At 38.1% G+C, this 115343-nt stretch carries 112 protein-coding genes, 1 tRNA gene and 2 other annotated features (1 of these 115 running past the window's edge); of the genes, 18 read left to right on the top strand and 95 right to left on the bottom strand.

Annotated elements, in window-relative coordinates:
- From RV13_RS07360 to map, 31 genes are all read right to left on the bottom strand, one after another.
- Positions 1 to 673, bottom strand: the start of a protein-coding gene (locus RV13_RS07360; protein WP_060789107.1) for a DUF6020 family protein. The gene continues 1040 nt to the left of window position 1, outside the view; the window shows 673 of its 1713 coding nt (coding positions 1–673); it begins with the start codon at positions 671 to 673; its stop codon lies beyond the left edge, outside the window.
- Positions 670 to 1869 carry a hypothetical protein gene (locus RV13_RS07355; RefSeq protein ID WP_249024464.1) on the bottom strand — a complete coding sequence of 400 codons (1200 nt, stop codon included), beginning with the start codon at positions 1867 to 1869 and terminating at the stop codon, positions 670 to 672. The genes RV13_RS07360 and RV13_RS07355 overlap by 4 nt, the downstream gene beginning before the upstream one ends.
- Entirely contained in the window at positions 1866 to 2804 is a 939-nt protein-coding gene (locus RV13_RS07350) for a glycosyltransferase family 2 protein (protein WP_060789108.1), read from the bottom strand. Before RV13_RS07350 ends, RV13_RS07355 begins: the two co-directional genes overlap by 4 nt.
- Before the next feature lie 144 nt (positions 2805 to 2948).
- Positions 2949 to 3899, bottom strand: coding sequence for an NAD-dependent epimerase/dehydratase family protein (locus RV13_RS07345; RefSeq protein WP_060789109.1), 951 nt, complete (start codon positions 3897 to 3899; stop codon positions 2949 to 2951).
- 52 nt (positions 3900 to 3951) lie between these two features.
- A complete protein-coding gene (locus RV13_RS07340; protein ID WP_060789110.1) occupies positions 3952 to 5346 on the bottom strand; it encodes an O-antigen ligase family protein in 1395 nt (464 codons plus the stop codon).
- 1 nt (position 5347) lies between these two features.
- Positions 5348 to 6487: a glycosyltransferase gene (locus RV13_RS07335; protein WP_071875958.1), complete on the bottom strand. Its 1140-nt coding sequence runs from the start codon at positions 6485 to 6487 to the stop codon at positions 5348 to 5350.
- A 4-nt stretch (positions 6488 to 6491) separates the two neighbouring features.
- On the bottom strand, positions 6492 to 8033 hold the full coding sequence (locus RV13_RS07330; RefSeq protein WP_060789111.1) for a lipopolysaccharide biosynthesis protein: 1542 nt from the start codon (positions 8031 to 8033) through the stop codon (positions 6492 to 6494).
- Positions 8034 to 8056: 23 nt separating this feature from the next.
- The gene (locus RV13_RS07325) at positions 8057 to 9034 is read right to left on the bottom strand and encodes a glycosyltransferase family 2 protein (protein WP_060789112.1); all 978 of its coding nucleotides are present in this window, start codon (positions 9032 to 9034) and stop codon (positions 8057 to 8059) included.
- Positions 9034 to 10089, bottom strand: coding sequence for an NAD-dependent epimerase/dehydratase family protein (locus RV13_RS07320; protein WP_060789113.1), 1056 nt, complete (start codon positions 10087 to 10089; stop codon positions 9034 to 9036). Before RV13_RS07320 ends, RV13_RS07325 begins: the two co-directional genes overlap by 1 nt.
- Positions 10090 to 10099: 10 nt before the next feature.
- Positions 10100 to 10801, bottom strand: a complete 702-nt coding sequence (locus RV13_RS07315) for an IspD/TarI family cytidylyltransferase (protein WP_060789114.1) — start codon at positions 10799 to 10801, stop codon at positions 10100 to 10102.
- Positions 10802 to 11674, bottom strand: coding sequence for a LicD family protein (locus RV13_RS07310; RefSeq protein ID WP_060789115.1), 873 nt, complete (start codon positions 11672 to 11674; stop codon positions 10802 to 10804). It abuts the gene before it with no gap.
- A gap of 15 nt (positions 11675 to 11689) precedes the next feature.
- A complete protein-coding gene (locus tag RV13_RS07305) occupies positions 11690 to 12730 on the bottom strand; it encodes a glycosyltransferase family 2 protein (protein ID WP_060789116.1) in 1041 nt (346 codons plus the stop codon).
- A 14-nt stretch (positions 12731 to 12744) separates the two neighbouring features.
- Positions 12745 to 14136, bottom strand: a complete 1392-nt coding sequence (locus RV13_RS07300; RefSeq protein ID WP_060789117.1) for a sugar transferase — start codon at positions 14134 to 14136, stop codon at positions 12745 to 12747.
- A gap of 217 nt (positions 14137 to 14353) precedes the next feature.
- Complete coding sequence (locus tag RV13_RS07295) at positions 14354 to 16504, bottom strand: glycosyltransferase family 2 protein (RefSeq protein ID WP_060789118.1); 2151 nt, start codon at positions 16502 to 16504, stop codon at positions 14354 to 14356.
- 4 nt (positions 16505 to 16508) lie between these two features.
- Entirely contained in the window at positions 16509 to 19670 is a 3162-nt protein-coding gene (locus RV13_RS07290) for a glycosyltransferase (RefSeq protein WP_028020286.1), read from the bottom strand.
- 2 nt (positions 19671 to 19672) lie between these two features.
- Entirely contained in the window at positions 19673 to 20878 is a 1206-nt protein-coding gene (locus RV13_RS07285; protein ID WP_028020287.1) for an ABC transporter ATP-binding protein, read from the bottom strand.
- A 14-nt stretch (positions 20879 to 20892) separates the two neighbouring features.
- Positions 20893 to 21705, bottom strand: a complete 813-nt coding sequence (locus RV13_RS07280; RefSeq protein ID WP_010745955.1) for an ABC transporter permease — start codon at positions 21703 to 21705, stop codon at positions 20893 to 20895.
- A gap of 337 nt (positions 21706 to 22042) precedes the next feature.
- Complete coding sequence (locus RV13_RS07275) at positions 22043 to 22684, bottom strand: DUF2922 domain-containing protein (protein WP_028020288.1); 642 nt, start codon at positions 22682 to 22684, stop codon at positions 22043 to 22045.
- Positions 22685 to 22734: 50 nt separating this feature from the next.
- A complete protein-coding gene (locus tag RV13_RS07270; RefSeq protein ID WP_028020289.1) occupies positions 22735 to 23118 on the bottom strand; it encodes a hypothetical protein in 384 nt (127 codons plus the stop codon).
- A gap of 312 nt (positions 23119 to 23430) precedes the next feature.
- Positions 23431 to 24693 (bottom strand): EpaQ family protein, encoded by a 1263-nt coding sequence (locus RV13_RS07265; protein WP_028020290.1) that lies wholly within the window; start codon positions 24691 to 24693, stop codon positions 23431 to 23433.
- 19 nt (positions 24694 to 24712) lie between these two features.
- The gene (locus RV13_RS07260) at positions 24713 to 26809 is read right to left on the bottom strand and encodes a DUF7657 domain-containing protein (protein WP_028020291.1); all 2097 of its coding nucleotides are present in this window, start codon (positions 26807 to 26809) and stop codon (positions 24713 to 24715) included.
- The gene (locus RV13_RS07255; protein WP_028020292.1) at positions 26766 to 27638 is read right to left on the bottom strand and encodes a glycosyltransferase; all 873 of its coding nucleotides are present in this window, start codon (positions 27636 to 27638) and stop codon (positions 26766 to 26768) included. Before RV13_RS07255 ends, RV13_RS07260 begins: the two co-directional genes overlap by 44 nt.
- Positions 27639 to 27655: 17 nt before the next feature.
- Positions 27656 to 28501, bottom strand: a complete 846-nt coding sequence (gene rfbD / locus RV13_RS07250; RefSeq protein WP_028020293.1) for a dTDP-4-dehydrorhamnose reductase — start codon at positions 28499 to 28501, stop codon at positions 27656 to 27658.
- Between the two features lie 189 nt (positions 28502 to 28690).
- Positions 28691 to 29719 carry a dTDP-glucose 4,6-dehydratase gene (gene rfbB / locus RV13_RS07245; RefSeq protein ID WP_028020294.1) on the bottom strand — a complete coding sequence of 343 codons (1029 nt, stop codon included), beginning with the start codon at positions 29717 to 29719 and terminating at the stop codon, positions 28691 to 28693.
- A 103-nt stretch (positions 29720 to 29822) separates the two neighbouring features.
- Entirely contained in the window at positions 29823 to 30395 is a 573-nt protein-coding gene (gene rfbC / locus RV13_RS07240) for a dTDP-4-dehydrorhamnose 3,5-epimerase (protein WP_028020295.1), read from the bottom strand.
- An 11-nt stretch (positions 30396 to 30406) separates the two neighbouring features.
- On the bottom strand, positions 30407 to 31276 hold the full coding sequence (gene rfbA, locus RV13_RS07235) for a glucose-1-phosphate thymidylyltransferase RfbA (protein ID WP_028020296.1): 870 nt from the start codon (positions 31274 to 31276) through the stop codon (positions 30407 to 30409).
- Between the two features lie 68 nt (positions 31277 to 31344).
- On the bottom strand, positions 31345 to 32082 hold the full coding sequence (locus RV13_RS07230; protein WP_028020297.1) for a glycosyltransferase family 2 protein: 738 nt from the start codon (positions 32080 to 32082) through the stop codon (positions 31345 to 31347).
- 15 nt (positions 32083 to 32097) lie between these two features.
- Entirely contained in the window at positions 32098 to 32892 is a 795-nt protein-coding gene (locus RV13_RS07225; RefSeq protein WP_028020298.1) for a glycosyltransferase family protein, read from the bottom strand.
- A gap of 15 nt (positions 32893 to 32907) precedes the next feature.
- Complete coding sequence (locus RV13_RS07220; protein WP_010745943.1) at positions 32908 to 34026, bottom strand: glycosyltransferase family 4 protein; 1119 nt, start codon at positions 34024 to 34026, stop codon at positions 32908 to 32910.
- 87 nt (positions 34027 to 34113) lie between these two features.
- Positions 34114 to 35037, bottom strand: a complete 924-nt coding sequence (locus RV13_RS07215; RefSeq protein ID WP_010745942.1) for a YihY/virulence factor BrkB family protein — start codon at positions 35035 to 35037, stop codon at positions 34114 to 34116.
- A 15-nt stretch (positions 35038 to 35052) separates the two neighbouring features.
- The gene (gene map / locus RV13_RS07210; RefSeq protein WP_028020299.1) at positions 35053 to 35817 is read right to left on the bottom strand and encodes a type I methionyl aminopeptidase; all 765 of its coding nucleotides are present in this window, start codon (positions 35815 to 35817) and stop codon (positions 35053 to 35055) included.
- Positions 35818 to 36152: 335 nt separating this feature from the next.
- Here map and RV13_RS07205 point away from each other — a divergent pair, with 335 nt between their 5' ends.
- Both RV13_RS07205 and RV13_RS07200 read left to right on the top strand, forming a co-directional pair.
- Positions 36153 to 36596 (top strand): flavodoxin, encoded by a 444-nt coding sequence (locus RV13_RS07205; RefSeq protein WP_028020300.1) that lies wholly within the window; start codon positions 36153 to 36155, stop codon positions 36594 to 36596.
- A 112-nt stretch (positions 36597 to 36708) separates the two neighbouring features.
- Positions 36709 to 37947: an aminopeptidase gene (locus tag RV13_RS07200; RefSeq protein ID WP_028020301.1), complete on the top strand. Its 1239-nt coding sequence runs from the start codon at positions 36709 to 36711 to the stop codon at positions 37945 to 37947.
- A 47-nt stretch (positions 37948 to 37994) separates the two neighbouring features.
- On the opposite strand, the gene RV13_RS07195 is transcribed toward RV13_RS07200, so the two are convergent.
- The 4 genes from RV13_RS07195 to sfsA form a co-directional block, all read right to left on the bottom strand.
- A tRNA-Arg gene (locus RV13_RS07195) sits at positions 37995 to 38068 on the bottom strand.
- Positions 38069 to 38258: 190 nt separating this feature from the next.
- Positions 38259 to 39437: a DEAD/DEAH box helicase gene (locus RV13_RS07190; protein ID WP_028020302.1), complete on the bottom strand. Its 1179-nt coding sequence runs from the start codon at positions 39435 to 39437 to the stop codon at positions 38259 to 38261.
- A gap of 8 nt (positions 39438 to 39445) precedes the next feature.
- Positions 39446 to 40447 carry a Gfo/Idh/MocA family protein gene (locus RV13_RS07185; protein WP_010745935.1) on the bottom strand — a complete coding sequence of 334 codons (1002 nt, stop codon included), beginning with the start codon at positions 40445 to 40447 and terminating at the stop codon, positions 39446 to 39448.
- 94 nt (positions 40448 to 40541) lie between these two features.
- Positions 40542 to 41273: a DNA/RNA nuclease SfsA gene (gene sfsA, locus RV13_RS07180; protein ID WP_028020303.1), complete on the bottom strand. Its 732-nt coding sequence runs from the start codon at positions 41271 to 41273 to the stop codon at positions 40542 to 40544.
- Between the two features lie 233 nt (positions 41274 to 41506).
- Here sfsA and RV13_RS07175 point away from each other — a divergent pair, with 233 nt between their 5' ends.
- On the top strand, positions 41507 to 41863 hold the full coding sequence (locus RV13_RS07175; protein ID WP_010745933.1) for a DUF4828 domain-containing protein: 357 nt from the start codon (positions 41507 to 41509) through the stop codon (positions 41861 to 41863).
- Positions 41864 to 41888: 25 nt separating this feature from the next.
- Here the strand turns inward: RV13_RS07175 and RV13_RS07170 are convergent, their stop codons facing one another.
- Together RV13_RS07170 and gltB are read right to left on the bottom strand one after the other, a co-directional pair.
- Positions 41889 to 43325: a glutamate synthase subunit beta gene (locus RV13_RS07170; RefSeq protein ID WP_060789119.1), complete on the bottom strand. Its 1437-nt coding sequence runs from the start codon at positions 43323 to 43325 to the stop codon at positions 41889 to 41891.
- A gap of 1 nt (position 43326) precedes the next feature.
- On the bottom strand, positions 43327 to 47823 hold the full coding sequence (gltB, locus tag RV13_RS07165; RefSeq protein ID WP_373278376.1) for a glutamate synthase large subunit: 4497 nt from the start codon (positions 47821 to 47823) through the stop codon (positions 43327 to 43329).
- Positions 47824 to 48032: 209 nt separating this feature from the next.
- On the opposite strand from gltB, the gene efaR reads away from it, so the two are divergent.
- Positions 48033 to 48680 carry a transcriptional regulator EfaR gene (gene efaR, locus RV13_RS07160; protein ID WP_028020306.1) on the top strand — a complete coding sequence of 216 codons (648 nt, stop codon included), beginning with the start codon at positions 48033 to 48035 and terminating at the stop codon, positions 48678 to 48680.
- A gap of 120 nt (positions 48681 to 48800) precedes the next feature.
- Positions 48801 to 50315: a glucose-6-phosphate dehydrogenase gene (gene zwf, locus RV13_RS07155; protein ID WP_010745929.1), complete on the top strand. Its 1515-nt coding sequence runs from the start codon at positions 48801 to 48803 to the stop codon at positions 50313 to 50315.
- A gap of 95 nt (positions 50316 to 50410) precedes the next feature.
- On the opposite strand, the gene ileS is transcribed toward zwf, so the two are convergent.
- The 17 genes from ileS to RV13_RS07070 all read right to left on the bottom strand — a co-directional run bounded on the left by ileS (position 50411) and on the right by RV13_RS07070 (position 68497).
- Entirely contained in the window at positions 50411 to 53197 is a 2787-nt protein-coding gene (ileS, locus tag RV13_RS07150) for an isoleucine--tRNA ligase (protein WP_028020307.1), read from the bottom strand.
- A 98-nt stretch (positions 53198 to 53295) separates the two neighbouring features.
- Positions 53296 to 53509: a binding site (T-box leader), on the bottom strand.
- Complete coding sequence (locus tag RV13_RS07145; RefSeq protein WP_028020308.1) at positions 53502 to 54206, bottom strand: DivIVA domain-containing protein; 705 nt, start codon at positions 54204 to 54206, stop codon at positions 53502 to 53504. Its footprint overlaps the feature before it by 8 nt.
- A gap of 22 nt (positions 54207 to 54228) precedes the next feature.
- Complete coding sequence (locus RV13_RS07140) at positions 54229 to 55011, bottom strand: YlmH family RNA-binding protein (RefSeq protein WP_028020309.1); 783 nt, start codon at positions 55009 to 55011, stop codon at positions 54229 to 54231.
- A gap of 12 nt (positions 55012 to 55023) precedes the next feature.
- Positions 55024 to 55299 (bottom strand): YggT family protein, encoded by a 276-nt coding sequence (locus RV13_RS07135; RefSeq protein WP_174520502.1) that lies wholly within the window; start codon positions 55297 to 55299, stop codon positions 55024 to 55026.
- Between the two features lie 13 nt (positions 55300 to 55312).
- Complete coding sequence (locus RV13_RS07130) at positions 55313 to 55951, bottom strand: cell division protein SepF (RefSeq protein ID WP_028020311.1); 639 nt, start codon at positions 55949 to 55951, stop codon at positions 55313 to 55315.
- Between the two features lie 9 nt (positions 55952 to 55960).
- On the bottom strand, positions 55961 to 56638 hold the full coding sequence (locus RV13_RS07125; RefSeq protein WP_028020312.1) for a YggS family pyridoxal phosphate-dependent enzyme: 678 nt from the start codon (positions 56636 to 56638) through the stop codon (positions 55961 to 55963).
- 14 nt (positions 56639 to 56652) lie between these two features.
- On the bottom strand, positions 56653 to 57891 hold the full coding sequence (gene ftsZ / locus RV13_RS07120; RefSeq protein WP_010745922.1) for a cell division protein FtsZ: 1239 nt from the start codon (positions 57889 to 57891) through the stop codon (positions 56653 to 56655).
- 21 nt (positions 57892 to 57912) lie between these two features.
- Entirely contained in the window at positions 57913 to 59238 is a 1326-nt protein-coding gene (ftsA, locus tag RV13_RS07115) for a cell division protein FtsA (protein ID WP_010745921.1), read from the bottom strand.
- A gap of 165 nt (positions 59239 to 59403) precedes the next feature.
- On the bottom strand, positions 59404 to 60522 hold the full coding sequence (locus tag RV13_RS07110) for a cell division protein FtsQ/DivIB (protein WP_028020313.1): 1119 nt from the start codon (positions 60520 to 60522) through the stop codon (positions 59404 to 59406).
- 3 nt (positions 60523 to 60525) lie between these two features.
- Positions 60526 to 61617 carry an undecaprenyldiphospho-muramoylpentapeptide beta-N-acetylglucosaminyltransferase gene (gene murG, locus RV13_RS07105; RefSeq protein WP_028020314.1) on the bottom strand — a complete coding sequence of 364 codons (1092 nt, stop codon included), beginning with the start codon at positions 61615 to 61617 and terminating at the stop codon, positions 60526 to 60528.
- A gap of 9 nt (positions 61618 to 61626) precedes the next feature.
- On the bottom strand, positions 61627 to 62991 hold the full coding sequence (murD, locus tag RV13_RS07100; protein ID WP_028020315.1) for a UDP-N-acetylmuramoyl-L-alanine--D-glutamate ligase: 1365 nt from the start codon (positions 62989 to 62991) through the stop codon (positions 61627 to 61629).
- 14 nt (positions 62992 to 63005) lie between these two features.
- Complete coding sequence (gene mraY / locus RV13_RS07095) at positions 63006 to 63968, bottom strand: phospho-N-acetylmuramoyl-pentapeptide-transferase (RefSeq protein WP_028020316.1); 963 nt, start codon at positions 63966 to 63968, stop codon at positions 63006 to 63008.
- A 15-nt stretch (positions 63969 to 63983) separates the two neighbouring features.
- On the bottom strand, positions 63984 to 66173 hold the full coding sequence (locus tag RV13_RS07090) for a penicillin-binding transpeptidase domain-containing protein (protein WP_028020317.1): 2190 nt from the start codon (positions 66171 to 66173) through the stop codon (positions 63984 to 63986).
- Positions 66174 to 66551 (bottom strand): cell division protein FtsL, encoded by a 378-nt coding sequence (ftsL, locus tag RV13_RS07085; RefSeq protein WP_028020318.1) that lies wholly within the window; start codon positions 66549 to 66551, stop codon positions 66174 to 66176. It lies immediately after the preceding gene.
- Positions 66552 to 66556: 5 nt separating this feature from the next.
- Positions 66557 to 67510, bottom strand: coding sequence for a 16S rRNA (cytosine(1402)-N(4))-methyltransferase RsmH (gene rsmH / locus RV13_RS07080; RefSeq protein WP_028020319.1), 954 nt, complete (start codon positions 67508 to 67510; stop codon positions 66557 to 66559).
- Positions 67511 to 67525: 15 nt separating this feature from the next.
- Entirely contained in the window at positions 67526 to 67957 is a 432-nt protein-coding gene (gene mraZ / locus RV13_RS07075; RefSeq protein ID WP_028020320.1) for a division/cell wall cluster transcriptional repressor MraZ, read from the bottom strand.
- A gap of 168 nt (positions 67958 to 68125) precedes the next feature.
- Complete coding sequence (locus RV13_RS07070; RefSeq protein ID WP_010745912.1) at positions 68126 to 68497, bottom strand: DUF3397 domain-containing protein; 372 nt, start codon at positions 68495 to 68497, stop codon at positions 68126 to 68128.
- Positions 68498 to 68724: 227 nt separating this feature from the next.
- Between RV13_RS07070 and RV13_RS07065 the strand changes: the two genes are divergently transcribed.
- Positions 68725 to 68841 (top strand): DUF4044 domain-containing protein, encoded by a 117-nt coding sequence (locus RV13_RS07065; protein ID WP_010740492.1) that lies wholly within the window; start codon positions 68725 to 68727, stop codon positions 68839 to 68841.
- Between the two features lie 26 nt (positions 68842 to 68867).
- On the opposite strand, the gene recN is transcribed toward RV13_RS07065, so the two are convergent.
- The 13 genes from recN to RV13_RS07000 all read right to left on the bottom strand — a co-directional run bounded on the left by recN (position 68868) and on the right by RV13_RS07000 (position 79432).
- Positions 68868 to 70538, bottom strand: a complete 1671-nt coding sequence (recN, locus tag RV13_RS07060; protein ID WP_028020322.1) for a DNA repair protein RecN — start codon at positions 70536 to 70538, stop codon at positions 68868 to 68870.
- A gap of 28 nt (positions 70539 to 70566) precedes the next feature.
- Positions 70567 to 71025 (bottom strand): arginine repressor, encoded by a 459-nt coding sequence (locus RV13_RS07055; RefSeq protein ID WP_028020323.1) that lies wholly within the window; start codon positions 71023 to 71025, stop codon positions 70567 to 70569.
- Between the two features lie 15 nt (positions 71026 to 71040).
- A complete protein-coding gene (locus RV13_RS07050; protein WP_028020324.1) occupies positions 71041 to 71856 on the bottom strand; it encodes a TlyA family RNA methyltransferase in 816 nt (271 codons plus the stop codon).
- Between the two features lie 44 nt (positions 71857 to 71900).
- Positions 71901 to 72785, bottom strand: coding sequence for a polyprenyl synthetase family protein (locus tag RV13_RS07045; protein WP_010745907.1), 885 nt, complete (start codon positions 72783 to 72785; stop codon positions 71901 to 71903).
- A complete protein-coding gene (locus RV13_RS07040) occupies positions 72785 to 73006 on the bottom strand; it encodes an exodeoxyribonuclease VII small subunit (RefSeq protein ID WP_028020325.1) in 222 nt (73 codons plus the stop codon). The genes RV13_RS07045 and RV13_RS07040 overlap by 1 nt, the downstream gene beginning before the upstream one ends.
- Positions 73006 to 74340 carry an exodeoxyribonuclease VII large subunit gene (xseA, locus tag RV13_RS07035; RefSeq protein WP_010745905.1) on the bottom strand — a complete coding sequence of 445 codons (1335 nt, stop codon included), beginning with the start codon at positions 74338 to 74340 and terminating at the stop codon, positions 73006 to 73008. Before xseA ends, RV13_RS07040 begins: the two co-directional genes overlap by 1 nt.
- Positions 74341 to 74355: 15 nt before the next feature.
- On the bottom strand, positions 74356 to 75213 hold the full coding sequence (locus tag RV13_RS07030; RefSeq protein ID WP_028020326.1) for a bifunctional methylenetetrahydrofolate dehydrogenase/methenyltetrahydrofolate cyclohydrolase: 858 nt from the start codon (positions 75211 to 75213) through the stop codon (positions 74356 to 74358).
- A 57-nt stretch (positions 75214 to 75270) separates the two neighbouring features.
- Positions 75271 to 75729, bottom strand: a complete 459-nt coding sequence (gene nusB / locus RV13_RS07025; RefSeq protein ID WP_010745903.1) for a transcription antitermination factor NusB — start codon at positions 75727 to 75729, stop codon at positions 75271 to 75273.
- The gene (locus RV13_RS07020; RefSeq protein ID WP_010745902.1) at positions 75722 to 76147 is read right to left on the bottom strand and encodes an Asp23/Gls24 family envelope stress response protein; all 426 of its coding nucleotides are present in this window, start codon (positions 76145 to 76147) and stop codon (positions 75722 to 75724) included. Before RV13_RS07020 ends, nusB begins: the two co-directional genes overlap by 8 nt.
- A gap of 187 nt (positions 76148 to 76334) precedes the next feature.
- Positions 76335 to 76892: an elongation factor P gene (efp, locus tag RV13_RS07015; RefSeq protein WP_010745901.1), complete on the bottom strand. Its 558-nt coding sequence runs from the start codon at positions 76890 to 76892 to the stop codon at positions 76335 to 76337.
- A 215-nt stretch (positions 76893 to 77107) separates the two neighbouring features.
- Positions 77108 to 78172: a M24 family metallopeptidase gene (locus RV13_RS07010; protein ID WP_028020327.1), complete on the bottom strand. Its 1065-nt coding sequence runs from the start codon at positions 78170 to 78172 to the stop codon at positions 77108 to 77110.
- A 122-nt stretch (positions 78173 to 78294) separates the two neighbouring features.
- Positions 78295 to 78531, bottom strand: coding sequence for a GlsB/YeaQ/YmgE family stress response membrane protein (locus tag RV13_RS07005; RefSeq protein ID WP_035019402.1), 237 nt, complete (start codon positions 78529 to 78531; stop codon positions 78295 to 78297).
- 199 nt (positions 78532 to 78730) lie between these two features.
- Complete coding sequence (locus tag RV13_RS07000; protein ID WP_028020329.1) at positions 78731 to 79432, bottom strand: LCP family glycopolymer transferase; 702 nt, start codon at positions 79430 to 79432, stop codon at positions 78731 to 78733.
- Between the two features lie 154 nt (positions 79433 to 79586).
- Between RV13_RS07000 and RV13_RS06995 the strand changes: the two genes are divergently transcribed.
- On the top strand, positions 79587 to 80114 hold the full coding sequence (locus tag RV13_RS06995) for a PadR family transcriptional regulator (protein ID WP_028020330.1): 528 nt from the start codon (positions 79587 to 79589) through the stop codon (positions 80112 to 80114).
- A gap of 109 nt (positions 80115 to 80223) precedes the next feature.
- Positions 80224 to 81447 (top strand): MFS transporter, encoded by a 1224-nt coding sequence (locus RV13_RS06990; protein ID WP_060789121.1) that lies wholly within the window; start codon positions 80224 to 80226, stop codon positions 81445 to 81447.
- 83 nt (positions 81448 to 81530) lie between these two features.
- Here the strand turns inward: RV13_RS06990 and RV13_RS06985 are convergent, their stop codons facing one another.
- The 8 genes from RV13_RS06985 to RV13_RS06950 all read right to left on the bottom strand — a co-directional run bounded on the left by RV13_RS06985 (position 81531) and on the right by RV13_RS06950 (position 88929).
- Positions 81531 to 82241 (bottom strand): glucosamine-6-phosphate deaminase, encoded by a 711-nt coding sequence (locus RV13_RS06985; RefSeq protein ID WP_028020332.1) that lies wholly within the window; start codon positions 82239 to 82241, stop codon positions 81531 to 81533.
- A gap of 63 nt (positions 82242 to 82304) precedes the next feature.
- Positions 82305 to 83117: an RnfABCDGE type electron transport complex subunit B gene (locus RV13_RS06980; protein ID WP_028020333.1), complete on the bottom strand. Its 813-nt coding sequence runs from the start codon at positions 83115 to 83117 to the stop codon at positions 82305 to 82307.
- Between the two features lie 13 nt (positions 83118 to 83130).
- On the bottom strand, positions 83131 to 83721 hold the full coding sequence (locus RV13_RS06975) for an electron transport complex protein RnfA (RefSeq protein ID WP_010745893.1): 591 nt from the start codon (positions 83719 to 83721) through the stop codon (positions 83131 to 83133).
- A complete protein-coding gene (gene rsxE, locus RV13_RS06970; protein ID WP_028020334.1) occupies positions 83721 to 84398 on the bottom strand; it encodes an electron transport complex subunit RsxE in 678 nt (225 codons plus the stop codon). The genes RV13_RS06975 and rsxE overlap by 1 nt, the downstream gene beginning before the upstream one ends.
- A gap of 12 nt (positions 84399 to 84410) precedes the next feature.
- The gene (locus tag RV13_RS06965) at positions 84411 to 84974 is read right to left on the bottom strand and encodes an RnfABCDGE type electron transport complex subunit G (RefSeq protein ID WP_028020335.1); all 564 of its coding nucleotides are present in this window, start codon (positions 84972 to 84974) and stop codon (positions 84411 to 84413) included.
- Positions 84971 to 85912 carry an RnfABCDGE type electron transport complex subunit D gene (locus RV13_RS06960; protein WP_028020336.1) on the bottom strand — a complete coding sequence of 314 codons (942 nt, stop codon included), beginning with the start codon at positions 85910 to 85912 and terminating at the stop codon, positions 84971 to 84973. The genes RV13_RS06965 and RV13_RS06960 overlap by 4 nt, the downstream gene beginning before the upstream one ends.
- Positions 85909 to 87234, bottom strand: coding sequence for an electron transport complex subunit RsxC (rsxC, locus tag RV13_RS06955; protein ID WP_028020337.1), 1326 nt, complete (start codon positions 87232 to 87234; stop codon positions 85909 to 85911). Before rsxC ends, RV13_RS06960 begins: the two co-directional genes overlap by 4 nt.
- Positions 87235 to 87564: 330 nt before the next feature.
- Positions 87565 to 88929, bottom strand: coding sequence for an adhesive domain-containing protein (locus RV13_RS06950; RefSeq protein ID WP_028020338.1), 1365 nt, complete (start codon positions 88927 to 88929; stop codon positions 87565 to 87567).
- Between the two features lie 345 nt (positions 88930 to 89274).
- Here RV13_RS06950 and RV13_RS06945 point away from each other — a divergent pair, with 345 nt between their 5' ends.
- The 9 genes from RV13_RS06945 (at position 89275) to RV13_RS06905 (ending at position 95578) form a co-directional block, all read left to right on the top strand.
- Positions 89275 to 89643: an LPXTG cell wall anchor domain-containing protein gene (locus tag RV13_RS06945; RefSeq protein WP_028020339.1), complete on the top strand. Its 369-nt coding sequence runs from the start codon at positions 89275 to 89277 to the stop codon at positions 89641 to 89643.
- Positions 89643 to 90269 carry a WxL domain-containing protein gene (locus RV13_RS06940; protein ID WP_010745886.1) on the top strand — a complete coding sequence of 209 codons (627 nt, stop codon included), beginning with the start codon at positions 89643 to 89645 and terminating at the stop codon, positions 90267 to 90269. The genes RV13_RS06945 and RV13_RS06940 overlap by 1 nt, the downstream gene beginning before the upstream one ends.
- Before the next feature lie 161 nt (positions 90270 to 90430).
- Entirely contained in the window at positions 90431 to 91447 is a 1017-nt protein-coding gene (locus tag RV13_RS06935; RefSeq protein ID WP_028020340.1) for a WxLIP family cell surface protein, read from the top strand.
- 160 nt (positions 91448 to 91607) lie between these two features.
- A complete protein-coding gene (locus tag RV13_RS06930; RefSeq protein WP_028020341.1) occupies positions 91608 to 92132 on the top strand; it encodes a PadR family transcriptional regulator in 525 nt (174 codons plus the stop codon).
- Between the two features lie 26 nt (positions 92133 to 92158).
- The gene (locus RV13_RS06925; protein ID WP_060789122.1) at positions 92159 to 92974 is read left to right on the top strand and encodes an AraC family transcriptional regulator; all 816 of its coding nucleotides are present in this window, start codon (positions 92159 to 92161) and stop codon (positions 92972 to 92974) included.
- Between the two features lie 48 nt (positions 92975 to 93022).
- Entirely contained in the window at positions 93023 to 93445 is a 423-nt protein-coding gene (locus tag RV13_RS06920) for a VOC family protein (protein ID WP_028020343.1), read from the top strand.
- A 113-nt stretch (positions 93446 to 93558) separates the two neighbouring features.
- Entirely contained in the window at positions 93559 to 94176 is a 618-nt protein-coding gene (locus RV13_RS06915) for a TetR/AcrR family transcriptional regulator (protein WP_028020344.1), read from the top strand.
- A 17-nt stretch (positions 94177 to 94193) separates the two neighbouring features.
- Positions 94194 to 94973: a M23 family metallopeptidase gene (locus tag RV13_RS06910; RefSeq protein WP_174520503.1), complete on the top strand. Its 780-nt coding sequence runs from the start codon at positions 94194 to 94196 to the stop codon at positions 94971 to 94973.
- A gap of 182 nt (positions 94974 to 95155) precedes the next feature.
- A complete protein-coding gene (locus RV13_RS06905) occupies positions 95156 to 95578 on the top strand; it encodes a GNAT family N-acetyltransferase (RefSeq protein ID WP_060789123.1) in 423 nt (140 codons plus the stop codon).
- A gap of 32 nt (positions 95579 to 95610) precedes the next feature.
- On the opposite strand, the gene RV13_RS06900 is transcribed toward RV13_RS06905, so the two are convergent.
- The 7 genes from RV13_RS06900 to RV13_RS06870 all read right to left on the bottom strand — a co-directional run bounded on the left by RV13_RS06900 (position 95611) and on the right by RV13_RS06870 (position 101640).
- Positions 95611 to 96219 (bottom strand): DUF3267 domain-containing protein, encoded by a 609-nt coding sequence (locus RV13_RS06900; RefSeq protein ID WP_028020347.1) that lies wholly within the window; start codon positions 96217 to 96219, stop codon positions 95611 to 95613.
- 553 nt (positions 96220 to 96772) lie between these two features.
- The gene (locus RV13_RS06895; RefSeq protein WP_028020348.1) at positions 96773 to 97150 is read right to left on the bottom strand and encodes a DUF3021 domain-containing protein; all 378 of its coding nucleotides are present in this window, start codon (positions 97148 to 97150) and stop codon (positions 96773 to 96775) included.
- A 14-nt stretch (positions 97151 to 97164) separates the two neighbouring features.
- The gene (locus RV13_RS06890; protein ID WP_028020349.1) at positions 97165 to 97614 is read right to left on the bottom strand and encodes a LytTR family DNA-binding domain-containing protein; all 450 of its coding nucleotides are present in this window, start codon (positions 97612 to 97614) and stop codon (positions 97165 to 97167) included.
- 157 nt (positions 97615 to 97771) lie between these two features.
- Positions 97772 to 98491 (bottom strand): type 2 periplasmic-binding domain-containing protein, encoded by a 720-nt coding sequence (locus RV13_RS06885; RefSeq protein ID WP_028020350.1) that lies wholly within the window; start codon positions 98489 to 98491, stop codon positions 97772 to 97774.
- A 304-nt stretch (positions 98492 to 98795) separates the two neighbouring features.
- Positions 98796 to 99947 carry an oxidoreductase gene (locus tag RV13_RS06880; RefSeq protein WP_028020351.1) on the bottom strand — a complete coding sequence of 384 codons (1152 nt, stop codon included), beginning with the start codon at positions 99945 to 99947 and terminating at the stop codon, positions 98796 to 98798.
- Between the two features lie 20 nt (positions 99948 to 99967).
- Positions 99968 to 100765, bottom strand: coding sequence for an SDR family NAD(P)-dependent oxidoreductase (locus tag RV13_RS06875; RefSeq protein ID WP_028020352.1), 798 nt, complete (start codon positions 100763 to 100765; stop codon positions 99968 to 99970).
- 125 nt (positions 100766 to 100890) lie between these two features.
- Complete coding sequence (locus tag RV13_RS06870) at positions 100891 to 101640, bottom strand: SDR family NAD(P)-dependent oxidoreductase (RefSeq protein WP_028020353.1); 750 nt, start codon at positions 101638 to 101640, stop codon at positions 100891 to 100893.
- A 442-nt stretch (positions 101641 to 102082) separates the two neighbouring features.
- Between RV13_RS06870 and RV13_RS06865 the strand changes: the two genes are divergently transcribed.
- Positions 102083 to 103327, top strand: coding sequence for an HlyC/CorC family transporter (locus RV13_RS06865; protein WP_028020354.1), 1245 nt, complete (start codon positions 102083 to 102085; stop codon positions 103325 to 103327).
- Between the two features lie 208 nt (positions 103328 to 103535).
- On the opposite strand, the gene sufB is transcribed toward RV13_RS06865, so the two are convergent.
- The 13 genes from sufB to RV13_RS06800 all read right to left on the bottom strand — a co-directional run bounded on the left by sufB (position 103536) and on the right by RV13_RS06800 (position 115173).
- The gene (gene sufB, locus RV13_RS06860) at positions 103536 to 104930 is read right to left on the bottom strand and encodes a Fe-S cluster assembly protein SufB (RefSeq protein ID WP_010745870.1); all 1395 of its coding nucleotides are present in this window, start codon (positions 104928 to 104930) and stop codon (positions 103536 to 103538) included.
- Between the two features lie 69 nt (positions 104931 to 104999).
- Complete coding sequence (sufU, locus tag RV13_RS06855) at positions 105000 to 105473, bottom strand: Fe-S cluster assembly sulfur transfer protein SufU (protein WP_010745869.1); 474 nt, start codon at positions 105471 to 105473, stop codon at positions 105000 to 105002.
- Entirely contained in the window at positions 105460 to 106695 is a 1236-nt protein-coding gene (locus tag RV13_RS06850) for a cysteine desulfurase (protein ID WP_060789124.1), read from the bottom strand. The genes sufU and RV13_RS06850 overlap by 14 nt, the downstream gene beginning before the upstream one ends.
- Positions 106695 to 107972, bottom strand: coding sequence for a Fe-S cluster assembly protein SufD (gene sufD, locus RV13_RS06845; protein ID WP_028020358.1), 1278 nt, complete (start codon positions 107970 to 107972; stop codon positions 106695 to 106697). Before sufD ends, RV13_RS06850 begins: the two co-directional genes overlap by 1 nt.
- A gap of 13 nt (positions 107973 to 107985) precedes the next feature.
- A complete protein-coding gene (sufC, locus tag RV13_RS06840) occupies positions 107986 to 108756 on the bottom strand; it encodes a Fe-S cluster assembly ATPase SufC (RefSeq protein ID WP_010745866.1) in 771 nt (256 codons plus the stop codon).
- Between the two features lie 124 nt (positions 108757 to 108880).
- Positions 108881 to 109318 carry a GFA family protein gene (locus RV13_RS06835; protein ID WP_028020359.1) on the bottom strand — a complete coding sequence of 146 codons (438 nt, stop codon included), beginning with the start codon at positions 109316 to 109318 and terminating at the stop codon, positions 108881 to 108883.
- 157 nt (positions 109319 to 109475) lie between these two features.
- Positions 109476 to 110318, bottom strand: coding sequence for a MetQ/NlpA family ABC transporter substrate-binding protein (locus tag RV13_RS06830; RefSeq protein ID WP_010745860.1), 843 nt, complete (start codon positions 110316 to 110318; stop codon positions 109476 to 109478).
- A gap of 75 nt (positions 110319 to 110393) precedes the next feature.
- Positions 110394 to 111080, bottom strand: a complete 687-nt coding sequence (locus RV13_RS06825; protein WP_010745859.1) for a methionine ABC transporter permease — start codon at positions 111078 to 111080, stop codon at positions 110394 to 110396.
- Positions 111073 to 112107 (bottom strand): methionine ABC transporter ATP-binding protein, encoded by a 1035-nt coding sequence (locus tag RV13_RS06820; RefSeq protein WP_028020360.1) that lies wholly within the window; start codon positions 112105 to 112107, stop codon positions 111073 to 111075. The genes RV13_RS06825 and RV13_RS06820 overlap by 8 nt, the downstream gene beginning before the upstream one ends.
- A gap of 159 nt (positions 112108 to 112266) precedes the next feature.
- Positions 112267 to 112518 (bottom strand) — a binding site (T-box leader).
- 62 nt (positions 112519 to 112580) lie between these two features.
- On the bottom strand, positions 112581 to 112913 hold the full coding sequence (locus RV13_RS06815) for a glycine cleavage system H family protein (RefSeq protein ID WP_010745857.1): 333 nt from the start codon (positions 112911 to 112913) through the stop codon (positions 112581 to 112583).
- A gap of 4 nt (positions 112914 to 112917) precedes the next feature.
- Positions 112918 to 113271: an arsenate reductase family protein gene (locus RV13_RS06810; RefSeq protein WP_028020361.1), complete on the bottom strand. Its 354-nt coding sequence runs from the start codon at positions 113269 to 113271 to the stop codon at positions 112918 to 112920.
- A complete protein-coding gene (locus RV13_RS06805; RefSeq protein WP_010745855.1) occupies positions 113264 to 114463 on the bottom strand; it encodes an FtsW/RodA/SpoVE family cell cycle protein in 1200 nt (399 codons plus the stop codon). The genes RV13_RS06810 and RV13_RS06805 overlap by 8 nt, the downstream gene beginning before the upstream one ends.
- A gap of 89 nt (positions 114464 to 114552) precedes the next feature.
- Entirely contained in the window at positions 114553 to 115173 is a 621-nt protein-coding gene (locus RV13_RS06800; RefSeq protein WP_028020362.1) for a DUF1361 domain-containing protein, read from the bottom strand.
- Positions 115174 to 115343 lie beyond the last annotated feature (170 nt).

The raw sequence follows: 115343 nt of genomic DNA, 5'->3' as shown, positions 1-115343 counted from the left end.
AAATAAAGTAAGTTAGAATACCAGCTACTATAGTCGTTTGCGTTAATGTGTAAATAAAAATAGATTTGTTCAATCCTAGAAAAGAAAAAGTTCTAATAAAAAACCTTAAAAATAATGTAAAAACAATTGGATGATGATTAGAAAGTTGTTGATTACCTAATGCCTGATTTATTGAGCTTAATGAGTCAGGTAATACAGTTCCTGGGTACAACGAGAGTAAATATGGTCCCCAGAAAACTAAAAGTAACAGGAAAACTATTATAGGATTATTCAAAAAAAAGATATTACATTTTTTTTTCTCAGTAAAAATTTCCTTAGTGTTAATTAAACAATCTAGGCAATTTAAAATGAAAGCAATAATAAAAAAAGCACAAATAAAAACTAAAAACATTTTAACGAAATTGTTTTGGATATAATTATCCTTAGGGAACGCACTAACAAAAGTAAAGTGAATTTGATTTCCTAAAGCAAACAATATAGCTAGTAATCCAGAAAAGACATATTGATAAGTCTTAAAACTACTTTTTTTATTAAAAGGACTTAAGATCATTATCAAACATATGAGAAATATAGTCTTAAAAAGAGTTAATTTAGTAAGGATTCCTAAAATCAACACTGCCAAAAACAGACTAAAAATAGTCAGTATGTTTTTCTTACCTAAAGAGTCAATCATATTTCTATTTCCTTTTTTTTAGAATTGAAAAGGGAGCTGATAATATAGGATAAAAAAGACAATAGTGAAAAGACAGCTATTATTTGCAATCTATAAGTAAACCAATAATGAACCTGTGAGTGTCCTGCTAAAACAGTATACCAAATGTAAGGATATACAACCATTAACAATATATATAGGCTATTCAAACTGATTCTACTTATTATATGCTCTCTTTCCTTTATAAGTATTATTATTGTAAGAATAATCGTACATGCTATGAGGACTACATAGAATTTATTGAACATAGTATTTATATTGTTTTCGTACATATAAATTCTATTTAGAGGAACATTCTTATCCCCTTCCGTTCTGAAAATGATAGTTCTAAACGCATCTGCTAAAATATTCTTTCTTAAAACTAATGATGCGAGTAGCCACTTACTCAACCAAGTTATTCCATATCCTATTCCCCAAGAAAAAGAATTAAGTAAGATAGATTTCAAATAGTTAAAAGAAATTTCACTAGAAAGACTTATCTTTTTCAAATTTAAATAAAATACTGTAATTAAAGGAATTCCTAATGTAACTAAAGGTACTGTCAATAAATCGAAAAAGTTTGTTAATGAACCAATAGTTAAAAAATAGAGAAAATACTGTTTATTAGAAATATCCTTCTCGGAATTTTTCAACAAAAACATATTGAAAATTAGCATCACGAAGAATACATTTGAAAACTGCATACTTAAGAAGAAGATGTAAGTTCTTATAAAGTATAAACTAGACAAAAAACTAAACGCTATAAATATATCTAGTTTTTTTAAATATAAATAAAAATTTATACCTATCAATAAAACTAAAATTAAACCATAAATCTGTCTAATCACTGAATAATTAAATACTATTAACAACGGTCTTAAAAAGATTTGATAACCATGCCAGTACCTGGGATAGCCATTAACAAACATTCCTTGTTTTATAGAACTCTCTTTTGTTCCTCTGGCTTTATCAATCATTATTTTATCTGTAAAATTATCTAATCTAGTAGCTTTTTCATCAAATAAATTCACCGAAGGATACTCTTTTTCTTTATTTAATGCTGCCATGGAGTCTGCTACGTTTTCATTTATACTTTTACTGGGAATCATATAAGTCAGTGTCATTCCAAATACGTAAAATATGAGTAGACCACCTAATAATTTTATAATTTTCTTCATTTTACGTTCCTTGTCGCATAAATACGGTACAAGTTTAATTCGTAATCTTTTTTATCGTTAGTAACAACCGTATCTAATATCAACCCAGTTACTAAAAGTAACAACGAGAGAGTCATTAAACCTGTGGCCAAAATTGCAGATGGAATTTTGCTTATGAAGCCATCACGTACAAACTCTGTAATTACCGGGATACCCACTAATATACTTAATACGAAAAACACCAAAAACCATATAGAAAAGAAAAATAGCGGTTTATAATCCTTGAACATCTTAAAAATTGTCATTAAAACTTTAATTCCATCAGAAAAAGTATCTAGTTTAGACTCACTTCCTTCTGGTCGATCGCGGTAATCAATAGGTATTTCAACTAACTTAAATCTCTTATCTAAAGAATGAATCGTAAATTCAGTTTCAATTTGAAAACCACTGCTCATGACAGGAAAACTCTTAACAAACAGCCTGTTGAAACCTCTATAACCAGTCATCACATCTTTAATATTAGCTTTATACAGCCAATTGATTGAATTTTTAACTAAGTTATTCCCAAAATCATGGAAAGCTCTCTTATTTTCGTTAAAATATGTTCCATTGGATAATCTATCACCAATAACCATGTCTGCACGATTTTCTTTTAAAGCTCTTAATAACTCGTGACAGGCTTCTGCTGGATAAGTATCATCGCCATCTACCATTAAATAGAAGTCTGCCTCAATGTCAAAAAACATTTGACGTATTACATTTCCTTTACCTTGCCTTGGTTCTTTTCGAACGATTGCTCCCTCATTCAATGCAATCTGATATGTGTCATCTGTTGAATTATTGTCATAAACATAAATATCTGCACTTGGTAGTTCTTTTTGAAAATCATTAATTACCTTTTTAATTGTCATCGCCTCGTTATAACAAGGAAGCAATATTGCAATACTTTCTGTCATTTCACTAATCTCCTTAAAATAAACGCTAATACTAGAATACTAAAGTTCCCAAATTATTTCCATACGTAATCAAACGAAATTGAAGTATCTACAAAAAAGGACATTAACTTGAATTTATGGACCAATTCAAGTTAACTTCCCACATTAAATCAAGTTTTCAGATTTCAAATATTTCTTCATGCCTTCTTGAACACTAAAGTTAGGTTGATAACCTAATCCCTTCAATCTAGAAATATCAGCAACTGAATCTCTAATGTCGCCTTCTCTCTCAGGCTCGTTCCTAACAGTTAACCTTACATTTAGTGCTTCATCGATAACGTCAATCAACTCATTCAAAGTAATCGCACTACCAGTACCAACATTAAATTGTTTACCTAACGCTTCCTCTTTACTTGCTACTAACAACAATGCTTGAATGACATCCTCAATGAAAACAAAATCACGAGATTGTGATCCATCCCCGAACAGCGTAAACTCTGTATCCTTTTGTTCCTGTATCTTTTTATACCGATCAACCAGAATTGAAATGACACCACTATATGGTGATTCTGGGTTCTGGTTTGGTCCATAAACGTTAAAGAAGCGTACCGCGCTTGTATTTACACCATATAGGTGATTGTAATCCAACACGTATTGTTCAGCAGCAAATTTGTCAACTGCATACGGAGTCAAAGGCCGAATTACTGATTCTTCTTTCTTAGGTAACGTGGGTTCATCACCATACACTGCGGCTGATGAACTGAAGACTAAACGCTTCAAATTATTTTGGTACTTTCTGATCAACTCTAACAACATTAGAACACTTTCGAAATTGATTTGATGCGTTTCCACAGGTCTCTCAACAGAATCAGCCACACTAGCAATTGCTGCTAAATGGAAAATATAGTCAAACGTATTATTTGAAAGAACTTCTTGCATGAGTGACTCATCTGTAACAGAACCATTGATAAATTTGAGATTTGAATTGTTATCTAAGTTCTGTTTTTTTCCCATAGATAGATCATCAACTACTATTACTGAATTTTCTTTGGATAAATGATTCGCTAATGTAGAGCCTATGAAGCCAGCACCGCCAGTTATAAGATAGTTTTGCATATTAATCCCTCATTTCATTTATACTTACAAATTCTACTAATAATTTCTACTATTAATCGATGTTATTCGCACTATTCACTCGACCTAAAAATAGCCAAAAAATGAAAGTTCCGACAGTATTCTCATATACTAACTCATTATTTAAACATGCATACAAAGCATACATTAACAGGATCAAACAATAAAAGAATCTATAGTTAGAAACTTGAAAGCTTTTCTTTGAAATTTTTCTTATATTCAGAATAAAACTTCGTAATAAAAAGGAAAAAAATGTTATAAATCCAAGTATACCTGTGGAAGTTAAAATATTTAAGTACGCATTATGAATTGCAATTCCTACCTTAGCAATGTAGCCATTCGGAAGAACTTCCTGCGCGTATGTAACTAAATTTTTGGGAGATATTCCAATTACCATATTCGTTTTAAACAAATCAAATGCACTCTTCCATATTGTTAGACGAGCATTCGAAACATCTGCATTCTCGGCTACATCCTTTCTCACCAAAGAATCATTAGGGAAATTATTTACATTAACTTCGTTCCCACTAAAATTAGCTGTAGATTTATCTAAATTAATCCCTTTTAAATGCGGTAATATTTCTTGGAACCCCCATTTTGTTCCATTGTATATTCCTATTAGCATAGTTATGGATAGAATAGAATAAAAACTGGCCTTTAAAAATCTATAAAAATAGTTATCGATATTTTTTTTCTTTATCATAATTATAAATATAGCTATAAACAAAACTGCTATACTTATCAAATAGGTGGATCTAGATCCACTCAAAACTATATATATAAATTGTAACGGTAAGCTACACATCAATATAGCTTTTGAAACACCACGTACTCTTTTATGATACAAAAAAAACAAAGACAAAACTATCACTGCTAAAGCAGCTATAGCTCCATTGTTTATATCAGAATACACCCCGAACAGACGAGATTCTAAAAATCCCACTCTAATTCTATGCCTAGCATCATAATACTTCTCATATCCAAACTTACTAAAAAATAGCACCATCGAAGACATAGACAAAACGAACCAACTATATATAAAACTCAAACTAATTCTATTAAAAAAAACTTCGTTATTGGGATTGTCAAATGCAAACTGGTAAATCACAAAATATTGTAATACAGCCCACATTATAGTTTTTAAATTTTCGCTCATTCCATATTGTCTGTTAACAAAGGTTGTAATAACTAAAATCACTATATACAAGGACAATAGTATATTATACGGAAAATTCCTTCCTCTTATATTTACAAACACATCTAACAGGAGTAACAAAATACCTAAAATACCTAATATTCTAAAGAAAATACTATCAAATGTTTGTGGTAGTAAGCTATAAAAATTGATAGCTCGAATAACCATACCTATAAAAAACAAGTATAAGTAATATTCACGCCAAGAATTTATTTTAGAACCTATATAACTCAATTTATTTTCCCTCCAAAACTAAATCGTTAAGTAAAGATTTCCATTTTTGAATAATTATATTGATAGAGAAATCCTTAGACCTTTTCAATGAAAGATTCTGATAATTCTCAAGAAGTGAACGATCATCGATAATTTTATTTATTTCTTTTCCCATTAAGGAAACATCATTGTTTGGTACCAAAACCCCATATTTTCCATTAGACAAGATTTCTTTTCCACCGTTGTGATCAAAGCTAACTATAGGTACTCCAAAAGAAATTGCCTCAATCATTACTAGTGGTAGGCCTTCGGTTCGTGAGGTGGAAATAAAAATCGAACTATTTAAATAGTGCTCAACAAGATTTTTACCATATAATGGTCCTACAAAATTGATTTTCTTTTCGACTTTATTTTTTTCAATCAAATCCTGTAATTGTTTTTTTTCATCTTTAGTTCCATCCCCAGCAATACGTATAACCCAGTTATCAGGAATAAAGTCAGCCAATTCGCACAAATAATCAATTCCTTTTACATTAATATCTAGACGAGCAGTAAAAGATATAACATTATCAGACAGTTCACTAACACCGTGTTCTGATAATGTTAAAGGATTATATATAACCTCTGCATTAGCACCATACTGAGATACAATATTTTTTACATCATCAGATAAGCAAACAACCCTATCAACTTGCTTAAAACTGTTTTTAAAAATCTTTTTATAATATTTAGCAATATGATTTAAACTATACTCTGGATCTGAGTGCATCCAAGTGATCATTTTTATACTTGGAAAATTTTTTTTGATAAATGAGGAAAAAAGAACTGCAGGAATAAAAGTATTAAAGATTATCACATCAGGATTCTCTTTTTTGACAATCTCTTGCAAAAGTCCAAGTTCTTTTTTTACATACTTATCTGGTGAAAAATAGCCATATCTTTTAAACTCCAAATACTTCATTGATTTGCTAATATACTGCGAAAAGAAATTTTTTTCTCTAAATATATTATAGTAATTACCAGAGCTATCAGGTCTAGCACTTTCTAAATATGAAATGTAAAAAACTTCATTTCCTTCACTTTGAAGTAAGTTACCTATATAGGTTGAAACCTTACTAGCGCCACCCAGTTCAAACGCTGGAGATAATATTCCTATCTTCAATTTCTCACCTCCGAATAATCTTCTTAACAATTCCCAGAACAAATTTAAACTCACTACTTTTAAAATACAGTGCTAAATAAATAGCTAATGCTAAAACAAAAGTAAAAAAAATCCGAAAAATTAATCCGATTAAATCTGCACTAAAAACTAACAATTGGAAATTATTAAATATATATATAATTAGCATTGATAATATAAGATGAAAGAAATATTTAAAATACTTTATTGCCTTTTCTCTCATTTTTATATTGAGGGAGTAACGAGAAACTATATATATCTCAAACCAGAAAACAAAGCCAATAGACGATATTATGGTGCCTAAAAGAACCCCGTTAATTCCCATTTTAAATACTATTAAAAATATCAAGGAAACTAGCAAGTTCATGCTTGCTTCAATAATGGGTTTATATCTTTGCTGCCAGTAAAGTCCGAATGATTCAATAAAAATAATATTTGTATTTCTATAAACTTGAACTACAAAATTTATCATTACTAATGTAACAGTCATTAATGGTAAAGTGAAACTTTTACCTAACCATAAACTAACGAACGGATTGATCACATTAAACGTTATTACAGAGAAAAAATAAATTAGTGTATGATTCACAAATAAATGGTTATCATATAATTGATTCGCTCGTTTACTATCCCCAGAAACAGCAAAATTTCCTAAACTTGCAGTGATTGAATTAGTAATTTGTTTACACAAGTTCTGTATACTGACTATTATTAATGAATAGTTAGAGTATATCCCGACCGCTGTTAATCCTACAAAACCAGAAATTAGTATATTATCAGTCCCCATCACAATAACCCCACCAAGTTTCGAGGACATATTTCCTATAACATTCTTCTTTATTTCTTGCTTCAATTCAGGTTCTATTTTCTCTGGAGTAACTTTCTTTAAAAACGGATATTTTCTATCTGTAATAATAGAAATACTAATATTTCCGATCAGCGTAAATAAAATCTGAGTGACCAAAAAAATAGTGAAATTTTTAAACAAGTATAAAAAGATGATTTGGATAACATTTAGTACTAATAGAAAAACAAAATCGTTCAATGCCACTAAATAGTTTTTTTGATCCGCAATAATTAAGGAACGCTTATATGTAAAGAAGTAACTCACGACAGAATTCATCAAGAAAAGTATATAATAAAGATAAATATTTATCATTGCTATATTATTGCTATCCTTTATTATCAGGGGAAGGAGAGGAATAATAATTAGTCCGATAATACCTACTGCTAGACCTATCATCTCATAGGCTTTTTTATACAGTCTTATGAGTGACACTATATGTTTCTCATCATTTTCTGCTAATGGTTTGTATAGAGAAAAAACAATGGAAGTACCTATACCTAATTCAGCTAAAGAGAGGAAACTCAAAATATTACTAAATAGCCCGTTAAGTCCTAGATACTCAGCCCCTAGATAATGAATAAAAAAGCTTCTAGCTACAAATTGTATTAATAGTCTAAATATATAAATGAACATCGATATAGATGAATTAAGGATTGAATATTCTAATCTGCTCTTTTTCATAAAAAATAATTATCCACTTTCTTTTAATTCTTGGCCTTCAGTAAATTATACTGATACTTTACAGGGAGTTTATACATTGTTGTTCCAAACAATAAAAACAGTAATGATATCTTTCTCCCCTTTGTTAATCTATCGTTACTCATAATAAATGAAAAATTATTAAGTAAAAACTTTCGAATACTTTTTGAAATATTTTTGGATTCTCCTGATTTATCAGAAAGTACTAATTTATCAAGAACAATAAAATTTGCCCAACACACACGAGTGTGTACTTCGGTTTTAAACAAAGGGTATTTTTTTGATATCCATTCTTCATTAGTTTTCCAAACTTTGATAGTATCTAAATCTCTGGGAGAAAAATTTTTGCTAGATATACTTTCATCTCTATGAAAATAGAAATATTTTTGATTAGTATCAACTATTATTTTTTTGCACTGATCTAATACTTGAAAAATTATTGCTGCATCTTCTGTAATGATTCCAACTGGATACCTAATCATTTTGAAAAGATCTCGTTTATATAGTTTATTTACTGCATGAACAGAAACCAACTTAGCTTCTAAAATCATTTTTATCATTTCATCCTTAGTACAAACTTTTCTAAACTCAGGTAAAACTTTAGGAGTCTTCTGTTTATAAACGTCATAGATTCCACAAATAGATAAATCCGCACCTTCCTTTATAATATTGTTATGCAGAAGTTCATACATATCTTCAGCAATGTAATCATCACTATCAACAAAACCCAAATATTTTCCTTGAGCAACTTCGATGCCAGCATTTCTTGCGCTACTTAGTCCACCATTTTCTTTATGGATTACTCTGATACGAGAATCTTTTTTGGCATATTGATCACAAATAGCACCAGAATTATCTGGAGATCCGTCATCTACTAAAATTAATTCAAAATCTCTAAAAGTTTGATTCAAAATAGAGTCAATACATTTTCTAATATATTTTTCTACATTATAGACAGGAACTATAATACTAATCTCACACATTAAAATCTCTCATTTCTAATTAATTCAACGGTGTTTTTTAAAGATTCAGTTAAACCAAATATAGGTTTCCATCCCAAACTATTGATTTTTTGGGCATCCAAAATAGCTTGATTTGCCGCTGAGAAGCCTCTTTGCTCTTCTTTATCTGGTAAATCAAAAACGATTTCCTTTTTATTTAGTGCTGCTAATGATTGAGCTAAATCTTTGAGATGTAAATCGAATTCTGAAGATGCAATATTATATGCTTCACCATTTTCTCCATTTACTAATAAATAAAGTAACGCATAAACTACATCTCCAACATACGCATAAGAAAAATATTGATTTCCTTCACTTTTTAAAACAATATCTTCATTATTAACGGCGTTCATTATAAACTGAGATGAAGCCTTTGAATCATTCAGCAACATCGTTGGCCCAAAGGTACGACAGATCCTAGGGATAACAACATCTAAACTATATTTAGAAATATAAGCTTGGCACAGACTTTCACTAGCTCGTTTGCCTTCTGGATAGCCTGCTCTTAAAGTATTGCAATTAATATATCCACAATAATCCTCTGTAAATTTCTCAACATCTCCACGATTTTCACCATAAATTTCAACCGTAGAAAGGAACAGGGTACGTTTTGAATTATTGTTAACTGCAAAATTTAAAACTTGTTGAGTCCCCATTAAATTAGTCATTATTGTACCAATAGGATCTGATGCATACGCTCTTGGATGTGTATTACTAGCTCCATGAAATATATAATCTATCTCTTCGTCAAGGTTAATTGGCTGGGTTACATCTCCCTCAACCACATCAAAAAAGGAATTCCCAAGATACATTGAAAATCGCTCTTTCAAACGATTCTTACTTCTTCCCATTGCATAGATATGAATATTTGACTCATATTGCTCATTTCTCTTCATCAAAACATCAATCATATAAGAACCAATCATTCCAGTAGCACCAATGATTAAAAATGAATGATTATCGACTTTGCTCCAATCATTTTTAGCATCATTGATTCTATCCAACTCAGCACAATAGATTTCATTATCTAATAGCAAACTTACACCTCTAATCCTTCATCTTCAAATATGCTTTAAACAGTTCCAAATCGTCTTGCGTCGTTAATTTAATATTTTTATCTGAACCTGCTGCAAAGTATAGTGTCTCGCCAAGTTCAACCATCATAGTATTTGTATAGGAAGAGTCTGTCATTCCTATGTCTTCTTTGATTGCTTTATCATAAGCCCAACTCAATTTACCAAACTGATAAGCCTGTGGTGTTGAAACGCGGCGTAAAGTATTACGGTCAATATATTGCTTCGTAGTTTCTTCTGTATCTTTCAAGAAAATTTGTTCATTGTAGGGCAAAGATGTCACACCATTCCCGTGTTCTTGACATTTTACAATGACATCAGACAAAACAATTTCATCTACTAATGGGCGAATACCATCGTGAATAATAATAGTATCATTTTCTTCAGAATAATCTTTTAAAAATTGTACACCATTATTGATAGATTCCTGTCCTTTTGAGCCTCCAGGAATGATCCATTGAACTTTTTTTAAATCATATTCCTTAATATATCCCCAAAGTGTTTCTTCCCATCCAGATTTACATACAACTAAAACGCGATCTACTAAAGGGTGATGTTCAAATGACTCTAATGTATAAATAATGATTGGCTTTCCATCAATAGTAATAAACTGTTTAGGGATATCTTGTCCCATTCTTTTTCCGACACCGCCGGCAATAATTAATGCTGTAATCACTTATTTATCCTCCTTATTTGTTAAATAGTAGATACCTTCATATTTTTTGTATGAGTTGTCTGGATCGATAAATGCTGTCTCATGATGTGCCACCCGTTGATTTTCTGGAGGTAACTTCATGTAGTCCCCAAATACACTTGACAGATAGTTATCATATCCTATTGGTATTGGTAGCTCTACATCTTCAAAAGCCGTTTTCTTCGCAGCGGAAAAATCTTTTTCAGGGTAAACATTTCCCATATATCTAGGCCCAACACATAACTCTGTTACAAAACCAGTAGTTGTAGATTTGTATTTCATCATTTTCTTTTCAGCGAATTTCCAAACGTGATACTTATTTAGTTCAGTAGGAGCCAATGATAGAAGGAATTTGCCTAATCCAGCAAAAAATTTTCCGTGATTTTGTGGAATTTGTTGACTGCAATAAATAGCATATACTAAAGCCCAAAATTTTTGGATTTTCCTCTGATAGCCTTTCACTGGTGCTATATCCAAAGGAAAAATATCTATTTGAATCCCATGATCAATATTTAAATCAGTTTGATAAGTTTTTATAAAAGTAGTTCCTTTATCACGTAGAGTAGTAAATGAATTGCGGTCATTATAATCTTTACTGGCCCTTAGTAAAACATATTTATCATTGTTTTCTTGATCTTTCCAAAGTTCCATCAACTTCTCATAATCATTTCTTGGCATAAAAAAATCTAAATCATCATCCCATGGAATGAATCCTTGATGTCTGATCGAACCAATAGCGCCACCACCACATAAATAGCATAGTAGACCATTTTTATCGCAAAAATCAGAAAAATATTTAGCAAGTTTCAAACTAGTCTCTTGTACTTGACGTAATTGTTTGTCTTCACTGTACATGAAATCCCTCAATCGTTAATATTTTCTTTTCAATACTGCCATTACCCCAGGCATTTTAGTCTCAATAAATGCGCCTGTGCTGAGTACCATAGTGATAATAGGCGTTGGCATATTAAAAAGTAATTTGGTTACTTTTTTTATTGTTGTATCTGTTGCTGCATTTTTCCTTGCTTCTAAAATCGATGAATCCTTTAATATGTTATTAATCTCGATTTTTTTTTGTGTTTTGCTAATTTCTTTTGTCTCTAATATAGAAAAAATTACAGAGGTCGTTCCCTTGAGTAACAGGGCACTCATTCCCTCTTTATTGGCATTATCAGTGATAACGTTGCTCTGCTCATAAAACTCTTTAAACGTAGAAAATTTCTCTTCATGGTATTGGTTGGTTATTCCTTCTCCACCGTTAAACTCATAAACATATTCAATCTTTGAATTCATAATAACTAGCGAGCATTGCTTGTAGTAATCCAAATTAAAAATTCGATCCTCGCAACTACGATAGTTTTTAAAACGTATATTATTGTCCATAATGATATCTCGCCGATAGCATTTATTCCAAACAACATACATCAATTGCTTATTCATTAATTCGTACATATCAGATAAAAATTCTTTATTACTATCATAAACATAATCTTCAACTAAATATTCTTTTTCGTCAGCAACCTCTTCTTTGCTGAGCGTTCTAAAGATAAACGAACTAATGATTAAATCTAGCTTTTGATGTTCAGAAATAATTGAAGAATAATCCTCTAAAATGGAACTCTTTGGAAAATCATCCGCATCGAAAAACAATAGATAATCTCCACTTGCTTGCTCAATTCCATAATTTCTAGCAAGTCCTGGGCCTTCATTTTTCTTAGTAATTAAAAGAAATCTAGAGTCATTATCAATACTTTTCCTTATTTCTTTTTCTGTCCTATCAGTAGATCCATCATTGACCAATAAGAATTCAACATTTGAATATTCAAATTTCTTTAAAATATTAATGGTTTTAGCAATTGTATTTTCAGCATTATAGATCGGAATAATAATACTAAATTTTGGTGTAGACATTCTTTCACCCCAAATTATTGAAGAATTCTCTCTTTCGGAAAATCCATTTTATCTAACGATGTACATAATTCATCTTCTTCTAATCCTTGCGAAGAGACTTTATCAAACAGAATTTTGATTGTTTGTAACAGGATTTTTAAGTCGAGCATGAAGGAATATTTTTTGATATATAGCAAATCGAACTTCAACTTACTATTATAGTCAGAGGCATATTTCCCATAAACCTGAGCATAACCTGTAATTCCAGCACGAACATTGTGTCGCAAGTAATAATAAGGATTTTCTTCATTGAACTGCGCAACAAAGAAAGGTCGTTCAGGACGCGGTCCAATGATCGACATATCTCCTTTTAGAACATTGATCAATTGTGGCAATTCGTCAAAACGAACAGCGCGAATGAATTTTCCAACAGGTGTTACACGTGCATCATTACTTTTCGCCAAAACGGGTCCAGATTTGGACTCAGCAGTCGCACTCATTGAACGAAATTTATAGATTGGAAATTCCTTCTGATCTTGCGTGATTCGAATCTGTTTATAAATTATTGGTCCCGGAGAAGTTGCTTTCACCAGAATTGCAGTGATCAACATAAAGGGTGAAGCAATCACTAATAAAATTAACGATACAACGATATCAAAAAGACGTTTCAACATGGCATCTTCTGATGGAATTCTAAAGCCCGAAGATTCAATAATACTTTCATCTTCGAAGTTCATAATATTGGGATTGATAGTTACCAAATTCTCAAAAGTGGTATTTAAGAAGAGTTTCTTTTCCATCTTCGTTACTAATTGATAAACTTTTATCTTTTCAGATTCTTCGATTTCTGATGCTAAATAGACAATATCCACATCATCAATGATTTTACTCAAATTATCAGAAAAGTGATCCAACACGACAGACTGTACCTTATGTTTATTATTTTTTTGTGAACTAAAATTCTGAATTGCTGGTGCTACATCTTTTTCAAAACCAAGAATCGTCACCTTTTTATCTGAACTCAATCTCATATAAGCTTTATAAATAATTGTTCGATAGATAATCAATAAAATCGTTCCTAATAAAAAAGAAATGAGGATAACTGTCCTTGGAAAAGCAAACCATCGTCCTGCGAAAGTAATGATCATAATACCCAAAGACATCAAGAATTGTCCAATGACTGTGACAAAAACAATATCACTAACGATTCTATTGTAGAACACATAGGTTCCTAACAAAACATTTAAAATGATAAAGAACACTGAAATAAATAATGCAGAACTCTCAAAGGTTTGAAAGTTTCTTATTGGGATGACCCCGTCAAATTTCAGCCAAAAACTAAAATAGACAGAAAGGTTATAAACGATCACATCCATCAAAATAATAAAAATTCGACGGGCGGCGCTCCATTCGCCACTTTTATTCATACAAACACTCCTAATCCACGAAATAATCCATTACACATCTTACCATATAGCCTATAAAAAGAGTAGCTTTCCTAAGAAAAGTAATAAAAAAGAAAAGAACAAAAAACAGTCAAAATCGATTTTTTTTGACTGCTTTTTCTTTGTGATTCAGTTGAAAATTTAACTATCCTTTTCTTTAACTGGAAAAGTTCACTCATTCTGATTTTCTAAATAGTATTCACTTTTTATAATCTAACCTCACCGAAAAATCTCCGCCAACCCGTGTCAAATTCGGATTATAATACGGATCGTTCTCAATATAATCAGTCCAAGTGTCTTCCATATACTTGGTTTCCTTTTCGAAGCGTGCTTGTTTTTCTGGTGTGTTTTCGTATCCTCGGGATTGAGATTCAAAATGGTACAATTCTACTCCGTGGAGCCACACATTGTTGTGGCCTTTCTCGTATTCTTTTAGGCATAAATCAACATCGTTGAAGGCCACAGTCAGCTCTTCGTTGAATCCGCCGATTTCAACAAAATCTTTAGCACGAATCATTAAGCAAGCAGCTGTAACGGCTAAGTAATCCACATTTATTTCCAATTTCCCGAAATAGCCGAAGTCTCCTCGTGGAAAGGTATGATGTCCGTGACCGGCCGCACCGCCCATTCCTAAGATAACTCCTGCATGTTGAATGGTATTGTTTGGATAATACAATTTCGCACCGACACAGCCGATTCGTTCGAACTGCGCGAAGGATACCATTTTCGTCATCCATTCTGGTGTGATCACTTCAGTATCATTGTTTAAGAATAGCAGATATTTTCCTTTGGAAACTTTTGCAGCTAAATTATTGATACGTGAGTAGTTAAAGGGAATATCAATTGATTCCACAACAAAACGATCACCCAGCTGTTTTTGATAATCGGCATAAAGCTCCTGCATTTCAGGCTGATCACTGCCGTTATCTGCCATCACGATTTCATAATTTGGATACGTCGTTTTTTCAATGATTGAATCGATGCAGCGTTTCACATCGTCGTAGCCGTTTCGTGTAGGAATAATCACGCTGACTAGATCTTCGGAAAGGACTTTGTAGTCTACATCGTATAGTCCATTTCCTGCTGCATGATTCACAGTCGCTTGAATTCCTCGGCGAGTGATTGCGTTTTGAACAGCTTTTAATCCAGCATCGAAAGCATAACTCTTCGTTGATTGATCTGCAGCGGTCGAGCTTGGTAAAATACGCCAGTAGTATAGAATTTGCGGGATATGCGCAATTCGATCAGCGGTTGTTTGTTCAGTGAAGCGTAAGACTAGGTCGTAATCCTGTGAACCTTCGTAGCCTACACGGAAGCCGCCGATTTTCTCCATGATTGAACGACGATAGACGCCAAGATGGGAAATATAATTTGTCCCTAACAATAGGTCAGGTGACCAGTCGGGTTTGAAGGCTGGATCAAACCGTTTGCCGGCCATATCGATCTTGTCTTCATCACTATAAATCAAGTCCAAATCAGCATTTTCGTTTAATCGCTTCGCTACTTCATACAAGGCGATCGGTGCTAACTCATCATCATTATCTAATAAAGCAACGAATTCACCTGTCGCGATCTCTAAAGCCGAATTTGTCGCCTTAGAGATGTGCCCATTTTCTGAACGGAAAACAATTTTGATTCGTGAGTCTTGTGCCGCATACTTTTCTAGTAGCGGTCTTACTGCAGCGTCGGTAGAATGATCGTCTGCCATGCACAGCTCCCAATATGGATAGAATTGGTTCTGAACGGATTCGATACATTTAGCCAACCATTTTTCTTCCACATTGTAAACGGGCATTAAAATGGAAATTACAGGTTGATAGCTGAAGTCATGGATTTCTGCTTTGATGGCTGCTACATCCCAATTTTCATTTTCAACGATCCACTGTTGGTAGCTTTCATCGGATTGTTTGTCCTGCTCCAACTTGATTCGACGCAGCGTACTTTTTAATCCATTGCGTTTTAGATAGCCTAAGCCTTTACGTGCTTTCCCATACAAAGACTTGAATTGAGACGGCTGCTTCGGCTCTTTCATAATATTTTCGTTTGGGATAAAAGCTTGCGTCTGTTTTCCCGCTTCAAAATGGAACTCGATGGACACTTGTTCTGCCGGATCTTTGACTTCGATCTTCAGATTAAAGCCCATTTGCAGGCTGGCACTGGTTTTATGTGCGGCAGCTACATCTGAGCGAGAATACCATTCGATTTTCTGGCTAGTTGTATTTCCAGCAAGTACTTCAATCGTTGGTACTTTTTTTGAAACTAGATCCAGAGCCCAGCCAGTGATCTCTAACTGCTTTGTTTCTGGATGAAAACTGCATTGATCAATGCAAACTTGTTCATTTTTTTCCATCGGATTAGCCTCCTATGCTGAATTGATTTGGATTGATCAATGGATCGTTCAATTCTTCAGAATATTTATTAGTCAAAGCCTCGTAGGCCTCTTTTTTTACATAAAAATGATTTTCGCCAGGATAACGAACTTCAAAGTACGGATCAAAAATCAGCTTCTTATTCTTTTGCGCTAAGCGAATAGAGAAGTCGATTCCTGTGATTGCTGCTGGTAAGTTTAGATCAAAACCGCCTAATGCCAAAAAGTCTTCCTTACGAAGAATCAATGCATCTTCTGTTGCCGTGTAGATCTCACGCGGCAGCGCTGGACGGAAATAGGTTCCGATCGTCTTATTAGATAGTCCCTGCTGTTCATAAATAATCCGCTCATTCGCAGGATCGATAATAACACCACAATTCAAAATCGCGTCATCTTTGCTGATGACTTTACCGGCAACCGCGCCTGTATGTGGTAAGCGAACAAAATTCATCGCTTCTTTTAGCCAAGTGTTTTGTGTTGGTGCTAGGTCTTCTGCTAAAAAGACTAGAAATTCTCCTGCTGCTTCATCAGCCAATTCATTTTCGTTCTTGCCTGTAAAGCTTCGGACACGCTCATCTGTTGCTTTAGCAGTATTTGTCAGAATTTCAAAATCGCCCCATTCTGTTACAAGCAGCGATTCCAGCTGTTTCTTCCCTAATTGTCCGTTTACTATGATGGAAACTTTGGGTTCTCTTTCATACTTAAAATCAATTTTGTAGGCGCCATAATTTTTAGTCATGGTAACCACACCATCAAGTTGACGACGGTCAAGTGCCGCCTGTAACGCATTCTGTCCAGCGACATAAGCATATTCTTTACTTTGAGGATCCATCGCTACAGAGGTTTCGATGGTGCGCCAATGATAAAGAATATTTGGAATATGATAGATTTTTTTAGCCGCTTCGGTAGCTCGTAAGACAAAGTCGTAGTCTTGACTGCCGTTAAACTCTGTTCTCAGACCCCCAACAGTTTCTACGATAGAACGCTTCACCACTACGAAATGAGTGATATAATTATGCCCCAAAAGCAGCGTCTCATTCCAATTTGGTTTAAAAAATGGATCGAAGCGTTTGCCGCTCATGGATAATTTATCTTCATCTGTATAAATGAATTCTCGTTGCTGGTCTTCATTTAGTGCGTTTACTACAGCTAATAATGCTGTGTCCCCTAAAATATCATCATTGTCTAAAAAGCCAATGTAGTCCCCAGTTGCAATCTCGATCGCTGAGTTTGTCGCTTCTGAGATGTGTCCATTTTTTTCTCGCAGCACGATTCTTACTCGCTCATCCGCTGCTGACAGCTCCTGCAGTAGCGGTTTAATATGCGCTTTTGGTGACGCATCATCTGCTAAGCAAAGCTCCCAGTTTGGATAAACTTGATCCGTCAACGATTTCACGCATGCTCGCAGCCATTTTTCGTCTACATTATAGACAGGGACCACTAACGAGATTTTCGGTTGGAACGTTAATTCTTTTGATGCTTCGATCAATTGCGTGCGTGTAGGTTCTTCGATCTTAGTCATCCACTCTTCATAGTCAGCACTTTGCTGTTTTGAACGTTGATAGTTTTTCACCGCACCAGAAAAGCCATTGCGCCGAATAGAACCAAGTAAGTGTCGGATTTTTCTTGTGACTGGTGTCGTAGCAACTTTTGCTTGTTTTGCGACAATTGGATAGACCTGATCTTGATCATCTATTATTAGCAGCTTGATCTCTTCCAGTACTTGCATCTGTTTGATGGTCAGAATAAAGCCAAATTTTTCTGTTGAATCCACGCCAAAGACTTCGTTCACGTCCGGACGATAGATCGCGTTAACCTGTACCTGATTCATTGAGTAAGCCAGTAAATAATCTAACGGCATTTGTGTCTTTTCTGAAAAGCCCCAGCCCTTAATAATCGCTTCGTTCTCATTCTCATTATTTTCAATTGACTCAATCGTCAGTTTGATTCCTTTGAGCTCCCCGTTGGCTTCCACAAAAGGAATATTCTTCAATTGGTATTGATACTGATCAAAATAGTTTAACTTCAACGTCAACAAACGATTTTTGGCTTTCTCATTTGCGACATCTTCCATTACTTTCACTTCAGAAGGGAAGAATTCTTCTTCATTTAATACGTTGACATTCACAGTATATTCTTTTCCTGCTACTTTCGAACCGTCAATTACTACATAAGGTTCTTCGGTAACATCTGGAAACATTAAAAGATCCTCTTGATACCAAGAAGCATTGGTTTCTTCGATCTCTAGTAATTTATTGTCAACGACGACAGACAATTGAATTGCGGCAGGAACTTTCCCAATTACGATCCGTAATTTTTCTGTATTCACTGGTGCGTGATGAGTCGTCGTTTTGTTTTCGGCAGTTTGATTATTAAAAATATATGGCTCTATTTCAAATTTGCCATCGATCAAATATGCCAGCTGCATCTGCTTATTATAGTTTGAATTGATTGGTTCCACTCGTTCGGGCTTTTCTACGGGCTCTTTACGCAAGGCATAGAAGTACTGATAAACCTCGCCAAAGGGACGATTTTTGAAATCGTAGCGCACCATTTGCGGCAATTCCTCATAGCTTGCTGGCAGTTCATTTTGTCCTACCTGGGAATACGTGAAATCTTCTCGACGAATCGACAACCCAATCCGCTCAAACAACTCTTCAAATCCATGCTGGGTATAAAAACTATTATGCGTTTGGTCTAAGAGGCCATATTGCTTCCAGCCTAATTTATTATTGAAGAGGTCAATCAGCACGGAGTTATGCGCCAAATTGGGAAAAGTGAGTAAGATCTCCCCATTTGGCGCTAAGAACTTGCTTGCTTCCTGCAGCGCTTTTTCCGAATCTGTTAAATGCTCCAAAACATCGGCAAAGATGATGAAATCAAATTTCTTGTCTGCAAAATGATCGTTCCATTTGTATTCTTCAATGTTTCCTAAAAAGCCGTCCTGGGCAAAGCCCATGACGTGCTTAAATAAGACCGGATCAAATTCAACGATCGATACTTCACATTTTTTTTCATTGATTAAATATTGGGTCATGCGCCCATTTCCGGGACCAAATTCTAAAACAGCAGAGCCATCTGTGATCTGACTGATGATTTTCCCCACACTTGTATGTTCCTCAAGCGACAAATCAAAATCATACTTCATAATTAAATCGTATCCTTCCACTTATGATCCAAAACAACGATGCCTTCGCCGACATATTTACCAGAGATAAACATTGTCAGATATCTTGTTTTGTACACTAACGGCACCGTCGCATTTTCTTCAAAAAGGGCTACATCGAAATAATACTCGCCACCTAGAAGTGCCATTTTTTCATATTCTAAATAGAAGACATTCTCTCCCTTTTTCCAAGGAATGGATTCTTCATCTAATAACGTATTCAAGCCACATACATAATTATTGTCTACCGTCCGGATCGCCACACCAAGTACTGGCTTCTTAATTGAATCGTCTTTGACATTGTATGTTACCTTAACTACAACTTTGCTATCTTGCTCAACGATCTCTAATGGCTGCAAATCACCATCCAATAATTCTGCAGATTTTACTTCTACAATGTCATAGGCAGAAAAATCTTCTGAACTGGAATTATCGCGATCAACTGTCTTCAATGATTTTTTCTTCAAGAAATTCTCATAAGTCTCAGTAATTTCCATCGTTTCACCTTCTGCTTCGACCACACCATTCTTCAACCAATACACACGGTCACAGAAACGGCGAACGGCATTCACATCATGAGAAACGAATAGAATCGTCTTACCCGCATTTCGTAATTCCGTAAATTTTTCCATACATTTTAATTGAAATTCCAAGTCACCGACGGCCAACGCTTCATCGACAATCAAAATATCAGGATCCACATTGATTGCTACAGCGAAAGCTAGGCGCACGAACATCCCGCTAGAATACGTTTTTACCGGCTGATACAAATGATCGCCAATATCCGCGAAGTTGATAATATCATCAACTTTGTCTTGCATTTCTTCGCGTGAAAATCCTAAAACCATCCCGTTCAGAAAAATATTTTCGTAGCCGCTGTATTCAGGATTGAATCCTGATCCCAGCTCTAACAAGGCTGCAATATTTCCTTCAATCTTGACCTCACCTTCTGATGGAGTTAATACTCCTGTGATGATTTTTAAGATCGTTGATTTCCCTGAACCATTTTCACCGATGAAACCAATCATTTCACCTTTTTTTACTTCCACGTTGACATCATTCAAGGCATAAAAAACCTCGTGATACGTTTTTCTTGTCGGACTCAATGCTTCCTTTAAACGGTCGGAAGGCTTTTTATACATATCATATTTTTTCGTTAAGTGGTTGATCTCAATTACTGTTTCAGTCATTTAGCTTTATCTCCTTATAAAACATCAGAAAAATGTGGTTTCAAGCGTTTGAACACGATACTTCCAACCACTAGTAAAATCAAAGTTACGACCCAGAAATAGATCGTCAGCAAAGGCTTCTCCCAAAACCATTGCTCGCCAAAGAAGGCGTCCCGATATCCTTGGACCACATAGAACATTGGATTGAATTTTAAAATAAATTGAATCGTTGGATGTGCCGCAAATTGATTGATGCTCCATAGGACAGGTGTCCCCCACATCAAGGCTTGCATGATCACACCAATAAACTGATTAATATCTGGGAAGAACGGTTGGATCGAAGAAGTGATCCACGTCAATCCCGTTAAAAACATCATCATAGCAAAAAGGTAATAAAACATCTGAAGAATGTGCAATCCTGGTGTGACATGATTAAATACGCCTACGATAAAAGCAATGATTATAAAAAACACATGCATATACAACGCAGAAAAGAGTTTTACAGATGGTAAAATACGAATATTAAATACCACTTTTTTTACTAAATAGCTATATTCTCGAAAAACATTCGTCGCGGACCCAAGGACCTCCGAAAAGTACATCCATGGAACCAAACCGGTTAACAGGAAGACAATAAAAGGATATTTCCCATCCGTCATAGCTGCTTTAAAGCCGACGCCGAAAACAAACCAGTAAGTCACTACCATAACTAACGGATTGGCGAAGGCCCAAAAGATCCCAAGAGCCGATCCAGCATAACGTGCCTTAAAATCATTAACGGAAAATTGTTTTAGTAAGGTGCGGTTTTGAAAAATCTCTTTAAAAAAACTCAGTAAGTCTTTGAACATTTTTATTCCTCTCATCTAACGCTTGATTTATTATTTCTACAGTTGATTAACGTTATTATTCTACAGAAAGATATATGTAAAAGCAAGATTATTAAGAAAAGCTTCGTTAAATCCAACTACTTCTGGAAAGCTTATTTTTACTTATTCAGCAAACACTATCTGCACAGGAAGTTTTAGCATTCGACGTGTCCCTAGTCAGAAGCTTTTGAGAATCCATGATACGACAAATAGCCCGCCAAATTAGCGAGCTAAAATTTCTCTTAAGTTTTGACTTTATTGATTATTTTCTATACACCAACGTTGGATTTTTAACATGTCATCTCAAATTATTACTTCGCTACTCTCGCTTTCGAAGGCGATCCAGTAATCGCTTTCGTTTTTTCTTAGGCGGATCTAACGAAACTGCTGGAAGCTCTGCAGGATCAGCCAGATTTTCTTTAAGCTTTTCTGTCAAAATAAGTTTTACAGGCCTTTCACTCTCATCGAATTGAATACTTTCCAATTCATACTCGTTAGGCATGCAAGCAACTACTAAGGCAAAAACCTGCTCTTGAGTTATTTTTAAAGGATTCACTTCCACAGGCAGTTCGATCTTTTGAACCAGCACACCAGGCTCTGGTCTTTCCTCCCAAACAACAAAGTCTTGAGATGTGCCAGCATCCCCAGATTCCACTGCTGATTCTTCAGAAGCAGTCACATTTTGCTTGGCTTCTTCCGTTTTATTATTTATATTAGATGATTGAGTAACTCTTGTATCAGTATTGTTATTAAAAATCTCTGTCTCAATGGTTTCGATCAAGGTCGCGTGTTTGACCTTCTTAAATAAGCCGACACCCTTTTTTTCAAACAGGTTCAGCTTGGTTAATTTCGTTAAGGACGCTTTTATTTCCTCCCCAGTCTTCGTAGGGTTAAAGTGTTTGATTCGTAAATGCTGGGATTTCCCATCGCTATTTTCAAATTCTGCATCTAATGTGAACATCGCTTTCTTCCTCTCTAATTTTTTCGTGTTTTTCTAACTTTTTTCTATCGTCATGATTCTACTAATCTCGCCAATGGCTCCTTAACAATCTGTGAATAAAGCGCTTTTATTTTTTTAGTAATAAAATTTTTTGCTGGAAATAATTTCAGAGATAACAGACGCCATTCTTTTTTATCGAAGTATTCCGCAAAATAATGATAAAAACGTCGCATCGTAGCCGATGAACGCGTGTGTAAGAAAATGTACTGCACTAAATCCTTCAGTAGCAGCGAGAAGTCCCCTTCACACAGTTCATCTCTTACCTGCAGTACCAATAATAATTGAATCGTTCCATTACCGTCATGGGTTTCTTTGAAATAATTGTTTACTCGCTTTTCCAGTGTCCCTCTTTTTAGCTGGAACAGCTGATGGCGATTTAATCCGTAATCTTCCATGGTCTCCTCCTTTTCCTTTTTAATAATTACTTTCACCTGAGAGCTCTACACAACTAAAATAAGCCTTTTTTAACGAGGTTTTCAACTCTTATTATTTATTTCGAATTAAGATAATGAAATAACTTGTACAAACGGACTGTTTCCAACGGCTTTCGTTTCATTAAATAATGATAAAAATCAAAATTCTCATTTTAAATGATTTAAATGGCATTTTCCTAATTTAACAACACGTTTCCTTTAGGTTCATAGCAAAAGAGCGTTTCTATTAAACTTGTTTCAAAACAAATTCAATAGAAACGCTCTATTTTTTAACTATCCTCTGCGGCTTCTCCGAGTGGTTGAACTTATTTCAAACTCTTCCTCTTCCCTCGGACCGAATACATTCACCGAATAATCAAGTGGTTCTTCATATACCGGATTCTTTTGCCAAGCCAGACCTAGCAAACAGAAGGTGATTGGAATCCAATAAGGAGCCATCAATGTATCTTCCATCGTTGATTGCAAAAGTACTGCAAAAAAGGCGATAACAAAACTTAATTGTGTTGTCTGGGTCTCCTCCTTAATAAGGATCAGCCAAACATTGTATAAGATGAAGAGACTCATTAATACTAGGCCGACTAAACCAAATTGCCCCAGCGTGGCATTGTAGCTATTGTGATTGCCTAAGATTTGCTGCCCGCGCTGAAAAGTAAACGGCGGCATTCCTACCCAAAACTGCTCTTTAACTTTAAATAAAGTATCATAGAAATGCTTCCAAATATCTTCTCGCCCAGTAAACAAATCAATGTTACTGGAATTCGCTAGAAACAACGACAAGGGAAAAATGCCGATCAAAAAAATACTATAGCCAATTCCATAGGCCCATTTCGTTTTTTCTTTTAAGAAGTTGGGCCACAAATCGAAAAAGACGAAAACGACTACTGCGATAAAGGCCGCTTGGGATTGAACTACCCAAGTACAAGCTAATGCGGCAAAGTATACAGGGTATTTCAGCAGCTTGGCCCACGTCCATTCTAACGATTGTAAGAGCGTCGCTGTTAAGAAACTAGAGCACATGACACTGCTCCCGATTGTATTGGTATTAATCCAAATTTCCTGAAGCTTATTGCTTTTATCCCAAATGCTGATACCGGCTGCCGGCTCAGGAATCTCTGTAAAAATTCGAAAGGCGGTAATTAGTAAAACCATTGCTGTCAATCCAGCAAAGACTATCCTCAATCCTTTTGTAAAACGAACTAATTTGAAATCCAGCACCACAAAAATTATCAGTGCGATCGTAATGTCCTGTAAAAAGCCGGCTTCTCTCAACCCATCAAACTGACGGAAAAAGAGGACTGAAAGAACCGCTACTCCGATCCAAATGAGGTCGTCGAGCTTTATACGATAAAAATTTAATACTAAAACAACCGTTGCTCCTATCGGCATGTAACGGTTCATACTGGCATAAATGTTAAACATTCCTTGTGTGCCTATGCCCTTCGTCCAAAGGAAAAAGCATAACAGTGTCATTCCAATCAGAATACAGGCACTAATGAGGTTCAATAGATCTGACGCACCTTTTTTGATTTCTACCATTTTTTCCTCCGAACTTTAATTAGTTGATGTACCCGTCTTCAGCAGGCGCTGGTTGAGGGATCTCTTGGTAATTGTCCGTTCCACCGATCGGGTCTACATTTGCTGCTGCTTCTGCCTGCGCTTCATCTGAAGTAAAACTCAAGCGATAAATCGTCCATTTATCCTTATCAGGACCATATACTGGTTCAAACTGTGCGTAATTCAATGGATTGTAGTCCTCTAATGGACGCTTGCTGATTACGTATTTGATTCCAAGCTTTTCAGCATCTGTGAAATTAAGAGTGACTGTAAAATTATCAGGACGATCTAAACGAAAATCTGTTTTTCCTTTATCAATAAAAGCCCGAACATGCGCATAGCGATTATAGATTTCTTCATTCTTATGCTTTGGATCAATCTTATGCCATAACTTCATATCTGGATAGAAACGAACTGAGTTGATCGTCTTGACTCCCAAGGCTGGAGTAAAGTTATACAGATTATCCTCCGAAAGCCACAATGCATCTGGATCTTCTTTTTTTATCTTGACGATTTCTTCTGCTAGTGTCTTCTTATCAATCGCGCCTGTTCCATGAACGATTGGATTCACTGTAATTCCTGAGACCGATACTAAGATCGTCATTGCTAGTATAAAGAACTTCTTTAGTTTGAACAATAGCGCAAACATGATTAGCGCAAACACTACTAGGGTCATGAAAATTTCAAAGTTATTGAAATACAGTCCCATAATAGAAGATGTCACGGAATGGGTAGCTAAAATCATGACTAAACCTAGGAAAATCAGTTTTATCCACCAAGGAATTTTTGTGTATTCCCAGATAAAATTGATCATCCATAAGGACAAGAGAACCGCACCAAACCCTAAGGTTACTAAACTACGGGTACTGGTAACATAGGTCAGCATTAAAGCCTTCGCAATCCCATGACTATACCCAAAATACGTCCAGCCGAAAATAAAGCAGCAGAATAAGCCTAATATTGCTCCCATATATTTTTCTTCTTTTCCTCGTTTACAGAAGAAAATAAAGGGGGATAAAAGAACGGTTAACGGAAGAAAATTGAAATATGAAGCAACTTCTCCATTATTTGTTCCATGGAAATTAAAATTATCAAATGGAATCTTCCAGTTCGTTAAAAACAAGAAGAAATCAGAAGGCGGACGTCCCCCACCTTCAGCTTCTCGATGCCCCGGATAAATTGTGTTAAGCGTCGCATCAATCGCCTCTTTTGACGTATTATAAAAATGTAAAAGAACAAATCCGATAATTCCGAGTCCACCAATAATAATCGGCAAGTCCCATACATCCAACACCAGTTCTTTCCTAAAATGAATCAACGTGCCAAACAACCAAAAAAGAATGAGGTAAGCCAACGGTACCTGATGAGCTGGGTATAGAACTAAAACAAATCCAATTCCATTAATAACGATCAAGCTCATCATCAGTAGTCGCATCAATACATTCCTATGCTTCGCAATATAGTAGTGGCTGGCCACCATAATTGCCAAGGTGAAAAACATCAAATCGCCTACGTGCTGCATGAACCACCATTGAATCGAAGGCGAAAAAGTGATCCAAAATGCTCCAAGAAAAGACAAGTATTTGTTTCGTTTCGTTAAGATCATCACCATTTCAAAGCTTAGTAAAAGCATTGCAATGATCTTAAAGCCCCAATAAAAAGACAGTCCGCGTTCCTTTCCTAAAAAGAAAAATCCCCAGTTAAAAGGCTTGCCAATCACCGTTAAATCCTTTACCGGTGAATTGTAGGCAATAATCATGTTTTGCCCTTCTTTGCCATACTGTTTATTCACAACTGGGTAATCACTTTCAGCCTGTGAAAAATAAAAAGGGGTTTGAACCATCCACTCGTCCGAACGAACTTCTCGATTTCCGCCAAATATCACATCAGTTTTCTTATCATCACTACGCTCTGAAACAATCTTATCCCAAGAGCCGATTGAACTTCCATTTAAATTCAATACTACAATTACTATTAAAAAAAGAAGCCCAATTATATAGCGGAAACGAATAATCTGATCCACGAGCCACACAAAAGGATTGGTTCTCGTTCTTTCATCTGGTATTTCCCTCGTTCGCTTTTGTGCCCTTGTGTCCATTTTTTCCTCCTGAGAATAAAAATTTAAATGTCATTTTTCCATAATTGAATTTTCCTGTTAACACCTGTTTGCATCCACGAAGCAATAATTGCCTGCGATAGCGTGAAAACAATTGTGTTGCATATAAAGAATAATAGCATTTTTCAGCCTGAATAATTGCCTGATAGCGAGAAAAATTCATATGATTTGTATAATCTAAGACAGATAGTTGATGTTGCAGTGTTTGCGAGAGAATTTTTATTTGCTTTTTTTCTATAAAAATCCGCCAGCTCACCCAATGATCCAAATAATCTAAAGGAAACTCTTCGTTATAGCCGTCAATTTCTTTTAAAAAGCATTTCCGAAGTGCAGTGGCAGAATTAATCACCATGATATCTCGAGAATATAAATGAGCCTTTTTAGGTAGTTCAGTATGTAATGGCCGCAGGGTATCGCTGCGGACAGGTGATATCTGCTGTTCCCCGTCTTTGATAACTGGAGCTATAGCTACCACGGATGGTGGTTGTTTAGAAGCCTCTTTGACTAATTCTTCTAAATAGGCCTGTGTAAGTATAGTATCTTGATCCAAAGTTAGTAACCATTCGCTAATTGGATCTCCCTGTTTTAGTATATGATTATAAGCCTTTGCCAGACCGACGTTTTGTGAACTGTGATAATAATGAAAACGTTTCTCTAATCCCTGAGGCTTATTTTCTTGTGGACTATTGTCAAAAATTGTCACTTGTTTTATTTCAGGAAAACTATGAGAAGTGAGAAGCTTGTTCAAGCTATTGATCGTTGACGATTCAGAAAACGTCATATTGTATAACACCACCACTATTTCGAACAAACTTCACACCACCTTTTTTATTGTTTTGCTTCCAACTCTAAAAAGCTTGCTAGGGCTTCTTGCCACGTTGGAATCTCAAATCCTAATGCCTTCGCTTTGCTCAAATCCATAATAGAATACTGTGGACGTGTTGCCTTCTGCGGATACTCCTCAGAAGTAACAGGCGCTACTTCTACACCTGTATCTTTTAAGATTTCTTTGGCAAATTCATACCAAGAACAACTGTTTTCATTAGATAAATGATACACACCATATGGTGCCTTTTCTTCAACTACAAAAGTCATAAATTCAGCTAAGGTCCGAGTCCAAGTAGGACGTCCGAATTGATCATTTACAACAGTTAATCGATCATGCGTTTTAGCTAAATTTTGCATCGTGTAGATGAAGTTGTGGCCATAAATACCAAATACCCAGGAAGTACGAATGATATAGTAATCCTCCATGATTTCTTGAACAGCCTGTTCTCCTAAAAGCTTAGTCCGGCCATATTCACTCAATGGATTGGTTGCATCGTCTACTTGATACATCCCCTCTTTTTTCTTTCCATCAAAAACGTAATCCGTACTAATATAGATCAGCGTTGAGCCGGCAGCTTTGGCTGCTTCAGCAACATTTCGCGTACCTTCCACATTGATTTTTTCATCAAGCTCTTTGCCTTCTTCTTCCGCTTTATCAACGGCAGTGTATGCCGCACAATGATAGATGATTTCTGGCTTCATCTCAGTAATAAAGCTATATGTCGCTTCTTTATCAGTAATGTCCAATTGATCCGCGTCTGTTGAAACGTACTCGATTTTCTTTTCGTCTAACAAATGACGAAGCTCAGTTCCTAATTGTCCATGTCCACCTGTAAGTAAGATCATTTCTATCGACTCCTTGTAAATTATTTAATTGATTCCTTAAAAACAGAACTGACAGCTTGTTCTATTTTAGGTATTGATTTTTCTAAAAACAAAAAGATCAGTCTTATCCTCACTGTCATACTGCTAAACCGTTTCTTTGCAAAGATAACTGACAAAAAGGCAGGTTGCACCTGCCTCATTTAATTGGTATTATTGGCCGTTTTTCGCGTAGTTGCTTTCAACAGCTTCTTTTTCAGCACGCCACCAAGCTTCATTTTCCGTGTACCACTTAATGGTATCTTTCAGACCTGAACGGAAGTTGGTAAACTCTGGCTTCCAGCCCAATCCCTCCCGCAGCTTCGTAGAATCAATCGCATAACGCAAATCGTGTCCTGCGCGATCCTTTACATGATCATAGGCATCTTTTGGTTGCCCCATTTCTTCTAAAATAAGCTCCATTACGGTCTTATTGTCTTCTTCGCCATCGGCCCCGATCAAGTACGTTTCTCCGATTTTTCCTTTAGTCAAGATTAACCAAACTGCTGAGGAATGATCGTTAGTATGGATCCAGTCACGTACATTTTTTCCGTCACCATAAAGTTTTGGCCGAATTCCGCTCAAAACGTTGGTGATCTGACGTGGAATAAATTTTTCAATATGTTGATAAGGTCCATAGTTGTTGGAACAATTTGAAATAGTTGCCTGCAACCCAAATGAACGGACCCATGCTTTGACTAATAAATCAGAACCTGCTTTCGTCGATGAGTATGGGCTTGAAGGATTATAAGGCGTTTCAGCCGTGAATTTCTCGCCCTCTCCTTCACCATGACCTGGTAAATCTTCTCTTAAAGGAAGATCGCCATACACCTCATCTGTTGAAACATGGTGGTAACGAACATTGTTTTTACGACATGCTTCAATCAATGTATAAGTACCAATAATGTTTGTTTGAACGAATGGAAATGGGTCTTTTAATGAGTTATCGTTATGTGATTCCGCCGCGTAATGAACAACAGCATCTGTAGTTTGTACTAAACGTTCCACTAGTTCTGCATCGGCAATATCACCGACAACTAATTCTACCCGATCCTTTGGCAGACCAGCCAAATTTTCTTTGTTCCCTGCATAAGTCAGTTTATCTAAAACTGTTACATGAACTTCTGGATGATTATTTACAACATAATGTACGAAGTTTGATCCGATAAATCCTGCTCCGCCAGTAACAATAATATTTTTCATCTGTACGTTACTCCTATTTGGTATTAAAATACTCATTTCCCACTATTGGAAAATGGATTTGATTTTCAACACGTTTCTTGCCCTTTTTCTATAAAGACTGTTCTTAAATTTCACCATATACAAAAGGATTTTCAGACTCAAATTCCTTTAAGGTTGGTTGTTTCGCATCTTTTTCTGAGGTAATAGCTTTTTCAATGTCAATTGGCCAATCAATGGCTAGATCTGGATCAGCGAATGAAATCCCGCCATCTGCTTCTGCATCATAGTAATTATCACATTTATACATAAAGTTAACATTCGGTGTTAATGTTACAAAGCCATGAGCAAACCCGCGAGGAACCAGTAATTGACGATGGTTGTGCTCTGAAAGGATGTAGCCCTCCCATTTCCCATAAGTTGGACTTTCTTTACGAATATCCACGATCACATCAAGTACCGCTCCTGTTACTACACGAATCAGTTTAGTTTGCGCTGATTTGCCTTTTTGAAAATGCAAACCACGCAGGACGCCTGGTTGTGTCGATAGTGAGTGATTGTCTTGAATGAAATCAAAATCAATACCTGCGGCTTTGAAATCCTCAACTGAATAACTTTCAGTGAAGAAACCGCGATGATCACCAAACACAGCCGGTTCAATGATTTTAACATCTGTTAAATTTGTTTCAGTTACTTTAATTTTTCCCATGTCTATTCCTCTTCTGCTAAACGTAATAAATATTGTCCATATTGATTTTTCTTCAACGGTTGAGCAAGTTCGACTAATTGTTCTTTTGTGATATAGCCCATTCGATATGAAATTTCTTCTAAACAAGCTACCTTTAGGTTTTGACGCTTTTCGATCGTTGAAATAAAGGTAGAAGCCTCTAATAGCGATTCATGCGTTCCAGTGTCTAACCATGCAAAACCACGGCTCATCACCTCTACTGATAACTTATTACTTTTCAAGTACTCTTTGTTTACATCTGTGATTTCCAATTCACCACGTTCGGATGGTTGAATGTTTTTCGCAATCTCAACGACATCATTGTCGTAGAAATATAAACCCGTTACTGCATAATGTGATTTTGGCTTTTCAGGTTTTTCTTCAATAGAAACAGCCTGCATATCATCATCGAATTCTACCACACCAAAACGTTCTGGATCAATCACATGATAGCCGAATACAGTTGCGCCTTCAGTTTTCTTCGCTGCCCGCTGCAGCATGCGTGAAAGGCCATCGCCGTAATAAATATTATCGCCTAACACAAGGCAGACACTATCGTCACCAATAAATTCTTCCCCGATAATAAACGCTTGAGCCAAGCCGTCCGGACTTTCTTGCACTGCATACTCGATATGGATTCCTAATTCATGGCCATCACCAAAAAGATTTTCAAACCGTGGTGTGTCCTGTGGTGTTGAGATAATCAAAATTTCATTGATTCCCGCCAACATCAATGTAGACATTGGATAGTAGATCATTGGTTTGTCATAAACTGGCATTAATTGTTTCGAAGTTGCTTTGGTTAGAGGGTATAAACGAGTACCGCTACCCCCTGCTAGAATGATTCCTTTCATACTTACGCTCCTTTTTTTTACATACGAACACATTATACCTGATGTTGGGTACTAGAAAAATCGTTTTGCTACTTTTTTTTAATTTCTTTTATTCTTTTTCTAACTAATTGCAAGGCATTCCAACGCCATTTGAATTGTTGGATCCGAGAAGCAGTTGTTTTAATCTCTGAGGCATTCAAGCCATGGCGACGATAATAAACCAATTGCTCTGGAATAAAAACCACACCGTGATAATAATCCGCCAAGAGTCCAATCCACATGTCATGCATGGGAACATCCTCAGGGATAGGCAGGATAATTCCCTTCAATTCTGACCGAAAAGCCATTCCTGCACCAATATAGCTGCTTTTTACGATGTTATGCCAAAAACCAGAATGTGTATGACGCATCGCTTGATAGGAAGGAACCAAAACCTCAAGATCATTATCCACGATAACTAAGTCAGAGATCACGACCGTTGTTTTAGGTTTTTCGAAATAAGGCAATGTTTTTTTCACTTTATCTGCATGCCAAACGTCATCCTGATCGCTTAAAAAAATAATCGAATGGCTGCTTTGCTGGATGGCGTTAGCAAAGTTTGCGATTAATCCTTTCCCATCATTTCGAAAAAGCTTCACTCGGGGATCCTTCGCTTTTAACCCTAATAAAAATTCCCACGTACCATCTGTTGAATGGTCGTCGGAAATAATCAACTCATCATGTTCTGAAAGCTGCGGGAATATGCTGTTCAATTGTTCTTCAATAAAATGGCGACCGTTGTATGTTGCCATACACACAGAGATTCGCATCTTGGACTGCTTTTGCATTCCCTACCTCCAAAATTAAAAGAATTGCCAGCCCCACTTTTGAAAGTATTTTCTCATGGACTGTAAAAAAATAAAAAATAGCTTGCGGCTTTTCACTGCCCCGCGCTCATATAAATGAACAACGGAAAATTGTGGGCTATATACCGCTTGATATCCTGCTTGTTCCATTTTTCGACATAAATCATTATCTTCGAAATACATGAAATAGCGTTCATCAAAGCCATTGATTTCATTAAACTTAACTAGATCTACTACCATGAAACTGCCGGAAATCATTCGAACGAAACTATCTCGATCATCTGGCAGATCACGACATTCAAACTTGGCTAACCGTTTGGCAAACAGTCTTTTAACAAGTTTAAACGGGATGAAACGCAGCATATAATCAAAAACGTTTAAATGATTGCGTATTAAATATTGGGTCGTGCCATCTTCGTTTAAAATCTTTGGTGCTAAAAGCCCGCACTTTGGTTGTGCCGCCAAATGAATTGCCATCTCTCTTAGATGATTTTCAGAGAGAATAATATCTGGGTTAAAAATAATGCCATACCCAGAAGAGCCTAATAAATTAGCATTATGTCCAAAACCAAAGCCCTTATTCTCTTCATAAAAATTGATGGTAATAAACGGATAAGCCAGATACTTCCTCAATCTTTCTCGATACTCTGGTTCTGAGGCATTATCAAAAAGCTTGATTTGGATTGTTTGATCCTCCCCTAAGGTCTCAATCAATGAATCCAAGCTTAGAAAAATTTTGTCACTGTTGTGGGTCACGATGCTGACAGTCACATTAATATCATTCCTATTCATAACGGACGACAACACTCATTTCTTCAAATATTTTTGCAGTACCTGTGAGCGGTACTCTTTATTCCCGAAAAAGCGGAAACTCTTCGTAATAAAGCTGTATTTTTCACTAATTAATCCAATCAGCTCTAGCAAGAAGGTTAAGGCAAAAGTCATAGCAACAATTAAAACAATCGTACCTACACGACTAGTATAATTCAACAGTAACGCGGAGAATGAGAACAACACGGCAATAGCATAAATCGTTAGAACTGCACCACGATGAGTAAAGCCTAGATTTAATAACCGATGATGCAGGTGCTGCTTATCTGCAACAGAAATCGGCATATTTTTCGCTTTCCGTCGAACCATAGCAAAGAACGTATCCGTTACTGGTACACCTAAAATGACCAATGGCGTAATCAAGGAGATGAATGTTACATTTTTCAATCCCTGCAAAGTCAGTACAGACATCATAAAGCCTAAAAACAACGCGCCAGTATCCCCTAAATAAATCTTAGCAGGATGAAAATTATATGGAAAGAAGCCCATGATACTAGCAACTAAACAAAAAATAGCTAAGGAAATATAGACAGTGGATGAATGAAGGAAAAAGTAACCGATCACACCAATCGTTGTCAAACTTATAATAGATACACCTGAAGCCAAACCATCTAAACCATCAATCAAATTCAACGCATTCGTAATGCCGAAAATCCAAAAAATGGTCGCTGGTAAACTTAGCCAGTCTAAATTGATTCGCCCGAATAACGGTGCAGTGAAGAAATCAAAACGAATTTCTGCAACGTAATAAATGACTAACGCGGCCAGTAAAATGCCAACACTTTTTTGTTTAGGCGACAATTCAAACTTATCATCCAGCAATCCAGTAATGATAATAATTAACCCACCTAACAGAATCTTACTTATATAATCAAATGGAATCGCCTCACGAAACAGAATCAATGATGAAATAGCAAAAGTAATAAAAATCGGTAATCCACCAGCACTAGGCATCGGCACTTGATTCATTCGGCGCGCATTCGGATTATCAACCAATCCTGTCTGAACCGAAATTATTTTAAAAATCGGGGTCAAAATCAATGCAATCAAAAAAGTTAAAAAATACTTGATGATTAATCCGAATGATACTAACATATTGCCACCTGCCTTTTTACTAAAAATATTATATAAGATTCCTTGCTCTTTACAAGGTTCTCCTAGAATCTTTCAAAAATCTTGAGATTATTTTTTCTTTTTAATGAAACGATCTTTTAATTTGTTAAACCATTTGTTGACCCGATTTGATCCTTCGGTAACTTCCTGACCCGTATGGTATTCTTCAATCGCCACATTTAACACGCCGCCCAAAATAATGATCGTCGCGGCAAAATTCAGCCAGAACATTAATACAATGAAACTTCCGATGATTTGATAACCAGAAACGCGCTGAGCGAAGGTTTGCGCATAAATGCTGAAACCTTGTGCTAAAACAATCCAACCAACTGTCGCAAAAATAGTTCCAGGAAGTGCATACTTGACTCGTACATGAGCATTCGGAATAACGATATAAAGTCCGCCTAAAATAACTAACAGCCCAATCAAGGTCACTGGCCAGCGTAAAGCTAGAAATGTATCAATAATATCTGGAGAAAAACGTAATAATTGCTGTAACGCATCTAGAATGACCTGTCCAGCACTGAAAAACAGCGCGACGGCGATGATTGCCATCATCAAAACCCCGACGATTCCTACCGATACAATTCGACTGATCACGAAGTTTCCGCGGTCTTCAACACCATAAGCACGATTTAAAGCTGTTTGAAGCGCATTGATTCCTCGACTGGAGGACCACAATGCTGCTAAAACTGAGATCGACAGCATTCCGCCGGAAGTGTTCTCCAGCAGACCCGTAATCGCCGGCTTTAGAAAGCTAAAAACATTTGGGGGAATCGCCTCGCTCAAATAAGGCAAGACTGTTTCTGGTGTAATATTAAAATATGGCAGCAAGTTTCCCACAATGATCAATATTGGAAAAAAGGACAGCAACAAATAATAGGCGACTACCACAGAGCGGTCGCCTATTTCTGTTTCTGCTACATGTTTTTGGATCGATTGGATAAAATCCATTAGTTTTTTATTTTTTTTAATTTTATCTATTGGTCCCATAAAGTCCTCGTCGTTCTAATATGTTCCTTCTTCACCTTGTGAAGTCAAAATTTGTGGTCCATCTTTTGTAATAGCCAATGTGTGCTCATATTGCGCACACCAGCCGCCATCGCGTGTGTAAGCCGTCCAGCCATTAGGATCCATCTTCATTTGCCATACACCCGTATTGATCATTGGCTCGATGGTAATAACCATGCCTTCTTTTAGACGAAGGCCTTTTCCGGCAACTCCATAATGAGGGATCGCTGGTTCTTCGTGAATGGTTGGCCCAATGCCATGGCCTACAAAGTCGCGCACCACTGAGAAGCCTTCTCCTTCAGCGTAGGTCTGGATTGCATGACCAATATCCCCGATACGATTTCCAACTTGTGCTTGTTCAATTCCCAAGTACATCGCTTTTTTAGTCACTTCCATTAATCGTTTGATTTCAGGAGAGACTTCCCCTACAGCATAAGACCAGCAAGAATCAGACATCGCACCTTTGTATTCCACGCACATATCAACTTTGATCAGATCCCCATTTTTCAATGGTTTCTTTCTTGGAAAACCATGACAAATTTCATCATTGATGCTGCAGCAGGTCGCATATTCATACCCCTCAAAACCAATTTGTGCCGCTACACCACCGTGACTTTCAATAAAGTTTCTAACAAAATTTTCAATATCCATACTAGTAATCCCAGGTTTTATAAAATCCCGTAGATGACGATGGACATCAGCCAGCAGTTCGCCTGATTCGTTCATCATTTCTATTTCGCGGGGTGATTTCAATGTAATCATGTTCTCGTCTCCTTATATCTTATCGTTTACTTTTTATCTCTAGTTTTCTTGGTGAAAATATTTTTTATCGTTCATCAAGCATAGTCTGTGAAAAGCTGGACGAACATCCTTTTTCATCTTGTCCATTTTAACATAACCCTATAAAGCGAACAAATGGTTAGAGAGGAGTGATTTCCTTTTGATTTTTATTTTGATATAATGACCATAAATTTAGCTTAAAGCTAAGGATGTCCATTCGACTTTTTTGCCGTTCATTAAGTAATTTTTTTAAAGGATGAATACATGAACGCAAAGGTCGTATGAGCTACGACATTCAAAATAAGGAGGAAATTTTTTTGACATTAGCAAAAATCGTATATGCCAGCATGACTGGAAATACCGAAGAAATCGCCGACATCGTCGCAGAAGCCTTCGAAAATCTAGATCTTGACGTTGAAATCGATGAATGCACACAAGTCGACGCAGAGGATTTTGAAGATGCGGATATTTGTGTCGTTGCCACATATACCTACGGTGAAGGGGATCTGCCTGATGAAATCGTAGACTTTTATGAAGAACTACAAGAATTAGATCTAAGCGGAAAAATCTTTGGTGTTTGCGGCTCTGGGGATACTTTCTATGATCAATACTGCAAATCCGTTGATGATTTTGATGCTGCCTTCGCAAAAACCGGGGCAACTCGTGGTGCGGACAGCGTAAAAGTTGAGATGGCTGCTGAAGAGGAAGACATTGAAAACTTGGAAGCTTTTGCAAAAAAAATCGTTGAAGCTGCTTCCTAATTAATCCAACAAGATGTGCCAGTAATGTCTGGTGCATCTTTTTTTGAACACATTTTCTTTTATGAAAATCTAAGAAATGCTAAGATGGAACTAACGAAATGGAGGGATTCAAATGGTTTTACCTAATTTTGAAACGCTTTTAAATAAATACGCACATTTGATTACAAAAGTTGGTGTTAACGTACAAAAGGATGATACCGTGGTTGTCTATGCCAGCGTAGAACAAGCGCCATTGGCCCGTCTAGTGACGAAAGAGGCCTATCAATTAGGCGCTGCAGAAGTCATCGTCCAATGGAATGATGACGAGGTTCAGCGAGAATTTTTAAGTCATGCAGCAGAGGATCGTATCAATGAAATCCCACCCTACAAGGTTGATGAAGCCAACACTTTTGCCGAAAAGCGCGTAACTCGTATCAGTATTGTTTCTCAAAATCCGGATGCTTTATTAGGGGTTGATACCACCCGTGTCGCAGTCTATCAAGCAGCAAGAGGAAAAGCACTGCAGGCTGTGATGGAGGCGACTCAATCCAATAAATTACGCTGGACTGTCGTAGCGGCTTCAAGTCCAGCTTGGGCAGAAAAAGTATTCCCTGAACTTGCTTCAAGTGAAGAACAAGTTGATAGACTTTGGGAAGAGATTTTCAAAACAACTCGCATCTATACAGATGATCCGGTCAAGGCTTGGGAGGAGCATGACGCGACGATGCGAAAACAAGCAGAGCGTTTAAATAAAGAACAGTTTTATGCTCTTCACTACACAGCTCCAGGGACTGATATTGTTATAGGACTGCCTGAGAACCACGTTTGGGAAGGCGCCGGCAGTTTTGCTGCGGACGGCAATGAGTTTATGGCGAATATGCCGACTGAAGAAGTATTCACCGCACCTGACCGGAATCGTGTTGACGGCTTTATTACCAGCACTAAACCGTTAAGTTACGCCGGAACAACACTAAATGAAATGAAGTTTACATTTAAAGATGGTAAGGTTGTGGAATTTTCTGCTAAAGAAGGCACGGATGTTTTGGCATCGCTGTTAGATATTGACGAAGGCGCTAAACATTTAGGTGAAGTTGCCTTGGTCCCTGATCCTTCACCAATCTCTCAATCAGGAATCACGTTCTTCAATACGCTTTTTGATGAAAATGCTTCGAATCATTTAGCTCTTGGTGCTGCTTACCCTTTCAGTGTTGAGGGTGGTACTGAAATGAATAAAACCCAACTTGCTGAGGCCGGTCTAAACAGCAGCCAAACCCATGTTGATTTTATGGTGGGTTCCGCTGAAATGAATATCGACGGTATTCGTAAAGACGGTTCAAAAGTTCCAATTTTTAGAAATGGCGATTGGGCTTAATTACAAAAAATCCACTTAGAAATAATTTTCTAAGTGGATTTTTACTACGTTCTCGACTGGAATCGAACCAGCGACCTATCGCTTAGGAGGCGATCGCTCTATCCTACTGAGCTACGAGAACATGCCTATCCTATTGTAGCGATTTTAACTTATTTTATCAAGGTGGCTAACTTAAATTTAAGGAAGCTAAGCTAAAAAAAGGAAAAAAATTGCAAGTCGCCAATTACTAATAGATGAATTTTTCTCAAATAAGAATTCAAAAAAATCTCATATGAACGATACTCCTAAAAAAATAAAAAAAGGAAAAAGACTTATTTTCGTCTTTTCCCTTTTTTGTTTTTGCTTTTTTTCTTTTTGGGTTCACTCTGTCGTGTGGGTTCTTCCGTTAAAAGCTCCCCTCCAAATAAATAGATTGGTGCAAGCTTCACTTCTAGTTTCTTCGCGATTTTTGTTAAATCAGATTTTTCTTGTGGTGTCACCAGAGAAATTACAACACCGCTATTCCCCATTCGACCAACGCGTCCAGCACGATGCAGATAGCTTTCTTCACTTAAAGGAACATCCGCATTGATTACAAATGGCAGTGCTTCAATATCTAAGCCGCGACTTGCCAAATCTGTCGTCAACAGACCTAGTGCCTGATGTTTTTTGAATTGTTCAATCGCATTTTTACGAGATAGCTTTGATTGGTCAGATGCCAAACTTGCGACAGGTAACTCATGATACAATAATTTCTCTTCGGCACTTCCCATGTCATTCAATTGATTGAAGAAAATCATCCCCCAAAAGGCTGGCAGATTTAGTAAACGTCGTAATTGATCGACTTTCTTTCGATCACTAGTTTCTAAATAGAAATGCTGTACATCCCCTTGACTCTTATCCTCTTTTGAAACATCCACAACAAGTAACTCCGACTCAAATTGATTCAGCTCTTCTAATACAGCATCGGCTGTGGCAGAAAAATACAAATGCTGCGCTTCATTATCACTTGCTTTCAAAATTTTTTGAATGAGCTGAAGGCTCTGTCCTTGGATCAGCTGATCCACTTCATCGAAGACCAAGGTTTGAATGTGAGCTGCCTTAATTTTTTTTGCTGTAATTAATTCCAATACACGTCCAGGTGTACCAATCAATAATTCTGGTTTTTTCTTTAAGGCTTCCTGTTGACGTTTTACGTTTGCTCCGCCAATCAAAGCCTGTACTTTCATCCCAGAACCTGCCAGCCACTTGCGTGCAACCTCAACTACCTGCATAGCTAACTCTTGAGAAGAAGTCAGAACTAAAACTTGGCTAGCCTTTCCTGCTTCCAATCGATTAAGTAACGGTAATAAATACGCGAGGGTCTTCCCGCTTCCAGTCGGTGCAATTCCAACAAGATTTTCTCCCTCGCTAATAGGAGCAAAGACTTTTTCTTGGATCAAAGCAGTTTTTTTAAACCCTGCTTCATTCCAGTTTTTCTTTAAAAATGGTACAAACTCTTGATTATCCATAATTCCCTCTATTTCTTATCAGCATCAAAAACAATGCCTGCACTTTTTCGCATATCATAGATTACTTGGTTCACATTTCTGGCTAATTCCACCCATTCTTCATAATCCGTCCCAAGTTTGCGGTCAGTAGGGTTTAGAATGACCTGCGCAAACACGTTAGCTTCTTCAACCATCGGATTTTCTAATTGGTGAACGTTCAGTTTTTCTCTTCGCTGATGATCACGATCATGAAAAACAGCTTCGCTAATCGAATTCACCGCATTCATAACTAACGTTCCATTCGTTAAATAGATTTCTGACTGTTGGAAGCTGTCTCCAATTTTGCCTGTTCGAATCGTCACATCAAAGTTCTCATACCGTAAAATACCGGTGCCCATTCCGTCAACGCCTGTCGAAAGCTTTTGTCCAAAATAAATACTTTCCTTAGGCATTCCGAACCAAGCCAGTGCCGCATAAATCGGATAAACGCCTAAATCAGCTAACGCGCCTCCAGAAAAGTGTGGTGAAAAGATATTCGGTTCTTGTCCATCCAACACTTGATCGTAGCGAGAAGAATACTTCATAAAACTAAAGTCCGCACCGATAATACGATCTTTGTAAGGAAGAAAGTCTGCCACTGTTTTAAAGGATTGCTCATGGATATTACGAGCCGCTTCAAAGAAAAAGACTCTTTTTTGATTTGCTAACTCGATAATTTCATCCATCTCTTGCGGTGTTGAGAAGGCTGGTTTTTCAACGATCACATTTTTTCCTGCAAGGATGCCTTGCTTTGCTTGTTCAAAATGCAGACTATTTGGTGAGGCAATATACACAGTGTTCAAATGTTCAATGTCAAAGAATGTCTTAAGATCTGTGGCATACTCTACGTCGCCATATTTTTCACCAAATTTTTGCGCTGTTTCAAGTCGTCGTGAATAAACAGCCGCCAGTTGATACTGTCCTGTCTCATGCGCAGCTTGAACAAATTGATCCGTGATCCAATTCGTTCCAATAATCCCTAAATTAATCATGCTTATTTCCTCCCTATTTTTGAGTCTTTCAATTTTCTTGCTTTGAAAAATACATATACATTTTACTTTTGATAGCTTATTAACCCTTGTGTACTCACAAATTAGGATCAATAAATGCTTGCTCTAAATCAAATGGAACCGCCTGTTTGATTGAAATCGTTTCTTGATCCACGTCACAATTATACGCTAAAACTTGAACTCCGTCTCCTTCAGCCATTTCTACCGCCTCATAAAGTTTCGGCTGCATCACACGATGAATTGTCGCCGCTTGGATGTTCGGAAACTGGACAATGAATAATAGATAGCAATGATACCCCATGGCTTGCGCCAGACGCAGCTCTTCTACGTGCTTCAGACCTCGTAATGTTGGCGCATCAGGAAACGCACCGATCCTATAATTTTCAAGGGTCAATCCCTTTACCTCGACAAAGCCTTTTTCCTGAAAATCCGTTTCAAAATAAATATCAAATTTTGACCGTTCAAACGTATACTCCCGTTTTAAATAATTAATTGTCCCCTTTAATCCAGGCAACGTAATCTTTCCAGATAAAACTCCCTCAGCTGCCAAAGCATTAGGGATTTGTGAGTCAATATTGATCCACATCTCTCTCTTTTTGACTGCGATTAAATCATAAGCCGTTTTCCGTTTTTCTGACGGCTGATGGTTCACCGCTACTAGAGCGTTCGGAACAAGTAGTTCTTTACTACGCCCAGTATTTTTTACGTGGGTGACAATTTCTTCGCCTGAATCAAATAGGCGGCAGCGAGCAATAAACCGATTGCTCCTTTCAATAAAAATAGCTAAGTGAATGGCAGAATACTTCATTTTTTATCAAAATCCTTCTAAAAAAAGTTAAATAGTCCTTAAGGCTGATGGTAAGATGACAGACTTTATTATATAGTATAACAAAGCCCGTGTGAAAGTATTCTCGTACAACTTTTTCAAGTGTTTTCAGAGAACTAGCGATTAGCTAGAACGATCTCAAATCAGGATTCTGGCTTAAAAATTATTCAGCAATTTTTTATTGGTATTCGTAAGGTTGAGAAAGGAGTTTTTTGATGAGATTGAAATGGCCCGTCTTCCTCAGTGCGACATCTCTCGGTGTAGCTGCAGTGAGTTCAAAATTTGTCCGCAAACGTGAAGCGAAGGACCTTAATAGCAGGTATGTCGGTTCTTGGGAGTTCACTCATCCAAAAGAACACAAACATCATACCATAACGATTTACCCTGACTTATCGATTATTTTAGATGGCACAGCCATCATCTACCAACTGATTGAATTGAGTGAACAAAAATTAGCGATTCAAGATCAATATGGCTATCATTTATTGATTAAAACAAAAAATGGTACGCCAGACACTCTCTATGATGAATTAGATGATGTGTCCTTTCCTATCGTCCCTGTAAAAAAATAAAAAAGATGCCTAATGGCATCTTTTTTTATTGATGAATCAAAGACCGTAAGATCTGATCCACGTTTTCTGCAGCTTTACGTCCTTCACGAATTCCCCAGATCACAAGACTAGGGCCCCTTCTAGCATCGCCTGCCACATATACTTTTTCATTATTTGTTGTATAGTCTTCATAAATCTCATGAACATCGAAGGCGTCCAATAGATTTTTCTCTGCACCAGTAAAGCCCATCGCCAGCAATACTAAATCTGCCTTCAGGGTTTTCTCCGTACCCTTGATTGGCTGGAAGCGTGCATCGACCTGAGTCGTTTCAATCGCAATTACCTGTCCTCGTTCCGCACCGATAAAGGACGTTGTGGAGGTACTATAAGTCGTTAGCTCATCATTTTTCAACGCTCCCTCTTCTTGACCATACCCTTGGCGATTGATCATAGAATATTCTGGCCAAGGATTATCAGGTGTTCGGTTTGAAGGTAGCTGAGGCGTGATTTCCAGCTGTTTGACAGAAGCAGCACCTTGACGAATTGCTGATCCGATACAGTCATTTCCTGTGTCTCCACCACCAATAACGATCACATGCTTGCCTGCTAACTTCTGATCCGTTACTTTCTTTCCTTGCTGTAAAACAGTTTTCGTGCATTCCGTTAAATAATCTACCGCAAACTGAATGCCATGCAGTTCACGTCCTTTGATCTTTAAGTCTCGAGGCACGCCGGCACCGCTGGCAATAATGACACGATCATAATCTTTTTGCAAGTCAGGGGCACTAATATCTGTTCCAACCTCGGTATTTAAAACAAAGGTGATTCCGACTTCCTTCATTACATCAATTCGACGCTGAACGATTTCTTTATCCAACTTCATATTGGGAATCCCATACATCAACAAGCCGCCGGCACGGTCACTACGTTCATAAACCGTTACTTGATGGCCCAGCTGATTTAAGCGCCACGCGGCTGAAAGTCCAGCCGGACCAGAGCCAATGATCGCTACTTTAAAATCTGTCCGTTCATCCGGCAGCCCATCTGCTTTGACCCAATCATTTTCAAAGGCATGATCGATAATGAAGCGTTCATTATCATGGATCGCCACGCCAGAACCGTTCAATCCTTCTGTACAAGATTTTTCACATGGCGCAGGACATACTCGACCTGTCATCTCTGGTAGTGGGTTAGTCTTTGCCAATCGATCAAAGGCGTTCTTAAAATCGCCACGAAAAACAAAATCATTCCATTCAGGAATCAGGTTATCGTTAGGGCACCCTGATACCGCACGCTTTCCGCCATAAAAAATTCCTGTATGACAAAATGGAATCCCGCAATTCATACAACGAGCCGCTTGTTCTTTCCGTTCCTCTACATTGAGGGGTGTTTGTAATTCTTCCCAATCTTGAATTCGTTCTTCGACTGGACGATAAGGATTGTCCTTTCGGGGGTATTTTAAAAATCCAAATGGATCTGCCATCCTAGCCACGCTCCTTTCCAGCCGGTACCGTTTGTTCGCCGATCACTTCGATGAAGGCTTTCTCAATTAACTCGTCACCTTTTAGACCTGTTTTCGCTAATTCCTCTGTTACTCGAACCATTTCGTGGTATTCTCTTGGGTACACTTTGACAAAATGTTTTTGAGCATTTTCCCAATCATTCAATAATTCAGCTGCTTTTAATGAATCAGTATAGGCAAGATGCTTCTCAATCATTTCCTTCAAGACCGCATCATCGCCAGCTTCACCTAATTTGAAAAGATCCACCATCTCTAAGTTACATTTATCGGCAAAAGTCCCTGTCGGATCATAAACATAAGCCACCCCGCCAGACATTCCCGCAGCAAAGTTTCGACCAGTTGGCCCTAAGATGACCGCAACTCCGCCAGTCATATACTCACAGCCATGATCACCGACGCCTTCGACGACCACATTCGCCCCGCTATTACGGACACAGAAACGTTCGCCTGCTTTCCCTCGGAAGTATCCTTCTCCGCGATTTGCACCAAAGCAGACCACATTCCCAACGATTGGTGAATTTTCTACATCGTAAGCTGCATCCTTTGGCGGTACGATAATTACACGGCCGCCGCTAAGACCTTTCGCCACGTAGTCATTTCCTTCACCGATGAGTTTTAATTCCATGCCTTGGGTGATGAACGAGCCGAAGCTTTGACCTGCGATACCGGTATAAGTGTATTTGATCTGACCAGGCATCAGCTGGTAGTTTCCAAATCGCTCAGCGATCCAGCCGCCCATTCGTGCACCGACTGTTCGATTGACATTATTGATTGGATAGGTCATCACCACTTGCTCACCATTTTTAATGGCACCTTCAGCAAAATGATCCAATTCAGGCCATTCACGTTTTTCTTTGAATGGATCTTCTGTTTTCCGTTCAATACCAACGCTTGTTGATAGAATTCTTGAGAAGTCTAACGATTTTGCCTTGCCCTTCGCAATAAAGCGCGGCGCTAAAACTTCTGTGTGTCCGATCATCTCGTCGATACTTCTGAAGCCTAATTCCGCCATAATTTCGCGTAAATCCTCTGCGATGAAATACATCATATTCACTAAGTGTTCCGGTTTGCCAACAAAGAATTTTCGCAACGCCGGATTTTGTGTCGCTACCCCCACTGGACAGGTGTTCAAGCTGCAAACCCGCATCATTACACAACCGATCGCCACTAAAGCTAACGAAGCAAAGCTGTATTCCTCAGCACCTAATAAGATCGCCATCGCCACATCGCGGCCCGTCATTAATTTGCCATCAGTTTCTAGTGTCATCCGCTGACGTAAATTGTTCATAGCTAATGTTTGGTGCGCCTCAGCAACTCCCATTTCCCATGGCAGTCCAGCATCACGTATCGAATTACGCGGTGAAGCGCCTGTTCCACCATCATAGCCAGAGATTACGACAACATCTGCTCCAGCTTTAACCACGCCTGTTGCAATCGTCCCAACCCCTGTACTTGAAACCAGCTTAACATTAATTTTCGCATACGGATTGATTGCCTTCAGGTCATAGATTAACTGAGCCAAATCTTCAATCGAATAGATATCATGATGCGGCGGAGGCGAAATCAATCGCACACCTGGTGTAGATCCGCGAATTTCTGCCACCCAAGGGAAAACTTTATTGCCAGGTAATTGTCCGCCTTCTCCTGGTTTTGCACCTTGAGCCATCTTAATCTGTAGTTCTTCGGCACTCATCAGATATTCCGCATTTACACCGAAACGTCCCGAAGCGACCTGCTTGATTTTACTGTTGAAGTTCTTGCCATCCGCTTGCGGTTTGAATCGTTTGCGATTTTCTCCACCTTCACCGCTGTTGGATTTCGCGCCAATACTGTTCATGGCTTCAGCGATACATTGATGAGCTTCCTCACTTAATGAACCATATGACATAGCTCCAACTTTGAAGCGTTTCACGATTTTACTAGCAGGCTCCACTTCAGAAAGTTTCACTGCTGGACGATCCTTTTTAAATTCCCAAAGCGCTCGTAAATTTGTTGGTTCGTCTAAGGCCTCCTGATTCATTTGTTCAACATAATGTTTGAACAATTGATAATCCCCTGCTCGAACGGCTTGTTGGAAATTATAAATTGTCTTCGGATTGAATAAATGATGTTCGCCATCTGCCTTGTATTGGAAGCTTCCTCCTGAAGCCAACAAATCATTTTGTTGTGGACCATAGGCTAGAGAATGACGCTGCAAATACTCTTCTTCAATTTGATAAAGCGACAATCCGCCGATACGGCTGGCAGTCCCAGTAAAGTATTTATCTGTTACTGGCTGACTGATCCCCACAACTTCAAACAGCTGTGCACCGTGGTAACCGGCAATGGTCGAAATACCCATGCGGGACATCACCTTTACGATCCCTTTTTCAGCGGCTTTACGGTAATTTTCCAAGCCATTTTCAATGTCAAAGTCATTTAACGTCGCATACGCACCATAAGGATGGATACCGCTAGCACCATATCCAATTAAAGTGGCAAAATGATGAACCTCGCAAACTTCCGCAGAGTCAACAACCAAACTTGCCAACGATGCTTTTCCTTTACGGACCAAATGATTATGCAACCCTGATACAGCTAATAAAATAGGCATCGCCATTTTTTCCTGAACAGCCCCACGATCACTTAAAATCAAGATCGTAGCGCCCTTATCAATCGCAGATTCAGCCTCTTTAAACATCTGTTCTAAGCCATCTTCTAAAGCATTTCTATTCCCGATAGGATACAGTGTTGAAATGGTTACGGCTTTTTGCTCTTTAGTATTTAACTGAGCAATTTTTAGAAAATCTGCGCTGCTGAGAACTGGGCTCTTAATTTTTAGTTTTTGACAGTTATGAGCGTCGTCTACCCGAATATCGCCGTCACGCCCTAAGAACATCTCTGTTCCGATAACCAATTGTTCACGGATCGCGTCAATCGGCGGATTCGTCACTTGAGCAAACTGCTGCTTGAAGTACGTAAACAATGATTGCGGCTTGTCACTCAAAACAGCTAACGGAGAATCATACCCCATAGAAAGTACCGGCTCTTCTCCCTTCTCTGCCATTTGCAGCAAGGCTCCGCGAATAATTTCATCTGTATAGCCGTTCAGCTTCCACATTCTTTGCAATTCTTTGCCCGTAACTGCGGCTTCTTGAACTTCTGTTTCAGCAAGCTGAGAAAGCTCAATACGATTTTCAGCTAACCATTCTTTGTAGGTATGAGCCTTTGCATATTTTTCTTTGATCTCTTGATTGCGGTAAAATTTCCCATTGATGGTATCAACTAAGATCATATTCGCAGGTCCTAACACACCTTTTTCAATCACATTAGAAGGAGCAAAATCCACGACACCTGATTCAGATGCTACCTGAACAAAGCCATCCTTTGTTATAGAATAGCGAGAAGGTCGTAACCCGTTCCGGTCCAACGTCGCACCAACCATTTCACCATCCGTGAAACATAAAGCCGCCGGTCCATCCCAAGGCGCCATAAAGCTGGCATTGTATTCTTGGAAGGCGGTCATTTCCTCGCCTAACCCTGCTTCTTCCGACCAAGCCTCTGGTACCATCATCATTAAAGCGTGAGGAATATCACGTCCATTACGATACAAATACTCCATACAATTTTCTAGCTTGGCCGAGTCAGAATCCTCTTCGTTATATACTTCGATGCCATGACTCTTCATCCAGTTTTCTGATCCACGCAGGGTATTGATTTCCCCATTATGAGCTAAGAAACGGAATGGCTGAGCGCGGTCCCAACTTGGAAATGTGTTGGTAGAAAAGCGAGAATGTACAACTGCGATACTCGCTGCAAAGTCTTCATCCTGCAAATCATCATAAAAAATACCAACCTGATAAGCATGCAGCATTCCTTTATAAACAATCGTTTTACTAGATAAGCTGCAAATCGCCATTTCTCCTGCGTGATATGTTTTCTCCAATTTACGACGCAAGCGATACAACCGATCCTCAAAATCTCGATCTGTCTGTACTTCCAACGGTCGTTTTATGAATAATTGCACAAAGCTAGGCATCACTTTTTGGGCACCAGGGCCACAATTTTCATACTGGAACGGTACGTCGCGCTGCCAAAGAACCAAATAACCAGCAGCTTCAATTTCTTTTACAAGCGCCTGCTGCAAGCCATTCTTATGTTCTTCTTCTGCAGGCAAAAAGAACATACCTACTGCGTACTGTCCACGATCAGGTAAACTTACGCCTGCCGCTTTTGCTTCACGTTGAAAGAATTTATCTGGAATCGTCGCTAATATTCCTGCGCCATCACCAGTTTCTGGTTCTGCACCAGTTCCGCCGCGGTGGTTCATTCGTTCTAACATTGTTAGTGCATGCTTCACTAATTGATGTGAAGCTGTACCTTCCATCTGAGCAATAAAGCCCATACCACATGCATCCTTCTCAAAAGAGAGATCATACATGGTCGGGGCCGCTGTTACTTGTTGCTTTGTCATTGACATCAATCCTTTAAATAGTTTGACAATTCTCATTTATTTTTAATATACTACCTTTTTTTAAAAAGATAGGCAAGTGTTCTTAGAAATTTTTTTTAATTACCTGTGTTATTACGGCTCTGAGACTTAAAAAGAAAAGACCAATCAAATGGAAAAAATAAAAAATATTTGGTAAACTTAATCTGATATGCTTCGTTACGAAAGGATGAACATCAATGACACCGAATCGCGAAGATTACTTAAAATTAATATTAGAATTAGGTGGCGACAAAGAAAAAGTTAGCAATAAAAAAATCGTTGCAGGTTTATCCATTTCTGGTGCTTCTGTCAGTGAGATGATTAATAAACTAGTTAAAGAAGGCTTAGTTGAACATTCTCCTTATCAAGGTGTTCAATTGACACCTGCAGGTTTGGAAAAAGCGAGCACGCTCGTTCGTAAACATCGATTATGGGAAGTTTTTCTAGTCGATCATCTTGGCTATTCGTGGAATGAAGTCCATGATGAAGCAGAAGTATTAGAGCATGTGACCTCCTCACAATTGGAACAGAAATTGGATAATTACTTGAACCATCCAACTTTTTGTCCTCATGGTGGGATGATTCCGCAGCAGGATCAAACCGTCCACGAAGAAGACCGCCAAACACTGACAAATTATCCAGTAGGTACGAAAATACGTATTGCCCGTGTCTTGGATGAAAAAGAGCTGCTTGACTATTTGATGGATCTTGGCGTAAAAATCCATGAAGAATACGAAATTTCAACGATTGCGGCCTATGAAGGACCAATTACTTTACAAAATGACCAAAAAGAGGTTTCAATTAGTTACAAAGCAGCGTCAACAATTTTTGTTGATTCATTATAAAATGAGTCCCCGTCCACCTTTTGCAGTTTTGACAACGCAAATGATAAAAACAAGCTCTGCTCTCTTGGATGGTAGATGCTCTAAAAATGAATACATTATTAGGAACTAGGAGTGAATCATATGGAACAAGCAGCATTATTCACCATCTTCGGCGGTACAGGTGATTTAGCAAAGAGAAAGCTTTACCCTTCATTATTTCGTTTATATAAAAAAGGAAATTTAGCAAAACATTTCGCCGTCATTGGTACGGCTAGAAGACCTTGGAGCGATGAGCATTATCGCGAAATTGTGCGTGATACGATCAAAGATATTGCCCTTACTGATGAAGAGGCACAAGAATTTTCCAATCACTTTTTCTACCTTTCACATGATGTGAATGATACAGAACATTATGATCAATTAAAGAATTTAGCGGATGAATTAGATGAAAAATATGGTCTACAGGGCAACCGTCTATATTACTTAGCCATGGCACCTCAATTTTTTGGAACAATTGTTAATCATTTGAAGTCGCAAGAAATTTTAACCACAACAGGGTATAACCGATTAGTGATCGAGAAACCGTTCGGCTTTGACTACGATTCTGCGAATGAACTGAATAATCAGATCCGAAAAGTTTTCCCCGAACAAGATATTTTCCGAATTGATCATTACTTAGGAAAAGAAATGATTCAAAATATTTCCGTGATTCGTTTTGGGAATAATATCTTTGAATCCCTTTGGAATAACCGATATATCGAAAATGTACAGATTACCTTTTCTGAAGCCCTTGGTGTAGAAGACCGCGGTGGCTACTATGAACATAGCGGTGCATTAAAAGATATGGTTCAAAATCATATCCTGCAAGTCGTTGCCCTACTAGCAATGGAAGTCCCAACTTCTTTCTCTAATAAATCTATTCGTGAGGAAAAAGTAAAAGTTTTGCAAGCCATTCGTCGCTATAACTCAGAAGAAGTGTTACAAAATTTTGTCCGCGGCCAATATGACGCGGGTACGTTAGATGATAAACAATTCGTCGCCTACCATGATGAACCAAATGTCTCAAAAGATTCTTTAATGGAAACGTTTGTCGCTGGTAAATTTTTAATTGATAACTTCCGTTGGTCAGGTGTTCCTTTTTATGTTCGAACTGGCAAACGGATGACAGAAAAAGGCACCCGCATCAATATTGTCTTTAAACAGGTTCCCGTCAATGTCTTTAATTTTGAACAAGCAGAAGTCGATGGAGAAGAGTTACCACAAAATATTTTAACCATTTATATCCAACCAACAGAAGGCTTCTCCTTAACCTTAAATGGAAAGAAAATTGGACAAGGCTTCAATACTGAACCAGTAAAATTGGATTTCCGTCAGAGTGCCGAGGTCACTGAAAATAGTCCTGAAGCCTATGAAAAATTACTACTAGATGCATTAAACGGCGACAGCACTAACTTCTCTCACTGGGATGAAGTAGCAAACTCATGGGAGATTGTTGATCGCATTCGTACTACCTGGGATCAAACTACACCAGGATTTCCAAACTATGCTGCTGGAACTATGGGACCACAATGTGCCTTTGATCTCTTAGCTAAAAATGGTCACGAATGGGCGTGGCAGCCGGATCAATGGTATCGTGAACGTGGAAAATTAGAATAATTCAAAAAAAGCTTACGGCTAAAACCGTAAGCTTTTTTCTACGTCAAGAAACCCGTGTGACGCAAATCAACACGGGTTTCTTCTATTATAAAGGGTTATTCCAATCCTTCAGCTACTGCCTCTGGATAATTTTCTTCAACGATATGCGCACATGAAGCACATAAATTTGGAAGTTTTTCATCTTCACCAACTGTCGTACGTACTTGACGACAACGATCACACACTTCCCCTTCAGCTTTTTCAACTAAGATCGCGACATCTTCAAATGTCATGGCATTTTCAGGTGCTGCTTCTTTTGAAATACTGAATGAATCTGGCGATACGATCAATAACTGTGCAAGGTCCGCATCTAGTGCTGTTAATAGAGCACCTACTTGTTCATTTGGATAAATGGTCACCTTCGCTTCTAGAGACTTACCGATAATTTTCTCATTACGGGCCTCTTCTAAAGCCTTCAAGACGTTGTCGCGGAAATCCATAAAGGCCTTCCATGTATCTAACAATTCGGCTTGATTAGGGTATTCATCATAGCTTGGCAATTCTGCTAACTGAACATACTCCTCCTCTTCTTTCAAATAGCTCCAGATTTCCTCCGTTGTGTGAGGGATGATCGGCGTCAATAATTTTGTTAATGCAACTGCCGCTTGATAAAAGACTGTCTGCATACAACGGCGTTCATAACTGTTTTCCGCTTGAATATAAACAACGTCCTTCGCGAAATCCAAATAGAACGAAGACAAATCAACCGTTAAGAAATTCACGACTGTTTTGTAAATTTGAGTAAAATCGTATGCTTCATAACCATCTTCACGAACAGTTTTAATTACTTGATTCAAACGAACTAACAAGTATTTATCCACTGAACGTAAATCATCATAGGCTACTGCGTGTTTTGTTGGTTCAAAATCACTCGTATTGGCTAATAAGAAACGCATCGTATTACGGATTTTACGATAAACTTCCGATACTTGATTCAAGATATCCATTGATACTCGAACGTCCGCTTCATAGTCTACACTGCTGACCCATAGACGCAAGATGTCTGCACCCATTTGCTTGATTACTTTATCCGGTACGATTGTATTTCCTAGAGATTTACTCATTTTTCGGCCTTCACCATCTAAAGTAAACCCTTGAGAAAGAACTGATTTGTATGGAGCGACGCCATTAATAGCGACACTAGTCGTGATACTTGAGTTGAACCAGCCACGATACTGGTCAGAACCTTCCAAATACATGTCAGCTGGGAACGTTAAGTTATCACGTTGACGTAACACCGCTTCGTGAGAAGATCCTGAATCGAACCACACATCCATAATATCTGTTTCTTTTGTAAATTCTCCATTTGGTGAACTTGGATGAGTAAATCCTTCCGGCAATAAATCCTTCGCTTCACGTTCAAACCAAATGTTAGAACCATACGCAGCGAATAGCTGTGCCACATGTTCTGTTGTTTCCGGTGTGATGATTGCCTCACCGTTTTCACCATAGAAGATTGGCAATGGAACTCCCCATGCACGCTGACGAGAAATGACCCAATCCCCACGGTCACGAATCATATTGTACAAACGAGTTTTTCCCCATGGGATGATCCAATCGACTTTTTCAATTTCGTCTAAGATATCTTGACGGAATTTATCAATAGAAGCAAACCATTGAGGCGTTGCACGATAAATGATTGGTTTCTTTGTACGCCAGTCATGAGGATAACTATGCGTAAAGAATTCTAATTTCAATAAAGCCCCATTTTTTTCTAACAGTTCTGTGACCATTGGATTGACCTTGTCATAAAAGACTCCTTCAAACCCAGGCGCATCAGCAGTCATAACACCGCGATCATCAACGGGGGAAATGATGTCTTTACGATATTTCTTCCAGGCAAAATAATCATCTTCCCCATGTCCAGGCGCTGTATGAACCAGTCCAGTACCGGCATCTAATGTGACGTGATCGCCTAAGATGACTAGAGATTCTCGATCATAAAATGGATGCTGCGCAGTCATATACTCTAAGTCTTTTCCGTTAACTTCTTTAATAACCTTAGGATCTGTCCAATCTAACTCCTCAGCAACATTTGCCAATAAGTCTTTCGCAACAACAAATTTTCTCCCATCTGCTTCCACCACCACGTAAGTATACGCTGGGTTTGCAGAAATTCCTTGGTTAGCTGGTAAAGTCCATGGAGTCGTTGTCCAGATAATAAATGAAGTATCTGTATCCAGAATTCCTTTACCATCCTTAACCTTAAAAGCAACAAAAATAGAAGGCGATTTAACATCCTTATATTCAACTTCCGCTTCGGCCAATGATGACTCACTAGATGGTGACCAATAGATTGGTTTTAATCCTTTATAAATGTAGCCCTTTTCCGCCATTTTACCGAACACACGAATTTCAGCTGCCTCGTAATCAGGAGTAAGAGTGATGTAAGGATTGTCCCACTCACCAGCGATCCCTAACCGTTTGAAATCATCTCGCTGCTTATCCACTTGTGATAGCGCATATTCTTCACATTTTTTTCGATACTCAGCCATCGTCATTTCTTTTCGTTTGATTCCTTTATTAGCAAGAACTTGTTCGATTGGCAATCCATGTGTATCCCAGCCCGGTACATAAGGTGCACGAAAACCTGACATTGATTTTGAGCGCACGATGATATCTTTACTAATTTTATTTAGTGCATGTCCAATATGGATGTTTCCATTAGCATATGGAGGGCCATCGTGGAGAACAAAGGTTGGTTTTCCTTCATTTAATTTTTGACGCTTTTCGTAAATTTTATTTTCTTCCCATTCTTTTTCCCATTGTCCTTCACGATTTGGCAAATTGCCACGCATCGGGAACCCAGTTTTACCTAGTTGAAGGGTCTCTTTTGTCTTCACTATCAATCGTCTCCTTTTTCTATTTTAAGGTACTACTCAAGATTGAATAGTCCTTGATAAATCAAAAGTTTAAAAACACAAAAAAACAAGCTTGTCCGCAAAGGGACGAGCTTGTCGTGGTACCACCCAAAATTTGAAACCAAAAAGTTTCCTCTAATCATTGTTAACGGAATGACCCGTCGATTGCTACTAATATTTCACAACCGCATGATCTAGAGGATCTTTCTAATTAGAGGGTCTGCCGAACTTCCACTATCATCGGCTCGCTAAAAGAATCTAATCAGCTTTTCTATTCTAGATTAGCTTAGTTTTCGTCTGATTTAATTAATTCAGGAATGTCAATCGTTAATCCCATATCTTCTTCAGGTTCAGGAGTAATAATTGCTTCATCTGAGTCTACTGCAACCACATCATCGTTGTCAAGTTCATTAGCTAAAACTTCTTTCAGAACTTCATGTCCATCTCCCACATAGGAAGACATTGGTTTTAGGACTTCTTCCCAATCGCCACTGCGCGCTTGATCGATTTGTGTTTCTAACAGCAATAATAATTGTTGATGGAAAACACGCGTTTTCTTTTTCAAGTCATTTGTTTCCGCAGCTAATTGACGAGCTTTAGAAGTAGCATCAGTTAGAATTTCTTTTGCTTTGTCTTCAGCAGTTGTCGTTAACAAGTTAGCCTTTTGCATTGCGTTAGAAATCAGCTCATCTGCACGGTTTTGAGCAGATGTGACAATTACTTCAGATTCCTTGCTTGCAGAAGATTTAACCTTATCAGCGGTATCTTGTGCTACAACGATTGATTGGTTCAACGCTTCCTTCAATTCATTGAAGTACTCTAATTTTTCCTCTGAATGCTTCAATGCTTTTTCTAATTCACGATTTTTTGCGATACTGTCTTCATAATCGCGAACGATCATATCTAAGAAGTCATCGACCTCATCTTGGTTATAGCCACGCATTTTCGTGGAGAAATTCTTATTTTGAATATCTAATGGAGTTAATGCCATTTTTTTGTTCACCTCATAAATTTTATTTTCGCAAAACGCCTAAACGCAAACGAAATTTCTCTTTCTTTGTTTTTCCCTCTAATCCTTGAATCTGAATTCGACCAAATCCCCGGACTGAAACGACATCTAATAAATCTAGCAAATAATCTGGGCGTTCATTTACTGACCAGTTGACTTTCACCTTGCCGGCTTCCACTAACTGTTTTGAACGCTGACGTGATATATTGTAGACGGTTGAAACAATTGCATCCAGTCGCAGAGAAGTTGCTGTAGTAGTTTCCTCTAACCAACTATCCTTAGGAATAATAATGTCTGTGTAAGGCCGTTCCTCTAAATGAACTGTCACACGACCAATTTTTGTTACTTGACTAACGATATAGCTAGCAGATTCTTTTGCTAAAAAGATTTGCCAACGATCACCGTCAGAAATAATATCCCCAAAATAGTCACGCTTAATTCCCGCATTCATTAACGTCCCCAGAATCTTTCCATGAGAAAGTTCAGTGAACTTTTGTGGATAGTTAATCTCAATCATCACCAGTTCAAAATCGTCGATCTGCGGCTCGTAATAATCAGGATAAATCATGCAGCGACAACGTTCTGCATCTTCATAACCGCCATAAAAAGAAAATTTTAATTCGCTATTTTCACGAATTAATGTTTCTAAAATATACGCCTGACGAGGATCTAAAAAATTCGTCAAATAAGGAGCGTACTGGCTTTCAACTTGTTCTAGCCAATCGCCAACACTGTCAACAAATGGATGCTCTTCTGGTCTAAAATGTTGATAGACATTCGCATTCATAGTGCCACCTCCTTAATAAATAATATTTATCAGAATTCTTTGTAATACCCCCATTGCAAAATTTAACGCTAAAATCGCAGCCATCACTGAAAAATCAATCCCGCCAAATTGTAATGGCAACCGTCGAAACAAATTAAGAAACGGCTCACAAATTCGACCTAAAAGCTGACCAAATCTAGATTGGTAGGCTCCTGGGAACCATGACATCAACGCATAAACAACTAAAAGTATCGTATAGAGATAAACTAAACGATTTAAATAGTAAAAAAGTGTAATAAGTAGATTCAAATAAGCGGCTCCTTTACATTCCTAATCCATAAATATCATCATCAACCATTGAGCTCAATGCAGTATTCGTAATTTCAACATTTGTCGGCGTACATAAGAACATCTCATTGCCAACGCGCTTAATATCGCCGTCAATCATAAATACCGCGCCCGTTAGAAAATCAACCACACGTCGTGCCTTCATCTCATCTAAAGATTGAAAATTAATTAGAACCACTTCGCCTTGTCCAACACGTTTGGCGATTGTCATCGCTTCATTATAGGCTCTTGGTTCAACCACTGAGATGCGGTCTTTTTTCTTTTCTTCCATTCTTGGAGCAAATCGTTGTGCCCGACTGTTATTATTTGGCATAGAAACGACTTTTTCACTTTTCTTAGGCATACTTTCTGCTTTTTTCATTACAGCCTCTGCCCGTCGATTCGTAGGAGTTTCAACAACTGGTTGTTGTACTCGCTCCTGTACTTTTTGCTGTACTCTTTCTTTTGGTCTTTCTTGCTTTTGGTATGTTGAACGTGCCGTTACGCGTTCTTTTTTAGGCGCGCTTTGTGGGCGGCTAACCTGCTTCTTTGGGGCAGGTGCTGCTACTTCTTCATACATATCATCATCTGCTAAACCAAAAAAATCAGTGATCTTTGCTAGACTAATTCCCATTAACTTTACCTAACCTTTCCTAAATAATGCCGTTCCAATTCGAACAAATGTGGCGCCTTCTTCAATTGCCGTTTTGAAGTCTTGGCTCATTCCCATACTCAATTCTGTGCATGGGGCGTATTGCAAGTTTAGTTTTTTCACACTTTCTTGAAGATCTTTCAAGGTTGAAAAAATTGTTCGAACTTCCTGCTCACTCGCTTCATAAGGAGCCATGGTCATCAAGCCAATCACTCGTATCTTATCCAACCCTGCTATTTCCTGAATAAAAGAATGAAGTTCTGCTGGTTTGATCCCATGCTTCGATTCTTCACCAGAAACATTTATCTCAATAAAACAATCTATTTGATGTTCCGCACGTTTTTGAATTTCTTGTGCTAAACGCAAACTGTCCAGTGCATGAAAAAAATCAATTTCATTTATAATCAATTTTACCTTGCGACGCTGTAAATTACCAATAAGATGCCATTTGATCTGCTGATGTTGTGAAAGACTTTGCTTTTTCTCTAGTAATTTATCTACCCTATTTTCCGCTAAATCCAAAATTCCCAACTCAACGAGTTCACTTGCTGTTTTGGAGTCGACACTCTTGGTCACCGCAACCATTGTAACATCCTTTGGGTTACGTGAAACAAGAGCACACGACTCCTGAATTTCTTGCTCGATTTTATGCAAGTTTTCAGCGATCATGTGCTCTCCCCCTTTTATTTTCTACGGCGAAAGAATGGTGGTGTATCTAGTTCTTCGTCTTTTTCAGGTTTTACTTCTTCACGATTGAAGGTTTCGAATTCTTTCTTTTCGATGTTATCAAATTGTGTTTCTTCAACCTTCGGGCGGATATTTTCTTCTTTACGAATATCCCATTCGCCAAATGCAGATTGCCCTTCATTATTTCTTGAAGGTTCGATATCTAAATTTTGCTTTTGTGGAACTGATTGGATTTGACTAGCACGTTGTGTGTTACGTGTAGCCTTACGCTCCTTTTTTGTTGGGTCAATTCCTGTCGCAATTACTGTCACGCGAATTTCATCGCCTAATTCTTCGCTGATTGATGTACCTAAAATAATATTTACATCGCCTGTAGCTGCACTAGCAACGATGTCAGAAGCATCTTGTGCCTCAAATAGCGTCATATCTAAACCGCCAGTAATATTTAACAATACTTGTTCTGCACCATCAATGGATGTTTCTAATAATGGAGAAGAAATAGCTTTCTTCGTCGCTTCGACAACACGATCTTCACCGCTAGCAACACCAATACCCATCAAAGCAGTACCTTGATTAGCCATAACTGTTTTCACATCAGCGAAGTCCAAGTTGACATAGCCAGGAGCTGTAATCAAATCAGAAATCCCTTGCACTCCTTGACGTAAAACATTGTCTGCTTCACGGAAGGCCTCAAGCATTGGCGTCTTCTTATCAACAACTTCAAGTAAACGATTGTTTGAAATGATTAATAGTGTATCAACGTTTTCTTTAAGCAATGAAATACCTTCTGCGGCAAAACGTCCGCGTTTTGGTCCTTCAAAGCTAAATGGACGAGTAACGACTCCTACTGTTAATGCACCTAAATCTTTAGCGATTTTCGCAACAATCGGTGCTGCACCAGTACCAGTTCCCCCACCCATTCCGGCAGTAATAAAGACCATGTCAGCACCTTCTAATGCATCACGGATTGCTTGTTCACTTTCTTCTGCTGATTTTTGACCAACTTCAGGCTGTGAACCAGCACCTAAACCGCGTGTATATTTAGGGCCTAATTGAATAACTGTTTCTGCTTTTGAATTTTTAAGAGCTTGTACATCAGTGTTTGACGCGATAAATTCAACGCCTTTGACGTTTTCCTCGATCATACGGTTGATGGCATTGCCACCGCCACCGCCAACACCGATAACTTTAATAACTGCACCTTCGTTAATATTGTTATCTATTGAGAATTCCATATTTTCTATTCCTCCTACAAATTAGTCAAAAATATTAGAGAAGAAGTCTTTAATCTTCCCGGTTACTTTTTCTTCATTTTTTGGTTTTGATTCTTCTTCGTAATCATTTGAAGCTTCGTAATCGTCATACACAGGTGCTGTCGAGACAGCGCTCGTTTGAGGTGAAGCAGATAAAGAAACTTTTTCACCGGTCACAGCTGATTTTGCCAAATGATATACATCGCTTAATTCAGCTGAATAATTAACGATACTAATGACATTTGTAAAGACTGGATTTCTCAAGCCCATTTGGTTTGGTACGTGAAGTTTCACTGTCGTCCCAAAAATATCTTCAGCTAAGTCAACTACGCCTGGCAAGCTTGCAGCACCACCAGTTAACACGACTCCACCTGGTAAGTCAAGCGCTTCGATTTCATCCAAAGCTTCTTTTGCTTTGCGGAATATTTGTTCTAAACGTGCTTCAATGATTTCAGCTAAATAGCGCTCATCGACTTTAATCGGATCTGTTTTACCAATCACATCTACAGGGAAATCTTCATCCGCTGATGTGCGGCTTGGGTAAGCATCCCCATAGTTAATTTTTAATGCTTCCGCATTGTTAAATGACGTGTTCAAAACAATCGAGATATCTTTAGTAACAAATTCTCCACCTTCTTGATCCACGTGGGTGAATTTTAATTGTTTATCATGCATAACGGCCGTTGTTGTTTGTCCGCCACCCATGTCAATAACAATCGTACCAAAATCTTTTTCTCCATCAGATAATGTAGATTCTGTCAGAGCCAAAGATGTAATTACTGTCTCAGCAACAGACAGTCCCGCTTTTTCAACACATTTGGTAATGTTATGAATGATTGTCTTAGGACCAGTAAATACTAATCCGAACATCTCAAGACGTACACCTATCATACCGCGTGGATCTTTGATCCCTTCAAAACCATCGACGGTAAACTCTTGAGGCAATAGTGCAACTATTTGTCTTTCAGGAGGAACCGAACGAACCATTGCTGCTGAAGCGACATTACGAACATCTTCATCCATAATCTCTTTAGACTCATTATTCACAGCGATCATACCTTGGCAAGGCTCAACTTCTAATAAGTTGGCAGGTAATCCTACACTGACACTTTTAATCTGAATCCCAGCTTTTTCCTCGGCCTGTTTTACTGCTCGTTGAATCGCCTGTACTGTTTTATCAATATCTACGATAATCCCACGATTGATTCCTTCTGATTTTGCGTTTCCAACACCAATGATATTCATTTGGCTATCGATGTACTCGGCTACAACAACTTTTATCGATGTTGTCCCGATATCAAGGCCTACATACATTCCTGCTTTTGCCATGAATGGGATTCCCTCCTATTTTCAAATAAATGCTTTATTCAGATTTAATATTTTAAGTTACTGTTAAGCATGAAATATAATTTTTTGCAAGTAATTCACTGCCTTCAATTTTAACACATTTTGCCTAGAATGAAAAAGAAGATTCAACATTTTCTTGTAATAAATTTAATCATTTCCAACTGGCGTTTCAGATTGTTCTGTCGAGTCTTGAGTTGAATCCTCAGTAGCTGAATTTTCAGTGTACGGATAGCTGTATATTCCAGCTTCCATGTCAACTACGCCTTTAATCTCTTTATCGCTCATTTCTTTAGCAATTTGAGGGTAGTATTTCATTTTATCCCCTAGATCGTTGATACTAACCAACACTTTATTCCCATCATTCATGAAAATTTCCAGTAACTCTTTGTTTTCACTTGTCGGAGCATATTTTATCTGAGATATTCCTTGTTTTACTTCTTCAGATAACTTTTTATATCCTTCAAGAACTTTCAATATTCGTTTTGATCCAGTGAAGTTCTCCAAAATTGGCAGCTCTCCATCGCTTTTTTCAACTTCGACTGGAATAATCTTTCCATTCGAAATTACAGGTGAGTATTTCCCATCACTTTCTAAATAGGCGACCTCTGGATACTCTTTCACTTTCACTTCAAAATGATTGAAGCCATCGATGTGAACTTCCGCATCCTCAATCTGAAGTTCTTGCTTTTTCAAATTTTTCACATTGTCACTACGATCAAAATATTGACTCCAAAGATTATCTCCAACTGAAAAATTGAGTTCTTTTTTGATTATCTCTGCCGAAATTTTTTCATTTCCAGTAATGCTTACTCCACCTAACTTACCTAAGGGTGAAATGTAATATAATAGTAGTATCGCCGGGATTGAAAATAATCCAATTAAAATGGAAGATCTTCGAACGAGACGACGATTTCGTTCATGTTTAATATTGGGGAGACGCTCTAAGAACGAACCGCTTTTTGGACCTTTGGCAGAATCTGGTGCTTCTTTTTCTTCTGTGTCTTCCAGATCCTCATCAACAGTCGGCGGATCATCCATATCTGCTGCTTCTTTTTTTTCATCGGCGGGTTCACTAGTATTTGTGTTTTCAGCTGACGATTCAGAAGATTTAGGCGGTGTTTCAGGTTCGCCCTTCTCGAGCGCTTTTTGCTTTAAATACTCCATGTTTGCTAGTTGCCACGGAGTCAAATTCTCTTGTTTTGTTTTTTCTTCTTTTTCTTTATTTTCTTCTGGAAACTCTTCACGACTAATGATCCTCACCTCCAATAATTATTTAACGATCTCGTTTACCAATGACCACATGCGTTCAGCTGCGTCAGGAATTCCTTCTTGACGAGAGGCTTTTGCCATTATTTCTCTTTTTTCATTGTTATTCATGATTTCATCTACTGCTTCAACAAGATTTTCACCTGTTAAATTAGCATCTGCAATCATTTTAACAGCACCCGCGTTTACCAAGCTCTGTGCGTTTTTTGTTTGGTGGTCATTGGTAACATATGGACTCGGAATTAAGATGGCTGGTAGTCCCAATGCAGTAAACTCTGCTATGGATGTTGCTCCAGCTCTACCTATCAATAAGTCTACATTTGCCATAACATCTGTCATATTTTTTATATAAGGTTGAAGTGACAAGTTGCGACTGATTTTTTCTACATCAATTTTTTCGGAAATCTCGTTATAATAACGGTCTCCAGAAGCATATAATACCTGATAATCTTTTTGCGAGAATTTGGGTAACGCCTGTATGACTGCTTGGTTTATTTTAAGTGCACCCTGACTGCCGCCGAAAATTAATACTGTTGGGGTATCTGGCAACAAATTGTATTGTTCCAATACGTCTGATTTTCCACTAGTGACTACTTCTTGCGCTCGAGGATTTCCAACTAATACAGTCTTATTTTCTGGAAAATATTGAGCAGCATCAGGAAAACAGATGCCCACCTTATCAGCAAAACGACTCAAAAATTTATTTGTAATACCCGGTACGCTATTTTGCTCGTGAACAATCGTCGGAATTTTCATTCTTGCTGCCGCATAAACAACCGATCCAGAAACATATCCGCCTGTACCAATCACAACATCTGGCTTAAATTCTCGCAATATTTCCTTCGAGCGTTTGATACTCTCTAGAAACAGCTGTACGGTTTTTAAATTATCAAACGAAAGTTTCCGTTTAAATCCTTGAATTTTAATTGTCTTAAAAGAGATGCCTGTTTCAGGCACAATTTTATTTTCCAAACCTCGATGCGTCCCTACATATAGAAATTCAGAATCAGGTTGGATTTTTTGTACGTAACGGATAAATGCCAGAGCTGGATAGATATGTCCACCAGTGCCACCGCCTGTAACAAGTATTCTCATTTCATTTCCCTACTTTTCTAGTTGTTTCACAGCATGCATAAATTTATCTCCGCGTATTTCAAAGTTTGGGTATTGATCCCAGCTTGCATTTGCAGGAGATAATAAAATGCTGTCGCCATCTTCACTCTGTTCATAAGCCAAAGGAACAGCCGTTTCAACATTAGAGGTCAAAATAATTGTCTGAATCCCTGCTCTTCTTGCAGTATCAGCCAGTTTGTCCTTCGTTTCCCCAAAAAGAATCACTGCTTTGACACCTTCTAGTGACGGAATTAGCTCATCAAATTCATTTCCACGATCCAAGCCGCCCGCCAGTAAAATTAAACGATCATTATCAAAGCCACTTAGCGCCATTTCGGTCGCTAAGCTGTTTGTTGCCTTTGAATCATTGTAAAACTTGCGTCCATTGATCGTATCCACGTATTGTGTTCGATGAGGAACACCATGAAAATTACTTAACGCTTTACGAATTCCTTCATTAGAAATACCTTTTAATTTTGCTACTGCAATTGCTGCCAAAGCATTCTCAATATTATGAGCGCCAGGTACACCTAAATCAGAAGCGGCCATAATCTTTTCTTTTTTGAAACACAGCTGTCCATCTGATAGGTAAGCCCCATTATCTAACTTTTCTGTTGTAGAAAAAGGAACAATTTGTGCCCCAGTTTGTGTGCTCAACTCTTGTAATTCTGTTGAATTCCAGTTTAAAACTAAATAATCATCTGCGGTCATTTTTTGTTGGATTGCCCATTTAGCTGCTACGTAATTTTCACGCGTTTTATGATAATCTAAATGCGCTTCATAAATATTGGTAATAACTGCTATTTGTGGCTTAAAGCTTTTAATTCCCATCAATTGAAAACTCGACAATTCCATAACGATGTCGTCATCTGCTGTAGCCTTAGAAGCTACTTCACTAGCAGGAAAACCAATATTCCCAGCTAAGTGTGCTTTACCAGTCTTTCTCTCTTGATTCAATAATAGACCGATCATGGTAGTTGTTGTCGTTTTCCCATTCGTTCCGGTGATACCAACGATAGGACATTCTGCGACTTGATAAGCCAACTCCACTTCGGTCAAAATTGGAATATGCAATTCTTCGGCTTTCGCCACTAAGGGATTATCATAAGGAATACCTGGGTTTTTTACCATTAATGAAAAGTCTTCATCTAGTAATTCGATTGGATGGTGACCTGTAATCACTCGAACTCCTTGCTCCAACAGTCCTTGGGCCTCAGGGTTTTCCTCGAAAGGTTTTCCATCGTTTACCGTAACAAGTGCGCCCAAGTCGTTTAATAACTTGGCCGCACTAAATCCACTCTTCGCTAATCCTAACACTAATACCTTTTCGTTTTCATATTGTTTGATTTGTTTCATTTCCTAGTCATCTCCTACAGTACGATCAATAAAACAATAATAGATGCAATCAGTCCGATTGCCCAAAAAACAGTATCTACTTTCCATTCGGACCAACCTGACATCTCAAAATGATGATGCAACGGTGACATCTTAAAAACACGTTTCCCTGTCATTTTAAAGGAAGTAACTTGAATAATCACGCTTGCTGTTTCAAAAATATATACCAGACCGACTAATAGCAATGTCCATTCTTGATGTAGAACAATTGAAATAGCTGCCAACAATCCGCCTAAAGCGAGAGAACCGACATCTCCCATAAAAATTTTCGCAGGTTTTCTATTGTAGGGAAAGAAACCGACTAATCCACCCATTACAGCTAGGCACACGATTAAAACTTCATATTGTTGTTGGTTCCAAGCAATAATACCGTATGTTGCAAATGAGATTGTCCCTAAGCCTGAAACTAGCCCGTCGATTCCATCAGTTAGATTTACTGCATTTGAGAAACCAACCAACCAAAAAATCGCAAAAAGTCCATAGACAATATTTAAGGGTAAATCGATGCCAAAGAAATTCAACGTATTTGGATAACCTTCCATTCGATAGATTAAATAGAAGACTATCGCAACAACAACTTGGGCAATGAATTTCTGCTTTGAAGTTAATCCTTCATTTTGCTTCTTAGCTAATTTGATAAAATCGTCCAGAAATCCAATGATTCCATAAAGTAATAATACGAATACTAGAATTAATAACGAGGTTGTCATTTGCTGCGTCCAAAGACTAAACCAGATTGATGTAATCACTGCAGCGGCTAGAAAACCTAAACCACCCATCGTTGGTGTGCCAGCTTTTGTATTATGCCATTTTGGCCCTTCATCACGAATTTCTTGTCCTTGTTTCTTCATCCTAAAATAGCCAATAATAAATGGCATGCCTGCAACAGTAATTGCGAAACTACTGGCAAAAGCGATAAATAGTTGTGCCGGTTGCATTTTTTTCTCTCCAGTCTAACCTAACGTAATTTTCAATTTCTTCTTCGATATTTCCGAATAGGGAGCAATATTTTGTTTCGTACAGTAGCCGTCCCCTTTAAATGTGACATCAATATCCAGCAAATTAGTCAACTTCAAAATATCTGCTTTAGACCAGCCACGAACATCAGGCATCTCTTTCTTGCCGTCTGTCAACAAAATAAGATGTTCATTTGCCATTACCTTTTCACCTGGTTTGGCAGACTGCTGTACAACCTTATCTCCATCGCCAACTACTACAGCTGTCAGTCCACGTTTATTGGCATCTGCTGCAGCTTTTGATGTTGAAAGATTACGATAATCTTCTACAGTAACCTTAGTATTACTTTCTTCCTCTGAAGAATCAGATTCATTATTTTGGAATTCCATTGCACGACTCAATAAAGGATTAGCTATTTCTCCCAAAATACCTTCTTTATTTTCCTGTGGCTGTTTCATTGTTAAATATAAAATGTATTCTGGATCCTCTGAAGGAAGCATCAACGCAATTGAATAAATATAGTTTGTATCACCTGTCAGATATCTACCATTCTCAGCAATTTGAGCGGTCCCTGTTTTAGCAGAAATATGATATCCGGGTACTTTGTATTGATCATAAGCAGAACCGTAATTTTCACTTTCTACGGTATCACGCATGTATTCACGCACCTTTTGTGCGGTCTCAGCCGTAATTGGTTCACCTACGACTTCTGGCTTTGTAATAATTTCTTTACCTGTATTAGGGTTAGCTATTTTTTCAACATAATGGGGTTGCAGCATTTTTCCGTCATTTGCAACAGCAGTAAAGCCGCGCATCATTTGAAAATTCGTCACCCCAATAGCTTGTCCATATGAACTCATCGCCTGGTCAACGATATTACTCGTCGGCAGAGTTCCTTTTGATTCACCAGGCAAACCAGAATAAGTACTTTGACCAAATCCAAATCGTTTCACGTATTCAGGCCAACGATCCCCAAGTTTTTCTTCCAACTTCACCATTCCGACATTACTAGACCAAGATAACGCTTGGCGCATTGTTAATATTCCTTTTTTGCCTAAGTCCCAGTCATTAATGGTCGCATCAGCCACTTGGATCTTTCCAGAAACGTAGCTTTCATTTTCATTAAAGACGCCTTCGTTAACGGCTGCGGCAGTGGTAAAAACCTTCATAGTTGATCCTGGCTCATAGCTATCTTCTACTAAGAAGTTTCGCCATGCGTCAGATTCCCCGAGCCCTTCCTTAGTCTCTGGGTTGAATGTTGGTCGTTGAGACATTGCTAGAATATCCCCTGTTTTCGCCTGCATCAGCATAGCTGTCATCTCTGTAGGATTGGCTTCTGAATTCACTTTGTCCAACAACGTTTCTAAATAGCTTTGTAAGCCTGCGTCTAAAGTAGTATAGATATCTTCTCCGTCGACTGCTTTCTTTTCTTCTGCAACACTGCCAGGAATTGGACGTTGGTTTTCGTCCTTTTGATAAACTACTTTTCCATCTTTCCCTTTTAAAACATCGTCGTAAGCAGCTTCGACACCCATCATCCCAACTAAATTTTCGTTTTTGTCTGGTTGAGCATAACCTATGAAGTGAGAAGCAAAATTTCCATTCGGATACATTCGATCAGTGTGATCGGTGAAATATAGTCCTTTGATTTTAGCTTTCTTCATCGCATCTTCGATATTTTGTTTGGTCTCCTCGGAAATGTTTTTTCCCTTATTGCCAAACTCAACTTGGTAATACTTACTTGTCCCGTCACTATTTATGCCGCTCTTTAATGTTTTCAAAGCTGTTTTTTCTTTAATCCCTAAATACTTATGTAATATAGAAGCTAATTCATCAAAGTTTTTCTCTTGGGCGTAAAGTTTATCTTTTCCTGAAACATAGCTTTCCGAAAGAATTGCATAAACGGAATAAGAGGTAGCATCTTCTGCTATAACCTCACCGTTACGATCATAAATCGTCCCTCGTTTAGCCTTGACAACTTCACCACCATGATAAAGCTCTTCCGTCTTAGCTTTTAATGATGTTCCTGCTACATGTCCACCTGCCACCACATAAATCATGCGAACGGCAAATAAAAAGAACAATCCAATACTCGTAGCAAACAAAATAACGCCTACTTTTTTGCGATTGTTCATCGGAGTCAAATTCTTTTTTCGGATTTTTCTTCTTAGCCTTTTAAAGCTCATTTACTTCACTTTCCTTAAATTCGCGTCATTGATAGAAAGACCCGCTTTTTCCGCAACTTCTTTCAAACGATCAGATCGAGACAATTCACTTTTTTCTTGTTGTAATTGCGTCGCTGTTTTTTCTTTCGCATCAATATCGGTTTGAATACTAGTAATTTCATTTTGTGTTTTGCTGATTTCATTACGATAATTTACCATCACGATTGACAGCCCAATTAACATCACTAAGAAAGCTAACACGGCAAATTTTTCTACTCGTGTAATTTTCTTTAAACGATCTCCAGGAGAAACGAAGACTTTGAAAGAATCTGGCGTTTGTTGAATCTCATCTTGCTGAGAATCAAATTGAAATGGTTGTTTATTTTTTAATTCTGCCATAATTCCTATCCTTTCTTCACTTTCTCAGCGATCCGCAATTTTGCACTTCTCGCACGATTGTTCTCATTTAATTCCTCTTCTGAAGGAATAATTGGTTTTCGATTTACTAATTTTAGCATTGGCTGAAATTCTTCCGGTACCATTGGTAAGCCAGGTGGCATATCCTTAGGTGTGCTAAATTCTTTAAACATGGTCTTCACGATTCGATCTTCTAATGAATGAAACGTAATTACACTGACTCTTCCGTTAACAGATAGCATATCAATCGCTTGTTCCAAAGAACTCTCAATTGCTCCTAGCTCATCATTCACAGCAATCCGAATAGCTTGGAAAACCCTTTTTGCAGGATGACCGCCTTTTCGTCTTGCCGGAGCTGGAATAGCTTCCTTAATTATATCAACGAGCTCGCCTGTAGTTTCTATTGGCTTTTCTTCACGTTTGCGTTCAATCAAACGTGCGATTTGTTTAGAGAATTTTTCTTCCCCGTAGCGAAAGAAGATTTTTACTAATTCATGGTAAGAGTAATCATTTACAACTTGATAGGCACTCAAGGGAGCATCCTGATCCATCCGCATATCTAATGGAGCATCTTGATGGTAACTAAACCCACGTTCAGCTTCATCTAGTTGCGGAGAGGAAACGCCCAAATCATATAAAATCCCGTCGACTTCTGTCACACCTAAATAATTCAGTTCTTCTTTTAGATTTCTGAAATTAGCTTTAATAAAAGTCACTTGCTTTTTTTCGACATATTTTGCCAAACGAATTTTCGCGTTATTAATCGCTTTTTGATCTTGATCAAAAGCATAAAGATGTCCATCTGCGTTTAACTGGCTTAGCAAGTACTCACTGTGCCCAGCACCGCCTAATGTACAATCAACATAAATACCGTCTGGTTTGATTGCTAGACCATCAACTGTCTCGCGAAGCAAAACGGTTGTATGTTGAAAGTCTGTCATTGATAATCCTCTTCTCTAAAATCCAAAATCGACCATTGTCTCTGCAATGTCGTCGAAACTAGCTTCTGTTTCTTTTGTAAAATCATTCCAACGAGTTTGATCCCAAATTTCAATGCGATTGGCTACACCAATGATGACGCATTCTTTTTCCAAAGAAGCGTGACTACGCAAAGATGCCGGTATGTTAATCCGACCTTGTTTATCAATCTCACACTCGGTAGCAGCAGAATAAAAGAAACGAACAAATGCACGCGCATCTTTCTTTGAAAGCGGCATTTCATTTAGCTTTGTTTCTAATTGATTCCACTCGGCTAAAGGGTAACCGAACAAACACCCATCCATACCTCGGGTAACAACAAACTTCTCGCCTAACTGTTCACGTAATTTTGATGGAACGATCAATCGACCTTTTGCATCAATATTGTGTTGAAATTCACCCATGAACATCTAGACCTCACCCCTTTTTACCACCGCATGAGATTAGTCTACCACAATCCCCCACAATCTACCACACTTTACAAAAAACAAAAATAACAGTTTCTTGACCTTCTCTAACCATATTGGTTTATCGGGAAATACGTAGGTAATAAAGAGTTTTTTTAAAGTTTTTTTCATTTATAAGGCATTAATAATACTTGCAATAATCAAAATAAAATAGACCAAAACTGATAATAAAAACGTTAAGCGCCAAAACATTTTGAAAAAGCGACCATACATGATTTCACGATAGCGATAGGCTTGGAAAACGACGACGCTAATACCCAATAATAGAATGGATAGTAAAAAATATGGTAAAATTGAAAACGTACTGATACTTTTTGATATTTCGTGCATTCCAACGATTAAAAATGGTACAGTAATATCTGGCGTTTTCAAATTGAAGCGTTGTTTTAATTTAAAAGTTGTTACGATATAATCAGACGCTAAAAAGACGATAATCGGGAAAATGTACCATAACAACAAAATTGGTGAAAATGATGCCAACAAATACAGTCCTTCCTCTTCTAACTACTACCTTCACTATACTGCATTATCGTTACATTCGTGTTTCAATTCATTTAAAATATAAAGGATTTAGCAAGTTTTAACAATTGAATTCGCAATATTGACGCGAAAAGATTTCTTAGTATTTTTTAAAAGTTTTTTCAGTTATTTGCGGAGTTTCAAGAAATGAAGTATGATGAATTTGAGATTTTTTTGAGGATGGTGACGGCATGAATAACAAAAAATCTACCAGTACTTTTTCTAAAGTTACCAAGATTGTTATTTGGACCATGTTAATTTTAACAATCGGTTCATTGGTTTTGAGTAGTCTACTAAGTATTATGTAAGCAAATAGCCGGAGCATGAGCTCCGGCTATTTTTTTGCTAATTGCAATAATTCTTTTGCATGCTTGACAGTTAAATCTGTAATCTCTGCTCCTGCTAACATACGAGCAATTTCGTCAATACGATCCCTTTCAGTTAACTCCTCTACCTTAGTTAAAGTCCTTCCATCAACTATCTCTTTACGAATAAATAGTTGATGATCGGCTTTAGCAGCTACTTGAGGTAAATGAGTGATACATAAGGCCTGTGAATTCAGACCAATTTGATAAATCTTGTCTGCAATCGCTTGGGCGACTCGCCCACTCACTCCAGTATCTACTTCATCAAAAACAATACTCGTTAATCCCTGAGTTTTTGAGAAAATGGTCTTTAAAGCCAACATGACTCGAGAAATTTCTCCTCCTGATGCCACTTTAACTAGAGGTTTCAATGGCTCTCCAGGATTAGTCGTTATGTAAAACTCTACCTCATCTACTCCCTCTGCATTAAAAGAGCTCTCTTTAAAACTAACTTCAAACCGAGCATTCTCCATGTACAAATCCTTCAGTTCATTTTGGATTGCTGATTCTAATTTTTTCGCCATCTTTTTTCGCGCCACTTGTAACATCTCAGCTAAGTGTTTTAATTCGTTTTCTTTTTCATATAGTTCTTTTTCTAATCTTTCCAATTTGTCTCCAGAGAAGTCTGAATCCAAAAGTTCTTCACTAATCTTATCATAATAGTTTAGAATGATCTCGATCGAATCTCCATACTTTCTTTTCAATTGATGAATTAGTTCAAGCCTTTCATTAACTATATCCAAGCGCTCCTCATCTAACTCTAGCAAATCTAATTGACGCCCGATTTCACTGACCGCATCTTGCAAAAGATAATAGGCACTATGAACATTATCAGAAATGCTTTCATAGTCAGCATCTAAAGAAGCTATTGTTTGAAGTTCCTGACTAGCTGAACCTATCGCGTCTAAAGAGTTTGTTTCTTCATTTGTCATAGCTTGATAACTATAAGAAAGACTATCTACTATTTTCTGATAGTTCGTAAGTTTCTCCCGCTCTTCCATCAGTTTTTCTTCTTCACCAATAGATAGCTCTGCATTTCCAATTTCTTCTTGTTGAAAAGTTAGCATATCGATTCTTTGAACAAAAGATTGTTCATTTTGTTTAAATTTCCTAACTTGATTCATTAAAGTTATATAGCTATGATACGCGGTCTGATACCTATTTTTTTTCTCTTGAAAAGCCGAGTCACCAAAACTATCTAAAAGACGGAGATGCGATTCTGGATGCATCAATTCCTGGTGGTCGTTTTGGCCTTGAATGTCTACTAAGAATTGACCAATTCTTCGTAAGTTCGCCAAAGTAATAATTCTTCCGTTCACTCGTGAGACACTTTTTCCTGAGATATTCAAATCTCTTTGAACAATCAATCCTGCATCATCTACTTCAATTCCAAGTTCTTCCATTAGTAGACTGAACTCATGTTGCTTAGGCAAATCAAAAAGCCCCTCAACTAAACATTTATCACTACCTTGGCGAATATATTCGATGGATGAACGAGCTCCAGCTAACAAGCTAACTGCATCAATAATAATTGATTTTCCAGCGCCTGTTTCGCCAGTTAGAGCTGTCATTCCATCAGTAAATCCTAAATGCAACGAAGAAATGATCGCAAAATTTTTGATTGTTAGCTCTTGCAACATTTTCATATTCTCCTTTTAATGAGACTTACTAATTATTCTGGCTTTTTTCAACGATATCTTGTTTTATATATTTTGCATCGTCTTCTGTTCTTGCAATCATCAAAACACTATCATCATCATTCAAGGTCGTAAATAAATTTTTCATGAATTGTTTTTCTAATAGATTTGCACAGGCAGACGCATTTCCCGGAAGTGTTTTAACACTGATAAATTTCTCCATTTGATCAATAGAAACCATGGCATCTTTTAACAAATCAGCCAGTTTTTCATTCACGTCTTCCTGTTCTTGAAGGGGCATACTGTATCGATACCCACCATTCGGAGAAGGTACCTTAATGAGTTTCATTTCCTTGATATCACGTGAAATTGTTGCTTGAGTTACTTTCACACCTTCTCGCGCAAGAACTGTTACAAATTCCTCCTGCTTCTTCACATCATACTCGCTCAATAACTTAGTAATAATGCGATGGCGCTCGTCTTTTCGCATTTCTTTTCCTCCTGATCATTTATCTAATTGCTGATGAGCCTCTGCTACAACCATTTCCAAATTAATTTCTGATTTTAAACAACCTGTTTCAGGTACTTTTTTCAAATGAGCCAAAAACTCAATGTTTCCTTCCCCACCAGTAATAGGAGAAAAAGTCAGTTCTTCTACATTAAAACCATGCGCTATTGCAAAATCAGTAATTTCCTTTAACACCATCAAATGTGTTTTTGGGTCCTTAACAATTCCCTTTTTCCCTACAAATTCTCTTCCCGCTTCAAATTGTGGTTTAATCAACGCGACCACGTCACCGTTATCCATCAAAATTTCATGTAAGGGAGGTAAAATCAGCTTTAAAGAGATAAAGGAAACATCAATTGTTGCAAAATTTGGTTGTCCCTTCTTAAAATCTGCTAACTTAGAATAACGGAAATTCGTTCGTTCCATGACAACTACTCGCTCATCCTGACGTAGTTTCCAAGCCAATTGATTATAGCCAACATCTAAGGCATAGCTTAACAAAGCACCGTTTTGCAATGCAACGTCTGTGAACCCGCCTGTAGAAGATCCTATGTCCAACAGAATTTTTTGATCAATATCTACATCAAAACTTTTTAGAGCCTTTTCTAATTTTAATCCACCACGAGAAACATACGCTAAGCTTTGCCCTTTTACTTGTAAAACTGTCTCAATTGAAATTTTTTCACCAGGTTTATCTAGTCGTTCATTTTTTTGATCATATACTAAACCAGCCATCACGCCGCGTTTAGCCTTTTCTCTGGTTTCAAAAAGTCCCTGATTAAAAGCCAACACGTCGACACGTTCTTTTTTCATGATATCTCCTATTTCTTATAATAGATTTAACTTCATTCAACACATTATTTCTTCAGAGCAAAGAGCGCTAGTAAATCTTCGAAAATTTCAGGCTGAACTTCTGCCACTTTTGATAATTGTTGGATTGTATCTTCAGCTTGACTTAACTCGTCTACCAGAGACTGCTTAGCCCCTTCAACTCCCAATAATGCTGGGTATGTGCTTTTATCTGATTTTTCGTCCTGACCGACTTGCTTTCCTAATTCTTCTGTTGAACTCACAATATCCAATAAATCATCCCGAATTTGAAAAGCCAAACCAATGTGCCCACCAAGTTTTTTTAGAAGTTCAAGCACATACTCCGTTTGATTCGCAAGGATTCCTCCAGCTACGAAAGCATAAGTCAACAAAGCACCTGTTTTCCCACGATGAATTATCTTTAATTCATCTAATGAAACATGCTGCTTTTCTGCCGCCATATCTCCCGCTTGTCCTGCAACCATGCCTCCAGTCCCAGCAGCCTTTGCTAATAACTGGATCAACAAGACAGTTTCAGTGGAGTCTAAAATAGTTTCACTGAGCAGTTGAAACGCACCCGTTAAAAGGCCATCTCCTGCTAAAATTGCTAATGCTTCACCGAAAACCTTATGATTCGTCGGTTTCCCACGTCGTAAATCATCGTCGTCCATTGCTGGAAGATCATCATGGATTAACGAATAGGTGTGAATCATTTCTAATGCTCCCGCAGTCTGGTAAACGGGCAAAGACAACTCTTTTTGAAAAGCTTTTACTGTCGCCAATACTATTAACGGGCGAATCCTTTTTCCCCCCGCATTAATTGAATAAAGCATACTTTCCTTTAACTCTTCATGTGTTGTGTAGGTGTTGATAAAATCAATTATTTCTTTTTCAACTTTAGGTAGCTCTTCAGCAGAAAGCTGCTGTAACATTAGGCTCCCTCCTCACCTGTAAAAGGCACTTCTTCATCTTCACTCATCATCTTGGTTAATGTCTTTTCTGCTTTCGTTAAAGTATCCTGACATTGCTTGCTTAAAACCATACCTTTTTGAAATGCTTCAAGTGCTTCTTCTAATGGCACATCGCCACGTTCTAATTGTGACACAATATTTTCTAGTTGAGTAATTGATTCTTCAAAGGTTATATTTTCCATTATTTTTTTCCTTCCTCAATTTCTAAGATTGATGCCTTTACATTTCCATCAACAAAATGCACGACCATTTCTTTTTCTTTTAAATTCTTAACAGAACGAATTACTTGGTCATCTTGGGTCGTATATGTAAACCCTCGTCCCATCGTTTTTAGTGGACTTAATAAATCAAGAGACATAACTGCCTGCTGTAATCTACGCTGTTGAGCTTCTATATATCCCTGCATTTGCTGCTGTAGCCGTTCCTGTAAATATGTCATTTGCTGTTGCGCTTGTTTCAAACGATTGATAGGATTGGCTTGGGCCAAGCGACTGCTGTACTGCATCAATTCGCGTTCTCGCTGATTGACTAAAACAGTCATATTTTGTTGCAATTGTTGTACTAATCGATCCAATCGCACACTTTGCGCTTCGTATAATCGTGCAGGCTGTCTAAAGATATAGGATTGCTGCAAACGTTCAAAACGGTCTTTTTTTCGTTGTAATTGATGCATAAAGGCTTGTTCTAGACGTGCTTGTTTCTCTTTAACTCGTAAAATTTCTTCCGATAAAACAGGTACCGCTAATTCTGCAGCTGCTGTTGGCGTTGCTGCTCGGACATCTGCAACTAAATCAGCGATCGTCGTATCCGTTTCGTGCCCGACTGAAGAGATGACGGGAATCGGAGATGCTGCAATTGCTCGAGCGACAATCTCTTCATTAAAGGGCCAAAGATCTTCAATCGATCCCCCACCTCGACCAATAATCATAGTATCAAAATTCAACTTCTCGGCCTTTTTGATATTTGAGACAATATCTGCAGCAGCTTTATCTCCCTGAACCAATGTGGGAAATAAAACCAGTTGCACAATGGGATATCGGCGTTTTACTGTTGTAATAATATCTCTGATCACTGCGCCACTAGGACTAGTGATTACAGCGATTCGTTTCGGAAAGCGAGGCAATGACTTTTTGGGGAGAGAAAACAATCCTTCTTTATCCAATTTCTCTCGCAATTCTGCTAATGCTTGATAGAGCGCACCGACACCGTCAGGCTCCATATGATCTATATAAATCTGATAGTTGCCACTAGCTTCATACAATGCCACGCGACCTACCACTAATACTTTCATACCTTCTTTTGGCGTAAACCTCAGCTTTTGAAACGCTCCTTTAAACATAATAGCACTTATTTTGGAACGTTCATCCTTTAAACTAAAGTATTGATGACTGTTTGCTCGCATACGGAAATTTGATATCTCTCCGGTCAAATAGACCCGCTCTAAATAGGGGTCTACATCGAACTTCCGTTTAATATACTTGTTTAAAGCACTGACGGTTAAATATTCTTGTGCCATTTAAACACCTCTTTGTTATTCGTGATTCAGTACTTGTCGCTCACAACATTCGACTGTTTGCTGCATTAACATAGTGATGGTCATAGGTCCTACTCCCCCAGGAACCGGGGTAATGTAGCTAGCGATTGGTTCGACTTCATCGAACTTCACATCACCTATTAATTTTCCTTCTTCATTTCGATTCATTCCAACATCAATGACAACTGCTCCTGGCTTAACAAATTCTTTTGTAACGAAGTGGCCTCTGCCGATTGCTACAACTAAAATATCCGCCTTACTAGCTACTTTTGCCAAATCTTTCGTTTTTGAATGGGTTAATGTGACTGTTGCATCCGCCTCTAATAATAAAATCGCCATTGGTTTACCCACAATATTGCTTCGACCTATCACTACTGCCTGTTTACCTGCCAAAGGGATATCATATTCTTCAAACATTTTCATAATGCCATAAGGAGTACAAGGAATCGTATGGGGCATTCCAGCAAATAATCTTCCCATATTCATTGGATGAAACCCATCAACGTCCTTTAAAGGATTAATTGCCAGTAAAACCTTTTCTTCATCAATATGATCTGGCAAAGGTAACTGAACTAATATTCCATGAAATTCATCTGATTGATTAAATTGTTCGATTTCTCTAATCAGCTCAGTTTCAGTAATACTTTCAGGATAACGTTTTACCTCTGAATGGATACCAATTTTCTTAGCAGCCCGTTCTTTATTTCTTACATAGATCTGGCTGGCTGGGTTTTCTCCGACCAATAGGACAACCAATCCAGGATAAATTCCTTTTTCTGCCAACGTATTCACTTGACTTGCTGTTTCTTTTTGAAGTTTTTCTGCCAATTTTTTACCATCGATAATTTGCGCCATATTAATCCCCACTTCTTTTTCTGTATAGTTTAAATGAAGCTGGGAAAAATAGCTTTATTAGCTATTTGCCCCAGCTTCATCGATCTCTTTCATTACATTAGATAAGATACCATTGACAAACTTTCTTGACTGGTCGTCACTGAAAGTTTTGGCTAACTCGATTGCTTCGTTTAAAACTACTCGATTGGGTACTTGCGTGTTGTACAACATTTCATAGATTCCTAGTCGCAAAATAATCAAATCCATTTTTGCAATTCGTTGAATCGTCCAGTTAGAACGCAGGTGTTTTTTTATAATTTCATCCAGCTCTGTTTGATGATCGACAACTCCACCAACTAATTCATCCAGATAGATGGGAACAAATGCTTCTTCGTCATCACTGACAAATTCTTGTTGATCAATACTTAAAGCATGGTTGATCGCATCTTTTTTAGTTAACTCTTGATTAAAATCTAAGGGAAATAATGCCTGCAATGCTTTTTCCCGAATCTCGTGACGTGACAATTCTTTACTCATTATTTTCCTCTTCATCATTAAATAATTCTTCTAGGGTCGGTTGTTCCAATTTTTCCGCAACTACACCTACAACATGAATGTTTACTTCACTTAAAGCTAAATCAGTCATGAACAATACTTGCTGTTTTACACGTTCCTGCATTGCCATCGCTACTTTTGGTACAGAAGTTCCATAATCAAAGTAAGAATAGATATCGACTTTTAAACCATCTTCATCGTTTTTAAGATAAACGCCTTTACCGTGTGCTGATTTACCAAGCAATTCAGTGACATTGCTAGCTAAGGAACCACGCATACCATAGACACCATCAACTTTTGAGGCTGCAATTCCGATAATTACTTCGATTACTTCTGGCGCAATAATAATCTCACCAAGTTCTGGGCTTTCGCCTAAAACTAAATTTTTTTCATCTGCCATTTTACTCTCTCCTTATTCCTCCAAATATCCTTATTTCTCTAAAGAAAAATAAGGCCGTTACTGATATCGTATATCATCTAACAGAATATACATAATTAATTTAATTTAAAAATCTCTATTCATAAGAAATTAAATATTAATGACGTTTCTAAATCTTCAACTAATCAAAATAGAACAGCAAAAACGATTATGCTCGAGAAACATAACTGCCATCTTGTGTATTAACAATCAGCTTATCTCCTTGATTTACGAAGAATGGTACATTTACTGTCAAGCCAGTTTCCATTACAGCGGGTTTTGAACCACCTGATGATGTATCACCCTTGATATTGGGCTCCGTTTCTGCAACCTCTAGAGTAACAGTATTAGGAAGGTCCACCCCTAATACCTCATTACCATACATAATAACAGTAAGTTCAGTGTTTTCTAACACGTAGAGCATTTCTTCTGCCACTTGTTGTTTAGGCATCTCAATTTGTTCATAGCTCTGCATATCCATGAAAACATAGTTGTCTCCGTCATCATAAAGGTATTGCATTTTTTTATTGTCAATTTGAGCTTTCGCTACTTTTTCACCTGCACGGAACGTTTTTTCTTGAACTGCTCCAGTACGTAAATTTTTAAGTTTTGAACGAACGAAGGCCGCACCTTTACCTGGTTTTACATGTTGAAAGTCAACTACGCGCCAAATGCCGCCATCCACCTCGATAGTCAAACCAGTTTTAAAATCGTTTACTGAAATCATGATACTTCCTCCTAATTCACTAAAAGATAATCAAAAGAAGTGATTATCTACCTATTACCCCATCTTTACAGATTTGGTTCTAGTTTATCATTTCTTGTTTACTTACGCTACCACTACTCTGTTTAGGTCATTCGTTTTTAATGAAACTATTTCTTAACAAAAAACACAGCCTTGTTTCCACTAAGTTTTTAACAAGGGATACAAAAGCAAAAAGTTTATAAAATAATCAGTTCTTTTGATGATTGAGTTAAGATTCGATTGCCCTCAGCTAAAATCACTAGATCATCTTCTATTCGCACACCACCTAAACCAGCTATGTAAATTCCTGGTTCATCCGTGATAACATTGCCCACCGCTAAGGTTTTTTCATTGGAACGGCTAATATTTGGTCCTTCGTGAATGTCCAAGCCAATACCATGTCCAGTAGAATGTCCGAAAGCTTCACCATATCCAGCTTCCGTAATAATGTTCCGAGCGACGGCATCCAATTGTGCACCAGTTACACCAACTTGTGCTGCAGCCAGAACGTGTAATTGCGCATCTAATACAATTTGATAAATATCTTTTAACTCTTGACCAGGGTCACCTATCGCAAAAGTTCGTGTAATGTCTGACACGTAACCTTGATATACACAGCCAAAATCAAGTGTAATTAAATCTCCCTGCTCGATCATTTTTTCACTGGCTACACCGTGGGGTAAAGCGGAACGTACACCACTTGCAACAATCGTATCAAACGATGTTCCTGTTGCACCAAGTGAACGCATGAAGAAATCTAGCTGGTTAGCCACCTCAATCTCTGTCATTCCAGGACGAATCATTTTTAAAACATGTTCAAAACCTTCATCAGCAATGGCACATGCTTTTTCAATAATGGCGATTTCACCAGAGTCTTTCTGCTCTCTTAATTTTTCAATTAGTCCACTTGCTGGAGCCAATTCAGCATCAATCACTTCCTCAAAAACAGAATAATCCGCATAAGTCATAAACGAATCCTCAAATCCTAAAACATTGACTTCTTCATGTTCTATCAGCTTGAGAATCTCACTTACAATATCTCCTTGATGTTGAATGATTGTCATGGCTTGAACTTGTTCACTTGCCTGCTCAGTGTAACGAAAATCTGTAATAAAGAACGCATTATTTAATGTGATAAATGCCAACCCTGCCGTTCCGGTAAAATTTGTCAAATAACGAAGGTTAGCTGGACTTGTTACTAAGTAAGCATCAATTACTTCTTTTTTCATCAGTGTACGTAATTTTTCAATTCGTTTTATCATTCTTATCACCCATTATCCATTATAACAAAGTGTGTCAAAAAGCTGAACGAACACGTCTAGAAAAACAATAGAAGCTTCACAAAAAAAACAGAAGCCGAAAATCGACTTCTGTTAATTCATTATCATCGTCTTCCAGTGAAGAAAGAAACGACTGCTACAACTACGACAGCTCCTAGAATAGAAGGAACTAACGCCATTCCTGCTAAATGAGGACCCCAGTGACCAAAAATCGCTTGACCTATATAGGAACCGGCTAAACCAGCGATAATATTAAAGAGACAACCCATCTGCTTTCCACGTCCTGAAAGGCTACCGCCGATTGCCCCAATGACAGCACCTACTATTAATGTCCAAATCATCATTACCCCTCCATTCTTGATACTAAATCTAGTTTAATTTTTAATATTAGGTCATTGTCAATAGCCTAATATTAGTTTCATAAAAAAGTTTCGCAGTTGTGAAACCAAACAAAACGTTGATATAAAAACTTTTTCGTAATTGTAAGCGGCTAAATTGATTGATAAAAACGCTTTTTTATCTCTGCCTGTGAATAACTTTTTATTTCAGTAAATCCGTTCCTAGTTTTATGCTGTTTTTACACCAATCCACTCTATCTAAATAATATGGAAAATCACCATTTAAGGAAAAAGTATCGGGTTCTGGTACATTGATTTTATTCATCCTTGCACTACCTTTTGCTAAATAACCTGTACCCATTTTCAACATGTCTTTTAAATTAAGATTACTACCGGAATACTCTTTGACCGTACCATAATTATTAGTGATAGATGATAAACGAGGACGCACTGTTTTTCGCTTCATCAATCGAATGATGTCTTCTTGCCGTTCAAAAACATCCATTCGACCATCTTCATCAATTTGATAACTGATATAAGCATCAATTTCCTCTAGTGTCATTCGTTGTTTTCCTTTTGTAAACCGTTGACCATTTTTTAAAGCAACAAAGTTTTTATAAACTGTCACTGGCATTTTACCATCTTCTTCAAGTCCCACTTCTTTCACACCAAGTAGACTGTCTTCTTTTTTTAAAATCAAATATTTTTTTACTTCTATAGAAAAAGCGAGTGAAAAATAGGCTAAAAATTTTTCAATCGGCACTTGAGTATACAACTCACCCAGTGTCACCTTTTTAATTTTTATTTCTGGAGAAATCCGCAACAGACTGTTTACTCCGCTAGTTAAGTCATAGACAAAAAAACTTGAACAAGCTTGGTCATCAAATACAAATAAAACTTTCATGACGATCTTCCTCTCTAAAACAAGTTTATTAAAGATAAAAAGAAAAAACATCCGCCGCAAGTCTGAAAGTCATTCTTTTTCATGCTATTTATCTAAATAATGATACAATAAACATGAATTAAAAACGAAACCTTTCACACAAAAGGAGCATGTCATGAATACAATTAGTTACGTTGTTTTAGCTATGCTTGTTCGGTCACCTCTAACTGGCTATGAATTAAAGCGTTTTTTGAATCTTTTTTGGGAGGCGCATCATAGTCAGATTTACCCGACGTTAAAAGAATTACGCAAACAAGGGTTAATCGAAATTATTGATATTCCTGATGGAAAACGTAAAGTCTATGATATTACTGCATCGGGAAAAAAATTAGTAAAGGAATGGGTACTTATAAAAAGTCCTACACCGTCTCAAAAAGATGAGTTCTTGGCAAAAATCTTTACTATATCCGCATTAGATCGTGACACTGCTAAATTTTTGATTATGGAACGTAAACAACTTTTCAACGAGCAATTAAGTGAGTACTCAAAAGTACTGAACAATTTGAACGATCTCACTGGAGAAGAGTATAAAAAAAATTTTGGAAGAGAATTAATTGTTGAACGAAAGATTCGTTTATGCAAGGAAGAACTTTATTGGTGCGAATGGGCAGAAGAAAAAATCGAAGAGTATTTTACTGAATAATCATGTTAACACAGCTTTTCTTTAAAAGCTGTGTTTTTTTACCAGAAATTATATGTAAATTTATTTATGTAAATATTGACACAAATAAACATTATGATTAAACTATTGAATGGAAAGTGGTGACCTAATGGAAAATTTAAATGAAAACTTAGTAACGGAAAAAGAAAATGGCAAAGCTGCGTATGTCGTCGCATTTGCTTGCATGATCGCTTTTATGGGAATCGGGTTAGTAGATCCCATTTTGAATTCGATCGCCAAATCTTTACAAGCTACACCAGCTCAAACAACGCTCTTGTTTACTAGTTATATGATGGTAACGGGAATTGTTATGCTATTTACTGGTTTTGTTTCTAGCCGAATTGGTATGAAGAAAACCTTAATGTTAGGACTATTTATTATTATCGTTTTTGCACTTTTTGCTGGATTATCTAATACAATCAATGCTTTAATCTACTTTAGAGCTGGTTGGGGATTAGGAAACGCGTTATTTATTTCAACCGCGTTGTCCGCAATCGTTAGTGTTTTAATCGGTCAAACAGAAAAATCAATCATGCTTTATGAAGCTGCAATGGGATTGGGAATGTCAATTGGACCACTTGTTGGTGGTTCACTCGGTTCTGTCTCTTGGCGATTGCCTTTTGCTGGTGTATCCATTCTGATGCTGATCTCCTTTTTATCAATATCGATCATGTTTAAAGAACCTAAGGATAGTACCAAAGAAAAAATTGATTTTTTTGCCGGTGCTAAAGCTATGAAAAATCATAAATTACGCTCTATCGGTTTGATTGCCTTACTATATAATTTTGGCTTTTTTACTTTACTCGCGTATGCCCCTTTCTTGATGCCTAACTTTTCAGAAATGGAAATTGGCATAACTTTTTTTGGGTGGGGAATTTTGTTAGCAATTTCCTCAATTTTCCTAGCAACACGATTTGAAAGAAAAATTGGTACCTTTTATACTTTGATGATTGGTTTTATTGGATTTGTCATTTGCTTGCTGTTAATGGGGATTAATGCGGATCAGCCGACACTTGTTGCAGCGGCTTTAATCGTAGCGGGCTTCTTCCAAGGAATCATTAATACACTGATGACTACTATCGCGATGGAAATTCCAGGTATCAAACGCAACATTGCTTCCTCTACTTATAGCTTTGTTCGTTTCTTCGGTGGTTCATTAGCACCGTTTGTCGCAGGAATGATCGGTGCAAAGTTCGGGGGCAACTACACTTTCTATATTGCCAGTGCTATGGTCCTGATTGGAATTATATTGGTTAAAGTTCATTCACAATACTTTGAAACAGTAGAAGAGGAAGAAAGCGAAGAGAATCTATAAAAGACTAAAGGGAGCCTATCAAGGGCTCCCTTTAGTCTTTTATAGATTGTTTGAATTTCATTTTCAAAGCTTAATACATTATTTTAATCTAAATAAATTGCAGCCTCTTTATCTAAAAGCACTGTCACATTAGGATGCAGGCGCAAAACTGATGCCGGCACATCCTCTGTTATCGGTCCTTCTAAAGCTTGTTTAATAATAGATGCCTTCTTTTCACCACTAGCTATTAACACTAGTTCTTTCGCCCCTAGAATCGTTTGAGTACCAAATGTGACCATCTCTTTTCCTGGTGTATAAGGCGTCATCCCATCGATTAGCTTGTACATCTCATCTGCAGGATCAATAGGGACACGATACACCCCATAATCAAAGGACATAAATTCTGGCATATTCCCACAAAAGTGACCATCATTACCAATTCCCATCAATACAAGATCTAAACCGCCATCCTCAGCAATTTTTCGATCGTAAGTCTGATAGTTCTTTGCGTCTAAAACTTCAATGTTCTCATCTTTAATTCCTAGCGGGTGATATAGCTCTTCTTGTAGGGCTTGCATTGTCAACCCGTATTTTTGATTCATCAAAGTGATTTCATCAAAATTATAAAAATGTGCCAAGCTCTTATCAAAGTCCACTTGCTTTAACCGATCAGCCAAGATCTTATAGGCACGCTTAGGAGAAGAACCTGCAGTTAACGCCAAGTTCATACGACGATTCTCCGCCCATTTCATTAAAATAATATCTGCCGTAAGTTGGCTTAATGTCTCATAATTTTCTGTTACTATTAATCTCAATTCAATACCTGCCTTCTTTAAAGAATAGTAGAAAATGAAAAGGATCTCCAATTAAGTAAGAAATCAATTTGGAACCTTTTCTTTTACTGGCATCTTCAAAATACAATTTTGCGGGCAAGCCTCTATACAGTCGCCGCAATTAATACAAATATCTGGATCAATTACTGCTACATTATTTTCCATTTTAATGGCTTTTTGTGGACAAGCTTTCACACAACGATTGCAGGTGATACAACCAACATCGCAAATTTTTCGGACACTGCCGCCTTTATCTTGATTCGAACAAGAAACGATTGATGTATTTTCTGCTGGCAGCATTTTTATCAAATTTTTAGGGCATGCGTTAATACATTTCAAGCAACCAACACATTTGTCTGGGTCTACCTTTGCAACCCCATCAATAATATGAAGCGCATCGTATTCGCAAACTGCCGCGCAGTCACCAAATCCCATACACCCAAATCGACAATCCTGCGGTCCGCCAAAAATTTGATTCGCTCCATAGCAAGTAGTCGTCCCAGTATAATCCATTTTGCTATTTGTAAACTCACAGGTTCCATTACATCGGACAAATGCCGCGATTTTTTGTACATCGTCAACTTCGACACCTAGAATCTCTGATAATGCTTGGCGTGTTGATGCTCCTCCAGGGGTACAATTAGTGGCCCCTGCATTCCCCTCTGCCATTGCTTTTGCATATCCATCACAGCCAGAAAAACCACAAGCACCGCAATTGATTCCGGGTAGAGCACCTCGTAAAGCTTCTTCTTTTTCATCAACCGGTTTATGAAAAATGATCGTTGCGAGTGAAAGAATGACCCCTGCGATCAATCCCATAACGCTGACAATGCCAATGGGTATCATGATTTCTGTCATTTTTTCTCCTCCCTTAACGGAATAATCCTTCTGCCAAACCGGCAAAACCAAGAAATGATAATGAAACAATAGCCGCAGCAATCAATGTTATAGGTAACCCTTGCAAAGAATCTGGAATATCATTTCCTTCAAGTCGTCCACGTACACCAGCAAAGATAACCATAGCAACTAAAAATCCGACACCCGCTGCAAAGGAATTGACCATTGATTGTATGAACGAATAATTTTTAGAAAAATTCAGAATCGTTACACCTAATACCGCACAGTTTGTGGTGATTAAAGGTAAATAGATGCCTAATGCATTGTAAAGTGAAGTCATGTAGCGTTTCATCACAACCTCTACTAGCTGCACCAATGCAGCAATCGTTAAAATAAAAACGATTGTCTGCAAATAATCCAAACCCAACGGAATCAATAGAGAAGCATATATTGGATACGTCACTAATGTTGCTAATACCATAACGAAGGTTACCGCCAATGACATGCCGACCGCCGTATCTAATTTCTTAGACACTCCTAAAAATGGACAAATACCTAAAAACTGCGATAACACAAAATTATCGGTCAAAATCCCTGCTACTAAAATCGTTACAAAAATCTGCATTACTGATCACCCGCCTTTTCATCACAAACTGTCGTACAGGCTTCAGCGATGGGACATGCTGTACAATCGATTTCTTTTGTTTTGCGATCACTTAACTTATTCGCCGCCATAACCAGCATTCCAAAAACGAAAAATCCACCTGGCGGCAAGAGCATGATTGTCATCGGCGGAACCACTCCTGCAGTAATCGGCATCCCAAACAAGGTACCACTGCCAAACAATTCGCGAATTCCTCCCATACAAAGAAGCGCCATCGTGAATCCGACTCCCATACCTAAGCCATCTAATGCTGAATGAAGTACTGTGTGGTCTTTGGCATAAGCTTCTGCCCGCCCTAGGATAATACAGTTCACTACGATTAAAGGTAAATAGATTCCCAACGTTGCATCTAAGGCGGGAGCCAACGCCTTTACTACTAATTGAACCACCGTCACAAAGCCCGCGATAATGGTAATAAATGCTGGAATACGGACACGGTCAGGAATTACTTTACGTAAGAGAGAAATTACGACATTGGAGCCTAAAAGAACTACTGTCGCTGCAATCCCCATTCCTATTCCGTTAATAGCTGATGTGGTAACTGCCAATGTTGGACAAGTCCCTAACATGAGACGCAGGACAGGATTTTCCTTGATTAAGCCTTTACTAAAAATAGCTGATGCTTTTTCTTTTTCCACTAGTTCTCCCTCCTATTTCTCTGACTTAGTCACTTGCTCAAACAACGCAAGTGCTTCTTTGACCGATGTGGCTACAGCATTAGAAGATTTGGTTGCTCCTGTGACTGCTTCGACTTGGTTTTTACTCGAAGGAGAATTCTTGACAACTTCTAGCGTCTCATTAAGACCAGAAAATTGATCCGCAAATTCTTTTTTTGTGACGTTTTGTCCGAGTCCAGGGGTTTCATTTGAAGCGTCTAAAACATTTACCCCGACAATTTTTCCATTCTCAACAGCACTCATAACACTTACATCACTGCCATAGCCATATGATTTAGTCACAAAGAGATACCCCAAAATCTTACCTGAAGAGTCCAGTGCCTTATAGCCTTGATTTTCTCCAGTCACTTTAACTTCTTGAAAATCATCTGCTTTAATCAACTGACTCATAACACTTTGCGTCTGCTCCCATTCTTGCTTTGCAATACGCTCCTTAAACATAGCCCGTGTTCCTGCGACAGCAAAAGTGATGACCAGACAAATGATAAATAAACAAAGCGCATCAGTAAAAATTACTTTAGAACCTGATCGTTTCATTTTACCTTCGCCCCCTCACCAAAAACCTTAGGAATGGTTAGATTCTCAATATGAGGGACAAGGATATTCATCAATAAAATTGCATAGGAAACACCCTCTGGCAACGCAGCGAAGAAACGGATCAAAACAGTGATAACTCCACATCCGACTCCAAAAATAATTTTGCCATTTCTTGTAATTGGAGATGTTGTATAATCAGTCGCCATGAAAATAGCTCCTAGTAATAATCCCCCAGACATCATTTGATACAAAGGATCCCCACCTAATATAGTAGAAAAAATAACTACGGTACCAATAAAGCAGAGAGGAATAATTGGCGAAATCACTTTTCGAACAACTAAATAAACCCCTCCGATCAAAAGAGCCAATGCACATGTCTCTCCCAAACTTCCTGCTCGAACTCCTAGAAACATATTAAGTAGTGAAGGGATAGGCTGTCCGGTCTGAGAAGCTGAAAAGTAGGTTGCCGACGAAATGACGTCTGGTTGAAACATGTAATAGTTCAATGGTGGCTGCCAAGTGCTCATCTGTGAAGCAAAAGACATCATCAAGATGATACGGGCAGTAATTGCTGGATTTACGAAGTTCTGTCCAATCCCTCCAAAGAATTCTTTTACGATTACAATTGCGATTACACCACCTAGAATGGCCATCCAAAAGGGCAGCGTTACGGGTAGATTCAATGCTAACAATATTCCTGTAACAACCGCTGTCAAATTGTGTATTGTGTCTGGACGTTTTAGAATCTTTCTCGTTACATACTCACTGATGACACAAGCACCAACCGTTACTATAATTAAAATAAGAGCACGAAAACCAAAAATAATTGTCGACGCGATGACTGCTGGAATTAAAGCAATAATCACATCTAACATAATACTGCGACTACTGCGTCCACAGTGAAGGTGCGGCGAGATGGATACAGGTAATTTGTTCATTGAGCAGCCTCCCTTTCTAACTGTTTTGCTCGTTTCATGGATTGAACAAGTCTACGTCCCGCAGGACAAACAAATGCGCAACAACCGCATTCCATACAGGCCGATACATTCAGATTCTTCAAGCCAGCTACATCATTATTTCTTGTGCAGCGTTCAATCTGTACAGGCAACAATGACATTGGGCAAGCCTCTACACAACGACCACAACGGATACATGGGGATTCCTCCGGTAAGCTTTGCTCGGCTGATAAAATTGTGATGGCATTCGTTTGCTTAGTAATCGGCAATTCTGTAGAAAATTGTGCCATCCCCATCATAGGTCCGCCTAAAATAATCTTACTCGGCTCATCAATCAATCCACCACAGAACTTTATAACCTCACCAATTGGCGTACCGACTGGAACTACAACGTTTTTTGGCTGCGCAACATTTCCATCAACTGTTATTCTTTTATGGGTCAGTGGCATCCCAATCTCAATGTATCTTTGTAAAAGAGAGACTGTCGAGATATTCGTAATCAAGCACCCTACCTCAGATGGCAGCTTGCCTGGTGGAATTTTTCTACCAGTTGTTGCATATACCAACATTTTTTCCGCCCCTTGAGGATATAAAGAAGGAATCTCCATCACATCAATCCGTGGATCAAGATCTGCTAACTCATTCAAATGCTCCCGGAGTTTTTTCAACCCTTTTGGTTTATTACTTTCAATTCCAATCACCCCGTGAGGAATATTCAAGTAAGTCATCAACGCTTGCATTCCTGCGATAATTCGTTCCGGATACTCCAAGCTTTCGCGATAGTCAGATGTGATAAATGGTTCACACTCTGCTCCATTTATCACCAATGTATCAATTGGTGTATCTTCTTTGACATTCAACTTCACATGCAATGGAAATCCCGCTCCGCCGATCCCTACAATACCGCTGTCTCGTGCGGCCTTCAGTAAATCTTCCTTAGAATTAATCTTAATCGGTGTTGGTTCTGGGAACTCTACTGGTAACCCATCACTTGCAATATGAATAGCCTCACACATTTGACCGTTCGCCATTAGAATGGGTTTGATCCCTTTTACCTTGCCAGAAACAGAAGCATGGATTGGTGCTGAAACAAAAGCCTCTGAGTCACCAATAACTTGCCCAACTGTAACAGTGTCCCCTTTTTTTACCGTCGGTGTACAAACACCTCCAATATGTTGTTGCATTGGAATAGTTACAATTTTCGGCGGCTCCATAAAAACGCTTTCATATTCTGCCGTGTTTTTATTGTGGGGAACCTTAACGCCTCCTTTAAACTTTGCGATAGCCTTAGTTATTGTATCCATAGACAAACCTCCCTTGTAATTCGAAAATATTCTGTAACTCAATTATTATTATATACTCACGTTTTTTCAATGAAAATGAGCACAATCTTAATTCAAAAATATATACCTGCAAAACAAATTAACCTAGAATAACAGATTACTATCCACTTTCAACCATCTTTGATAAAACATTGAGAAATTTTTTCACAAATTTTTTTTACCACTAATTTAGCTTTCTTCTGTATATTACTATATTTATGATAGCACAGTGAAAAACAAATGTAATTAGTTTTCACAAACTCAGCAAAAAAAATACCTAGTGCTCAACTAGGTATTTTTCGGGTTCGTCATTTATGGTGTATTAGATAATGTCCATTGTAAAACAGTTTGATAACTACCAGATTGTCTCTGTGTATTTTTAGGCACAAAAAGCTCAAATTGGTTCAATGGGATTTCTACGTATCCTGAAGCTGTGGTGTTACTTAAAGACATCAGTGTTACCTGATTATCAGGAGTTACTTGAACCTTTTGATTAGATAATCCAGAATAGTTAGAAAAATTCGTAGTTAATGCTCCTAAAGAAATATCTAGCTGGGCATTGTTCAAATTATTTTGCCCATTGTTCCAATTACTAGCCTGACTTACCTTTAGCTGCCAAGCTTTCGCGATTGTTCGAGTATCCTCTATTCGAATCATTCCGGTTTGAATCGGATTGCTACTGTTGCCACCAATATAGGCTTTCCAAGTTTCATCAGCTACTGTTTGGATCGGATGAGTTCCGAAGTTTAAATTTGTAGGCAGCAAATCACTTTTCATTGTCAGTGAACCAGCTGAGAAATAAATATTCGTATTACCACCAAAGTTACTCAATAACTGAATAACGATATCATCACTTTGAATGATTCCACCACGAATACTTGCCCTGTAATCTTGTGTTAAAACTATTGGACTAGAAACAAATGTCGGAATTGAAACATTCGTGGCTCCTAAGAGTGAAGCCGAAACAAGATTTGTACTACTCGTCGAATCTGGATTTTCTAAGGAAGCTATTAAACTATTCACACTAGATAATACAGAAGTAAGAATAGTCCCTACTAATCCTAACGGCAACGTATCTAAAATATTTTTTAAATCCTTCAGTCGTGTAGCTAATGTACTGCTTAATATTGGTAATAGTCCTTGACTGATATTAACGCCTAGTAAAGTAGAAGAAAGCTGTTCGGTTGAAATTGGAATATTATGAGTACCAAAATCTTCATTCTTAAGATTGGTAATTGCTTGATTGATACTCGTAATTGTTGGTCGCAAAGTAGGAAGCAAATTAAGAACGGAAATTAAGCTATTCAATAAATCCAACAATCCCCCAACAGGCAAATCAGCCGCCGGAATCGTTACTGCAGTTGTCACAGACGCTGCTCCATTCGGTACGACTTTGCTTGATAGTTCTGTTGGAACCGAAATCAACGCGTATTTTTTCCCGTTTTTTATCAATCCTACACCAGTAGTCGTCCCATCAATAGTAAAGGTCACTGGTTTTTGACTCACATTTAAATAGGGTGTTGCTGCTGTCGTTCCACTGTCATTATTTACTTGAGTATTCCCAAATAAATCAACAGATACCGCACTGACAATTATGTTAGAGCTTGTCAAGAAAAGGAAAAAAACTAAACTAATGAACCAAATTTTCCGAAATAAATGATACCTTTTTTTCTTCATCCTCTCTCCTCCTTGTGCTAGTTCATTTTTGAGTCTGTCAATAATTTCCTCCAAAAGAAAATAATCGAAAATCATCTATTTTTTCATCCAAAGTACATGATTACCGCTTTCAAACACATAGTTTTCTCAATAAATATACTGATATAACACGGGTTCTCACTACTAATTAAACAGATAAATCTCTTGTCTAGAAAATTTTATGCTCACGTGTAAAGACAGTCCGAGCAATTTTATACCACTTTTAGAGATTCTGGCTATATAATCACCGCATAAGTTTCACACCCTTTTCTGCGCAGAAAAGAGCTAGTTTTGCCGCTTGCATAATATTGAGAAAGGAGGAGAGAATTGAAGAAGCCAATAGTGATCATCCTGTGGTTACTGTTGTTCTTTGGCGCTCTTTCTCCATTGGCTGAAGCTGCAGTAACCGACGGAAAAGTTCAATATTATTACGAAAGTAGTACGTCTACCAGCACTAGTCATTCATCCAGTAGCACAACAAAAGCTTCAGCATCCTTACACTCAGAATCCGGCAGCACAACTAAAAGCCAAACATCGGCTTCAACCAACATTCAAAGTGGAAGCATGTATTCAAAAATTGCACATTTCCTAAAAACAAATGATCAAAAAAATGTTTTTTTAATCGTCATTGGATTTTTGATTCTTGCGATTACCTTTTTAGGAATAAGAATTACTCATAATAGGAGGAAAAACTAATGAAAAAACAATTTGCTTTGCTGATTGCTGGGCTCTTTGCTGGCAGCCTGTTTGCTTTTTCAAATACTGCCCAAGCAGTAGATACCACTGGGACCGTTGATTATACCGATGGTGGCATCACCTTTGACCCACAAGTCCCAGGAAATGCTAGTGCTTCATTACCAAAGAACTTAAATTTTGGTTCTCATGCCATCCAGACAACCAAGGACGAAATATGGACCGCAACATCAGATGGTGTACAAACATCACCCGCCACTACAGGACAAATTGCAGTTAGTGATAACCGTGGTGGAACTTCAACTGGTTGGTCGGTGAAGGTTAATCAACCTACCCAATTCACAGCAAACTCAAATACTCTGACAGGTGCAGCTCTGAGCTTTACGGTAGGAACATTAACTAATAATGTGAACTCCGCACCAACTGGAACCCGTATTGCCAATGGCGCAAAAACAACAATGCTTGTTAATCAATCCGTTTCCGTTCTAACCGCACAAGCGAATGAAGGCGTCGGTGAAACTGCCTTGCCGATTTCTAAGTTTGAGTTGGATGTTCCGAAAGATACAGCCAAACAACAAGCACAATACCAGACAACATTAGTTTGGACATTCTCAGCGACACCTAGCTAAAAAAACTAGGATGGAGTTCCACCAATAGTCTCGTCTACTGAGAAGACGGCTACAGGCTATTCGGTCCTGGCTCCATCCTTTAAAATATACAAAGGGGAAAAGTAAATTGAGAGAGACTCTTCCATTACGCGGAAAATACAATTGAAGTAAGGAGATAGAAAATGCTGAAGAATCATTTAAGCTTAGTAGCACGAGGCCTGTTCCTCATTTTCGCTTTTTCATTTTTACCAATTGTCGCTCATGGAGAGTCATTGGATACCTTCGATGCGGTGATCCACCCTTCGGAGCATCAAATTGATAAAAATCAGCTTTATTATGATTTGCAGTATCAACCAGATGAAGCTGAACGTCTGACGGTTACTTTGACCAATCGGACAGATCAGTCAATTAAGTTGAAAGCATCATTTAATCGAGCTATTACAAATAGTTTGGGCGTTATTGAATATTCGGGGATGAATATGGATGAGAGCCATTTTGGACCCAATATTACCGACTATGTGAAGCTTAGTGATAAAGAAATCAACTTAGCGGCAAACCAATCAAAGGATGTCTATCTAGATGTAAAGATGCCTTCAAAAGAATTTGAAGGTGTCTTAGCTGGCGGCTTGTATATCGAGCAAATATCTGACATAAAAGTCGATGGAAATATCAAAAACGTTTTTTCACGGGAAATTGCTGTGTTGCTTCAAAACACCACCGACGAGATAAGCCCAGAGTTAAAGATCATCAATGCACAGGCCATACAAGCCAATAGTCGTAACGCAATAAATGTAACTGTAGACAATGAAAAGGCAACCTACGTTAAAGATGTGACAATAAACTATCAAGTCGAAAAAGACGGTAAAACCATTGTTAAAGATAAAAAAGAACAGTTATCATTGGCACCAAGTTCTAGCATGCCCTTTTTGATTCAGATGAACAATACAGAGTTTTCACCTGGTACTTATACAGTCAAGATGACTATCAACTCTGGAGGTCAAAAATGGACAGGCACACCAACATTCACTGTCAATCAAGAGAAAGCAAAAGAGTACAACGAAAAAGATGTCTCAATCGAAGATAAATCGACAAATCTTTGGATCTGGATCGGACTTGCAGTGATTATCGTGTTATTAGCTATCGTGATAGTAATGTATAATCGAAATAGAAACTTGAAGAAAAAAATAAATGGACAATAATTGTTTAGATTCGGTGCTTCGTAATTGAAACACCGTTTTTTTGTGTGACTCAATAGTTTGAACGCTTGACTAAACGTTAGAAACAAAATACTATAAAGTATAGTAGTCTCTTAAATATCACTCGTGTATATAGCATAAAAATATAAGAGGAGAAGTTATCATGCGGACAATAGATTTGATTGTTCTAGGGGTCTTAAAAAAGGAAGATCTTAGTGCCTATGATATTCAAAAATTGATTGAATATCAGAATATTTCTCAATGGGTAAAGGTCAGTACGCCAACCATCTACAAAAAAATGTTACAGCTTGAAAAGCAAGGATATGTCAAAAGTAGGTTGATGAAAAATGGCAAGATGCCTGAAAAGGCTATCTACTCATTAACAGCAAAAGGCCAAACAGAATTTGAAAAGTTGATGCTGGGAATCGCTGCACGTCCGATCAATATTTACTTGGATTTTAATGCGGTCATTTTAAACTTAGACAGCTTAGCTCCTACTGATCAAAGAGCCTGCATCAGTATCATCGAAGCCAATGTAAAGAAAATGAAGGTGGAAATGGACAATCAGTGGGTAAACACCCAGAATTCAACTGTCATTCCAGAAACTGGAAAAGTCGTTATACGACAACAGTTTTATTTATTTGAAGCAATCGAGAAATGGATTGAAGAAATTAAAAAAGGATTCTAATAAGATGCTGTTGAAAGGTGATTCCCATGCTAAATAATGAAAGCATTTCTCAAAGTACTTTACCTAAAATAAACGCAGATTCCATCATCATGAGACCCCATGAGGCGTTACTTCCATACATAGCAAATTATACTTTTACCAATCCCAGTAAAATGTCTACACAGCAAACAATTTTGCCCACAATCAGTTCAACTTTGGTTTGTACCTTTCAAAATGGAAAATTTACAGCTGGTTTGCGAGGTGTGAATACCCGTTCAACAATGATTGCTGATTATGCACGTCAATTTGATTTTATGTTTCTTGTTGAATTTCATGCTGCAGGGTTATATCCATTCTTACAAATTGATCAAAATTATCTGGCGGATGATGGGTTTCTTTTTAATGACTTAAACCGTAGTTTGTCCCAACAAATCGCTGAAGGTTATTTCACAGCTAAAGACATTCTCTCCTTGACAAATAAATTGGACCACATTTTCTTGACACATCTGACTAACAAACAAATCAACCCCACCTTCTCGATTGCCTTTGAAAAGCTGCTTAAATGCAAAGGCGATATTCGCGTAAAGGACTTGGCTAGTGAAACATATTATAGTGAAAAGCAATTGAACCGCTTGTTTATGAAATATGCCGGCGCACAAATAAAAACGTGTTCACGAATTATTCGGATGAAAAACGCAACACATCTGTTACAGGAAAATCAACGAATTAGTCGCTTGTTCGAACAAACAGGGCATCATGATGACGCTCATTTTCTACGTGATTTTAGCGACATTTATGGTATCACTCCAAAAAAATACTTAGAGAATATGTCTGTTTTTTACAATGACCCCTATAAATTGTGAGCGTATACTCTTGTTTAAATAAATCAACAAGAAAAGGTGGTCGATCCTATGTTTACGCCCTATATCCATTTTAATGGCAATTGTGAAGAAGCTTTTTTATGGTATGCGCAAGTTTTCAACGGAAAAGTTCAACACTTATCCAGATACAGCGATAGCTCTCCTAATTCAGACATTTTCTCAACTGATAAGCTGAACGGTAAAGTAATGCATGCCAGACTAACCATTACAGATTTTAATGGGCTTACTGGTGGCGATTATCTAGAGCCCATTGAAAAAAATGGCAACATTTCAATTCAGGCACATCTACCTGAAGAAGCTTTTGCCAGAAAAGTTTTTTCAGAGTTATCAAGTAAAGGAACTATCATAGCAGAAATTGTTGAAAATCCTCCACCAGATGATCGCAGCATCAGTGGCTGTGTCCAAGACAAATATGGGGTTACCTGGATTGTCTCTGCGATGAAAACTGTTTGATTGTAAGAAAGTCCATAGATAGTATAATGGGCTTTCTTTTTTTGCACCAAATTGACCTATTAGGTAATGGATGATAGAATGATGTTGATCTATTAGGTAAAGGAGTAGAATTTATGACCGATTTTAATACCAACGACCCAAAGATTCAAAGAATTATAAATGCGGCGTTAAAAGAATTTTCTCTGAGAGGCTATGATGAAGCCTCTACTAATCGAATTGCCAAAGCGGCTGGACTATCTAAACCATTGATGTTTCATTATGTAAAAAGTAAAGAGGATCTGTTTTGGCTGCTTGTAGATTATTGTCAAAAAACAATTGATGAAGACTACTTAAAACAAATGGATTTTCAAGAAAAAGATCTTTTTAAACGGTTACGTCAGTCTTATGTCCTACAGATTGAACTAATGAAAAAAAATCCATGGATTATTGATTTTTCTAATAAAACATTCGAGTCAAAATCAGAAACAATCAACGCCAAACTAACTGATCGTTCCAAACAGGATTGTTTCCATTGTAAAAATCCTTTATTTGAGCAAATTGATGAATCAAAATTTCGATCTGAGCTCACAGTTGATCAATACAAACAATTGATTTATTGGGGAAATATCGGGTTTACGACTGAAGTTTTAGCTGAATTGAAAAATGTGAAGTATGAAGCTATTGATTATCAGGAAATCACCGACAAATTGTTACAATATCTTGAAAATCTCAGCAGGATTTTCTATCAATAAAAATTGAGAGGTGCTCGATGAGAAGAAAACTATATTTAATTGGCAGCTTCCTATTTTTATCAATTGTCGGCTTTACTCAAGCAACAAAGAATTTCTCCCAGCAGAAAGAGGGATTTACAATGACACAATCAAAAATTTCCATTGCTTTTCCTTTACGTGGCGAATGGTTCACAGAAACAAGCCCGGCTGATCGTGTCCCAAGTCATGGAACCAATCATTTTGGACTGCGTTACGCTTTTGATTTCATTCAAAAAGATCGGAAAGGTGCCTCTCATACAGGTGGAGCAGCTGATTATATTTTCAAAGGCATTCCTTTAGATAACTATTATTGTTTTGGTCAATCGGTGTTTGCCCCATTTGACGGAGAAGTAATTAGTGTAAAAGATAATACGCTCGATGGCGAAATGGCCTCCTGGATTCACGATCAAACCACAGCGATTCGCCACTCCCTCTTTTTTAACCCAGAACGAGATGGTTTTGAAGCAATCGCTGGTAATTATGTCATCATCAAACAATCTGAGGGGATTTATGCAGCCTTTTGCCATTTGCAAAAGGAATCAATTGCCGTCACAGAAGGCGAATTCATTCAACAGAACGCTTATCTCGGTAATGTTGGTCACTCTGGTAATTCTACTGAGCCTCATCTACATTTTCAACTGATGGACTCATCTACGATCGAATTAGCAAAGGGGCTTCCCTTCGTATTTAAAGCGTATGAAAAATATGATGGTCAATCATGGATACCTGTTACTAATGAAATTCCCGCTGTAGGCGAACGAATTCGCTTCTTAGACTAACTCAGAAAGCAACTTTAAAGCAGAACTATTTATTTAATGCAGTCTATTATACGAGTACAATTGGATTACTATTGAAAAAGCCGAAAAAAAAAGAACTTCCAACGATTTGCGTGTTTTATTTTTTCTTTCCTTTGAAAAATAGCGTAAAATAACTCTATATTCGTAAGGTTAGGAGGAACGGAATGGAAAAATCGGAGAACTATAGTATTAGAATCGATATTCCTGAAGTAGAAGAGTATCTTGCTTTACGCAAAATTTGCGGGCTATCAGCTCGAGGAAAAGAAGCCAGTAAAACAGGGTTGAGTAATAGCATCTACTCTGTCATTATTCGACGAAATAAGGACCAAAAGCTAGCTGGAATGGGGCGGCTGATCGGCGATGGCGGTACAGCTTATCAAATCGTTGATATCGCTGTTCTTCCTACTGAACAGGGAAAAGGATTAGCAAAGACAATCATGCAACTCCTAATGACTTATATTGAAAGTGAAATTGATCCTCAGGCTTATGTGAATCTGATTGCCGATCGTCCTGCTGATAACCTTTATAAGCAGTTTGGTTTCGTTGAAACAGCACCAGAAAGTCTAGGAATGTATTTGAAAAGATAAAAAATAAAGGACTCCTTTTTCAGGAATCCTTTTTATTTTGTAAATACCACAAATCCTGGTAATTCTGGATGATCGACAATCAGCCCCTCTTGAACCGAACGTGCACCCCAAAAAATCAGTAAATCTCCTGCTGCCATGAAAATATTGAAAGCGGAAAGTAAAATTAGTTCGGTATTCGGAAATATTAGTGAGAGAAGAAAACTGCCCCCGCCTAATATAATAACTGGTGCCAATACACCAATTTTATACGCTTTTACTTCTAAAGCTTCTTTGCAGTGACAATACGGCATGAACTCTTTAAGATTGAATCCAAAGGTGATACTTTCCATTTTATTCTTCGCATAGTGTGCCCAAGCCAAGCCATGAATCAGCTCATGAATGAAAATGGATAAGATGAATGAAAAAAGAAATCTAAGAAAATTGATTTCCCAAAGTGGTGTGGCCTCCGCCCCCCAGCGCCAAAAGAATCCCACAACAACCACGATGATAAATGGTACAGGTAACAACAGACCTTGCGTGCCAGCTTCCTTTGCTGAGAATGTTTTGTCTTTTTTATGATAGTTTTTTTCTTGCATCTCCTGACAGATCGCATCAAATCGTTCATATTTCTTATCCTTTTTCCGCCTTTTCCTTGTCTCCATAACTATTCCCCCATCCCCATGTTCCACATAGATCTACCCTTTAATTTTTTAACTTACCCTTTCCATCATGATATAGGCAGGACTCTGCTACGTCAAAATCTAAATTCATAAGAAATTCTTCATCAATGAGTTTTTAGGTGAATAAAAAACAGCTAAAAACTCTTTCTTTCAAGAATTTAGCTGCTTTTATATCCAATTTTTTTCTGATGTGCTCTTTCAAACAGAAAATCTACCTTCCTAGAAAATGGCATTCGTGAACAAAGATTGTGTACATGAAGAGAGGAAGCCACAACTTTATCATATTCTTATTTTCCCTTGAATTCCTGCTGACATTCTTCTCAAAAACTAGTAAGGTTAGGTCGAAAGGTTAGATGACAACAAAAGAAATTGAACGGCTGTCTACAACTCTATATAAAAACCATTCTCCCCTCAATTATATTATACCTATTTGTGTACTGTTTCACGTTTTCGTTTTTTTGATAGTTTAACAAATTATTGGGATTAGTCAAAAGAAGCCACCGAAAGAACCGATGACTTCTAAAAATGCTTGTTTTTATCGTAGCTTCTGATTAATTTTCTCAATTTCTCGTTTGTATTTCAAATAATAAAAAATCCAAATTGCAAAAAAGATAAAGAAGAAGGACGTCGATGCTGATAAAATGACCTGCCATTTAAAAGGAAACCATTGATTTACTCCAGCTGCAACAATGAAGGCGAGAAAACTTCCACCCATATGAATCAAGGTTTGTGCTAAAATCGGTAGTTTTTTCACATTATATATCATGCTTAACAGGCCAATTACAACAGAAAGCAAAACAAAGCTTGCGACAATTTTTCTTACTTCGCTATCAGCAAAAATATAGGCAAAGAGCATACAAAGGGTACTGCCAATTCCGATTGATTGTATTAATAGCTTTATTGTTTTTTTCATTTTTAGCTCCTCCATTAAATACTTAAATGTTTTTTCAACTGATCAACAAAACGTCTGGAAACAGTGATTCTCTGCCCATTTTTCAAATAGGCATATAAGCTGCCTGAAAAAGCAACCTCTAGTTTTTTGATTTCTTTCGTATTCACTATTGCAGATTTAGAAACCTGTAAAAATTGCTCTTTTGGAAGCTCTTCTTTTAGCGCTGCCAGTGATTTACGATAGGAATAGTTTTCGTCTGCTGTATACAAAGTCATCACCTTATTGAAGACTTCTAAATAAATAATTTCTGATTTGTTTAGCAGGACAAACCCCTCTTTCATTTTGACCACTAATTGGTTTTCTTGATAATCCTTTAATCGCTCTGCAATTTGAGCCCCTATCTCTTCCTCGTCTGCACGGATTCGGACTTCCGGCTCTACCCAGTTCTTCCCAATCTCCATATGAATCTTCAACCCTTTAAACATGTGCCACCCCCGTCTGTATCTCTATAGTAAGTCATTTGCTTTCTAGAAAATAGACTTTTTTCCTTTCCGGTGTAATAGGCGTCCTATCCGGTACCAGCTCGTTTTATTACTATGAGAACAAAAAAACCAGAGACCTAAAAAGGTTTCTGGTTATTCCTTATTCCTGAACCATCTCTACACCCGCTGGATCAGTTGCGTAATCAAACTGGCTTTCTGTCTCTGTTTGTTCTTCCCTTAAATCAAGTACCAGCTGATGTTCCTGCAGCGCTGAAATTTTTTCTGTGATTAACAGTAATAGCTGCTTCAAGCTTTCTTCAGTGTTGACCTTATTCTCTACAATTGCTTGGCAAAGATATTCGATTTGATGGCTTTGCTCAAACAACTCTAAGTAGCTTTCCACTGAATGATCCGCTTCACTAATAAGCTGCCAATCAGTATCATGATAATACGTGTTGTACATCAAAAAATCTAAACGATACACTGCTAAAACAAATAAATCTCGTACTTTTTTGTTTTCTCTCAATAGCTTCGCTAGTTCTGTTGAACCGTTCGCTATTTCGCCACCCAACTCCACTAAAACAGTGTAATTATTTTCGTACTCTTTTCTCAATTTCGTAAACAGCCGTGTCGTTTTAGCAACTTCCTTCTGCTTTTCGCGATATTTCAAAAATTGGAACATCAATAATGCTGCTAAAAATGAAAAGAAGCAGCCAAAGAAAGCTGTTGACGCATTAACAAATGTCTTAATGATGTCGATGTTTTCGCTGAATAGCTCTTTGTTGAAATAGATAAAGCCTATACTCGTCAACGCGATTACTTCGCCCACCAATAAAACTACCAAAGAAACAATCACTAATTTTTGCTTTTCTGAAATCATTTTTCACCATGCATTCAAGTTGAATGCTTCTCCTTATATTTTTTTAGTCAAATTTAGAAAAATAAGTCCTCTCGCCTCCTTATTTCACTTATTAAACATTTTAAACACGATAAAATACTATTTTCTAAATCAAACACCCTATAAATAACTATTTGGTAATAAAAAATACTATTTATGTGTTTGTAAGCGTGCCTTATTATAGCATTTTTCAAATATTTATTAAACCCCTTCAAACACTTTGACTAAAAAAGTTCATTTAGTAAAAACTCGAAACGTTCCAGCAAAACGTTTCGAGCACTCCGTCTTATTCAACTAAACCTTCAACTTGAGGAAGCCCAATTCCTGCTGTATAGACTTCGATTAGACCAGATGGCAGTTCAAGATCCTCCGTATGACCTTTGACGTTCATATGAATGGTGTCTTCTTTTTCTGCTAGAATTTTTTCTTTGAAATCTGGATCAGACAGTGCAGCCACCCCCATTGAAGCAATATCTCCATAATTCAGAGCATCTAATGCTTCATCAGCGGAACGAATCGTCCCTGAGATAACTACGGGGACTCTACTCGCGACAAAATTCTTAATTACCAAACTGACTGGTTCTGTATAGTCACCTTTTTGCGGCATCGCTTTATAGGCATCTTTGCCAAAATTCCCCCCTGCAGCGGAAGAAAGATCAAGGAAATCGATGTCTTGCTCTAATAACTTATCTATTAGCTTCAACGAATCATCTAAATCGTAGCCAACCATTTCACCATGAATCTCTTCAGGAGAGACGCGATATCCAACAATCGCATTTGGATTTTCCGCCCGAGCGACTTTTAATACTTCCTTCGTTACTTCAATGGCGAAATTCATGCGCTTCTCGAAGGTCCCACCCCAATAATCCTCTCGCTGATTCGAATAGCTAGAGAAAAACTGCTGGATCAAATAATGATTTGCCCCATGGATCTCCACCCCGTCAAAGCCCGCTTTCAATAAACGCTGTGCGGCCAGACCAAAATCTTTTACTACTTGCCAAACCTCGTCTTCCGTCAATTCGGTTACCTTGTATTGCAAGAAAGGAAATTCAATCGCACTTGGTGCATAAGCTTTACCAGTCACGTAACAACCATAAGCACCTTCACGTCCTGGGTGCTGAATCTGACCGATGGCTTTACTGCCATTGCTCTTCATTGCCGCAGCTAGTTTACTGTAAGCTTCGATTGCTTTATCATTGTAAAGTGCCAATTGTTTCGGATGTCCTTGGATATTTTCTTGAACTGTGATCGCTCCAGTCAAAAGCAAATCTGCAAATTTACTGCGCCGTTCAAAGTACTTAATATCTTCCACGGTTGGTCTGCCTGTTGCTGGATCCGCCGCAAAAACTACCATCGGACACATCGCAAAACGATTTGCCAAACGTCCACCGTGTTTCAAATCGATTGGTTCAAATAGTGGTGCATATTTTTCCTTCATTTCAAGTCCTCCTTCATAATCTAAACTCGTGCATGCGTTGTATACCAGCCGCCGTCGATCGTGATAGTCGCACCAGTGATAAAGCTGGCTTTTTGTGAAGCTAGAAAGGCAAATAATTTTGCTGGTTCCCAGTCTTCTCCGATTCGACGACTAGGGATTGCCTTCAAAGCAGCTTCCGTGCCCAACATCTCCCACGCTTGATCTGGCATCAAATTTGTGCGAATCAATCCCGGACAAACCGCATTTACCCGAATAAAAGTATTGTCACCCTCGTCAATTTCTGTCACTGCTTTTGGTCGTCCAAACATATCCGCTGGATTATTGTTTAATAGTGCTGCTGCACTTTGTCGCGTATAATTCAGTAATGCTGCCTTCAAGACATTATAAGGAACCGAATCCCCAATCATGAAAGACGCTACCGAAGCAGTATGGGTAATACTCGGATTATCTGACTTGCGCAAAAGCGGTACACAATACTTAGTAAACATTGCCGCATGCAAGACATACAGCTGAAATGCTCGTTCAAATTCTCCCGAATCCACCTCTTCAACCGTACCTACGATCGCCGAACCCGCATTACAAATCAAACTGTCCAGTTTACCAAATTTTTCCTTCGCAAAAGCCACAGCCGCTTTGATCTGCTCCTCATCCGTTACATCACATTTAAATGGCAAAAAATTCTCGCCTAACTCCTTCGTCCGACTAAAATTCCGTCCAATCCCAATCACCTTTGCTCCCTGATCCAGAAACTCCTTCGTTGTCGCCAAACCGATGCCAGAAGTCGCGCCAGTAATCATTACAATATAATCATTTAACATGTTGAATCCTCCTTCTACCTCATTTTAAGGAATTCATTTTTTTCAAAAATGAGTTTTATTTTCGTCACGCATACCATTCCACTAAACATTTATCTTTGAAGCAAACTGCGTAAAGTGGAACTGGCTTAATTACTGACTGTCATCAAGCCGCCGTCAATTAACACATCGGCACCATTGATGTACTGTGCATCCGTTGAGGCTAGAAACGCAATCAGATCCGCTACTTCTTCTGGTTTTCCTGTTCGTCCACAAGTAACCTTCGCCATCTGATCGTACATCGCTAACACAGCATTTTCTTCCATGTTGACACCCTCACGCTGAAATATCGGTGTCTGAATAAAACCCGGCGACACACTATTGCAACGCACGCCAATAAAGCCCTGGGCTTGCTGTTTGGTATACAGCACCACGGCGTTTTTCGCTAAATTATATAGAGGATTTTCAGAGCTGACAGTTCGACTGGCTGCAGAAGCAGTGTTGATGATACTTGCGTTGTTTTTCGGAGCATTTAACAAAAGAGGATACAATTCTTTGGCAAACAACATAGGTGCCCGTAACAAAAGACTGAAGCAACGATCAAATTGATCGACTGTGACATCGCGAATCGTTGTATTTTCACCAAAACCTGCATTGTTCACAAATATATCCAACTCATTGTCAAAAGTGTCTTTGATAAATTTGCACGTCTTTACGATTTCATCAGCGTTTCGTACATCACAGGTATAAGGAATAAACTGATCGCCTAACTCCTTCGTTTTGCTAAAATTCCGTCCGATCCCAATCACTGTCGCACCCTCCCTGATAAACAGTCGAGCCGTAGCCAGACCGATACCAGAAGTCGCACCAGTAATCACAACTTTGTAATCTTGGAACATCGTTCTACCTCCCTTTTCCAAAGCAAAAAGACTTCAAATGAAAATAGGACAGTTGAATTTGTTCAATTGAGAGATTCTTTATGGATTTAAGTTGCGGGCAGGTTGTCTTGGTGAATCGAATAAAAAAAGAGGAATACTACACTAATACAATGATATCATTATTCGAGACAGTTAGAAAACGGATTCATGAGAAAATATGATTTTTAGCAAGTCTCTTAAACTTGTTAACTTGTGAAAAAATCGTGTCTTGACATTCAATTTGGACTACGATACGGTTAATTAAAGAGTTTTTAGTGAAGATAGGAGAATGATACTTTGGATGACGAGGACTCGTTGTGTATTAAAAAAGAGGAACTAGTGATTGATACTAGTAATCCCAAAGTGCGCTGTCTGCAAACAGGGTGCTTTTTTGCATTAGGGAGAACTATAAGGAGGAAACTTTTTGGATAACTTGAGCATAATGATTGTAGTACTGGGTATATTATTAGCTTTGTCAGCGTTTTTTTCTTCAAGTGAAACGGCCTATTCTTCATTGAATCGCATTCGAATCACTAAATTGGCAGAGGAAGGAAATAATAAGGCAAGGACTGTTTTGGACTTGTTTCATAATTTCGATCGTCTTTTGTCAGCAATTCTTATCGGAAACAATATCGTAAATATCGCAAGTTCTTCTATTGCAACTGTTCTATTTGTCCGCTATTTTGGTAACGTCGGCGTAACGCTATCGACGGTTGTAATGACGATTCTAGTTTTAACCTTTGGTGAGATATTTCCTAAAACATTGGCAAAAGAATCCCCTGAGACTTTCGCACTTTCAGTTGCTCGACCACTAAAAATTTTGGTGACCATTTTTTATCCGCTGACACTCTTTTTTTCTGTCCTAAAAGTTGGATTAATGAAACTATTACCAAACAAAGAAGCAACTCCTTCCATTACCGAAGATGAATTGTTGATCCTTGTGGAGGAAGCAGCACAAGAGGGATCGATTGATGAGGATGATGAACTTCTGATTAAGAGTGTGGTAGCATTTAATGATTTAGAAGTACAAAAAATTTTTGTGCCCCGCACAGATATCATTTCCATTAACAGTAAAAAAAGTACAGAAGAAATAGCAGAAATTTTTGAATCTTCCGGTTTATCCCGCCTCCCCTATTGTCAAGATAGTATCGATGATGTGAAGGGTGTAATAAATCAAAAGGATTTTTATTACCATGTACGAAAAGGCGAAAAAAAATTAGAAGAAATTGTCAAACCTATCAGCTTTGTGCCAAAAAGCATGAAAATTTCAGAGCTGATGAAGAAATTTCAGGCGGATCAAATTCATATCGCTATCATTATTGATGAATACGGTGGAACTGCGGGCCTCGTTACGCTAGAAGATATTATTGAAGAATTGGTCGGAGAAATCTGGGATGAATATGATAGTAAAGAACTGGATTATTACAAACTAGCAGATGGCAGCTTCTTAGTAAATGGTCGTTCAGACTTCGATTGCTTAGAGGAGCTTTTCAATATTTCTAATACCACAAATTCTGCAACGGTCGCAGGCTATATTTTATCTTCAATCGAACGAATCCCCATACAAGGTGAAACGATTCAGTTAGATGGTTTGAAGATGACTATTTCGAAGATGAGGAATCGGCGGATTGAAGAAGTTGTGGTTGAGCCGGTTGTTGAGGGTGAATAAATAGACCATCCGAATTATTATATACAAGGTCGATAAAACAAAAACAGATCGTTTAGTTTTGACTCATACATTGAATAAGTCTCGTCACGAAATAAGGTGACGAGACCTATTTTCTGTGTCCAAATCTTTTCATATTTTGTCTCAAGCAAAATTTTCTATTAAAAAACTAGAAACCCATACATCAAGGTTTCTAGCATATAAACAAGTATTACCCCACAGACCCTTCCATCTCATACTGAATCAGACGGTTAAGTTCCACAGCGTATTCCATTGGTAATTCTTTGGTGAATGGTTCAACGAATCCCATTACGATCATCTCAGTCGCTTCTTGTTCAGAGATACCGCGACTCATTAGATAGTACAATTGTTCTTCGGAGATTTTTGAAACCTTCGCTTCGTGTTCTAAAGATACATTTCCATTCAGGATCTCATTATACGGAATCGTATCCGAACTTGATTGATCATCCATGATAATCGTATCGCACTCGATGTGGCTGAATGAGCCAGCACTGTTTCGACCGAAGCGGACAGTTCCGCGGTAATCTACTGCGCCGCCGTCTTTGGCGATGGATTTTGAAACAATCGAGCTGGATGTATTTGGTGCATTATGGATCATCCGGGCACCGTTATCTAACACAATGTTTTTTCCGGCTACAGCGATTGATAGCATTGTACCTCTGGCGCCTTTACCTTCCATGTAAACACTTGGGTATTTCATGGTTACTTTTGAGCCTAAGTTGCCGTCGACCCATTCCATTGTCGCATTTTCTTGAGCTTGTCCACGTTTGGTTTCCAAACTATATACATTGTTTGACCAGTTTTGGATCGTCGTATAACGGCAGTAGCCGTCTTTTTTTACGAAAACTTCTACGACTGCCGCATGCAAGCTGTCAGAAGAATACGTTGGAGCCGTACAACCTTCGACATAGTTGATGCTGGCACCTTCGTCGACGATGATCAGTGTACGTTCGAATTGTCCGGTATTTGCCGAGTTGATACGGAAGTACGACTGGATCGGAATATCGGTTTTCACACCTTTTGGCACGTAGATAAAAGTTCCGCCAGACCAAGCAGCTGAGTTTAACGCAGCCAATTTATTGTCTGATGGTGGTACTAATGTGCCGAAGTATTCCTTGAACAATTCAGGATACTCCTTCAAGGCTGAATCGGTATCTGTAAAGACGATCCCTAATTTGGTGAACTCGTCTTTCATATTGTGATATACCACTTCTGATTCGTATTGGGCAGAAGCACCAGCTAAGTATGCACGTTCTGCTTCTGGAATCCCAAGACGTTCAAAGGTCGTCTTGATTTCTTCTGGCACATCATCCCAATCACGAGCTGGCTTATCGCTTGAACGAATGAAGTAATTAATTTTATCGTAATCCAATTCGGACAAATCAGGTCCGTAATTGGGCATATCTAATTTCCTGAATGTTTCTAAGGATTTCAAACGGAAATCCAACATCCATTCTGGTTCTCCTTTTGCGCGGGAGATTTCGCGAATGACTTCTTCTGACAGACCTTCACCCGTCGTAAAGACTGGTTCAATATCATCGTGGAAGCCAAATTGATATTCCTCTTGCATTTCAGGTACACTCATGTATTCCCGCTCCTTATTCGTTTTAATGTATTCATTTTCTGACTAAAAAAAGATTAGTCGTTCACTCATTTATTCTTTATGAAATTGCCCTTCGCGAGCTTTTCCTTGTTCGCTAGTCAAAGCTTTACCTAGTGCCTTCCAAGCCAAGGTTGAGCATTTGATTCGAGCCGGGAATTTTGCAACACCACTAAGCATCGCTGCATCTCCTAAGGCTTCTTCATCTTTTTCAGGAATCTCATTTCCTTGAACCATTTGAGCAAAAATCACTGCTAGATGTTCGGCTTCTGAAACGGGCTTGCCAATCACCGCATCTGTCATCATGGATGCACTTGCAGTGGAAATTGAGCAGCCGCTCCCAGAAAAGGCAATGTCTGTAATGACGTCGTCTTTGACGATCAATTCAAGTTCGATCACATCGCCGCAAGTCGGATTGTTCATCTCGATTGTTTGCGTAGAATCACTTAGCTTCCCGCGATGGTGTGGATGAGAGGAATGGTCCAAGATTACTTGCCGGTATAAATTGTCTAATTTAGATAGCGCCATCTTTGAAAAACTCCTTCGTCGCCTTGATTGCTTCGATCAAACGGTCCGCATCTTCTTTCGTATTATAAAAATAGAAGCTAGCCCGTGCCGTCGCTGGCAGATTTAAATAGTTCATTAACGGTTGTGCACAATGGTGTCCTGCACGTACAGCGACACCTTCCATATCTAGAGCAGTCGCCACATCATGAGGATGGATGCCATCCAAATTAAAAGCAACCACACCAGTATGATGTTCAGGATCTTGCGGTCCGTAAATAGCGATACCGCCGATCGCTTGTAATTTAGGTAAAACGTAGGCAACCAGTTCTTGCTCATAACGATGAATATTCTCCATACCAATCTCATTCAAGTAATCGATTGCTCCGCCTAGAGCGATTGCTCCAGCAATGTTCGGAGTACCAGCTTCAAATTTCCATGGCAGCTCTTTCCAAGAACTATCGTAAAGATTGACAAAATCTATCATTTCACCGCCGAATTCGACTGGCTCCATTTGTTCTAACAATTGACGTTTGCCATATAATACACCGATTCCAGTCGGCCCGCACATTTTATGCCCGCTAAAGGCGAAAAAGTCTGCATCCAACGCTTGTACATCAACTGTCATATGCGGTGCTGCTTGGGCACCATCTACGATCATCACAGCCCCGTTCCCATGAGCCATCTCTGCCAATTCTTTGATTGGATTGATGACCCCTAATACGTTGGAGACATAGGCTAAGGAAACGATCGCTGTTTTTTCATTAATCATTTCTTTTGCGGCAGTCATATCAATGAAACCTTCGTCAGTCAGTGGTAGGTAGCGTAATGTAGCCCCCTTCCGTGCCGCTAACTGTTGCCACGGAATAATATTGGAATGATGCTCCATGTAAGAAATAACGATCTCGTCACCTTCCTTAATGAAGGCATCCCCATAACTTCGTGCTAACCAATTTAATCCGGTGGTCGTACCTCGAGTAAACAACACCTCAGCTGTTTCTTTAGCGTTGATAAATGCCCGAACTTTTTCTCGACTATTCTCATAATCTTCCGTCGCCCGTTCGGCTAAAGTATGGACCCCGCGATGTACATTGGCATTATCATGTTCGTAGTAATGACGCAGTACATCTAAGACTTGCGTCGGCTTTTGTGTGGTTGCTGCATTATCTAAATAAACAAGTGGTTCATCATTTACTTCTTGTAAAAGAATCGGAAAATCTTTTCTAATCGTAGAAAAATCCCTCATTATTTACTCAACTTCCCTTCGATCGTTGCGATCAATTGCTCTTGGGTGGCTTTCACTGGAATAGCAGTAATAACAGGTCCTAAAAATCCGCGAATGACTAAGCGTTCTGCTGCCGCTTTTTCTAATCCGCGACTCATTAGATAAAACAACTCGTCAGGGTCTACTCGTCCAACACTGGCCGCGTGCCCAGCAGTTACTTCATTTTCATCAATCAAAAGAATTGGATTGGCATCTCCGCGAGATTTCTCTGACAGCATCAATACGCGACTTTCTTGTTGTGCATCGGCACCCTTTGCTCCTTTTAAGATATGCCCGATTCCATTGAAGGTCAAGGTCGATTTCTCTAAAATAACTCCATGCTGCAAAATGTGTCCAATCGTATGAGGCGCTTTGTTTGTCACTCGAGTATCAATTCCTTGAATTTGCTTACCGTCACTGATAGCTACAATCTTGACTTCTGAATGAGAGCCTTCGCCGACTAAATCAGAGTCAAAGTCTGCGATCACATTGCCATCATTCATGATCCCAATTGCCCAATCAATCATCGAATCACGCATCAAGTAGCCACGACGATTCATATAAGTAGCAATATTGGTGCCTAAGGAATCTACCGCTGAGAATTTCACACGTGCGCCGGGTTTCGTGATTACTTCGACTACGACATTTCCAGACAGCTTCTTCGCTGCTTCTCCTTGTGATTCAAAGCGCTCCAAATATGAAAACTCACTGTTGTCTTCCGCCACAATCAAGACATGCTTGAAGAAATGCGCATCGTCATCCCCATTGTGCAAGAAAAGACTTTCGATTGGCTCTTCGATCACAACATTTTTCGGTACATATAAGAAAATTCCATTATTCATAAAAGCTGCATGCAGTGCCGTCAATGAATTTTCTTCAACTGGTACAGCCTTTTGCATGTAGTATTCTTTGACTAAATCAGGATGCTCTTGCATCGCTGTCAGTAGATCAGTGAAGATTACTCCTTGCTCGGCAAGCTTTGGTGAAATTTGTTCGAAAACAGTCGTTTCACCAGCTTGTACGATCATTGGATTGTCTTTCATTTGATCAAAGCTAGGAATCGTCCCCACTGCTTCTTGGTGTTCTGGTTTTACATTGTAAAGGTTCCAACGAGCAAATTTCACTTTTTCAATCACAGGCAAAGGCAGTTCATCGATTTTATTCAACGCATTGACACGCAAGTCAGTCATCCATTGAGGTTCGCCCCATTCGGCTGAAAAAGTTTTAACGGCCTCAAGATATTCTGTCCATTTTTTCATCTATCTTGCCCTCCTAAACTTCTTCTTTGTAATCGATACCTAATTCAGCAGAAATCCCTGCATAGCCTTCAGCTTCTAAACGTTTCGCTAATTCTGCATCGCCAGTCAAGACTACTCGTCCATCCATCATAATATGCACCACATCAGGTACGATGTAGTTCAATAGACGTTGATAATGGGTAATGATCAACGCACCGAATTCTTCGCCGCGCATTTCGTTAATTCCTTTAGCTACGACTTTCAAGGCGTCAATATCTAGACCAGAATCGATTTCATCTAAGATTGCAAACGTTGGTTCGATCATTAATAACTGTAAAATTTCGTTCCGTTTCTTTTCCCCACCAGAGAAGCCTTCGTTCAAATAGCGTTCAGCCATTTCTTCTGGCATGTTCAATAGTTCCATTTTTTTATCTAATTTTTTCAAGAATTGCATAACAGAGATTTTGTCGTCTTCTTCACGACGAGCGTTCATTGCTGCCCGCATGAACTCTGCATTACTAATTCCTGGAATCTCACTTGGGTATTGCATCGCTAAAAATAGCCCTAAGCGTGCGCGCTCATCTACCTCTAAATCTAAAATATTTTTTCCGTCGAAAAGGATTTCCCCTTTTGTAACTTCGTAGTTTGGGTTCCCCATGATTGCCGCTGATAAGGTAGATTTACCTGTACCGTTTGGTCCCATGATGGCGTGGATTTCTCCCGTTTTCATCACAAGGTTTACACCTTTTAAAATCTCTTTATCTTCAATGGCAACGTGTAAGTCTTTGATTTCTAAAACTGACATGAATGTACCTCCAAAATTTTTTCTCGTTCTCACATATTTTAGACTAAATGAGAATGGAATACAAACTGATTCACCAATTTTCTTTTAAAAAAGAGCCTTTTATTTAGAATAATTATAAATTTGTTCACCCTAAAAGATGTTCCTCTGGCTCTTGGAAAAGCTTTTCCAAAAACGCAGCCTCCGTTAATTTTTCAGTCGGTTCTTTATAATGGAAGAAAGCAGGTTTTTGATCATAAAAGATTTCCTCCATTAGCTTGGCCTGATCGACTTCATCAAACAGACCCGCTGGGAAATAATACTTATCATCCGCTAGGCTATAGTAGAACAAACTGCTGCCGCACTTTTTACAGGAACCTCGTACTGCCCATTCCGATGATTGAAAACGATGCAGCTGCTCCTTTCCGGTAAAAGTAAAATCCTTCGGCGTTACCCCTGCCAATGACATAAATGGCCCGCCAAAAAACTTTTGACACATGTGACAATGACAGATGGTGATTTCTTCTGCTACATCAGAAATATTAATTTTTACCGCACCACATAGACAACTTCCTTTTACTTTCATTACAGTTATTCCTTTCCTATTTAGATTCATATGTTAAGTGTATCAGGTAGCATCTTAATAAAAAACTTTTTATAAAGGAAAAATGATTCTAACTTTAAATTCTTATCATACAAAAAAAGCGTTAGAAGAAAGTCCTCTTCTAACGCTAAATTATCACTTATTCATTTACCGGTTTTACAGAGCCATCCCATTTTTCTAAGATCCAGTCTTGTACATCTTTTTCGTGTAAGACTTTGACTAATTTCTTGACGCGAGCATCGTCTTTATCTTCCGTACGAACAGCAAGAATATTTGCATATGGTGATGTGTCTTTTTCAAGCAACACAGCATCTTTTACTGGGTTCAACCCTGCACCATAAGCAAAGTTGGCATTGATTGCTACTAAATCACCTTCGTCATTGCTGTAGGTTGTTGCTAGCAAAGCAGGATCAATCGAGTGGTCAAATTTCAATTTCTTAGGATTTTCAGCGATGTCATCAAACGTGGCTGTTTCTAAATCTACTCCATCTTTTACTTTAACTAGTCCAGCATCTTGTAAAATGGTGATAATACGACCCCAATCAGATTCAGAACTCGATGTAATTATCGTCGCACCATCTTTTAAGTCCTTGATATCTTTGATCTTCTTAGAATATAAGCCCATTGGTTCGATATGGATCGCACCGGCATCGGTGAATTTGTAGTCATTTTCTTTTACGGCTTTCTCAAAGAAAGGCTTGTGTTGGAAATAATTGGCATCGATATCCTTATCGGCTAATGCCTTATTTGGTAATACATAATCATCGAATTTTTTAATTTCTAAATTCACGCCTTCTTTTTCAAGTAACGGTTTTACATGTTCTAAAATTTCAGCGTGAGGTGTTGGAGAAGCTCCTACAACTAATGTATCACTTTTTTCTTTACTGCTGCTGTCTGATGAACCTGAATCTCCATTTCCACAAGCTGCTAATCCTACCGTTAATAAAGCTACTGCCGCAAAACCTAAAATTTTCTTTTTCATTGTTCGTTCCCCCTAATAGTTTTAATCAGTTTATATTTTCAAAGAGATAAATTTTTGTTTCTCTTGTTTTAATTGTTACCGTTTATCTGTTCGTTTTGTCAAGAAATCGCCAATCCCTTGAACAATGAATACGATAATGAGGATAATCACCGTCGCTACTAAAGTAACCGTGTAATTTCCCCGTTGATACCCTTCCTGCCAAGCTAGTGCTCCAAGTCCGCCTGCTCCTATCGCCCCAGCCATTGCGGTAAATCCAATCATGGATACCGATGTGACTGTTAGTCCTGAAATCAATGCGGGCAAGCTTTCCGGAATTAACACCTTGTAAATAGTTTGAAAATAGCTTGCTCCCATAGCATCCGCCGCTTCTAAAACTCCTGAATCCACTTCACGAAAAGCAATTTCGACTAATCGCGCATAAAATGGTGCTGCTGATAAAACCAAGGCTGGAATCGCGGCTTTGGCTCCTAACATTGTTCCTACCAAAGCTTTAGTAAACGGAATGATCAACACCATTAGGATCATAAATGGCGTGGATCGGAAAATGTTGCTAAGAATAGATACCAATCCATACAAGATACTGCGGGCTGCTGAATGCTTTCTTCCTAATGAATATAGCAGTAAACCTAACAGCAATCCTAGAACAAAAACAATCAGCATGGAAACAATGGTCATAAACAATGTATCATTGATCGCTTCTTTTAAGGTATCCCAAGACACCTGTTGAAAATTTAGATACGTTTCTGAAAAGCTCTTATCCACGATGCAGCACCTCCACTCCAACTTGTTGAGTCTCAATAAAGTTGATGGCTTCTTCGATTTTATCGGTGTCTCCTGTAAATTGAACCGTCAGTGTGCCAAAAGAATTTCCAGTTACACGTTCGATATTTCCATAGACGATACTAATACTAATTGGAAACTTGCGTATCGCCTGAGAAACGACCGGTTCATTGGCATTGTCTTCTAAGAAGTGCAAAGTCGCTAACGTGCCTTTTGGATTTTCTTTAATAAATTCTTTCAATAACTCAGATGGGTCTGCTTTTGGCTCAAGATCCTGTTGAACGAAAATCTTGGTCACTTCCTGTTGTGGATGGCGGAAAACTTCTCGAACAGAGCCTTCCTCTACGATTTTTCCTAATTCCATCACAGCGACCTTGTTACAGATTTTACGAATCACATTCATCTCATGTGTGATCAACACAATTGTCAATCCAAGCTGTTTATTGATATTTGCTAATAGCTCTAAAACTTCTTCCGTTGTCTGGGGGTCTAGTGCACTTGTCGCCTCATCACAAAGCAAGATGTCTGGATCATTGGCTAAGGCTCGTGCGATACCGACTCTTTGTTTTTGTCCACCTGATAATTGAGAAGGGTAAGCGTCCCCTCTTCCATCAAGCCCCACAAGACTCAATAATTCTTCTGCTTTCTTCTTTCGTTGATCTTTGACTACACCTGCCAACTCTAATGGTAATTGAATATTTTCGATGACCGTTCGTGACCATAATAGATTGAAATGCTGGAAAATCATTCCAACTTTTTTCCGAAATGTTCTTAAAGCAGGTCCCTGCAATGTAGCCACGTCTTCACCATTTACTAGAACTTGTCCAGCTGTTGGTGTCTCTAATCCATTCAGCAATCGAACCAGTGTGCTCTTTCCAGCACCCGAATAACCTACGATGCCGTAAACATCCTTTTCTTCGATCGCTAAATTGATTCTATTGACTGCGTGGATTGGTCCCGTTTTGCCGGTAAAACTTTTCCCTACTTGATTTAACTCAATCAATGCCATGTTTCTCTTACTCCCTTTCACATATCCAACTTGCGGATAACTATTCATCACAGATACCCTAGATAGGATCAGTCCGGCCACAGCTGGCTCGGAACTCACGAAATTCATTTCTTCTAAAACCACAAAAAAACTTCCGCCCTAAAAAATGTACGAATGTACACTTAGGACGAAAGTTTGACTTCCGTGTTACCACCTAAAATTCGTTCTGACCTTACGATCACAACCTCTGCCAGTACTTGTTTTCCACGTATACTGAGGTGCTGTAACGGGCACTCCCGTGATAGACTTGGCACCTGCTTCGTCCATCCTGCTCAAAGACCATTTTCCATCTCATTTCCGTAACTCCTTTTCAGCATACTGGAGCTCTCTTTGTACTTTAATCAGATGTACTTTTCTTTTCATCGCTTTCTCATGTGTATGAAAGGATTATATCAAGGAGATTTTATCCTGTCAAACATCAAATGAAAATTTCTTTATAAGTTTTCAAACTCGTCGACATCAACTTCACGTAATGACAAGATCCAGGCATCTAATTCTTCTTTTACATTCAGCGCGGCCGGATCAGCCAAAACTTTTTCACTAACTGAGGAAACGACACCTGTTAATGGACTTTTGAATTCTTGAACAGCTTTTTCAGCTTCAATCTCTAATAAAGGTTCTCCAGCCTTAACCGTTTGACCAATTTTTGGTAAAGAAATGAACGTCACCTCGCCAAGCGTTTCTGCCATCTCTGCTGTTAATCCCATACAAAAATCTTTATCATTGTGCAAGATCCATAGACCTTCATTTTTTTTCAAGTAACTCATTTATTTAAAACGCTCCTTCGTAAGTTGTTTCTTTAAAACCATTTAATAAAAATTGATCATCTTTGATTAACAACGGGCGCTTCACCAGCATCCCATCGCTTGCCAATAAATCACTAGCTTCTTTAACGGATAATTCAGCCATCTTATCCTTCAATCCAAGCTCACGATATTTCATGCCGCTTGTATTAAAAAATCTTCTTACAGGCAGATCACTAGCTGTGAGCCACTTTTCAAAAGTATCAGCTGAAGGTGTCTCTTGAACCAAATCAATCGTTTCATAATCAATTCCCGCTTGATCCAGCCAAGCTTTTGCTTTACGACAGGTTGAACATTTAGGATACCAATAAAATTTAAGCACTGCGTGTCCTCCTAATAGGTTTCTTATTCGCACTTTGATAGCGCATCGATAAAATTAAGCCAATCCCGATCATATTTCCTAAGATCGATGATCCTCCTTGACTGATAAATGGTAGTGGAATCCCTGTTAATGGCAGCAATCCAATATTTGCCCCAATATTTTCAAAAACATGAAACAGCATCATCATGATAATTCCTGAAGCGATATAAGCATAAAATTCATTATTCATGTCAAAGCATAACCGAATCATTCGATAAATCAAAATAAAATAAAGCAAAATCACAAAGGCCCCGCCAATAAACCCAAAATTTTCTCCGATTACAGTGAAAATCATATCGGATTCACGTACTGGCACATAGACATGACTAACATTATAGCCCGTTCCGAACATTCCGCCAGAACCAATCGCCATCAATGAACGAGCCAATTGATAGCTTTTCCCCTGAGGATCATGAAAAGGCTCTAGCCATGAGTCAATTCGGGCAAATTGATAATTCTTAAAACCAATATGAGTAAGCAGTTCTCGTCCAGAATCCGTCGTTACTAAAAAGATCAAGGTCCCGCCTACAACTACTGCTAACACAATCGCCGGAACTAAAATCAACCAAGATATTCCCGACATCAGAAACATTCCTGAAAAAATGGCTAAGAAAACTAACATCGTTCCAAAATCCTTTTGTGCCAAAATCAACCCAAGCACTGGGAGGGTCACTAGCAGCATCTTACCAATTAAAAAGACATCAGACTTTAACGAATGCAGTTTATTCGTTACGTTGTGTTTGGTAATAATCAATGCCATCATTAAAATATAGGCGATTTTCATTAATTCCGATGGCTGGAATGTAAATGTACCAAACTTGAACCAGTTTTTTGAACCTGTTGAAGCAGCCAATGCAGGATCGTAATATTTCAACAATGCCAACATAACGGCCAAACCAATAACATATAAAAATGGCGTCAGACGCCACAGGAGCTTTGCATCTAAATGAATGATAATTACAACGGCTAATGCTCCAACTACATACCAAATCGCCTGCATCGCAAGCCCACGAAAAACATTTGGATCTCTGATAGTATCATGAGTCAACGCTACATATAGTGACAGCATCCCGATCAAACATAATAAAAATACGGGTAAAATGACGCCATAATCAATCCGGCTATCATCATTATTCTTTTTTAGTCTATCCATCGTTCATCTCTTTTCCACCAGTATACTCGCTCTATTATAGACGCTTCTTTGCCTAAAGAAAAGCAAGCATCGCTGACTTTGCAAAATCTTTATTCTTCTTTCGTCTCTTGTTGTAAATAAGAAATCAGTCCCCATATTCCCAACTGTAAAATGCTGAACATCAAGACAAATTGAATTTTTTCGACCGACCAATTGCCTATTAATAATTTCAAAACAGTCACAGGATGGGCCACCAATTCGATGGAATGCACCCGATCAAATCGGCCAATATAAATTGCGATACTAGAAAGGAGCGCTAATACAGTTACACTACTCACTTTTTGTTTTTTACTGAGTTGAATAGTTGAAAATAATTTGAATACCTGAGCCATGCCAATAAAAACCATCAAGACGATCGGTAATGCTAATAAAAGATACGACCACCATCCTTGAGAGTCCATTAAAAAATGCCCGCCTGGTTGATAAATCCTTAAAGCAGCCAAGTGAAATAAATCTGTCATTAAATACGGAATGTTTGGGAAAAACAAAAGCCACAGAGGGACAAAAATCCATCGCCAAGAATCCTTTATCTGAATAAACAGCTGCGCAAAAAGAATGGGTAACCACGCTAAAAAAACATTCAATCCCATAAATGAAAAGGTTTGTTGCCCAAAATGCATAAATAAAATATAGACCCACACGGCTAAATGAAACATATAATTTTTCTTCATACTTCTCCTTAAAAAATTCTATACTTTAACGGTACCATAGAATTTACAAAAACAGTTTGAAATCTTTTTGAATTTCTTTCCCGTAATAATAAAAAGCCGCCACTATCAAAGAGTTAACTTTGACATGACGACTTGAAGTAGTGCCAGCTGCAGGCAACAACGCTTCAAGT

It is taken from the genome of Enterococcus raffinosus (genome assembly GCF_001886185.1).
Taxonomy (GTDB): domain Bacteria; phylum Bacillota; class Bacilli; order Lactobacillales; family Enterococcaceae; genus Enterococcus_A; species Enterococcus_A raffinosus.
This window is presented reverse-complemented; position numbering and strand designations above follow the sequence as displayed.

Coding starts and splice junctions, on each gene's coding strand:
- RV13_RS07355 (WP_249024464.1), bottom strand. CDS start 1,869: ATGAAGAAAATTATAAAATTATTAGGTGGTCTACTCATATTTTACGTA.
- RV13_RS07350 (WP_060789108.1), bottom strand. CDS start 2,804: ATGACAGAAAGTATTGCAATATTGCTTCCTTGTTATAACGAGGCGATG.
- RV13_RS07345 (WP_060789109.1), bottom strand. CDS start 3,899: ATGCAAAACTATCTTATAACTGGCGGTGCTGGCTTCATAGGCTCTACA.
- RV13_RS07330 (WP_060789111.1), bottom strand. CDS start 8,033: ATGAAAAAGAGCAGATTAGAATATTCAATCCTTAATTCATCTATATCG.
- RV13_RS07325 (WP_060789112.1), bottom strand. CDS start 9,034: ATGTGTGAGATTAGTATTATAGTTCCTGTCTATAATGTAGAAAAATAT.
- RV13_RS07310 (WP_060789115.1), bottom strand. CDS start 11,674: ATGTACAGTGAAGACAAACAATTACGTCAAGTACAAGAGACTAGTTTG.
- RV13_RS07305 (WP_060789116.1), bottom strand. CDS start 12,730: ATGTCTACACCAAAATTTAGTATTATTATTCCGATCTATAATGCTGAA.
- RV13_RS07300 (WP_060789117.1), bottom strand. CDS start 14,136: ATGAATAAAAGTGGCGAATGGAGCGCCGCCCGTCGAATTTTTATTATT.
- RV13_RS07295 (WP_060789118.1), bottom strand. CDS start 16,504: ATGGAAAAAAATGAACAAGTTTGCATTGATCAATGCAGTTTTCATCCA.
- RV13_RS07290 (WP_028020286.1), bottom strand. CDS start 19,670: ATGAAGTATGATTTTGATTTGTCGCTTGAGGAACATACAAGTGTGGGG.
- RV13_RS07285 (WP_028020287.1), bottom strand. CDS start 20,878: ATGACTGAAACAGTAATTGAGATCAACCACTTAACGAAAAAATATGAT.
- RV13_RS07280 (WP_010745955.1), bottom strand. CDS start 21,705: ATGTTCAAAGACTTACTGAGTTTTTTTAAAGAGATTTTTCAAAACCGC.
- RV13_RS07275 (WP_028020288.1), bottom strand. CDS start 22,684: ATGTTCACATTAGATGCAGAATTTGAAAATAGCGATGGGAAATCCCAG.
- RV13_RS07270 (WP_028020289.1), bottom strand. CDS start 23,118: ATGGAAGATTACGGATTAAATCGCCATCAGCTGTTCCAGCTAAAAAGA.
- RV13_RS07265 (WP_028020290.1), bottom strand. CDS start 24,693: ATGGTAGAAATCAAAAAAGGTGCGTCAGATCTATTGAACCTCATTAGT.
- RV13_RS07260 (WP_028020291.1), bottom strand. CDS start 26,809: ATGGACACAAGGGCACAAAAGCGAACGAGGGAAATACCAGATGAAAGA.
- rfbD (WP_028020293.1), bottom strand. CDS start 28,501: ATGATCTTACTTACAGGTGGACATGGACAATTAGGAACTGAGCTTCGT.
- rfbB (WP_028020294.1), bottom strand. CDS start 29,719: ATGAAAAATATTATTGTTACTGGCGGAGCAGGATTTATCGGATCAAAC.
- rfbA (WP_028020296.1), bottom strand. CDS start 31,276: ATGAAAGGAATCATTCTAGCAGGGGGTAGCGGTACTCGTTTATACCCT.
- RV13_RS07230 (WP_028020297.1), bottom strand. CDS start 32,082: ATGCAAAAGCAGTCCAAGATGCGAATCTCTGTGTGTATGGCAACATAC.
- RV13_RS07225 (WP_028020298.1), bottom strand. CDS start 32,892: ATGAATAGGAATGATATTAATGTGACTGTCAGCATCGTGACCCACAAC.
- RV13_RS07220 (WP_010745943.1), bottom strand. CDS start 34,026: ATGTTAGTATCATTCGGATTAATCATCAAGTATTTTTTAACTTTTTTG.
- RV13_RS07215 (WP_010745942.1), bottom strand. CDS start 35,037: ATGGGACCAATAGATAAAATTAAAAAAAATAAAAAACTAATGGATTTT.
- map (WP_028020299.1), bottom strand. CDS start 35,817: ATGATTACATTGAAATCACCCCGCGAAATAGAAATGATGAACGAATCA.
- RV13_RS07200 (WP_028020301.1), top strand. CDS start 36,709: ATGGTTTTACCTAATTTTGAAACGCTTTTAAATAAATACGCACATTTG.
- RV13_RS07190 (WP_028020302.1), bottom strand. CDS start 39,437: ATGGATAATCAAGAGTTTGTACCATTTTTAAAGAAAAACTGGAATGAA.
- RV13_RS07185 (WP_010745935.1), bottom strand. CDS start 40,447: ATGATTAATTTAGGGATTATTGGAACGAATTGGATCACGGATCAATTT.
- sfsA (WP_028020303.1), bottom strand. CDS start 41,273: ATGAAGTATTCTGCCATTCACTTAGCTATTTTTATTGAAAGGAGCAAT.
- RV13_RS07175 (WP_010745933.1), top strand. CDS start 41,507: ATGAGATTGAAATGGCCCGTCTTCCTCAGTGCGACATCTCTCGGTGTA.
- RV13_RS07170 (WP_060789119.1), bottom strand. CDS start 43,325: ATGGCAGATCCATTTGGATTTTTAAAATACCCCCGAAAGGACAATCCT.
- gltB (WP_373278376.1), bottom strand. CDS start 47,823: ATGTCAATGACAAAGCAACAAGTAACAGCGGCCCCGACCATGTATGAT.
- efaR (WP_028020306.1), top strand. CDS start 48,033: ATGACACCGAATCGCGAAGATTACTTAAAATTAATATTAGAATTAGGT.
- zwf (WP_010745929.1), top strand. CDS start 48,801: ATGGAACAAGCAGCATTATTCACCATCTTCGGCGGTACAGGTGATTTA.
- RV13_RS07145 (WP_028020308.1), bottom strand. CDS start 54,206: ATGGCATTAACTCCATTAGATATTCAAAATAAGAATTTCTCCACGAAA.
- RV13_RS07140 (WP_028020309.1), bottom strand. CDS start 55,011: ATGAATGCGAATGTCTATCAACATTTTAGACCAGAAGAGCATCCATTT.
- RV13_RS07130 (WP_028020311.1), bottom strand. CDS start 55,951: ATGGGAATTAGTCTAGCAAAGATCACTGATTTTTTTGGTTTAGCAGAT.
- RV13_RS07125 (WP_028020312.1), bottom strand. CDS start 56,638: ATGATCGCTGAAAACTTGCATAAAATCGAGCAAGAAATTCAGGAGTCG.
- ftsZ (WP_010745922.1), bottom strand. CDS start 57,891: ATGGAATTCTCAATAGATAACAATATTAACGAAGGTGCAGTTATTAAA.
- ftsA (WP_010745921.1), bottom strand. CDS start 59,238: ATGGCAAAAGCAGGAATGTATGTAGGCCTTGATATCGGGACAACATCG.
- murG (WP_028020314.1), bottom strand. CDS start 61,617: ATGAGAATACTTGTTACAGGCGGTGGCACTGGTGGACATATCTATCCA.
- murD (WP_028020315.1), bottom strand. CDS start 62,991: ATGAAACAAATCAAACAATATGAAAACGAAAAGGTATTAGTGTTAGGA.
- mraY (WP_028020316.1), bottom strand. CDS start 63,968: ATGCAACCGGCACAACTATTTATCGCTTTTGCCAGTAGTTTCGCAATT.
- RV13_RS07090 (WP_028020317.1), bottom strand. CDS start 66,173: ATGAGCTTTAAAAGGCTAAGAAGAAAAATCCGAAAAAAGAATTTGACT.
- ftsL (WP_028020318.1), bottom strand. CDS start 66,551: ATGGCAGAATTAAAAAATAAACAACCATTTCAATTTGATTCTCAGCAA.
- rsmH (WP_028020319.1), bottom strand. CDS start 67,510: ATGACAGACTTTCAACATACAACCGTTTTGCTTCGCGAGACAGTTGAT.
- mraZ (WP_028020320.1), bottom strand. CDS start 67,957: ATGTTCATGGGTGAATTTCAACACAATATTGATGCAAAAGGTCGATTG.
- RV13_RS07065 (WP_010740492.1), top strand. CDS start 68,725: ATGAATAACAAAAAATCTACCAGTACTTTTTCTAAAGTTACCAAGATT.
- recN (WP_028020322.1), bottom strand. CDS start 70,538: ATGTTGCAAGAGCTAACAATCAAAAATTTTGCGATCATTTCTTCGTTG.
- RV13_RS07055 (WP_028020323.1), bottom strand. CDS start 71,025: ATGCGAAAAGACGAGCGCCATCGCATTATTACTAAGTTATTGAGCGAG.
- RV13_RS07050 (WP_028020324.1), bottom strand. CDS start 71,856: ATGAAAAAAGAACGTGTCGACGTGTTGGCTTTTAATCAGGGACTTTTT.
- RV13_RS07045 (WP_010745907.1), bottom strand. CDS start 72,785: ATGTTACAGCAGCTTTCTGCTGAAGAGCTACCTAAAGTTGAAAAAGAA.
- RV13_RS07040 (WP_028020325.1), bottom strand. CDS start 73,006: ATGGAAAATATAACCTTTGAAGAATCAATTACTCAACTAGAAAATATT.
- xseA (WP_010745905.1), bottom strand. CDS start 74,340: ATGGCACAAGAATATTTAACCGTCAGTGCTTTAAACAAGTATATTAAA.
- RV13_RS07030 (WP_028020326.1), bottom strand. CDS start 75,213: ATGGCGCAAATTATCGATGGTAAAAAATTGGCAGAAAAACTTCAAAAA.
- nusB (WP_010745903.1), bottom strand. CDS start 75,729: ATGAGTAAAGAATTGTCACGTCACGAGATTCGGGAAAAAGCATTGCAG.
- RV13_RS07020 (WP_010745902.1), bottom strand. CDS start 76,147: ATGGCAGATGAAAAAAATTTAGTTTTAGGCGAAAGCCCAGAACTTGGT.
- efp (WP_010745901.1), bottom strand. CDS start 76,892: ATGATTTCAGTAAACGATTTTAAAACTGGTTTGACTATCGAGGTGGAT.
- RV13_RS07010 (WP_028020327.1), bottom strand. CDS start 78,172: ATGATAAAACGAATTGAAAAATTACGTACACTGATGAAAAAAGAAGTA.
- RV13_RS07005 (WP_035019402.1), bottom strand. CDS start 78,531: ATGATTTGGACATTAATAGTAGGTGCTGTCATTGGGGCAATCGGCGGT.
- RV13_RS07000 (WP_028020329.1), bottom strand. CDS start 79,432: ATGAAAGTTTTATTTGTATTTGATGACCAAGCTTGTTCAAGTTTTTTT.
- RV13_RS06995 (WP_028020330.1), top strand. CDS start 79,587: ATGAATACAATTAGTTACGTTGTTTTAGCTATGCTTGTTCGGTCACCT.
- RV13_RS06990 (WP_060789121.1), top strand. CDS start 80,224: ATGGAAAGTGGTGACCTAATGGAAAATTTAAATGAAAACTTAGTAACG.
- RV13_RS06980 (WP_028020333.1), bottom strand. CDS start 83,117: ATGACAGAAATCATGATACCCATTGGCATTGTCAGCGTTATGGGATTG.
- RV13_RS06975 (WP_010745893.1), bottom strand. CDS start 83,721: ATGCAGATTTTTGTAACGATTTTAGTAGCAGGGATTTTGACCGATAAT.
- RV13_RS06965 (WP_028020335.1), bottom strand. CDS start 84,974: ATGAAACGATCAGGTTCTAAAGTAATTTTTACTGATGCGCTTTGTTTA.
- RV13_RS06960 (WP_028020336.1), bottom strand. CDS start 85,912: ATGAACAAATTACCTGTATCCATCTCGCCGCACCTTCACTGTGGACGC.
- rsxC (WP_028020337.1), bottom strand. CDS start 87,234: ATGGATACAATAACTAAGGCTATCGCAAAGTTTAAAGGAGGCGTTAAG.
- RV13_RS06950 (WP_028020338.1), bottom strand. CDS start 88,929: ATGAAGAAAAAAAGGTATCATTTATTTCGGAAAATTTGGTTCATTAGT.
- RV13_RS06940 (WP_010745886.1), top strand. CDS start 89,643: ATGAAAAAACAATTTGCTTTGCTGATTGCTGGGCTCTTTGCTGGCAGC.
- RV13_RS06935 (WP_028020340.1), top strand. CDS start 90,431: ATGCTGAAGAATCATTTAAGCTTAGTAGCACGAGGCCTGTTCCTCATT.
- RV13_RS06930 (WP_028020341.1), top strand. CDS start 91,608: ATGCGGACAATAGATTTGATTGTTCTAGGGGTCTTAAAAAAGGAAGAT.
- RV13_RS06925 (WP_060789122.1), top strand. CDS start 92,159: ATGCTAAATAATGAAAGCATTTCTCAAAGTACTTTACCTAAAATAAAC.
- RV13_RS06920 (WP_028020343.1), top strand. CDS start 93,023: ATGTTTACGCCCTATATCCATTTTAATGGCAATTGTGAAGAAGCTTTT.
- RV13_RS06915 (WP_028020344.1), top strand. CDS start 93,559: ATGACCGATTTTAATACCAACGACCCAAAGATTCAAAGAATTATAAAT.
- RV13_RS06910 (WP_174520503.1), top strand. CDS start 94,194: ATGAGAAGAAAACTATATTTAATTGGCAGCTTCCTATTTTTATCAATT.
- RV13_RS06905 (WP_060789123.1), top strand. CDS start 95,156: ATGGAAAAATCGGAGAACTATAGTATTAGAATCGATATTCCTGAAGTA.
- RV13_RS06900 (WP_028020347.1), bottom strand. CDS start 96,219: ATGGAGACAAGGAAAAGGCGGAAAAAGGATAAGAAATATGAACGATTT.
- RV13_RS06895 (WP_028020348.1), bottom strand. CDS start 97,150: ATGAAAAAAACAATAAAGCTATTAATACAATCAATCGGAATTGGCAGT.
- RV13_RS06890 (WP_028020349.1), bottom strand. CDS start 97,614: ATGTTTAAAGGGTTGAAGATTCATATGGAGATTGGGAAGAACTGGGTA.
- RV13_RS06885 (WP_028020350.1), bottom strand. CDS start 98,491: ATGATTTCAGAAAAGCAAAAATTAGTGATTGTTTCTTTGGTAGTTTTA.
- RV13_RS06880 (WP_028020351.1), bottom strand. CDS start 99,947: ATGAAGGAAAAATATGCACCACTATTTGAACCAATCGATTTGAAACAC.
- RV13_RS06875 (WP_028020352.1), bottom strand. CDS start 100,765: ATGTTAAATGATTATATTGTAATGATTACTGGCGCGACTTCTGGCATC.
- RV13_RS06870 (WP_028020353.1), bottom strand. CDS start 101,640: ATGTTCCAAGATTACAAAGTTGTGATTACTGGTGCGACTTCTGGTATC.
- sufB (WP_010745870.1), bottom strand. CDS start 104,930: ATGAGTGTACCTGAAATGCAAGAGGAATATCAATTTGGCTTCCACGAT.
- sufU (WP_010745869.1), bottom strand. CDS start 105,473: ATGGCGCTATCTAAATTAGACAATTTATACCGGCAAGTAATCTTGGAC.
- RV13_RS06850 (WP_060789124.1), bottom strand. CDS start 106,695: ATGAGGGATTTTTCTACGATTAGAAAAGATTTTCCGATTCTTTTACAA.
- sufD (WP_028020358.1), bottom strand. CDS start 107,972: ATGAAAAAATGGACAGAATATCTTGAGGCCGTTAAAACTTTTTCAGCC.
- sufC (WP_010745866.1), bottom strand. CDS start 108,756: ATGTCAGTTTTAGAAATCAAAGACTTACACGTTGCCATTGAAGATAAA.
- RV13_RS06835 (WP_028020359.1), bottom strand. CDS start 109,318: ATGAAAGTAAAAGGAAGTTGTCTATGTGGTGCGGTAAAAATTAATATT.
- RV13_RS06830 (WP_010745860.1), bottom strand. CDS start 110,318: ATGAAAAAGAAAATTTTAGGTTTTGCGGCAGTAGCTTTATTAACGGTA.
- RV13_RS06820 (WP_028020360.1), bottom strand. CDS start 112,107: ATGGCATTGATTGAGTTAAATCAAGTAGGGAAAAGTTTTACCGGCAAA.
- RV13_RS06815 (WP_010745857.1), bottom strand. CDS start 112,913: ATGAGTTACTTGAAAAAAAATGAAGGTCTATGGATCTTGCACAATGAT.
- RV13_RS06805 (WP_010745855.1), bottom strand. CDS start 114,463: ATGGATAGACTAAAAAAGAATAATGATGATAGCCGGATTGATTATGGC.
- RV13_RS06800 (WP_028020362.1), bottom strand. CDS start 115,173: ATGAAGAAAAATTATATGTTTCATTTAGCCGTGTGGGTCTATATTTTA.